Here is a 115343-nt window from a genome sequence, read left to right on the forward strand (position 1 = left end):
TCTTTTACGCCCAATTCGTCCATGTATTCCTTTTCGTCATACGGCGCTTTATTGATCAGCACCCTTTCTTCGGGACCAGCTACTACCACGTCATCATAAAATCCAGGGATGGTAATATGGTTATTTGCATCATGGCAGCTCGCGATCATTTGGGCAAGGATGGTGATCGGGTTGGCTACCGCACCGCCATAGGTCCCGCTGTGCAGGTCACGTTTGGCACCGGTAACTTCCACTTCGATATAGCTTAACCCACGCACACCTGTATCCAGCGATGGATTTTCCATACTCAACATGGAACTATCACTGATCAGGATCACATCGGCTTTCAGCATGTCTTTATGATCGGCCACAAATTTGCCCAGGTTAGGGGAACCCACTTCCTCTTCTCCTTCAATCAGGAATTTAACATTGGTGGTCAGGCTATTTGTTTTGCTCATTATCTCAAGAGCTTTCACATGCATATAGAACTGCCCTTTGTCATCCGCGCTTCCACGGGCAAATACCTTTCCGTCTTTTATTGTGGGTTCAAAGGGAGGGGTATGCCATAACTCCAGTGGCTCAGGTGGTTGCACATCATAATGGCCATACACCAGTACCGTTGGCTTTTTGGGGTCAATGATCTTTTCACCATATACAGCAGGATGTCCGCCGGTATCCATTACCTCGGCTTTATTGCATCCTGCATCCAGCAGACTTTTTTTCACCGCTTCAGCACAGGCCAGCATATCCCCCTTGTGTTCACTTTTTGCACTCACAGAAGGGATCCGGAGTAGCTCCATCATCTCGGTTAAAAAACGTTCTTTGTTATTTTCCAGGTATTCTTTCCAGACTTGTGACATGATGAGAAATTTTAGAGTACGAATATACTAAAAGCTAAAAGCCAATAGCTATCAGCTATTAGCTTTTAGACTTTTTTGTGTTAATGCCTTTAGTCACCGACTTAGTCCCAAATCGGTCTTTTATCTCGTCTACAGCTTTGTAGAGCTGTAGTTTTTCGACCTGGTTGTCAAATAAACTCATTTGCAGATTAAGTGGAATGAGTTGGCTGAACCGGACACCCAACAGGCGCACGGGTCTCCCTTTTTGCCAGGATTTATTAAACAGGTCCTTTACTTTGGCGATCAGCACATCATCCAGGGCAGTATAATCAATGGTTTCCTGTTTGGAGATCGTCTCAAAATCCGAATACCGGATCTTGACTGTGATACAACCCGTCATTTTTTCATCCTCCCGCAGGGAATAGGCGGTTTTTTCGGTAAGCCGTACCAGTTCTTTGTATAAAAAATCAAGATCGGTCTGATCCTTGTCAAAGGTATTTTCATGACTCATGCTTTTCTGCACCCAGTCGGTATGTACCTCTGCATTTCCTCTGCCCTGTGATTTTTCCCAGAGCGATTCACCCCATTTGCCCAGTTTTTTTTCCAGAAATTCTGGCGTAGAGCGGGCTATATCGCCAATGGTATATAATCCCATGCTCTTCAGGAGGAGTTCGGTTTGTTTTCCGACACCATTGATCTTTTCCACGGCAAGGGGCCAGAGAAAGGCCGTTTCCATCCCATGTGGTATTTCTAAAAAGCCATTGGGTTTGGCCTCATTGGTGGCGATCTTGCTGATGAATTTTGCGGAGGAAAGTCCACCGGAGATCGGAAGCCCGGTTTCTCGTATAATGGTCTCCCTGAGTTCCTGCGCATATTTGCTCACCCCAAAAAATTTATCCATACCTGTCAGATCGATATAGAATTCATCGATCGAGGCTTTCTCAAATAAGGGCACTTTATCCGCGATGATATCGGTGACCCAGCGCGAGTATTTAGAATACTCTGAGCGGCTGGCATTGGTGACGATGGCCTGGGGGCAAAGTTGCATGGCCCTTTTCATGGGCATGGCCGAATGGATCCCAAATTTGCGGGCCTCGTAGCTACAGGCGGCCACCACGCCGCGTTCATAACCACCCACCAGTACCGGTTTTCCACGCAACGCGGGGTTATTGAGTATCTCTACCGAGACAAAAAAGGAGTCAAGGTCGAAATGGGCGATATGGTGGAGTGGGATGGGGATAGATGACGGATGACAGATGACGGATGACAGATGACGGATGGCAGATTGCAGATGTTGGATGTTGGATGTTGGATGTTGGATGTTGGATGTTGGATGTTGGATGTTGGATGTTGGATGTTGGATGTTGGATGTTGGATGTTGGATGATAAATGGCGGGTAAAGTTACGTTGGATCGGAATAAATGAGAAAAGTAGATTTATTTCATCCATCATCCAACATCCAACATCTGTCATCTGTCATCCGTCATCCCTCACCCCACATACATCTCCACCAACCCTTCCGGCAACTCCACCTTTACTTCTCTTTTCTTATGATCGATCTTTACCAGGGTGGCTTCCATTACCGGGGCGAGTAATTCTTTTCCATTGATCTCGAGCCGGCAAAGCAGTTGATGAGGTTGTTCGATCACTTCAAGAATCGGCCCCAGGGGTTTGCCGTGATCGATCAGGGTATAACCCAGCAGGTTCATGGGTGCATTCTTGGCCGTGAATTTCTTAAAATCAGGTTCAGGGATCCAAACGGCTTTTGGTGTGAGTTTGGCCGCGGCCTCGCGGGTATCCACGGTTTCAAGTTTGATAAAAACCTCGTCTTCGCTCTTGATCCGGGTGGATTCAATAAACCAGGGAAGGAAACTGTCTTTCCGATCCTCCAGGAATAGGGTCGTAAGACCTTTTAAAGAGGTTTTCTTTCCCAGGTTGTGTTCAAGGACGAGTTCTCCTTTGAGGCCATGAACGGCGACAAGTTTTCCTATGTTGAAGTATTCGGGCAAAGGGCTGAATAGTGAATGGTGAATGGTCAATCGTGAGAGGTGAGGCGAGAGAGGTTTTCTAATGAAAAAGTGGTGAATAATGAACCCAAAAGAATTCACTACTCACCACTCACGTCTCACGACTCACGGTCAAAGCTATTCTTCCGATCCTGTGCTGCTTTCCGGCTTTCTTTCAGCTGGGCGGCGTGGAGGAGGGTTTCTTCTTGCTCTGCGGGCGCGTTGTGCATCTTCCTGGCGTTTTTTCACCTGGGCTTCATGCTCGGAATGCCATTTTTGGAATTTTTCCATAGCGGTGGCATCGTCGAACAGACCCAGTTTAACTCCGCGCAGAAGGTGCTTCAGGTACAATACACCTTTGAAGCTCAGGATCCGACGAACAGTGTCGGTGGGTTGAGCACCTTTGTTCAGCCATTCCAGGGCTTTTTGACGATCCAGGCTAATGGTAGCCGGAATGGTCAGGGGGTTGTACGTACCTAATTTCTGAATGAATTTTCCATCGCGAGGGGAGCGGCCGTCGGCCACTACGATGAAATAGAACGGTCTCTTCTTAGACCCGTGTCTTTGCAAACGGATTTTGACTGGCATCTTAAATAGACATTTAAATGCGTGAATAAATAATTGTTCGGACTGCAAATGTAAATCAAGAAGGGAATATTCCCAAACCCGAAATACACGAAATTGTCATTGTTTATCAAGGCCTTTTCATGCCTGGGAGCATGCGTCCCACGGACATTTTATTCATATTTTTCATCATTTGGCGCATCTGGTCAAATTGTTTCATGAAATTATTGACCTCGCTGATGTCCTTTCCGGCCCCTTTGGCGATCCTTTTTCGGCGGCTTCCGTCGATCAGATCGGGGTTTTCCCGCTCCTCGAGGGTCATGGAATTGATCATCGCTTCGATCCCCTTAAAGGAGTCATCGCTGATATCGACATCTTTTATGGCCTTGCCCATTCCCGGGATCATTCCCATCAGGTCCTTCAGGTTGCCCATTTTCTTGATCTGCTCCAATTGCATTTTGAAATCGGCAAAATCAAACTTGTTCTTCCGGATCTTGCTTTCCAGTTTTTTGGCCTGTTCCTCGTCAAAATCCTGCTGTGCTTTTTCTACCAGGGAGGTGATATCTCCCATGCCCAGGATCCGTTGGGCCATCCGTTCAGGGTAGAATACATCCAGTGTATCCATTTTCTCCCCTGAGCTAATGAATTTAATGGGTTTGTTTACCGTGTATTTGATGGAAAGTGCCGCACCGCCCCGGGTATCACCATCGAGTTTGGTCAGCACCACGCCGGTAAAATCCAGCATGTCATTAAAGGCCTTGGCGGTATTGACCGCATCCTGACCGGTCATACTGTCCACTACAAACAGGATTTCCTGTGGATTGACCGCCTTCCGGATATTGGCCACTTCGGTCATCATGACCTCATCGATCGCGAGGCGACCGGCAGTATCGATGATCACCACATTCTTGTTCTTGCTCCGGGCTTCTTTGACCGCATTTTCCGCAATGGAAATGGCATCCTTGTTCTCCAGTTCGAGGTGAACATCCACTCCGATCTGCTCACCCAGTACACGCAACTGCTCCATGGCCGCAGGCCGGTATATGTCTGCCGCCACGAGTAGCGGAGAAAGTCCCTTTCTTTTCTTGAGGTAATTCGCCAGTTTGCCGCTAAATGTCGTTTTACCACTACCCTGCAAACCTGCGATCAGAATGACGGCCGGACTGCCTTTGGCATTGAAAACCGCCTCTTCGCCACCCATGAGATCGGTCAGTTCATCCTTGACGATCTTGGTCATCAATTGACCCGGGGAAATGGCCGTGATCACTTTTTCCCCCATGGCCTTGTCTTTCACCCGGTCGGTAAATTCCTTGGCTATCTTATAGTTTACATCCGCATCCACCAGCGCACGACGGATATCCTTCACGGTAGAGGCAATATTGAGCTCTGTGATGCGTCCCTGGCCTTTGAGGTTCTTAAAGGCGGATTCGAGCTTTTCTTGTAATGAGTTGAACATAAATGAGATTGATTGCGCGGATTACTGCATAAAAAAAGAATGCAATCAAACGATCACATTCTTTTTTCGGTTTGTAAAATTAGGAATAATGTAGAAATTTCTCCTTATGTTTTTCTGCGATTTTGTTAGTGTATTAATTTCTGTGAAATCGTGGTTATCAGGCACCAAGGAAGGAGCGAAGCTGATTCCCCCGGTTGGTTGTTCTTAATTTGGTGATGGCTTTGTCTTTGATCTGACGGACCCTTTCGCGGGTCAGACTGAATTTTTCACCGATATCTTCGAGGCTCATGGGATGATCCACGCCGATGCCAAAGAAGTAACAGATCACCTCTTTCTGCCGTTCCGTAAGCTGTTTCAGCGACCGCTCGATCTCCTGTTTCAGGCTTTCGCGGTGGTCCAGTTCAGCATCGGTCTTTTCGGCATTGGGGTTGATCATTACATCCATCAGGGTGCTGTCTTCCCCTTCGGAAAGCGGCGTATCCATGCTCACGTGACGGGAAGAGATATTCAGAGTTGCAGAAACCTCATCGAGGTCCATATTCAGCAGATCGGCCAATTCTTCAGCAGAAGGCTCGCGCTCATACTCCTGCTCCAATTGGGAGAAGGCTTTCTGCACCCGGTTGGTTAAACCCACCTTATTCAGGGGTAAACGTACGATACGGGCCTGCTCAGCCAGGGCCTGGAGAATGCTCTGACGGATCCACCAAACTGCGTAGGAGATGAACTTGAAACCACGGGTTTCATCAAAACGCTGGGCGGCTTTGATCAAACCCAGATTACCTTCATTGATCAGGTCGGGGAGTGATAAGCCCTGGTTCTGATACTGTTTGGCAACAGATACCACAAAACGAAGGTTCGCCTTGGTCAGACGGTCCAGCGCCTTTTGGTCTCCCTGCTTGATCAGACGGGCTAATTTTACTTCCTCCTCGGGGGTGATGAGTTCTACCTTTCCAATCTCCTGAAGGTACTTTTCGAGGCTTTGAGATTCACGATTCGTAATCGACTTCGTGATCTTCAATTGTCGCATGCTCATAGGTATGGGTACTAAATGGGTTTTTTTAAAGGGTTATAGATATTGAATAGCTCAAATTAGTTTTGGATTTTTTCTCAACCCGATAATCCCATCACAACAGTCCAATTCGTCCAGAACATATTGATCGTCAAGGCAATTTAACGAAAAAATGGTTATGGCCAAAAAAAATTTGCATTTCTATAACGCCAAAAGGGTCTAATTATTTTCACTTACCCGTCCTTTTAAATTTTGCCGCATCTGCCATAACCAGAAATTTATTTTTGTAGTATCATTAATTGATTATAATTGCACGGTATAGGTGTAACAAATATTTAATTTTTTAGATGAGTCAAAAGCAACTTTATACCTTGGAATTTCCCGTGAGGTGTTCGCCTTCGATACTATACGAATTTCTATCCACTCCCTCTGGATTGCAGGAGTGGTTTGCCGATCAGGTAGATGAAAAGGAAGAGGTATTTAGCTTCTCCTGGAATGGAACAACCGACAGAGCGCAGGTATTGGAAAAAGAACAGGATAAATTCATTCGTTTTCACTGGACCCACTCCGATAAGGACGAATACTTTGAATTCCGCATAGAAAAATCCGAGATCACCAATCAGACCATCCTTGTGATATCTGATTTTGCCGAAAAAAAGGAGATCAAGGATCAAAGCATGCTTTGGGATTACCAGGTGAAAGACCTCTTTCACCGATTGGGCAACTAATACCCGGCCGCTTTCAATAACTGTTCAAAATCGGCCAGCATACGCCGATCGAGGTTTTCCATCCCTTCTATTGGATATATTTTGGAGATCTTCAGGAAGTTTCTCTTCCTAATCTCACTGGTATAAGCCTCCAAAGTCAGATTATTAATTTCGGTAGTAAACGGTGGATCCTGATCGTGTATCCAGGCATCGTCTGTAGTGGATATCCTGAACTCATTGCTGGCTAAAACAGGGTGGGATAAACAGAGTGGTTCTTCACATCGTTCTTTCCAGACTCCGGCCAGTTGAAGCGTGATGGTAATATAGCGTCCCCACCAGAAAAGCGTTCGAATCGCAAATATGTCCGTTTGCCCAAACAGACGTGGATAATCCAGCACCATCCAGGGCAGGCCTTTGTAATTCTCACCCCTGGAGATCTTATACGAGAAGGGTTGGATGATGGAAAAAAGGGTTGGAGCCTGCCGGAACAAACAGTCTCTATAATGGGCTTGCCAATCAGTAAAAACCAGGGCTGTTTTTTGAAGGATGGCATTCTTTGTTAAAATCCAATCGGCATTTGTCATCAACTCCCGCTCCTTGTCCGAAAACTGTATTTTTGCCCCACTCATTCAATAAAGTTATTACTTAAAGAGCAACGCGTTGATCAAAAAGCTGGACATACTCATTATCCGGTCCTTTATCGGACCCTTTGTGGCCACTTTTTTTATCACCATCCTGGTGCTCCTGATGCAATTCTTCTGGCTTTGGATCGATGATTTTGTAGGTAAGGGTTTGCCGGTTCGTGTTCTGTTTGAATTTGTGCAGTATCAGGCCGCCGTTCTTGTTCCCCTTGCTCTTCCGATCGCTATCCTGCTTTCATCGATCATGACCTTTGGGAACCTGGGTGAAAGTATGGAACTGGTAGCCATTAAATCCTCCGGTATCTCGCTGTTGCGTTTCATGCGCCCTTTGTTTGTGATCGCGGTACTGCTTTCGGGTGTTGCCTTTCTTTTCAATAATTTCATTATCCCTGTTGCGACCTTAAAATCCAAGACCCTGCTGGCCGATATCGTTCATGCCAAACCCACTTTTGATATTCAGGAGGGGGTATTCAGTCATCGTACCGAAGGCTTTGCCATCAAAGTGGGCCGAAAACAATCAGACAGCATCATCTACGATGTGGTGATCTATGAGAATGCCAACAATTACCTGCAGGATAATTTCATAACCGCTAAAAGTGGAATTCTTCGGACATCCGCCAATAAACGGTTTTTGGAAATAAGCCTGTACGATGGATGGCGCTATGAAGAACGGGGCACTCGCGGAGACCCCAATACCGAGTATATCCGGATGGGGTTTAAAGAATACAAGAAACAGTTTGACCTGACCAATCTCCTGTTCCGCCGAACCGACGATAGTGTTAACAAGAATCAGTTCAGGATGCTGAGTATGCGACAGCTTGGAAAGGCGATGGATTCCATTGGCCGCCAAATCAACCAGGTTACCGAACGCACCCGGCAGGAAGCTTTTGTTGGTAACAGTTTTGCCAAATACCTTGATTCGGGGTTCAAAGGGCCGGCGGTCAAATTACCGGATAGCGTCAAAAAATTTGAACACCTGATCCCCGATTCCGCACGGAAATATATCAATCAAACGGTCACCAGTTCAATCAATTCCTCCGTGCTTAGTGTGGGAGTAAATGCAGCGGATTATGAGATCAAGAGCAAGGACCTTCGTTTTCACAAGATCGAATGGCACCGCAAATTAACCCTTTCCATTGCCTGTCTTGTGCTGTTTCTGATCGGGGCACCCCTCGGATCGATCATTCGTAAAGGTGGATTGGGTACACCCCTGATCGTGGCCGTAGTGCTCTTTCTTTTCTTTTATTTTCTAAATAATACCGGAGAGAAATTTGTGAAGGAAAATGTGATGACCTCCTTTGGGGGTATGTGGCTGGCCACCCTGGTCCTTACCCCGTTGGCCTTTTTCCTGATCTATAAGGCCATTCGCGATTCTCAACTCTTTAATAAAGAACTTTACTTTCGCTTTTGGCGAAAAATATATCCCCTGTTTCTTCCTTTCCTGGCCCTAATCGGTCGTAAAATGAAACGATAATACCTTAGGCATGCCGAACGCACAACATAATCTCCGGATACAAAAATGGGTTGCCGGGATATCTGTGTTATTACTCGTCGTGAAATTGATCGCCTATTACATGACCCATTCGGTGGCCATTCTGACCGATGCCCTGGAAAGTATCGTGAATGTGTCCGCCGGTTTTATAGGATTGTATAGTTTGTATGTGTCGGCCAAACCAAGAGATTTCGATCACCCCTATGGCCATGGCAAAGCCGAGTTCCTTTCCGCCGCAGTGGAAGGAACCCTGATTCTGACAGCCGGCGCGCTGATTATCTATAAAGCTGTCTCCAACCTGATCAATCCGCAGGAAGTTGAAAAACTGGACAGTGGTATGGTTCTGATTCTGGTGACCGCCCTGATCAATTTTGGGATCGGCTTCTACTGTTTTAAACAGGGAAGAAAAAGCCGCTCTTTGGCCCTGGAAGCCAGTGGCAAACACCTGATGTCAGACAGCTATTCCACCTTTGGATTGATCATAGGTCTGCTCTTACTCTATTTCACCCAAATGGCCTGGATCGATAGTGCCGTGGCTGCCTTGTTTGGCATCATTCTTCTTTTTACCGGCTATCGCATTCTGCGTGATTCGATCGCCGGTATCATGGACGAGGCTGATCATCAATTGCTGCGTAAGCTGGTGGTATTGCTAAATCAGAAGAAAAGGGCGAGCTGGATCGACCTGCATAACTTACGGATCATCAAATATGGGAGCGTGCTTCACCTCGATTGTCACCTGACTTTGCCCTGGTACCTGAATGTCCACGAAGCCCACCAGGAAGTAGAGGCCCTGTCGCACCTGGTACAGGAGGCCTTTGGTGATTCCATCGAACTCTTTGTGCATACTGATGGATGTCTGCCCTTTTCCTGCCGGATATGCAAAAAGCAGGAATGTAGCCAGCGAAAGCATAATTTTGAGAGACAAATAGACTGGACCATGGACAATATCCTGGCCAATAAAAAACACCAATTATGACATCGACAGAGACCGTATGGAAAGGAGAACACCGGTTTGAATCAACCCATGAAGGAAACAGCATCAAAGTAGATGGCGATAAGGCAGAGGGCCATGGCCCCAAAGCATTGCTGCTTTCGGGTTTGGCGGGTTGCAGTGGAATTGATGTGGTGGATATCCTGGAAAAAATGCGGGTGCCCTTTACCGATCTTCGGATCACTGCAGAGGCCGGTCTTGTGGAAGAACATCCCAAGGTTTTTACGGATATCGTCCTAACCTACCGGATCAATGTGGATCCCTCACAGGAAGACAAGGTCCGAAAAGCGATTGACCTTTCACTGGAAAAATATTGTGGTGTGGCGGCCATGTTGCGTAAGAATTCTCCCATCGAATATAAACTGGAACTGATCTGATCTATGCTTTCTGCCAAATCACAATACGCGTTCAAGGCACTGACCTATCTCACCGAAAGGTATAATAAAGGTCCCGTGCTGATCTCTGAGATCGCCAAGAAGAAAAAGATTCCACTAAAATTTCTGGAGAATATTCTGTTGGAATTAAAGAACGCAGATATCCTCGATAGTAAGAAAGGAAAAGGGGGAGGCTATTTCTTAAAAAAGGACCCGGCAAAGATCAAAGTAGCGACGATCGTGCGGTTGATCAATGGGCCTATTGCCATGCTGCCCTGTGTAAGCCTCTACTTTTATGAACGTTGCAAGAACTGTGATGAAAAGAACTGCGGGCTGCATGACCTCATGATCGAGGTACGGGATGCCACCCTGGAGATCCTTGAAGGGCGAACCCTGAAGGACCTGGTGGTTTAGATAGCTATTGGCTTTTAGCTATTTGCTAATAGCCAAGTGCTAAAAGCTAAGAAAGCATTAAAAGTCTACTAATATAATAGGGTAATAAATAAAACCCTAATTTTGTCATCTAAAACTTACCATTATGTCATTGCGTTTAGGAGACAAAGCCCCCAATTTTAAGGCGGTCACTACCGAAGGAGAGATTGATTTTTATGAATACCTGGGTGATTCCTGGGGTGTTCTTTTTTCTCATCCGGCCGATTTCACACCCGTGTGTACCACGGAGTTGGGGAAGACGGCCTTATTAAAGGAGGAATTTGCCAAAAGAAATGTGAAAGTATTGGCTGTGAGTGTGGATCCCATTGATAAGCATTTTTCGTGGAGAAAGGATATCAATGAGACCCAGCATTGCGAGGTCACTTTCCCCATTATTGCTGATGAGGAAAGACAGGTAGCGGAATTGTATGATATGATTCATCCCAACGCTTCAGCTACGGCCACGGTACGGTCACTTTTTGTGATTGGTGCTGATAAAACAGTCAAACTGATGATCACCTATCCTGCTTCTACAGGACGCAATTTTTATGAAGTGCTTCGTGTGATCGATTCTTTGCAACTGACGGCGAATTATAGCGTGGCAACACCGGCGGATTGGAAAGAAGGTGAGGATGTGATCGTGGTACCGGCTGTTAGTACTGAAGATGCGATTAAAAAATTCCCCAAAGGGGTAAATGTGATCAAGCCCTACTTGCGCTATACCCCGCAACCGAATAAGTGAGTTATGAAAACAGATCCAGAATTATTACGCGAACTCGAGCAATTGGATCTTCCCGAGTCACTGGCCTTACTGGCTGGTATCTATCCGGGGGAAGTGGTCTTCTCCACTTCGTATGGACAGGAAGATCAGGTGATAACTGATGCCATTGCCCGTCACCGGATTCCGGTAAAGGTTTTCACGTTGGATACCGGGCGTTTATTTTATGAGACCTATGATCTGATTGAAAAGACCGAAGCCCGTTACAAATTGGGAATACAGGTATTCTTTCCCGATGCGGCTGATGTAGAGGAGTTTGTGGTAAACAAAGGTATCAATGCGTTTTATGAATCGGTCGAAAACCGAAAAGCCTGTTGCCATATCCGTAAGGTAAAACCTTTACAGCGGGCATTGGCGGGTGCAAAGGTCTGGGTTACCGGATTGCGCGCCGGACAATCCGCCAACCGGCAGGAAATGCCGCTGTTGGAATGGGATGAGGAACGACAGCTCTATAAGTTCAATCCCCTTATTCATTGGACCTATGAGCAAATGATGGAATATATAAACACCCATCGGGTGCCCTACAATACCTTACATGATAAAGGGTTTATCAGTATTGGTTGTGCCCCCTGTACCCGTGCCATTGAACCGGGAGAAGATCCCCGCGCTGGCCGCTGGTGGTGGGAAAGTTCACAAAAGGAGTGTGGGTTGCATACCGCCGGAGCGAACAAACAGTAGTTGTGGGAGATGTGAGGCGTGAGACGTGAATCGTGAGACGTAAGGCGTCAGGCGTGAGTAGTGACTCTCCACTCATTCACTATTCACTATTCACCATTCACGTCTCACGTCTCACGTCTCACGGTCTCACGTCTCACCCCTCACGCCTCACTTCTCATATTTCGTCAAAATGTCGTACCTTTACAACCCTATCAAACAAGTAGACTAATAGTATTTGCATGAGTCCCTATCATTTGGATTATTTAGCGGAGTTGGAGGCAGAGAGCATTCATATTTTTCGTGAAGTAGCTGCCCAGTTTGAGCGTCCTGGTTTGTTGTTCAGTGGTGGTAAGGATTCGATCACCATGGTTCACCTGGCACGTAAAGCTTTTGCTCCCGGAAAGATCCCTTTTCCATTAGTACATATCGATACCGGACATAATTTTCCCGAGGCCCTTGAGTTTCGGGATGCACTGGCCAAAGAGGTAAATGCCCAATTGATCGTGCGAAAAGTAGAGGATACGATCCGTGCCAAAAATTTGACAGAACCCAAAGGAAAATTTGCCAGCCGGAACTGGTTACAGACTTACACCCTTCTCGATACCATTGAGGAATTTGAATTTGATGCCTGTATCGGTGGCGCCCGCCGGGATGAAGAAAAGGCGCGCGCCAAAGAACGGATATTCTCGGTGCGTGATGAATTTGGTCAGTGGAACCCCAAGTTGCAAAGACCAGAGCTTTGGAATATCTACAACGGAAAGATCCATAAAGGAGAGAATGTAAGGATCTTCCCCATCAGCAATTGGACGGAGCTGGACGTATGGAATTATATCCGTAGGGAGAAAATTCCTTTACCATCGATCTATTTTGCGCATGAGCGCGAAGTACTGGAACATGAGGGACAGCTTATTGCCGTATCCCCTTTTATTCAGATCGATGCCAATGATAAGATCAATTCACGGCAGGTACGCTATCGTACCGTGGGTGATATGACCTGTACCGCTGCTGTGGAATCAACTGCTTCCACCCTTGATCAGGTGATTGAAGAGATCATTGCCAGCCGGATATCCGAACGCGGTGAAACGCGGATCGATGATAAGGTTACCGAAGCTGCCATGGAAGACAGGAAGAAGAACGGATACTTTTAATCAATGTAAGGCTAAAGGCTAATAACTAATAGCTATTAGCTTTTGGCAATTAGCTATAAGCAAAGACCTGAAATGATGGACCTACTACGATTCATAACCGCCGGAAGTGTAGATGATGGGAAGAGCACCCTGATCGGGCGTCTGCTTTTTGATAGCAAGAACATCATGGTGGATCAACTTGAAGCACTCGAGCGCTCTACCAAGAATATGGAAGCCGGGCAGGTTGACCTGGCCTTGCTTACAGATGGTTTACGGGCGGAGCGTGAGCAGGGGATCACCATTGATGTGGCCTATCGCTATTTTACAACCCCACAGCGCAAGTTCATTATTGCCGATGCGCCCGGACACGTACAATATACCCGCAACATGATCACAGGTGCATCAAATGCCCAACTCATGATCGTGTTGATCGATGCCCGGCAGGGTGTGGTGGAGCAAACACGTCGCCATTCCATCATTGCATCGCTTTTACAAATACCACATATTGTTGTGGCCATCAATAAAATGGACCTGGTGGAATTCTCCCAGGATGTCTACAACAATATCGTGATCGAATATGCCAAAGTGGCCCAGCAGTTGGGGTTAAAACAGGTGACCTATATTCCCATCAGTGCTTTGCTGGGCGATAATATCGTTGATCCTTCTACCGTGATGACCTGGTATGAGGGAAGGCCACTCTTGCAATTTTTGGAAGAAGTGGAAGTTAAAGACGATATCAATCTGGCTGATCCACGTTTTCAGGTGCAATTTGTAATACGTCCCCAAACAGAAGAATTACATGATTACCGGGGCTATGCCGGCTCGGTCATCAGTGGGATCTACCGAAAGGGTGATAAGGTGACCGTTCTGCCGCAAGGACTGGAATCCACCATAAAAAAATTGGAGATCGCCGGTGAGGAAGTGGAGGAACTTTTTGCACCTCAGGCCGGAGTCATTCACCTGGCTGATGATATTGATATTAGCCGGGGTGACAGCATTGTAAGATCCGATAATCTCCCACAGGTAAATAATGAGATAGAAGTCCTGCTGTGCTGGATGGATGAAAAGCCTCTTCAGCCCGGTAACAAATATTTAATACAACACAATAGCCGTCTGGTCCGGGCTGTCGTTCGCCAAATAGCCTATAAGCTGGATGTAAATACCCTTCAGCAGATTCCGGTGGAGAATGGAGTGAGACTCAACGAGGTAGTAAAGGCCGTGATCAAAACAGCTTCGCCGCTTGTATATGATCGTTTCGACCGGCTGAGTGCCAACGGAAGTGCTGTATTGGTGGATGAAACCAGTAATAGTACGGTTGCCGCCGTTCTCTTGCAGCAGTAAGACGGTTATGGGTGTCTTATTAGGAAAGTACCGTGTATGACAACTTCAATGGAAAGAGGATATGTGATTTTGGCGGGGGCAGGTCCTGGTGATGAGGAACTCATCACGGTCAAATTGCAAAAACAACTCGAAGAAGCAGAGGTCATTATCACTGACCGGCTTGTGAATCCTCGTATCATCTCCCGCTTTGCAAACCCTCAGGCAGAAATTCTTTTTGCCGGAAAACAGGGCTATAATTCCGGTTCCTTTGTTCAGGAGGAAGTAACAGCCCTGATGATTCAACAGGCGCAGAAAGGAAGAAAAGTGTTACGCCTAAAAGGCGGTGATACAGCAATCTTCAGCAATATGCTGGATGAATTGGAAGCATTGGTTGAAGCAGGTATTCCCTATGAAATCATTCCAGGGGTAACGGCCGCGAGTGGCGCCTCTGCTTATACAGGTATCCCGCTTACAGCCCGGCAACATGCCCAGGCTGTACAGTTCCTTACGTTTAATCCCAACAGCCAGTACAACCCGGAACGCTGGAAACAATTGGCCAATACCAATGATACCCTTGTGTTCTATATGGCCTCTAAGAATATTGCCGGACTGGTTGAATTACTCCTTCGTTATTCCCGGCAACCCTCCACACCGCTGGCTGTGATCGAACAAGCTACAACGGTCTATCAGCAGGTCCATACCAGTACCCTGGAGACGGCCACACTTGAGTTCGCTAATATGGAATTCAGTTCCCCCTCCCTGGTCATCATCGGGCAGGTTGTATCCCTTTATACCCCCTTTCACTGGTTTAACCCAGCCGCCCCGGGGCCCGGGTCGGTGTTTACAGAGATCGAGAATCGGGAAGCGTGAGACGTGAGACGTGAAGCGCGAGAGGTGAAACGTGAGACGTGAGACGTGAATCGTGAGAGGTGAAACGTGAAGCGTGAGACGTGAAACGTGAGACGTGAAACGTGAGTAGTGACTCTCCACTGATTCACTATTCACTATTCACAATTCACCCCTCACCTCTCACGTCTCACGAAACTCACGCCTCACGCCTCACGCCTCCCGCCTCACAAACTCCTCCGCCTCGCCCAAATACTTTTTCGCAAATGCTTCAGTCGCAGGTTCCTTGTTGATCGCCAACACTGCTTCCTGGAAGGAAGGCCTGGCAGTATATTTTCCATTCTGGGTAAAATGAATATCAAAATCACGAAGTATGCCATGCTGGGTATTGCATTGAACACCTTCTTTGAGGAGTAAGGCCTTGGCAGCATGCACCTGTGCGCTATAGGCATGATAAACGGCATCGGCCCAGGCTCCGCTTTCGATACATTCCCTGGCAAGCGTGATTTTCTCTTCGGCTTCCAGAAAAAGAGTAGAGACCAGATCGATCATTACACCTGCACATTCCCCCACTCCAATAGCGGTAGCGAATTTTTCACGCTGCCCCCAATCAATAAAGTCCTCATCGAGTAAGGTATCGAGATTGGCCAGTGGTTTGAGCAGCTCATAAAAATATTTATCACCCAATCGCAGTACAAAGGCATCATACCGCTCACCTTCAAGGGCATTGGCTTTGAAATCATTTAACAGGGTGCGAAGCACTTCCGGCGCCCGCTTGCTAGGTACCTTGAGAATTTTATCGGCTATCCGGCCTTCTCCACTGCCGATCACACCACCACCCACCAGCACCTGAAGGGCCGGTAATACATGGCCCTTGGCTTTCAGGGAGGAACCATGAAAACCAATAGAGGCAATGCCATGCTGTCCACAGCTGTTCATACAACCACTGATCTTTACACTCAGGCTTTTATCATACAGCAATTCAGGATATTCTTCTTCGATCAATTCGGCGAGGGCCAGGGCCGTCCCGGTACTGTTGCTGATTCCCAGGTTACAGGTATCGGTACCCGGGCAACTGGTGATGTCGGCTACGCTCCCAAATCCGGCAGCGGCCAGGTTCTCTTTCGATAATACCTGGAAGATATAAGGGAGGGATGCTTCCTGTACAAACCGGAACTGAAGTCCCTGATTGATCGTTACGCGGACATCATCGGCGATCACTTCCCGCAAATCAGCGATCAGCTGACGACTGGTTGTGCTACTGATATTACCATTGGGAACACGCACATATACGGCATAGTAACCTGCTTGTTTTTGCGGTACCACATTCGTGGCTTTCCAACGCTCAAAGGCAAAGGCCTGGTCAACAGGGAGGGATACGGGTTCAAAAACGGGCTTGGGTATAGGAGGTAGTTGACTCTCCCGACCCGGTATGGTGTACCGGGGAAAGGTTAGTGCGAGTTGTTCTTCCGTGACCAGGGTATTAAAGGCATCAATGCCAATTTTCTGTATAAGGAATTTGATCCGGGCCTTATGCCGGCTATTGCGTTCACCATGCCGGTCAAATACCCGCAGGACTGCCTCTACATAGGGCACAAGTAATTCTTCTTCCAGAAATTCATGGGTGGTGACCGCCAGGTGTGGTTGAGCGCCAAGTCCTCCGCCAATAACAATTTTAAATCCTCTTTTTAATTCTCCATTGATCTCCCGGACCCGGGGAATGGCACCCAGGTCATGCATAAAGGTCAAGGCTGTATCTCTTTCTGAACTGCTGAAAGCGATCTTGAACTTACGCCCCATTTCCTGGCAAAAGGGTTTACGCAAAAAATATTCAAACAGGGCATGGGCATAGGGAGTTACATCAAAGGGCTCTTCGCTGTCGATACCCGCCATGTCCGAGGCAGTTATGTTTCGTACGGTATTACCACAGGCCTCGCGAATGGTAACGTCATCCTTTTCCAACTCCGCCCACATCTCCGGGGTACGGTCCAAACTCACAAAGTGAATCTGTATATCCTGCCGCGTGGTCAGGTGCAGGTTGCCCGTAGAGTATTCATCCGATACATCACTGATCCGCCACCACTGTGCCAGCGTCATTTTACCATAGGGTAACTTGATCCTCACCATCTGTACACCCGGTTGCCGTTGGCCATATACGCCACGGGCGAGACGCAAACTCCTGAATTTCTCCTCATCGATCTTCCCTTCCCGAAAGAGGAGGATCTTCCGCTCCAGTTCAAGGATGTCTTTTTCCACCAACGGGTTCTCCAGTTCCGTACGAAAACTCTGCATACCAGGTTATTTTGATTTAACGACGTATTGAAACCTTGCTAACGATTTAAGGATAGCAGGATATATATACACTAATAATCTACTATTTGAGTAGACTATTCAAAATTAAGGTGAGCGCCCCGCACCACAAAATAATATTCTGTTATAAAGCCAACTAACCACCGTTTGTATCAACAGATTAATTTGGGTGGGGTTAATTAGTCTACTATTTTTGTAGGATATAAAAATATTCATGTACCGGGAGTTATTGGAGCAAAAGTTGGAGTCATTGAAGCAGGAGGGGCGTTACCGCTATTTCCTGGAGGTGAATAAGAGCGCCCAGCATTTCCCCCAGTTTTATTACGAGGGTAAGGATGGTGCCAGGCGAAGTGCTGTGAACTGGTGCAGCAATGATTACCTGGGCATGAGTACACGCGAAGAAGTGATCGGTCGATTGTCATATGCGGGTTACCGGGCGGGAGCCGGAAGCGGGGGTACACGCAATATTTCCGGTACTACGGTGTACCATCTGGAGCTGGAGAAACTCCTGGCCCGATGGCATAAAAAGGAAGCGGCCCTGCTTTTCAATGGGGCTTACCAGGCCAATCTCACTACGCTTCAAACCTTGGCGAGGCATATCGATGGACTTGTTTTCTTTTCGGATGAAAGAAACCATGCATCCATTATTGAAGGCATGCGCGGGTGCAAGAATAAAAAATTCATTTTCCGCCATAATGATGTGGTGCATTTAGAATCATTGCTTCGTTCCCTGCCGGTAGATACTCCGAAGCTGATCGTTTTTGAATCGGTCTATTCCATGAGTGGATCGATTGCGCCCGTGAAAGAGATCATTGAGTTGGCCAAAAAATACCAGGCGCTTACCTATGTTGATGAAGTACATGCGGTGGGTTTGTATGGGCCCGAAGGAGCTGGTATATTGGAACGCGAAGGACTTCAATCGGAAATCGATATTTTAAATGGTACACTATCCAAAGCCATCGGTGTATTTGGGGGATATATAACCGGGGCTAACTACCTCATCGATTTTGTTCGCAGTCATGCCCCCGGATTTATTTTTACTACTTCATTGCCCCCTGCCATTTGCAGTGCCGCGCATAAAAGTATCTCGCTGATACAGGATGCTGATCGGAATTTGCTATTTACAAAGGTGGAAGCATTGCGCGAAGCGCTTACCCGGGAAGGTGTACACTTTTTATCCAATCCTTCCCATATCACTATTGTGCCGGTTCCCGGTGCTGATGCTTGCAGACAGGTTGCCGACCGATTGTTAAGCGAACAGGGCATTTATTTACAACCTATTAATTACCCCACCGTACCGGTTGGAGAAGAATGTTTGCGCCTTATTGTTACGGCGCGACATGAGACCCGTCATATTCAACACCTGGCATATAGCTTAAAAAAAATATTGCATGGCAACAATCAGGCTGACCGGACGCGCTTCCGCGCTCTCCCGCTGGCAGATGGAGATCGTTAGGCGGAAGATCGAAACGGCGATGCCGGGGCTAAAGGTTGAATTGGTTCCCCGTACCAGCCGGGGCGATCAGCTAAAGGATATTCCATTGCATACGGTAGAGGGAACGGATTTTTTCACCCGTGAGATCATTGAAACCCTGGAAAGGGGGGAGGCCGATCTGGCTGTCCACTCTCTAAAGGATATGAGCAGTGCGCATTTTTTTGGCGACCACCATTTTGCCGTTGTTGATCGGGAGGATACCCATGATATTGCCCTGCTCCGATCCGGATGGGAGGAAAAAGTAAGTCGTGGTGAACCGATCACCATTGGAACATGTTCACCACGTCGCGAAGAAATGGCCCTTGATTTTTTGCAAAAGGCACTTCCGCAACAATCGCTGCCGGTTCAAATTAAATCGAAGCCGATTCGGGGAAATGTGGAGACCCGCTTGCGAAAACTTCACCTGGGAGAATTTGATGGCACCATTCTCGCAGCTGCCGGATTGAACCGTCTATGGCCGGAGATAGAAGAGGCAATGAAGCAGTATGGATTTATCCGTATCGTATTACCCCTGTTGGATTGTGTTCCGGCTCCATGTCAGGGTGCAATCGTAGTGGAAGCCCTGCCAAATGCGGATAATGCTTCGGGTCTCTTGGAGGCCATTAATGATGAACAGATATGGGAGGATGCCGTGCGCGAAAAAATGACGGGTCTTCGCTACGGTCAGGGTTGCCTGCAACGATTTGGGGTGACCACGATCTATTACAATGGTGAAAAAACCACTTACGCAGCGGGGCGCGATGAATCGGGAATGGCATTTTCCCATTTCAGCAACCTGCCTGATCCGGATTGGAAGGGTAAGACGATCTTCTCCAGCACCGATCATATGCGATCGTTTTATGATTATTCATTTTTCCCCGCACCCGATCTCATTAAAGAACCGGTGGTCTATGTTGCAAATTATAAGAGCCTCAGTGATCCCAGACACGGAGAGGACTGGGTTAATTTACTTAGCCATAAAAGAGTGTGGGCGGCTGGTAGTAAGACCTGGTTTGAATTAGCGGGGAAAGGTATCCAGGTAGAAGGTTGTGCCGATGCGTTGGGGTTGGAGAGCCTTATTCCCCTGTGGGAAAAACCGGTTCTTCAAATTAAGAAAGAAAATGTCCTGGTCTTAACCCATGCAAAAGCCGCCGGGCTTTGGAAGGAGAAGGGATGGAAAACCGCCATCACGCATCAGTTGATTCCCCGGTATGTTCCCGAATTAGCCCAGGCCATCCGGGAAGCGGATGTGGTGTTCTGGACGAGTAAAGGACAGTATGAAATCTATCAGAGGGAATTGAAACCAGGTGTTATTCATGCCTGTCCTTTTGGTGAAACCGCGCAGCAATTGAAACAGGCGGGACTCGCGCCCGTCGTATTTCCAACGATCAAATCTTTTATACAATGGAGAAGATCTTCCAGCCCATCGGTCAACGCCGATTAAGGACGGGCACCCTCGTGAGAGAATTGGTGGCCGATGTACATCTGTCGCACAGGGCCTTTATCCAGCCTTTATTTGTTGAGGAAGGGATAGAGGAAAAGCGAACAGTAGAAGGCCTTCCCGGTATCTACGTGTTTCCAGCGGATGAAATTGCCGGAGAGGTGACCGCGTGCATAGCGAACGGAATTCATAAATTCCTTCTGTTTCCCATTCCTGCAAAAAAGACAGCAGATCAATTTGACTTTACTTTTGCCACTTCGGTGGTCCGCCGATTGAAAGCGGAATTTGGAGACGATATCTGGTTAGCGAGTGATCTATGTCTTTGCAGTTATACCACACATGGTCATTGTGGCATTTTGGATAAAGACCATACCCGGTTGATCAATCATCTGACGGTAGACGTACTGACCCGGTATGCCCTTCAGTTAGCACAGGCAGGGGCCGATTGTATCGCTCCCAGTGATATGACCGATGGACGGATCGGTTCGATACGGGCAGCACTGAACGCTATGGGTAAGGAAGCAGTGATGATCATGAGTTATGCAGCCAAGTTTAGTTCGCAATGGTATGGGCCGTTTCGGGATGCCTGTCACTCCGGACCAGGATTATTAGGATTTAAAGGATTGAAGGATAGGAGAACTTATCAGATTTCACCAAACAATGGTAGGGATTCGTTGGTCAGTGCGTTGCGTGATGCGGATGAAGGTGCGGATATTTTAATGGTGAAGCCGGCCACGCATTATGCCGACATCATTGTCCGATTAGCGGATGAGGTACGTAAACCCATTGCCGCCTATCATGTGAGTGGGGAATATGCGGCACTGGAATCCCTGGTGGAGAAGGGATTGGCGAACCGGGCACTGGCGCATTTGGAAATATGGACCGCCCTGACAAGGGCCGGAGCTTCCATCATCATATCTTACGCCGCGAAAGAAGCTAAGGAATGGATAAAAAGCCAGGAATATTAGATTTACTTTGCATGACCAGCTGATTATGAAGAAAGAAAAGAATGTTTTGTATCCCATTTTCCTCAAGCTTGACCAATTGGAAACACTATTGGTCGGAGCCGGAAATGTAGGCCTTGAAAAATTGCAGGCACTGGTGACCAATTCACCGGAAGCGCGGATCACGATCGTCGCGCCACAAGTAAAAGAGGAGATTCATAAATTGCTTGCCCGGCACCCCCATTGTGGTTTACACCAGCGAGAGTTTGAAGATGCTGATCTGGAAGGGAAAGATCTGGTCATACTTGCCACCGATAACCAGGCACTACATGTTGAGGTTCGGCAAAAAGCGGATGAAGCGGGCATACTGGTGAACGTGGCAGACACCCCTGAACTTTGTGATTTCTATCTGAGCAGTATTGTCCAAAAAGGCAACCTGAAAATTGCTATTTCCACCAATGGCAAATCACCTACCATGGCCAAGCGGATCAAGGAGGTGCTGCATGATCACTTGCCCGGAGAATTGGAAGAAGTGATAGATAATCTGCATAAGGTCCGGAACAAACTCGATGGTGATTTTTCTTATAAAGTAAAAAAGCTCAATGATATCACCAAGGTCCTCTCCGAGAATGAGAACACCCTGAATGCCCGACGATGGCGTAGGATCGCTACCTATTCCCTGATCGGGTTTGCCCTGATGTTGATCGGGCATTTTATTTTTTCCTATCTCCCGCTTCGCGAAATGGCAGACGACACGGTGGCCTGGTACAGGACACTTGATCCCAATTTTCATTGGATGGTACTGGCTGGATTCCTGGCACAAATGGTGGATGGGGCTACGAGTATGGGATACGGGGTTACCAGCTCCATTGTACTGCAAACCGCCCAGGTGAGCCCGGCTGCGATCAGTGCCGGTATCCACACGGCGGAAATGTTTACCAGCGGCGCATCAGGCTATAGTCACTACAAGTTTGGTAACGTTAATAAGAAATTATTCAAGGCCCTGGTCATCCCAGGTGTTATAGGGGCGGTGATCGGTGCCTTACTGCTGGTTTATTTTGACGATACACATCTGAAATACCTGCGCCCGGCCATGGCCGCTTATACCCTTTTATTAGGCATTCGAATATTTGTCAATGCTTTTCGGACCGTGGGAAACAAGCGTAAATTCAAACGATATGGCTGGCTCGCAGGAGCTGGCGGCTTTCTCGATTCTTTTGGAGGCGGTGGATGGGGCCCTATTGTTACCTCTACCCTTATTACCAAAGGACGTACACCCCGCTATGTAGTAGGTTCTGTGAGCCTGACCGAGTTTTTTGTTACCCTCGCCAGTGCCTTTACCTTCTTTACTTTGATAGGGGTGCAGAACTGGCAGGTGATCATGGCCCTGGTGATCGGTGGGGTACTGGCTGCCCCGATTGCCGCCAGACTCGCCGGAAAACTTCCGAGGAAAGCATCGTTTTTACTTCTGGGTTCAGTGGTCATCCTTTGGAGCATACGAATTTTAATAAAAATATTTTAGTAAAAATGTAAGAGATATCGTAAAGTCTACTATTTTTGTGGACTAATAAATAGTCAAAAGGGGCAAGTGCTCAAAGCCCATTTCGCTTCGGCGATATTTTTTTAAATTAAAAGTCTATAAAATTAGTAGACTAATAAAACCAAGTGTATGAGAAAGATCGTTTACCTGATGTTGGTTACCGGATTCTGGTCAACTTTGGTGGTAGCACAAACAACCATTCAGGGGAATATCCGGACAGAGGATGGTCAACCGGCAGCAGGTGCTTCCATTCTGGTAAAAGGAAAGAGTGAGTTTGCACTCGCCGATTCAACTGGTCAGTTTTCATTACGGACCATTCAGCCCTTGCCTTTGGTATTATATATTACGCTGGTAGGTTACGGAGGGGTGGAGATCGAAGTAAACGATTCAAACCATTTGGGATTATCCATAAAATTGCTGAATAACCAGATACTCGGGAATATTGTTGTTACCTCCCGTCGTCGTCGCGAGTCGGCGCAGGATATCCCCATACCGATCTCGGTGGTGGGAGGTTCAACCATTGATGAGTCGGGTTCATTCAATGTGAACCGGGTAAAGGAACTCGTTCCGACCGTACAATTATACTCTTCCAATCCCCGCAACACCACCCTTAACATTCGTGGCATTGGATCCACCTTTGGGTTGACAAATGATGGCATTGATCCAGGCGTAGGATTTTATGTAGATGGGGTTTATTATGCACGGCCGGCAGCCACGACATTGGATTTTATTGATATTGATCAGATAGAAGTATTACGGGGCCCACAGGGTACGTTGTTTGGCAAGAACACCACAGCAGGGGCTTTTAATATTACCACCCGGGCGCCTCGTTTTACGGCAGGTGCACACCTGGAAGTCAGTTATGGCAATTACGGTTTTGTACAGGCTAAAAGTTCCATTACCGGGCCATTGGGTAAAAAATGGGCCGGACGATTATCCTTTTCAGGTACACAGCGTGATGGAGTATTGACGGATGTAAATACACAGAAAGGGGTGAATGACCTGAACAATCTCGGCATCAGGGGTCAGTTATTATTCAAACCCTCGGAGAAGATAGATATCACATTTGTGGGCGATGCATCGCGCCAACGGCCGAATGGATATGCACAGGTTGTGGCAGGGGTGGCCCAAACCTTACGGGCGCCGTATCGGCAATTTGAACAGATCATTGCTGATCTGAACTATGACCTTCCGAGTCGCAACCCCTTTGACCGGTTAATTGACCACAATACCACCTGGCGTTCGGGGAATGATCTCGGAGGTTTTTCGGTGAACCTGGATTTCAAATTGGGCAACGGTACTTTAACAAGCACATCGGCCTGGCGTTATTGGATTTGGGATCCATCAAATGACCGGGACTTTACGGGACTTCCGGTGCTTACGTATTCGCAGGCACCTTCCAAACACCATCAATGGACCCAGGAACTCCGGTATGCCGGTGACCTGGCAAAGAACCTGAGTGGGGTTGTGGGTGTATTTCTTATTGGACAAGACCTGAAGACCGATCCTTACCATACGGAAGAATCCGGCGCAGCACAGTGGCGTTTTTCACAAAGCACCACCAGTAGCAATTGGTCAACCCCCGGATTATTTGAAGGATATGGTATTCGAACCACCTCCCGACTGAAATCATTTGGCGCGGCTGCATTTGCACAGATTGACTGGGAATTGGTCACGCACCTACATATTTTACCTGGTGTTCGCTACAATTATGATCAAAAGGACGTTGATTATTTGCGTCAGACCTATGGAGGTTTGCAAACATCCGATGCTGCTTTGCTGGCATTGAAAAGACAAGTGTATTCTGACCAGGCTTTTAAAGCGAATGCAGACGAGCATAATTTTTCCGGACAGTTTACCGTGGCGTACAAACCTTCCAGCCGTTTCAACGCGTTTGCTACAGTGTCCACCAGTTACAAGCCCGTAGGTGTAAACCTGGGAGGGCTGCCCACCGCAAATGGAGAAGTGTTGGTTGAACTGGCAAGAATAAAACCTGAATATGTTACTCATACCGAATTGGGGGTAAAGACGCATCCAAATGAGAAAACAACCCTCAACCTTGTCTTTCACCGCACCGGTATTAAAGACTATCAGACCAACGTACAAACCGCTGAAGTTGGCGTCAACAGAGGATACCTGGCCAATGCCGAGCGCGTGCAGGTATTGGGTGTCGAACTGGATGGAAGTTATTACGCCTCTACCCATTTCTCCCTCACGGCCTCTGTTGCTTATACTGAAGGAAAGTATGTAAAATTTACCAATGCTCCTGTTCCATTGGAGGAAACCGGAGGATCGACGGCTTTTAAAGATGTTTCCGGACAAACCTTACCTGGCATTTCCAAATGGGCGGGTTCACTCGGAGCTGAACTTCAATCCGGGAATAAAAAATTATTGAACCGGTTCACCGGGAAGCTATTCCTTGCTACGGATATCTATTACCGCTCGTCTTTTTCTTCCAGTCCAAGCCCCTCCAGGTATTTGAATATTGAAGGGTATGTATTGTTAAATGCCAGAGCAGGGTTCAGGGCCTCGGAAGGATTATCGCTTTTTGTATGGGGTCGAAATATTCTTGATAAAGATTATTTCGAGCAATTGCTGCCGGCTGCCGGAAATGCCGGGCACTATGCAGGTGTTTTGGGTGATCCGGTGACCTATGGAATTACGCTGCGTTATGATGTGGGGAGCAAATAAAAAGTTGAAAAGAGTATTTGTTGCAGATACTTAGTTGAATTATTTCCACTTCTCCAACTGTGTCAGGGTAGCCCGAAGATCCTTGGGAACAGGTGCTTCGAGTGGCCAATCATTTCCCGCCAAATCTTGTATCGTCAATGCGCTTGCATGAAGTGCCAGGCGGTTGAGCAAGGGCCTTTCTGTTTCTTCCTTTTTGGAAAGGTTGAATTTCTTTTTAATAGAGGAGAGGAGGACAGGTTTGCCATCTCCATATATGGGATCACCTACCAGGGGATGTCCGAGGTCCTTCATATGAACCCTGATCTGGTGTGTACGGCCGGTATGGATACGAAACTGCATCCACGTATAGGGGCCTAATTCCTGTAACACTTCATAATCCGTTACAGCCTCCTTACCTTGACGATGAACCGTCATCATTCCCTTTTTATGAGGATGTTCGGCAATCGGTGCGTCGATGGTGCCGGATGCCAGAGGAGGTGTACCCAAAACAAGTCCGAGGTATATCTTTTTGGTGGCCCGGTGTTCAAATTGAAGCGAAAAGTGTTTATGGGCTTCGGCATTTTTGGCAAAGAGGATCAGTCCACTGGTATCCCTGTCAATCCGGTGCACCACGAAGATCTCGCCATATTTTTCTTTGAGTAATGACTTGAGAGAAAATTCCTTTCCTTCCCGGTCGGGAATGGAAAGCACACCGGAAGGCTTATTCAGGGCCACACCATCGGCTGTTTCTGCTATGATCCAATCTTCAATCCGCATGGCTATTTTCCTTTTCCAAAATGTTTCAGGTCGCGTACCTCTTTTTCTGAAAGAAAGCGCCATTTGCCACGGTCTACATTTTTCTTGGTCAATCCGGCAAAGACAACCCGGTCCAAACCTTTTACATCATATTTCAGGTGTTCGAAAATCCGTCGTACAATGCGGTTACGACCACTGTGAATTTCCACACCCACATGGCTTTTGTCCTTTGTATCGGCATAGGCAATGGCATCTACGGTAATAGGTCCATCTTCCAGGGTCAGTCCGTTTGCGATCCGCTCCAGGTCCTTTTGATCCAGTGGGCGGTCAAGGGTCACCGCATATACTTTCTTGATCTGGTGTTTGGGATGGGTCAATTGTTGGGCAAGGTCTCCATCATTGGTAAGCAATAATACACCGGAGGTATTTCGGTCAAGCCGGCCAACCGGGAACATCCGTTCACGGGGTGCACTTTTCAGCAATTCAAAAACCGTCTTTCTATTTTGGGGATCGTCCGTCGTAGTGATATAGTCCTTGGGTTTATTGAGCAGGATATAGACCAGGTTCTTTTCCAATTGAATCTTCTTCCCATTCACCTTCACCTCATCGCGGGGATTCACCTTATGCCCAGGTTCAAGGATGACCTGTCCATTGACTTTTACTTTACCTTCTTTCACCAGCAGGGCTGCATCACGCCTTGCGCAAACACCACTATGTGCAATGAATTTGTTCAACGGCATTTCTCCGGCTCCTTCTTTCTTGAGAATGGTGGGGCCTGACACGGTGCGACCAGGCGAAGGATAGCTTTTTTCTGCTTTCTTTTTTTCAAAGAATTCTTCCCGTTCTTTCTTCCACTTTCTTTTTTCCTGGCGGAATTCTTCCTTACGGGCTGCGTTGCTCTTTGTTTTCTTGAATTTGTCGAAGGCCGCTGATTTCCGGCCGGAGGAGGCTTTTTTCTTCATGATGAGTATGCTGTTTTACAACAGGAATGCGGCGAAGGTAGGGGATTTTCGTGAGATGTGAGACGTGAGGCGTGAGACGTGAATCGTGAGGCGTGAGACGTGAGACGTGAGGCGTGTGTAGTAAACCTTCACTATTCACGTCTCACGCCTCACGAAAATCAAGCCTCTTTGTTAGCTAATTGCCCGCAAGCCGCGTCAATATCCTTCCCTCTGCTACGCCGCAACCGTGCATTGACCCGGTGTTTTTCCAGGTATTGCATAAAAGCTTCTACCTTTTTCTCATCGGGTTTGGCAAAGCTGGCGAAATCAATCGGGTTGTATTCGATGATATTGATCAGATCGGCAGGAACCTGACGGTAGATCTTGATCAGTTCATCCGCATCCTGGAAGGAATCATTGAAATCCTTGAACAGAATGTATTCAAAAGTGATCTCGTTCTTTGTTTTCTTATAAAAATAATTCAGGGCATCGATCAATGATTGTATGTTGTTGGTATCATTGATGGGCATGATCTCATGTCTCTTGCGGTCATTGGCAGCATGAAGGGAGAGGGCGAGTTTGAATTTGACGTTATCATCACCCAGTTGTTTGATCTGTTTGGCTACCCCTGCCGTGGAAACGGTGATCCGGCGGGGGCTCATTGCCAGGCCATCGGGTGCCGTGATCCGTTCAATGGATCTTAAAACATGTTTATAGTTCAACAAGGGTTCACCCATACCCATGAAAACGATATTGGTGAGTTTCTTGCCATGTATCCTTTCACTTTGCTGGTTGATCAACACCACCTCATCATAGATCTCATCAAATTCGAGGTTGCGTTTGCGGTCAATATACCCGGTGGCGCAGAATTTACAGCTCAGGCTGCATCCGATCTGGGAGGATACACAAGCGGTTTTGCGCTCTTCAGTGGGGATCAGCACCCCTTCCACCAGATGGCCGTCATGGGTTTTGAAACGGGATTTAACCGTTCCATCGGCACTGTACTGGGTTGTATCTATCGTAAGGGCCGGCAAGGTGAATTCCTCCGCCAGTTTCTGGCGCAATTCCTTCGACAGGTTGGTCATTTCCTCAAAACTATGGGCATGTTTGATCCATAACCATTCCCAGATCTGCTGGGAGCGGAACTTCATTTCCCCCAGGTCTTCGATATAGGCATGTACCTGGTCCTTGGTCAAATGACGTATATTCTTTTTCTCGGCCATCTGGCAAAGGTAGGTCTTCACGGGAAGTTAATTTGGACAAGAGGGGGCGAAATCTTAATTTTTAAAAAAATTTGCATCATGAGAAAACCATTTCTTTTCCTTTTCCTGCTTCTGGCGGGGGCTTTTTCAACCCAGGCACAGCAAAAGCCTGATTCCCTAAGTGATTATGTAGGTGTGTACGTATTTGCGGAAGGAAGTGTAGTACCTGAGGTAGAAGTGATCCTGAGCGACAGCACCCTGACCATTACCTCAAGCGCAGGGACTTCCTTGCTGGTTAAACAGGATAAAGACCTGTATACCATCGTTGAATTCAATGGTACCGCCCTTTTCAAACGGGATGGAGCCGGCAAAGTAGTGGCCGTTCATATTGAAGCGGGAGGGTATATTCTGGATGGGACAAAGAAACAGCCGGCTTATAGCTGGAGAAGGATTTAAGTTAACTAAAAGCAAATAGCTAATGGCTAAAAGCTATTAGCTATTTGCTTTTAGCCATTATTTTTCGACAACAAATACGATCTCTTTCTTATAGACTGACTCCACCGGCTTATCATTCTTCATAGCCGGTTTCCATTTTTTTACGGCGCTTAACACACGCATGGCCTCTTCTTCCATGCCAAAGCCATGATTGGTAAGGGCAATGAAATCGGCATAGCTTCCATCTTCCTTAACCACAAATTCGATCACGACCGCATAGCGACCTTTTGGCGCACCATTCTTAGTAGGAACTTGTGTATTCAATTCCTTTTTCAGGAATTTGGCCCAGGCTTTTTCACCACCCACAAAATCAGCCTTCATATCCACCTCTGTCGAGGGTTCTATTTTTATTTCCATAGGTGGGGGTACATCATCCGCACTATACACGTTTTCTTCCTTGGGAGCATCCAGTTCTTCATCCTTAATTATGGCACCCTTTCCGATCCTATCCACGACATTTCCAAACATATCCAGGAAGTTCATCACCGTTTCCAGGCTGTTGAGCGAAGGATCGGAAAGCCGGATCTCGGATTCAGACGCAATGCTCCCGTTTTTGTATTCTCCTCCGGAAACGATCAACTTATCAAAGACATCCAGTACCGCGAGCGGGTTTTCGTCCTCCTTGGAAGAGAATTTTGATCCCAATATGGGTCCCAGAAATCCCATCAAGGTCTTCATATCAAGGGTAAACACCATCGGCTTTTTGCCATACAGATCAGCAAAAGCCTTCATCCCCGGGTTGCTTTTATTTTCTTTAAATGCTTTTAAAGATTTATCAGAGAAAGTCATCACAAAAAGTCCATCACTGATATCCATCACCGGTTTGAAAACTTCTTTTGGTGGGGGTGGGGTAGGGAAAGACATATCATCCAGATCAATCTCTTCAATTTCCACTGCTGTAGTATCCGACAGATATGAAATACTATCCTCCATTACCATTTCCTCTTCCACAGAGGATGAATCTACCAAGGGGGACCATACAGCCGGGCTATCCGGCATTGCCCATGATTCGATCTGTGCAGCCCGGATACTGTCTTTTCTCTTTTTGGCGATCTCCATATTGTATTGAATGGTATCAACCAGTTTCTTCATTTTCTTCTCATCTTTTACCGTGGCCGCGACAAAAATTTGAATATCTGTAAACGGATTTCTGCGTGTTTCAGGGGATTCCTCTTCCTGATCGGCATAGGATTCAGGTAATACGGCGGCCATCAGAATATCTCCTTGCAGGGCTTGTTGAAAATCTTCAAATTTAATATTGGAGGCCTCCAACTCCTTCTTCATCAGTTTACTGATACCCGACTGATTAAAAAACTGCTCCACTCCGGCCATATCCATGGAAAAACTCATCACCATCAAGGGATTGCCCACCGGTATCTTTTGTAAAAGCGCGGTATTCATCGGCCGGCTGTACATTTTTTTCATGATCGGGGCCAGGCTGTCATTGAGCCATTGCCGGGTGGTGGAGACGATCTTTCCCTGCTCAAAATCGATCGTTGTGGCTTTATAGTTCCCTTTGGTCATCAGACCCAGGTTCAGTCCATTCGGCAGGTCATTTCTTGCATATTTTCCTTTCAGGTCAACGCTTCCATCACTCCATATCCGAATATCTGAATCCAGCTGGAGCAATTGTTGAAAACGTGGATCTTTCAACATACTTTTTTGTGCATCAGGATATAAATAGCCGGCCAGTTCTTTTACTTTTTGGGTGTAAAATGACTTGGGCATTCGTTTATCCACTGTTTTGGCGGCCTTTTTTTCAAGACTTGGCGAAGCCAACAAAACAAATTGTTTGGTATTCCAGGCAAGACTGTTATTCCCCTCGATCAGAAAATGCCCGTTCTCCTGATGGAGAAGCGAGGTGGACTTATTATTCATGGAAGCCACCATATTGGAAAACCGTCCTTCATCCGCGATTGATCCAGTAAGCATGACATAATTAACAGGTGACCGCTCATTTGTTTTGTCTTGCTTTATGGCGATCCAGAGACCGGATGAAAAATCGATCCCCAAATTGGAAGGATCGGTGAAATACGCTTGCTTTTCGGAGGGTATATCTTTCAGCAGGTATTGAAAGATATCGCGCTTGGAGACCGATGACCAGGGCATTTTCTTAGCCAGTTTGCCCAGGTTTACATGAATGACCATTTGTGCATCGGAAGGCACTGAAAGAACAGGGTCTGTTTGACCTGTCAAAATTGTTTGGGTAAGGAGGGCCAGCGGAAGCAGGCACCATTTTCTCATATGTTTCATAATAAAGGTTTAGAACTTATAATCCGGAAGGTCGCTAAACGGAACAGACCTTTGTTCCCCTGTTGCGAGATCTTTTAACTGGCATTGACGGTTGGTCAATTCCTGTTCTCCAATGATCGCCACAAAGGAAATATTTTTTTTGTCGGCGTATTTGAATTGTTTGTCAAGTTTTGCAGTTTCGGGATAGATCTCTGCTGAGATACCTTTTTTTCGTAACTCCATGGCCAAACCCAGAGCGGCCTTTGCTTCTGCTTCTCCCATATTTACAAAAAGGACACGCGTACCTCCAGCTACTTCGGGTGGGAACAAATTCAGTTCTTCCATCACATCATAGATACGGTCGACCCCAAAAGAGATTCCAACACCCGGAATACCCGGTACGCCAAAAGTGCCTGTCAGGTCATCATATCGTCCACCGCCTCCTATACTCCCGATCTTCACTGTATCCGGGGCTTTGACCTCAAAAATGATCCCGGTATAATAATTCAGTCCGCGTGCCAGGGTAGGGTCGGGTTCAATCGGGATAGAAGGATCGGTCAGGTTATCAAAAATGTACCGGAGTTCCTGTAATCCCTTTTTCCCGCTTTCAGTATAACCGACCAGGGTGTCAAGTCCGGATAATACTTCCTGTACATTCCCTTTTATATTCAGGTATCTTTCGATCAACGCGATGGCTTCACCCGGCAGGTTTCTGGCGGCCAGTTCCTCTTTCACTTTTTCCAGACCGATCTTATCCAGTTTGTCGATTGCAATGGTGATGTCTGTCATCTTATCCTGGCCTCCGCAAACTTCGGCGAGCGCGGCTAATATCTTTCGTGAATTGATCTTGATGGTATAACCCTTCAGACCTAACCGGCTCAGTGCTTCATGATAAATACCTGCGAGCTCCAGTTCATTCAGCAATGAGGTGCTGCCTACTACATCTGCATCACATTGATAAAATTCACGGTAGCGTCCTTTCTGTGGACGGTCGGCGCGCCATACCGGTTGTACCTGGTATCTTTTAAAAGGGAAGACAAGTTGACCCTGGTTCATGGCTACATACCGGGCAAAGGGAATGGTCAGGTCATACCGAAGGGCCCTTTCAGTAAGGTTTTTGTCATTTTTACCAGCCAGTACCTGTTGAAAGGCAGCACTGGCCTTCTCTGTATTCTTTGGGTCATTCAACCCGTTATTCAGGATTTTGAAAATGAGTTTATCCCCTTCATCACCATATTTCCCCATCAGGGTATCCAGATTTTCCATGGCAGGTGTTTCCAGGGGCTGAAAGCCGTATAGCTCGAAAACAGTACGAAGGGTGGTAAAAATAAACTGCCTTTTTCGAACCACATCCGGACCAAAATCGCGTGTGCCTTGAGGGAGGGAAACCTGGGGTTTTGCCATGGGCGCAAAGATAGATCAGGATTTGGTGATTTTTAGCATTTGCCCCCTTCGTGTCCTTTGTGTCTCCTTTGTGTCCTTCGTGTCCTCCTACGCAAGCCTGTCGTAGGAGGACACGAAGGACACAAAGGAGACACAAAGGACACGGAGTATTAACCGGCAGTATGATTCCGGATGAGCGCCTCGCAGGCCTCCTCGATCATTTTGAATACTTCATGATAACCCGGTTCTGGCCCATACCAGGGATCGGGTATATCCAGGTTTTTTCCGGGATGAAGTTCATTCATCAGAAATTCTGTCTTGGCCGGATCAAATTTATTCTTAGCCAAACGCTTTATATCATCCAGCACTTCTTCCGCCATCACATAGATCTTATCATATTTATCAAAATCATCCGGATGAAGTTTACGCGAACGCTGCTGGCTGATATCTATTCCATTCAACCGTGCCACTTTTTGTGAAAGATGATGGGGTGCCTCTCCATTATGATAGCCATTGGTGCCAGCGCTTTCAACGATCCAATTCAATCCGGCTTCATCTGCTTTGTGTTGCAAAATGCCTTCCGCCAGGGGAGAACGACAGATATTTCCGAGACAGACCATGAGGATGCGCATAGGTGTTGTGATTTGAGGTTGGTTGGTGGATGTTGGATGTTGGATGTTGGATGATGGTGGTTAGCTATGCTATCAAAATTTTGGTCTGTCAATTATTGATTAACAACCAACATCCAACATCCATCATCCATCATCCATCATCCATCATCCAACAACCACCATCCAAAAATATGGAATTCTCCCCCCTCCGCATCTCAATAAAAAGTATAGCCATGACGAACGCAGAGATCCTCAAAGCGGATATGCTCGATATTATTTTCGAGCACCGCAACAAGAACTATGGCGCCTATGCCTTGCGCCGTAATTATAACAACCGGTTGCTAAAAGCAATGGTGACGACATTTTTAGCAGCCGGATTGTTTTTTACATTGACTTCATTGGGAGAGAATAAGAGTGTATCGGCTACGGTATCGGTCCGTGACTCGGTGATTTTGAAAACCGTTGAGCTTCCCAAAGAAAAGCCAAAGGAACCAGAACAACCGAAACCTGCCGAACAGGTAAAACAGGTAAAGAGTGTAAGTAACATTCAGATTGTGGATGATGATAAGGTTGCTGATATGCCTGATTTGGATATGCTGAATACTTCGGTGGTTTCCGATAAGACCGTTGACGGAAAGCCGCCGACTGACCCCAACCAAAAAGCAGGTGATGACATTACCGGAGGCGGCATTCAGGCACCGGAAACACCTGAGAAACCCCAGGAATTCGGTCCCAGTTTTGCTCCTTCCTTTCCCGGTGGAACCGAGTCGATGATGAATTTTTTACGCAAACATTTACGTACACCGGAAGATCTTGAACCCGGGACACAGGTGACTGTTATGATCAAATTTCTGGTGGACCTGGATGGTCGGATTTCCCAATGGGAGATCGTAAAAAGCGGAGGACGGGAGCTGGATCAGGAAGTGATACGGGTGGTGCGGAAAATGCCTGCCTGGAATCCGGGCAAACAAAACGGCCAATCTATTTCCATGTATTTCACCCAACCAGTAACTTTTATAGGCCTGGAAGAGTAATTTTTATTTATCTTTCCACCCTTCGTAAATAAATCTGAATTTGATCAGTGGAAAAAGAAAAAAACAGATCCGGCCTCTCTCCGCAGACCATTTATAATTATGTGATGGGTCTTTTGTGGACTGTTTTGGGATTGGCCTTTCTCTTTCGCAAACAATTGAATCTAAGTTTTGGGGGACGATTGGATGACGATCCCATACTGACTATTATATTCGGCGTTGCTGCCATCCTGTATGGCGGCTTTCGCCTTTACCGGGGATTTACCCACAAACAATGATCATGAAAGGATGGCATACATATCAGGCGATTGGAAGCCGGTGGATGGCCTATCTCTTCCTGTTAAGCGGGTTCACTTCCTCCTGCGGAGAAAATACCGGGCAGAAATCAAAACCAGTTCCTTCCGATACCCGTAAATCCGGTACGATCACGATCAGTGTGGATGAATCCTTTAAACCAGTGATTGATTCGCATATTCTGGTATTTGAATCTGACAACTCGGTCAACTCAGCGAAAAAGATCAATGTACAATACAAGCCTGAAGCAGCCTGCCTGGAAGACCTGATGAATGACAGTGTACGGATGGTGATTGTAGCCAGAGCTATTTCCCCTGCGGAAAAGCAGATGATCATGGATTCCATGCAGGTAGTGACCACCCAAATGACGATGGCCTACGATGCAGTAGTAGTGATCGTTCATCCTGATTCAGAATTCAAGCAATTCACCATGGGGGAACTTAAACAAGTGCTCACAGGGAAATTTAAGAAAAATTTAATCCCGGTTTTTGATGGCCTCCGTGCAACCAGTACGATCAGTTTTATCATCGATTCAGTGTTGAGAGGCGACTCGCTGACCAAACAAGCGGTAGCCGCCAATACCAGCGAACAGGTGATCGAATATGTAGCCAGAACAAAAGATGCGATCGGGTTCCTGGGGGTTAGCTGGGTAGGAAACCCGGAAGACCCAAAACAAGAAAGTTTTTTGACAAAAGTGGATATGGCCCTTCTCCAAAGCCGGGATGATTCGACAGATTTTATAAAACCCTGGCAGGCAAATATTTACACAGGCAGGTATCCGATGACCCGCCGGATTGTTTATATTTTAAAAGAGACACACAGTGGATTAGGGCATGGTTTTGCGGACTTTATGTTAGGAGAACGGGGGCAGTTGATCTTTAAACGATCGTATTTGCTTCCAGCGAAAATGCAGTTCAATATCCGCAGAGCCGCTGTTCGTGAAAAATAAATAGCTATTTTTATACACTTCTAAATTTTGAAATTTTAAAGCAATGAAGAGAAAACAATTAGTACTACTTATCGTGGGAATCTTGGGGATCACCGGCCTTCGGGCACAGTCCCTGCAAGAAGGGATCGATGATCTGTACAAGCAACGCTTTAAGAGTGCGAAAGCCGTTTTTGAAAAATTGATCGCAGCCAATCCAAATAACCTGGATGCTATATACTGGATGGGTCAAACCATGATCCAGACCGACAATATAGCCGGTGCAAAAGCCCTGTATGAAAAAACACTTGGGACCAATGGCAATGCGCCCATGATCCTGGTTGGGATGGGTCATGCCGAGCTTTATGATCAATCAAAGACCAATGAAGCCCATCAGCGCTTTGAAACAGCCCTGACCATGACCACCAACAAGAAGAAAGGAAACGACCCTGAGATCCTCAATGCCATTGGCCGTGCCAATACCGATGCCAAATATGGTGATCTGGCCTATGCCATCGAGCGATTGAAAGAAGCGGCCTCCAAAGAATCAAAGAACCCCGATATCTATCTTAATCTGGGAAATGCTTTTCGTAAAGCCTACCCCGGTCAGGCCGGTGGAGAAGCCTATCAGGCATACCAAAATGCAGTGAAGCTCGACCCTAAATTTGCGATCGGGCATTACCGTACCGCCAAACTCTTCGAAACACAAAAGAACTGGATCGTTTGGTCGGAGCATATGAACAATGCGGTGGATGCTGATCCCACTTTTGCTCCCGCCTACTATGATCTGTACTATTATTTTCTCGGTACAGGGAACTACGACCGTGCTGAAGAATATGCCCAGAAATACCAGCAGAATGCCGATCCGGATATCAATAATTCCTATTTCAAAGTGCAAACACACTATGCCAAGAAGGAATATGATGAGGCAATCCTTGATGCCAAGGCCATGATCAACGCGGGTGACCCCGAAATGAAAGCCAAAGTGTACAAGATGATCGCTTACAGCCTTGTTGGAAAAGGGGATACAGTGGGCGCCAAGGAATATGTTGATACCTATTTCGCCAAAGAAAAGGTGGAGAACCAAATTTCTGAGGACTATAAACTAAAAGCCCTTGTGTACCTGAAAATACCCGGTCAGGAAGATCAGGCCTTTGATGCCATCCTGGAAGGTGTGAAACTGGATACCTCGATTCAAAGCAAAATAGCTTCCCTTAAAGAGGGAGCGGATGTCTTCAAAAAAGCAAAGAACCGTTGCAAAGCAGCCGAATTGTACTACGAAGCTTATAAATTGACCCCCGCTCCAAACCAGCGCGATGTGTTCGATCCAGGTCTGGAATACTATTTCTGTGGCAACTATCCTAAAGCCATTGAAATGTTTTCCAAATATGCCGAGAACTGGCCTGAAGAAACCTACGGCTGGCAATGGAAATTCAATGCGGAAAGAGCAAGCGATACTGCGATGACCATTGGTGAATTTGCCAAAACGGGGGTCAAATTGCTGGATGTGCTGTATAAAGATTCCGTTAAGAATAAGTCTTCCATCATGCAAACCCTGGCAGTACTGGCCACCTTCCATGTGAATACAGAGGTGGGTAAGGACCTGCCCAAGGCCGCTGAATATCTCCAGAAATTCCTCTATCTCGATCCCACAAACGAGAATATCAGGAAGAATATGGAAGCGATCCAGAAATCCATTGGAAACGGCGCTACAGGCCGTCCCGGTGGATCCGGTTCAGGACCGCGTAGCAAATAGAAGTGTATCTCTTCATAGCTGAAAGCCAGTGGCGCCTTTTGTGCCCATTGGCTTTTTTGTTTTTATGGTATTTTCCTACCCCTGCCTTATTTTTGCTACCCGATCACCTGGATTAATTATGCTTAACGATCTACCAACCCATTTTACTGCTTACTTATTGGGTATCAATACCACCGGAAGTTATATACCCGTGGCCCTTCAAATGGGCATTGTAGTAGGCCTGATCGGATTTTTGCTCTGGGCCACCCATATGCTGGGGCCGCGCCGCAAAACAGCCGATAAACTTCAATCATTCGCCAGCGGTATTGAATCTCACGGGGAAGCTCGTCAACCCATGGCGATCAAGTATTTTCTTGTTGCCATCCTCTTTGTGTTGTTTGATGTGGAGGTGATCTTCTTTTATCCCTATGCCGTAAACCTGAAGGCACTGGGATGGCAGGGTTTTTTAGCTGTTTTAATGTTTATTGGATTCTTCCTTTGCGGATTCATATATATCGTGAAGAAGGGTGCGCTTAAATGGGAAGACTAACAAGTGGCCAGAAACGGAATTCCTGGTGATTTCCCGAACCAGGAGCCTTTATAGCTGTTAATAATGAAAGGTTTAGAACGAAGCAAGGTTTGGTTAACTCAAAAATTCGCCAATGCGTCCTGTATCATATAATATTCTCCCCAAGAAACTGGAATCGGATATCTCCGTGGTCAACATGCCGGATGGCTACCAGGGAGAGGGGTTCTTTGCCGCCAAACTGAGTGATGTGGTCGGTCTGGCCCGGAAGAATTCCATCTGGCCCCTGCCTTTTGCCACTTCCTGTTGCGGGATCGAATTCATGGCCACGATGGCTTCGCACTATGACCTGGCCCGGTTTGGGGCTGAGCGCGTGGGATTCTCTCCCCGCCAGTGCGACCTCCTGATGGTAATGGGTACCATCGCCAAGAAAATGGGGCCTGTTGTAAAACAGGTTTACCTGCAAATGGCAGAACCTCGCTGGGTATTGGCCGTAGGGGCTTGTGCCTCCAGCGGTGGAATTTTTGACACCTATTCTGTGTTACAAGGGATCGATCAGGTTGTACCAGTAGATGTGTATGTGCCTGGTTGCCCGCCCAGGCCCGAAGCCATTATTGACGGGTTTATGCGGATACAGGACCTGGTGGGTAATGAAAGCATTCGCCGACGCAACAGCGATGAATATAAGGCACTGTTGGGAAGCTATGGGATAATGTGATAATATAAAAACATGGGTTTGACCACAGATCATATAAAATCAAGACTAACGGAGAAGTTTGGAGAGCAGATCACCTCCATGGAGGAATCATATGGTATGCTCAGTATTGAAGCACCCAAGGAGATCAACCTGAAGGTGCTTAATTTTTTACATGATGAAGCTGATCTGGGCTTTCGTTTCCTGACCGATCTGACCGGGGTGCATTATCCCGACCGGACCGGAGAGGAACTGGCGGTGGTCTACCACTTGCATAACCTGGTAGAGAATGTTCGTATTCGTTTTCGGGTGTACACCTCCATAGATCAACCAGATGTATTTACCGCCACTGGTTTATTCTCTTCCGCCAATTGGATGGAACGGGAGACCTATGATTTCTTTGGGATCCGTTTTGTTGGACATCCCAACCTGAAACGTATTTTGAATGTGGATGAAATGGATTATTTCCCATTACGAAAAGAGTACCCGCTGGAAGACCAGACAAGAAGGGATAAAGACGATGATATGTTCGGCCGATAACAATAAGTTAATAGCTAAAAACTAATCGCTAAAAGCTATTAGATATTAGCACCTAATAGAACCAATGTCACACAATATTAAACTTCCGGAAGGAAGTATAGAGAAACAGACGATCACCCTCAATCTGGGGCCCACCCACCCGGCCACCCATGGTGTGTTTCAGAATATTCTGGAACTGGATGGGGAGCGTGTCGTTTCTGCTGAGCAAACGGTAGGGTATATCCACCGGGCCTTTGAAAAGATCGCTGAAAGAAGGCCACTCTACCAGATCACCCCACTTACCGATCGTTTGAACTATTGCAGCAGCCCCATCAACAATATGGGCTGGCACCTGACCTGCGAAAAATTATTAGGGGTTAAAACACCCAAGCGGGTAGATTACCTGCGCGTGATCGTGATGGAACTGGCGCGTATCGCCGACCACCTGATCTGTAACTCCATTGTAGGTGTGGATACGGGAGCCTATACCGGATTCCTGTATGTGATGCAATACCGCGAATTGATCTATGAGATTTATGAAGAGGTTTGCGGATCCCGGTTAACGACAAATATTGGGCGTATCGGTGGCTTCGAACGCGATTTCAACGATATCGCTTTCCAGAAGATCGATAAATTCCTGAAGGAATATCCGGCCGTTTTAAAAGAATTCATATCCCTGTTTGAGCGCAACCGCATTTTTATGGAGAGAACACAGGGATCAGGAGGTATTGGTGCTGACCGCGCCCTGAACTATGGGTTTACCGGACCCAACCTGCGCGCCGCTGGTGTGGATTATGATGTCCGGGTACATTCACCGTACAGCAGCTACGAAGATTTTGATTTCACCATACCCACCGGTACCACCGGAGATAATTTTGATCGTTGGCAGGTACGCAATCAGGAAATGTGGGAGTCGCTTTCGATCATTGAACAGGCCCTGCGTAAAATCCAGGACCTGAAAGGAGAGGAAGCTACCCTCTATCACGCAGATGCACCGGCCTATTATCTTCCGGAGAAAAAAGATGTGTACACGAAAATGGAGGCCCTGATCTATCACTTCAAGATCATCATGGGTGAAAGTGAAATGCCTTCAGGTGAAGTATACCAATCGGTGGAAGGAGCCAATGGAGAATTGGGCTTCTACCTGATCAGTGATGGCGGACGCGCACCATTCCGGTTGCATTTCCGTCGGCCCTGTTTTGTGTATTATCAATCGTTTGAAGAATTGGTGAAAGGCGGAATGTTAAGTGATGCCGTGATCACCCTGAGTAGTTTGAATTTGATCGCGGGGGAGATGGATGCGTAGGGTGGAGGAGGTTGGATATTGGATGATGGATGATGGATGATGGATGTTGGATGACAGAGGACAGATGACAGAGGACAGAGGACAGAGGGAGAGAGTTTCATGAAAAAAAATAATTATTTCAGGATCCGTCATCCAACATCCAACAAGAATAAAAACAAATTGAAAGAAAATCGTAAAATGCAATTTTCAGCACATAAGTTACAGGAAGTACAAACGATCATTGCCCGCTATCCGGAAGGAAAGCAAAAAAGTGCGCTGATACCCGTGCTTCATCTGGCCCAGGAAGAATTTGGTGGCTGGCTAAGTTCGGATACCATGGACTACGTGGCCTCCTTGCTTTCGCTGGAGCCGATAGAGGTATATGAAGTAGCCACTTTTTACAGCATGTTCAACCTGAAACCGGTTGGAAAATACCTGTTCGAAGTTTGCCAGACCGGTCCTTGTATGTTGCGTGGCTCAGACGGTATCGTGGATTATATCTATGAAAAACTGGGTATCCGCCCGGGTGAAACCACCGCAGATGGTATGTTTACCCTGAAAACAGTGGAATGTCTGGGGGCTTGCGGATATGCTCCTATGATGCAGTTGGGGAAACATTACCGTGAACACCTGACCAAAGAAAGAGTGGATCAACTTATTCAGGAATGTAATAACCTGACTGTTGCCCAAAATTGATCATGCGCAGATTATTAACCATATTGCCTTTATTCCTTTTGATCAGCGGTTACGCGCAGAATAAAGAAGAGATCAAAGTATTGGCCAATACCAGGCTCCTGCACCAGACTGTTTTTGGTACAAAGGATAGCCTTGTATTGGAAAAATTATTTAGCTCTGTTGTTTCGTATGGACATTCCAGCGGAAAAGTAGAAAACAGACAGGAAGCGATCCGGGGGATTGTGCGTAACCGAACCATATACCAGGACCTCCAGATCGAAGGGATTCAGGTACAGATAGAAGGGACAACGGCGGTTACACGCCATGTGATGACAGCTACGGAATTGACACCGGATAACCAGCAAAGAATCCTGAAACTGATGGTCGTGCTGGTCTGGACAAAACAAAAGAAGGAGTGGAAATTAATGGCAAGACAGGCCGTCAAAGTATAAGCGAAAGACTAAAGGCTGATAGCTAACCGCTTTTGGTTTTTTGTCTCAAGAAAAAATACAACCATAACAATGGGTCGAAAATTATTACTGGATAAAGCACATGTCGAAGGCATTCGGGGCTATGAAGTGTACCGCCGCGAAGGGGGGTACCGTAGCGTGGAGAAAGCATTGAAGACCATGAACCCGGATGCTGTTACCGAAGAAGTTAAGAAGAGTGGGTTGAGGGGACGTGGCGGGGCCGGTTTCCCTACGGGTATGAAATGGAGTTTTCTGGCCAAACCGGAAGGAGTTCCCCGTTATCTGGTGGTGAATGCCGATGAAAGTGAGCCTGGAACGTTTAAGGACCGATACCTGATGGAATTCATTCCCCATTTGCTGATCGAGGGAATGATCGTTTCTTCTTTTGCATTAGGATCGAATCGCTCTTATATCTATATCCGTGGAGAGTATGCGTGGATCGTGGACATTCTGGAGCAGGCGATTGCCGAAGCCCGAAACAATGGTTGGTTAGGAAAGAATATTTTGGGAACCGGATTTGATTGTGAGATATATGTTCAACGTGGTGCCGGTGCTTATATCTGTGGGGAAGAAACAGCTTTGATCGAATCACTCGAAGGAAAAAGAGGTAATCCACGGATCAAACCACCCTTCCCGGCCGTAAAAGGATTGTGGGATTGTCCGACTGTGGTAAACAATGTGGAGACCATTGCAGCGGTTGTACCCATCATCAACGAAGGGGGCGAGGAATATGCCAAGATCGGGGTAGGTCGTTCCACCGGGACCAAACTTATTTCCGCCTGTGGCAATATCAATAAACCCGGGGTGTATGAGATCGATATGACGATCAGTGTAGAGGAATTTATCTATAGCGATGAATATTGTGGTGGTATCGCCAACGGAAGAAGGCTGAAAGCCTGTATCCCCGGTGGTTCCTCCGTACCTATTTTACCCGCGAACCTATTGTTAAAGACCGCCAAAGGCGAAACAAGGTATATGAACTATGAGAGCCTGTCGGATGGTGGCTTTGCCACCGGTTCGATGATGGGTTCGGGTGGATTTATTGTGATGGATGAAGATCAATGTGTGGTAAAACATACCTATACCCTGGCCCGGTTCTATCGTCATGAAAGCTGTGGACAATGTAGCCCGTGCCGGGAGGGAACAGGTTGGATGGAGAAGATCTTATTGAATATTGATCAGGGAAAAGGAAAGAAGAGTGATATTGATCTGTTGTGGGATATTCAACGTAAGATCGAAGGAAATACGATTTGTCCGTTGGGAGATGCGGCTGCCTGGCCGGTAGCGGCAGCCATAAGACATTTCAGGGATGAGTTTGAGTGGCATGTGGATAATCCGGCAGATTGTTTGAAGAGAAATTATGGATTGGCGGGTTATGCTAATCCGTTGAAGTTGATGGAAGTTTAGTATTTCTCGCGGCGCACGCAGAGTTTTTTGGCGGACGCGGCGGCTGTCTTATATTTTTAAACCTTAACCTTGTGAAAATGGCAGAGAATGAAATGGCCTCTATGGCCCTGGATATCTGTTTTGAATTACATAAGAAATATGGTCCAGGACTTTTTGAGAGTGTTTACGAAGAGCTCTTTTGCTACGAATGGGAAAAAACAGGAATTCCTTTTAAAAGACAACAAGGTATTCCACTTATTCATGAAGAAGTGAAATTGGAAGTTGGCTTTAGGGCAGATGTGATATTGGATAATAAAGTGTTATTAGAATTTAAAAGTACCGAGGGATTTGCGGAGGTACATTTTAAACAAGTATTAACATACTTAAAATTGGCAAATATCCGACTTGGACTCTTGATTAATTTTAATGTAGTAATGTTAAGAACGGGAATAAAAAGAATCGCTAATAATTTGTAATAAGGGTTGCCGCTGCGTCCGCTTAAAACTTAGCGCCCGCTGCGAGAAATAAAAAAAATATGTCTGAGCAACTATTTAAAATAACGATCGATAACATCTCCATTGAGGTGGCGCCAGGGACTACGATTCTTGAGGCGGCACGCAAGATCGGTGGGGATGTGACTCCGCCTGCGATGTGCTATTACAGCAAATTGAAAGGGAGCGGGGGAAAATGCCGTACCTGTCTGGTAGAAGTATCCAAAGGATCAGAAAAAGATCCGCGCCCCATGCCCAAACTGATGGCCAGTTGCCGTACCACGGTAATGGATGGTATGGAAATAAAAAACATTACTTCGGAAAGAGTGCAGGATGCACGTGCCGGCGTGGTCGAATTTCTTTTACTCAATCACCCGCTCGATTGCCCGATCTGTGATCAGGCCGGGGAATGTCACCTGCAAGACCTCGGGTATGAACACGGTAAAGAAGGCACACGCTATGAGTTTGGCCGCCGGACTTTTGAGAAACACGATCTCGGTCCCTATATCCAGCTCCATATGACACGCTGTATCCTTTGCTATCGTTGTGTGTATGTAGCTGATCAACTCACTGCCAAACGCGAACATGGTGTCCTCGACCGGGGTGACCATGCTCAGATCGCCACACAAATAGAGAAAGCACTGACCAACGATTTCATCGGGAATGTAATTGATGTTTGCCCTGTAGGTGCGTTGACCGATAAAACCTTCCGCTTTAAGAACCGGGTATGGTTTACCAAACCCGTGAATGCTCACCGTGAATGCAGCAAATGTTGTGGTAAAACTCAACTCTGGTTGCGTGGCGAAGAGGTATTGCGTGTCACCGCACGCAAGGATCAATGGGGAGAAGTGGAGGATTCCACACCGGGCCAAACCGGATGGATCTGTAACGAATGTCGGTTTGAGAAAAAAGACCTGAACGATTGGGTGATCGAAGGGCCGGCGAATATCAGCCGTCACTCCGTGATCTCGGCCAATAAATATAAGACCCTGGTGAAACCGGAAGAAACGGTGGCCAAAGTGATGGGAGGAAGGGCACCCAAATTATTGATGGATATTCATGACGTGAGCGAGGTGAATGATCCTTCGGTGGACCTGAGCAAGATCAATGGCCCTGCCACCGGAGCCACATTTTCAAAAGAAAAAAATAAAGCCTGATGGACCTGTTGACGATTCCGTGGTTATTGTTACTGGAAAAAGCGATACTCATCCTTTTTATTGTAACCGTGTGCCTCGTTACAGCCATGTATGCTACCTGGGGTGAGCGTAAAGTAGCGGCTGTGATTCAGGACAGGCTGGGACCCAACCGGGCCGGACCGTTTGGACTGTTTCAACCCCTCGCCGATGGACTTAAATTATTCATGAAGGAAGAGATCATCCCCAATTCAGCCGCCAAGTTCCTTTTTGTACTTGGGCCCGGATTGGCCATGGTGACCGCCCTGATGACCAGTGCTGTGATTCCCTGGGGGGCCACCATTGATATTGCAGGCAGAAAGGTAGCTCTTCAGATCGCGGATATCAATGTGGCTTTGTTATATTCTTTTGCCGTGGTCAGTATGGGGGTATATGGTATCATGATCGGAGGATGGGCTTCCAATAATAAATTCTCTTTGCTTGCGGGTATTCGTGGTGCTTCCCAGATGATCTCCTATGAAATACCCATGGGATTATCCGTCATTTCCCTGCTGATGATAACAGGTACTTTACGCCTTAGCGGGATCGTGGGACAACAAGCGGAAGGCCTGTTCAATTGGAATATCATTTACCAACCCCTGGGCTTCTTCATCTTTTTTGTATGTGCCCTCGCGGAATGTAACCGGACGCCTTTTGACCTCCCCGAGGCAGAGAACGAATTGAACTTTGGTTATCATCAGGAATATTCCTCGATGAAACTTGGATTCTATCTTTTTGCAGAATACATCAACATGTTCATGAGCGGCGTCATGATGTCCACTCTGTACTTTGGTGGATATGATATACCCTTTGTAAATGAGGCCGCCTGGGGCGACCATTGGTGGGTAGGATTGATCGGATTTGGAGTATTGATGACCAAGGCCCTGATCTTTGTATTCATATTCATGTGGATCCGGTGGACGATTCCCCGTTTCCGGTATGATCAGTTGATGAACCTGGGATGGAAGAATTTGATCCCCCTTGCCCTGATCAATATGCTGATCACGGCACTGGTGGTATTATGGAGGAATTAGCTATTGGCTAATAGCTAGTAGCTTTTAGCCTTTAGTTAGAATTTATATAAGCAGGTATAATTAGAACTCAAAGTATTATGAATAAGCTAATAGCCAAAAGCTAGTAGCTAAAAGCTTAAAAAGCATGAACGCGTTAACCAACAGAGCAAAACCCGTAGATCGCAAACCCATGACCTGGGTGGAAAAGCTCTATGTTTGGAATATCGCCAAAGGAATGGCTGTTACGTTTAGCCATATCTTCAAGCGAAAACCAACGATCCGGTATCCGGAAGAGAAACGAAGCTTTAGCCAGGTCTTTCGCGGGCTGCATATCCTGAACAGGGATGAGGAAGGAAGAGAGCGTTGTACAGCCTGTGGACTTTGCGCTGTGGCTTGTCCGGCGGAAGCGATCACGATGGAAGCCGCCGAAAGACAGAAAGGCGAAGAGAACCTGTACCGCGAAGAGAAATATGCAGCCAAATATGAGATCAACATGCTGCGCTGTATTTTCTGTGGCTTATGCGAGGAGGCCTGTCCAAAGGATGCGATCTATTTATCACAGACCTTTGCCCCGGCGAATTATGGTAGAAAAGGATTTATTTATGGGAAAGATAACCTGTTGATCCCCCATCCAAAAAATGACCCGGAGGGTTTTGCGAAAGCAAGAGGGGAAAGGCAGTCAGTCAGCTAAAAGCTTTTAGCCATTCGCTTTTAGTAATAGCCAACACCAACTAACATGAACATAACTACAATACTATTTTGGTTTCTTACCGCGCTGGCGTTGCTCAGTGCGTTGATGATGATCACCCGAAAGAACCCCATCTATAGTGTGATCTGGTTGATCATGACCTTTTTCTCCATTTCCGGACACTATCTCTTACTCAACGCCCAGTTCCTCGCGGTGGTGAATATTATTGTTTACGCGGGAGCCATCATGGTACTGTTCCTCTATGTACTGATGTTAATGGACCTGAAAAAAGATTCCGAGCCCCGTAAGAATAAGCTGGTGAAACTGGCCGGCGCGGTGGCAGGAGGTACCCTACTGCTCGTGCTCGTTGCTGCCCTAAAGGATATTGATATAAAAATGGATAAAGCCCAAACCGGGTATGGCGATATTGGATTGATCGAAAACCTGGGCAAGGCCCTCTTCAATGAATACGTGATACCCTTTGAGGTCAGTAGCATACTTTTTCTCAGCGCCATGGTAGGGGCTGTTGTCATCGGTAAAAAAGATTAAGCAAATGGAGATCAACTATTACATATTCCTGTCACTTGCCCTTTTTGCCATTGGCATTACCGGGGTATTGACACGACGCAATGCCATCATCATCTTCATGTGTATTGAGCTTATGCTCAATGCGGTCAATTTGCTGTTGGTTGCCTTTTCAAAAATGCACCACCTCAAAGCTGCGGCAGGGGCTGTAACAGCCGGAACAGAGGGGCAGCTCTTCGTGTTTTTTATCATGGTGGTGGCTGCAGCAGAAGTGGCGGTTGGATTGGCGATCATTGTGATGATGTACCGGAACATCCATTCGGTGGATGTCAACTTTTTAAACAGGCTGAAAAATTAAAGACCGGATCATTTTATGGAACATATTTTACAGTTTGCATGGCTTATTCCCTTACTCCCCCTGGTGGGTTTCCTGATCAATGGGTTGGGTAGGAAATGGTTGTCCAAATCGGTCATTGCCACCATTGGCAGCGGGGTCATACTGGCTTCCTTTGTGTTCAGTCTCATCCTTTTCCTGGATGTACGGGGCGGACAAACCGGTTCAGGCGTGGTCCATTATTTTGATTTTATCCGGGTGGGCAATATCCATATCCCCTTCGATTTTCAGGTAGATGCACTCTCTTCTCTTTTTCTGCTGATCATCACAGGTGTAGGTTTTCTGATCCATGTGTATTCGGCCTCTTACATGCACAGTGAACCAACGGAACACTATGGCAGGTATTTCGCCTATCTCAATCTTTTTGTATTCTCCATGTTGCTGCTCGTTATGGGCGCCAATTTCGTGGTCATGTTCATCGGTTGGGAAGGGGTAGGGTTGTGTTCCTATCTGCTGATCGGTTACTGGTTTAAGAACAATGATTATAACTACGCGGCCCGCAAGGCCTTTGTCATGAACCGGATCGGTGACCTGGGTTTTCTATTGGCCGTATTCTGGTTGTTTGCCAAGGTAGGTTCAGCGAACTACAGTGATGTATTCAGCTCCCTGCAAACCCTGAGCGGTACCGATATCACCATCATTACCTTATTGTTGTTTGTTGGCGCCACTGGTAAGAGTGCCCAGATTCCACTCTATACCTGGTTGCCCGATGCGATGGCAGGGCCCACACCAGTATCCGCCCTTATCCATGCCGCCACGATGGTAACCGCGGGTATCTATATGATCGCAAGGAGCAATGTATTGTTTACTGCTTCGCCGGTTACACAAACCGTGATCACCGTGATCGGTTTGGCCACGGCCTTATTGGCGGCCTCAATTGCGCTTCGCCAAAATGATATTAAAAAAGTGTTGGCTTATTCCACCGTCAGCCAATTGGGTTATATGTTCATTGCGCTGGGTACCGGCGCTTATGTAGCAGCGGTATTTCATGTTATGACACATGCCTTCTTCAAAGCCCTGCTCTTCCTGGGTTCAGGTAGTGTGATCCATGCCATGGGTGGCGAACAGGATATCCGACGGATGGGAGGATTAAAAGAAAAAATGCCCATCACCTACTGGACCTTCCTGATCGGTTGTATTGCCATTGCAGGTATTCCTCCATTCTCTGGTTTCTTTTCCAAAGACGCAATTCTATTGAGCGCATTTGCGCACGAAGGCATGTTCCATCAGGTGGTATATTACCTTGCATTGGGCGGGGCCATGCTGACTGCCTTTTATATGTTCCGTTTGTTCTTTACCACATTTCATGGTTCCTTCCGGGGTACCCATGAGCAGGAACACCATTTGCATGAAAGCCCGGCTGCCATGACAATACCCCTTGTCATCCTCGCCATACTTTCCATCGTGGGCGGCTGGGTTGGCATTCCTGAAATAATAATGGAAGGTGGTGAACGCATCTCTCATTTTCTGGCTCCGGTAATTCCGTTGCAGGAGGGGCATACGGTTTCCCATAGCACCGAATGGATGTTGATGGGTACTTCCACAGCACTTGTACTGTTGATGACCGGTTTAGCCTGGAACAGGTATGCGAAATACAAAGAAGAAAAAGAAACAGCCCTGGGTAAAACCCTCGGTAATAAATGGTATGTGGATGAACTCTATGACAAGGTGATTGTCCATCCGATCACCAGCCTGGGGAATTGGCTGGAAGAAGGCATGGAAAGAACCGGGATCGATGCTATTGTCAATAATGTTGGCCGGGGTGTTCAATACCTCAGCCGTCAGATACGATTGGTGCAAAGCGGGCAGGTGGGGAGTTATGTTTTGTTGATGGTCGTAAGTATCCTCCTGTTTTTTGTGTACCAGTTTTTTATTAAAAAATAAGCGCTAACAACGTATGATCGCTTTCCTCCTCATATTGGTTCCACTGATTGCAGGAACCCTTGCTTTCTTCCTTCGGAACGGGCAAGGTGCACGTGGATTGGCTATGCTTTCTTCACTGGGTACGCTGGGTGTGGCATTGGCTGCAGTATTGACCAAGGATACGGGCAGCCTCGCCTTTTCTGCCGAATGGCTCCCCATGTTAGGCGCCAAATTTTCCTTACAGGCTGATGGTATCTCCCGCTTGCTGACCTTATTGACCGCCGCCGCTTATCCACTGATCCTGGCTTCTACCTGGACACACGAATACAAGAATCCCAATCGTTTCTTTGGTCTGCTACTGTTGACACAGGCCGGGTTGATGGGCGTGTTTCTGGCTACAGATGCCTTATTGTTTTATTTCTTTTGGGAGCTCGCGCTGGTACCGGTCTATTTTCTTTGCTCTACCTGGGGTGGAGAAAGAAGGATCCCGGTCACCTTCAAATTCTTTATTTATACGTTTGCCGGTTCGCTTTTAATGTTGGTCGGCATCATCTATGTATATAGCAAAACACCGGATTCATCTTTTGCACAGACCTCCTTTTACGAAGCCGTATTGAACGGTGGAACCCAAAGCTGGTTGTTCTGGCTTTTCTTTGGCGCCTTTGCCATCAAGATGCCGGTTTTCCCATTTCATACCTGGCAACCCGATACCTATGAGCAGGCTCCAACAGCCGTCACCATGGTATTGAGTGGTTTGATGGTAAAAATGGGATTGTTTGCCGTTATCCGCTGGTTATTGCCTTTGTTACCCATTGGGGTCAACAACTGGGCTGTTTCCGCATCGTTTTTATCGGTGATCGGTATCATCTATGCATCACTGATCGCCATGCGACAGGATGATCTGAAACGATTGATCGCTTATTCTTCGATCGCGCATATTGGATTGATGTCACTCGCTCTTTTTGCCGGCAACGAAACAGGTATACAGGGCGTGGTCATTCAAATGTTCAATCACGGGATCAATATCATTGGCCTCTGGATCGTGGTCGAATGGATCGAACAACAATTTGGCACCCGTCGGATGTCCGAACTGGGAGGGATTGCCCAACAGGCACCTGCACTGGCGATTTTGTTTGTGATCGTTGCCCTGGCGAATATTGCCTTACCGCTCACCAATGGGTTTGTTGGTGAATTCCTCATGTTCAATGGTGTATTCACTTCAACAGCTTATGACGGTAACTATACAGTACTGGGACGCTGGCATATCAATGCCTCTCATCTATCCCTGGTATTTACCGTTATGGCAGGTATTGGTATCATTCTTTCAGCGGTGTACACCCTCCGGGCCATTCAGAAAGTATTGTATGGAAATGTAGGAGAGCGGACCGGTATGGTAAAAGATATTCGGTGGAATGAAAAGATCGCCCTGGTGGTGATCGTAGTGGTGATACTGGTGCTGGGTGTTTATCCCCAACCTATGATCGAGGAAGCCAAACAAGCCGTATTCGATCTGTTGAAGGAAACAGATATCAGTTCAATGATCAAAAAATAATTTCAGGAAAATTAACTAACCCGCTAAGGGAAATAACAGGATATGAATGCAATTTTATTTTCAGCGATCATGGGCGTTGTGATGATGTTCGCCAGTTTCCTGGTCCGCTCTTCCAAGCTGGTCCGCAACCTGGCCATCTTGGGGATGCTTTTTGTCCTGATCATGAACGTATTGGAAATGACGGGTATGTTCACCGTCTCCTTTCCGGTAAATGATATGATCCATGCGGATCGTTTTTCATTGTTCTTTAATACCATCGCCTTTACCTGTACTTTTTTATTCTTCCTGTTATCGGCCAGGGATATGGAAAAAGTAGGTTTGAATTATGCCGAATATTTTTCCCTGATCTTTTTTATTCTATCCGGTATCGCATTGGTTTCGTCCTTTCAATCCCTGTTGATTCTTTTCCTGGGGATTGAGATCATTTCCATTCCGCTTTATATCCTAACCGGAAGTGATAAAAAGAATCTCAAGAGCAATGAAGCTTCTTTAAAATATTTATTGTTGGGTGCTTTCTCCACTGGTTTGATGCTGATGGGGATCACTTTATTGTATGGTGCTTCCGGAACCTTTGATATTTACCAGCTGATCAAATCCGCGGATAAACCCTCAGCACTGGCCCAGACCGGTTTGATGTTGTTGTTGTTCTCCATGTCATTTAAAGTTTCAGCAGCGCCCTTTCATTTCTGGACACCCGATGTGTACGATGGGGCGCCTACGGTATTTACTTCTTTCATGGCCACGATCGTTAAAGCCGCTGCCTTTATCGGGTTCATGCGTTTGTTCTCCGGAGCATTTGAATCCATTCATCAACATTGGCGACTGATGGCCGCGATCATTGCCGCCCTCACGCTTTTCATTGGCAATATCACGGCGGTATTTCAGCAGAGTGTCAAGCGCATGCTGGCTTATTCCAGTATTGCCCAGGCCGGGTTTATGATGCTGGCCATTTTCTCCCTCAATGCGACAGCTACGGAAGGCCTGCTGCTTTATACAGCGGCATATAGTCTGGCAACGATCGGTGTCTTTGCCGTATTGGTAAAAATGAAAGATTACACCTTTGACGGTTTCAACGGGCTGGCACGGCAACATCCATTTCTCGCCGGTGTCGTCACCGTTTTCCTCCTGTCACTGGCAGGTATACCACTTACAGCAGGTTTTTTGTCTAAATTTTATTTACTCAAAGCCACCCTGGAAGCCGGAGGTTATCTGTGGCTGGTCATCTTTGCGGTGATCATGGCTGTGATCTCCGTTTATTATTATTTCCGGGTTATACAGGCCATGTATTTTAAAGAAGGGGAGGGAGCTGTGCTTGAGGCAGGTCCTGTCTTCCACTGGGTATTGGGTATCCTGGCCTTTCTGGTACTGGCCATCGGGGTGTTCCCCAATCTGCTGCTCTATTGGTTTTATTTCTGATTTTGCCGCTAATCCATCCTATACTGTTCTCATCAAGAAAACGGCCCCCTGAAGGGCGATTGAATACATATTCCAGTATATTCGTCAATAACCTTTTTTCCAAAACTTAAACACATGAACCACAAAAAACTGATATTGGCTGCTGGGGTTACCTTGCTGTCTTTTTCAATGTTCGCACAGCGCCGTACAGGCACTCCACCTGCCGCGCCGGCCGTAGCGGACACCACCAAGAAACCCACTCCGCCTGCGCGCCCTGCCACCGGCCCCAAACCTTATAAAGAAGTCATTACTGCCAAAGCAGTATCTGATGAAGGTCTGTTCACGGTGCACAAAGTAGAAGACAAATATTATTTTGAAGTGCCAAATTCCCTGCTTGGCCGGGATATCCTGGTGGTTAATCGTTTATCCAAGGCTGCTGCGGAAATGCGTGCCGGTGGATTCTTTGGTTATGGTGGCGACCAGATCGGCGAGAATATAGTACGGTTTGAAAAAGGACCCGATGACAGAGTGTTCCTGCGCGAAATTTCCTATGCCGAATATTCTAAGGATTCTTCTTCTCCGATGTTCCGTTCTGTTTCCAATTCCAATGTACAGCCGATTGTTGCCTCTTTTGAGGTGAAGGCATTTGGAAAGGATTCAGCCAGCACGGTCATTGATGTCACCAGCTTTGTGGCCAGTGATAATGAAGTTCTTTATTTCAACAGCGGGTTGAAAAGGGCTTTATCGATCGGTGGTATGCAGGCAGATAAATCCTACATCGTTTCCATGCGTTCTTTCCCTATCAATGTAGAGATCAGAACCGTGAAAACCTATGGCCGTGCTCCTTCACCCGGCGCAGCTGGCGGGGCAGCCCCCACCGGCAACCTGACCGTAGAACTGAATAGCTCCATGGTTATTTTACCCGAGGTTCCCATGCAGGCCCGTCATTACGATGACAGGGTTGGTTATTTCACTGTGGGGTATACCGATTTTGATGCCAATCCCCAGGGTGTAAAATCCATTCGCCTGGCTAAAAGATGGCGCCTCGAGCCTAAGGATGAGGATATGGAAAAATATAAGCGTGGTGAATTGGTTGAGCCCAAGAAACCCATTGTGTTTTATATTGACCCTGCTACCCCCGAAAAATGGGTACCCTACCTGATGCAGGGCGTGAATGATTGGAAAATTGCGTTTGAAAAAGCCGGCTTCAAAAATGCCATCATGGCTAAACGCGCCCCCACATGGGAAGAGGATAGCACCTGGAGCCTGGATGATGCCCGTAACTCAGCGATCGTTTATAAATCATCCGCCATCCCCAATGCCAGTGGCCCCAGTATTGCTGACCCGCGTAGTGGGGAGATCATGGAAAGCCATATCAACTGGTATCACAATGTAATGCAATTGGTGCACGACTGGTACATGGTACAAGCTTCCATGAGCGATGCCGGTGCCCGCAAAATGAATTTTGATGATGAACTGATGGGTGAACTCATCCGTTTTGTTTCTTCACATGAGGTAGGACATACCCTTGGTCTCCGTCACAACTTTGGTTCCAGCTCCACTGTACCCGTAGAGAACCTGCGGAACAAAGCATGGGTAGAAGCCAATGGACATACCCCGTCGATCATGGACTATGCCCGTTTCAACTATGTAGCCCAACCTGAAGACAATATTACCCGTGCGGGTATGTTCCCTAAGATCGGTGATTACGACCAGTGGGCCATTGAATGGGGTTACCGTCGTTTCCCTCAATACAGCAGCCCCGAGGCCGAGAAAACCCATGTTAATAACTGGGTGATCGAAAAACTCAAGAACCGCCGTCTCTGGTGGGGTGATGGGGAAGCCAATCGCGATGATCCACGTAGCCAGTCAGAAGACCTGAGCAGTGATAATATCAAAGCCAGTCAGTATGGTATCAAGAACCTGCAGCGTATCGTTCCCCAATTGGCCGAGTGGACCAAAGAACCCAATGAGGATTACAGCAACCTGCGTAATATGTATTCTCAGGTGAGTGGTCAGTTCAACCGCTATATGGGACATGTATCCCGTCATGTAGGTGGAATCTACCGCACACCGAAAACAGTGGAGGAATCCGGCTCTGTGTACGAGATCGTACCCAAAGCCAACCAGCAAAGCGCTGTTTCCTTCCTTAATCAGCAATTGTTTACCACACCAACCTGGTTGATCAATAAGGACATTTTTGCCCGTACAGGTCAATCCGGACTTACTGTGATCGGTGGCATCCAGGACAATGTGTTGCGCTCATTGTTGAGCACAGGAACACTCACCAAACTGGTAGAGGCTGAATCCAATCTCGGCACAGCCGCTTACCGGATCACTGATTTGCTGGGTGACCTGAAGAAAGGAATTTTCAGCGAACTCTCTGGGAACAAGCCCGTGGATATCTATCGCAGAAATCTGCAGAAATCCTATGTGTCTCAATTGAGCGGACTGATCAATCCTCCGGCATCTCCGACTATCTCTCTTGGTGGCGGAGCAATTAGCCTGGGTGGTTCAAATATTGACAAATCAGACATCAAGAGCGTTGTTAGGGCCCATCTGTCGCAATTGCGCAGCGAAGCCCGTGCTGCCGCTTCTTCCAATCCCGATTCCATGACCCGCTATCATCTGCAGGACCTGGTGTCGAGGATTGATGAGGCTCTTGATCCAAAATAGCAGAAGTTGGATGATGGATGTTGGATGTTGGATGACGGCCTTCTGTCACCCAACATCCAACATCTAACATCTAACATCTCTCCAACCAATTTCCTACCTTTACACCATGGTCACCCGCGATATATTATCCCTCTCCTGGCGTTCCGTACGAGGCAATAAGCTCCGTACCGGTATCACCGTGGCGATCATCGCGGTTGGGATCATGGCGCTTATCGGGATCATTACCGCGATAAAGGCCATGAACCAAAAACTCACGGAGAGTTTTTCCACCATGGGGGCCAATGGATTTACCATTCGTTACCGGGAGCGGAATATTCGCTTTGGTGGCGGCGGAAATGAGATTCAGAAAGAAAAGAAAGGACAGAAGAAAGAAAAAAAATCAAGCATCGGTCGGATTATCACAAAAGAAGAGGCCGAGCTTTTCAAACAACATTTCAAATTTCCGGCAACCGTAGGCATTTCTGCCTTTGCCCAACGAAATGGACTCGTCTCCTTTGAGTCCAAGAAAACAAGTCCCAATGTATTTGTATTTGGGGCCGATGAAAATTACCTCGCGCTGAACGGATTTAAATTATTGGCTGGTCGGAACATGAGCATACAAGATGTGAACAGTGGGCGCTATGTATGTATTGTGGGGTATGATGTGGCCAATAACCTTTTTAAGGGAAAACCAGAGAAGGCTGTTAATGCCATTGTGCGAATGAATAATATTCCCTATCGCGTGTTGGGTGTATTGGCCAGTCGGGGATCTTCCTTTGGGTTTAGCCGTGACAATATTTTCATTACAGGCTATATCAATTCCAAAAAGCAATTCAATTCCGGTTTCTCCTATACCCTTGCCATCATGACCGATCAGGTGAATCAGGTCGAAGAAGCCATGGGCGAATCAGAAGGGGTATTTCGGGCTGTACGCAAACTCACCACAACAGAAGGAAATAATTTTGTGATCGATCGAAATGATAGTGTGGCGGAGAAAGCCATCAACAGTCTTGGCTTTCTGACCATTTCAGCCACGGTTATCGGATTGATCACGCTTATCGGGGCCGCAATCGGTCTGATGAATATTATGCTTGTATCCGTGACGGAAAGAACCAAGGAAGTTGGGTTGGTAAAGGCCATTGGTGGCAAAAGCAGTTCCGTCCGTCTTCAATTCCTGCTCGAAGCTATTTTGATCAGTCTCCTTGGAGCCTTGTTTGGTATCATATTAGGTATTTTACTGGGCAACCTTGCCGCAACGGTTTTCAACACCGGATTTGTGGTCCCCTGGCAATGGGTAGGGCTGGGTATTGCCATTTGCAGCCTTGTCGGACTCCTGGCAGGTCTCTATCCTGCACTCAAAGCCGGGAAACTCAATCCCATTGAGGCTCTCCGATACGAATAGGTGTTAGGCTATTTTTCCCTCATAAAGAGCTGTAATTCACTGATCAAACTCAGGTTATTTTCTGACCTAAAGAATTGTTTCCTATTAAAAAATCATTAACTTGACCACCTGTTTAAAAAAAACCAATAGGTACCAATTTGTAATTAACTTTTTTCAGTAGAATTGTACCTCTTTATTCTGGACTGAATTCTCTAAACTTAAAAATTAAAAACAAAGATCATGGCTGACACAAAACCGACTGCCGCAGCTACAGTTAAGGCGACATCTGTGCAAGTGAAAAAAAGCTCGAATGCGATTTCCTGGCTTGCCCCCATTCTATGTATTATTGCTGGTTACGCTTTTTGGCGTTTTGTACTCGGCGCTGATAGTGGATTTGGGATCCCCGATAAGGATGGTGGATTCTGGCCTGACCACAAAGAACCCAAGAACGCTCTTCACCGTATCTATGAGGGTGGTATCATCGTTCCCCTTCTGATCGGTATGTTCCTGATGGTTGTAGTATTTTCTATCGAACGTTTGCTGACCATTCGTAAAGCATTGGGTAGCGGCTCTATTGCCGACTTCATCCGCAAAGTACAGTATCACCTGGCCAACCGCAATGTGGAAGCCGCTCTGTCTGAGTGCGACAAACAACGTGGTTCCGTAGCGAATGTAATGCGCGCCGGTCTCCGTCGTTACAAAGAAATGACCGTGAATAATGAACTGGATACAGAACAAAAGGTATTGGCTATTCAGAAGGAAGTAGAAGAAGCTACTGCCCTCGAATTGCCCATGCTCCAAAAGAACCTGGTATTCCTTTCCACGATCACCTCGGTAGGTACCCTGATCGCCCTGTTGGGTACGGTAATGGGTATGATCCGCTCCTTCTCTGCCCTTGGTTCCGATGAAGGTGGTGGTTCAAACGCAGCTGCCCTGGCGATTGGTATCTCGGAAGCCCTGTATAATACCGCCCTCGGTATCGGTACTTCGGCTATCGCGATGATCATGTATAACGTTTTCACTACCAAGATCGATTCAATCACTTACGGCATTGACGAATCAGGCTTTACACTGACCCAGAGCTTCGCTTCCCTGTACAAATAATAGCAGGGTTCCGGATTATGGAAAAAGGTAAAAATTGAATCTCAATTATTAAATGTTTGAAACATGCCAAGTGTTAAGATACCAAAGAAGAGTACGGATGTGGACATGACCCCCTTTGTGGACGTGGCCTTCCTGATCCTTACCTTCTTTATCATGGCCACCAAATTCAAGCCACCGGAAGCGGCCGAAATTACTACGCCGAATTCTGTGTCTACTGAATTGTTGCCTGATAATGATGCCATTCTGGTCTCCGTGGACAGCGCCGGACGCGTTTTCTTCGAAATGTTGGTCCAGGCCAGCCCCCAGCTTAAATACGATGTGATCAGTAATATGAACACAACCCGTAACCTGGGACTGACTCAGGAGGAAATGACCAAATTCAAAAACAAGGTTCCAGCCGTGGGAATGCCCATTGCCCAGCTGAAAAGCTACCTCTCCATGAACGAAGAGGAGATGAAGCGGGTAAAAATGCCAGGCATCCCGGTGAATGACTCCCTGGGCGGTGAACTTTATTTCTGGATCCGTGACGCCATTAGCGTTATGGCCGGGAAAAAGACCAACTACCTGATCAAAGGAGACAACAACACCAAATATCCCATCTTCGACCAGGTGCTCAACGCCTTTAAGAAGAATGATATTTACAAGTTCAACCTGGTAACGACACCGGAAGGCGTTCCTGCCAATACGGATCGTGACCGCCTGAACAAGGCTATTTTATCGCAACGTAAATAGTTATTTAACCTGTAAAAAGATTTTATGGCAAGTATAGATACCGGTGGTGGTGATAGCGGTCATAAGAAAGGACCGGGTGTGAAAAAGGCCAAAAAAATGTCGACCCGTATCGACATGACACCGATGGTGGATCTCGGGTTCTTGCTGATCACGTTCTTTATCTTTACCACAACCATGAGCAGCCCCTCCACAATGGACCTGTTCATGCCGAAGGATACCGAAAAGGACGAAGATCAAAACAAAGCCAAGCAATCCGGCGCCTTAACCATCCTCCTGGCCAAGGACAATACCGCCTATTATTATGAGGGCGAACTAGCCCCCGATGCCTCCAATTTCAAATCGGTGAAATTCAGCGAATTACGTCAGATTATCATCAACAAAAAGAAAGATGTGATCAGCCGTTACGTGAATGACCCGAAATGTGTGGAGACAAAACTCACGGAATCCAAAGCCAGAGGCCGGGAAAAAACCCGCGCTGAGGCCGAAGATGAGTGTAAACAGGCCGATATGGTAGTGGTAATCAAGCCCAATAAAGAATCTACGTACAAAAATACCGTGGATATACTGGATGAGATGACCATCAACAATATCAAGCGTTTTGCGCTCGTGAATATTTCCCCCGTAGAGGATGAATTGATCGCCAAGACCGAAGGGGCTTCAGGCGGACAGTAGTCCTTTATGGAAAAAGAAAAGAATTGCATCTAATTCAAAAACAAGACAATGGACGTAAATAAAATATTGACCAGTGACCTGCTGGACCTGATCTTCGAAGGAAGAAACAAGGCCTATGGGGCATATGAGTTGCGCAAGACCTACAAAAAGCGCCTCACGATCGCCCTCCTGAGCACAGCCCTGGTCGCCATCCTCGCCCTGGGTGGGTCCTTGCTGGCCAGTGAGATCAAAAAGAACAGGAGTGAGAAGGTAAAAATCAACCCTGTGGAGCTGGCCAAGATCGAGGAACCCGAAGAAAAGAAAGTGGAGCCCCCGCCTCCCCCGCCCCCGGTAAAGGAGCCCCCCAAAGTGGAAATGACCAAATTCACCCCTCCCAAGATCGTAAAGGATGAGGAAGTGAAGAAAGAGGATATTCCACCAGAGCAGGAAAAACTCGAAGACACCAAGATCGATATCGTGAACCAGGAAGGTATCAAAGATGAAGGTATCGCCGTTCCGGTCATCGACCAGGGTAAACAGATCATCGAAGAAAAGAAACCCGAAGACGAGAACAAGGTATTTGAGAAAGTAGAGATCGAAGCCTCCTTCCCCGGTGGGGAAAGGGCCTGGGCCAACTATCTCCGCAAAAACCTCGATCCCAACGTTCCCGTTGATAACGGAGCCCCCGCCGGCACTTATACCGTTACCGTTCAGTTTATCGTGGACAAACAAGGAAATATCAGCGATGTACGCGCCTTGTCCAAACACGGTTTTGGAATGGAAGACGAAGCCGTTAAGATCATCAAGAAAGGTCCATCCTGGGAACCTGCCGTTCAGAACGGACGTAAAGTAAATGCCTACCGCCGCCAGCCGATTACGTTTGTGGTGGAAGAGCAGTAACCGACAGACCAGGATTTGAGGATTTTGGGATTTAAGGATTTGAGGATTAGGGGTATTTGATTTTCTTTAATTGAAATAAGTATGGCCAGATGAATTGATTTCATCTGGCCATTTTCTATTTATTTCATCCCTACTTTTGCATCACATTCATTCTCAAATTTTCAAATTCCCCAATCATCTCCACCTCCTGGAACGATACCATCCTTGCCCTTGCCACACCACCCGGAATTGGTGCCATTGGCGTTTTACGCGTAAGCGGGGATAAGGCCATTGCCATGGTCAATGCATTGTTTCCATCCAAAGACTTATCGGCTCAGGCCACGCATACGCTCCATGTAGGCTACTTAAAAACCGGGGATACCTTGCTGGACGAGGTAGTGATATCCCTGTATAAAGGCCCCCGGAGCTATACAGGAGAGGATGTGGTGGAGATATCCTGTCATGGATCTCCTTTTGTGCAGGAGCAGGTCATACAGGCCCTGATAGGACAAGGGGCCCGGTTGGCCAAACCCGGGGAATTCACCCAGCGTGCATTTTTAAAAGGCAAAATGGACCTGGCCCAGGCCGAATCAGTGGCTGATCTGATAGCCGCCAATAGTGAGGCCAGTCGCAATACCGCCCTGCACCATATCCGGGGAGGGTTTTCCAATGCCTTAAAGGAGTTGCGGGAACAGGTGCTCCAATTCTCCGCTCTGATTGAATTAGAGCTTGATTTTTCGCAGGAAGATGTGGAGTTTGCCGATCGTACCAAGTTCTGTGCCTTGCTCGAAAAGGCCCGCGTATTGGTCAATGACCTGCTAAAGTCCTTTCAGTTGGGGAATGTAATTCGCAACGGGGTCAGTGTAGCCATTGTGGGCAAGCCCAATGCCGGAAAATCCACTTTGCTCAATACCCTGCTCAATGAGAACCGGGCGATCGTAAGCGATATTGCCGGTACCACCCGCGATACCATCGAAGAACTCATCAATATCAATGGCATCCTGTTCCGGCTCATTGACACCGCGGGTATCCGCGACAGTGTAGATACCATTGAAACCATGGGGGTGGAGAAAAGCCGGGAGAAGATGCGGTCAGCCGACCTCGTATTATATCTGTTTGATGTATCCGCTGAAACGGCGGCCACACTCCATACCGAACTCGCTACCATTCAGGAGGCCAATCCCCGATTCCTTGCCGTAGGCAATAAGGTAGATACGTTGGGTGAGGAAAAGGCCTCGGCCAAATTTCCCGGCGAGAGTGTCTTGTATATTTCTGCCCGCACTCATTTACATGTTGACCTTCTCAAAGAAAGGCTTGTCGACAAAGTCCTTGAAGGCACGGTCAATACCGAAAGCACCATTGTCACCAATGCCCGTCATTACGCCTCGCTCAAGCAGGTAAACGACTCTCTGTCCGATATCGTTGCCGGTCTCGACAACCATGTTCCCGGCGACCTTCTCGCCCTCGACATCCGTCGCTGTCTCTACTATCTCGGCGAAATCACCGGGGAGGTTACAAATGAGGAGCAGTTGGATTATATTTTTTCGAAGTTTTGTATTGGGAAGTGATATTGTTTGTTCTTGTTTACTGTTTATTTGCTTTTGTTTGATTTTTAGTGAATTGGCTCAGTTTGCTTAGCCTGTTATTTGCACTTATTTGCTTTTAATTGCTCTTCTTTCGGCGTTTTTGTTGCCCGGTTGTGGCCCAAGTTGTTAATTTGTTGCCTGATTCTCACGATTTGATATTCAATATATTGGCTCTGTTATGAGCTAATTGTTACTTCTTTCATAGTGGATGCTTATGAAAATCTGCAAATGATTTAATCTGGCGATTCTTTTCTTATCCAATGATTATATTTGTCAATAGTTGGCAAGTCAGCAATTAAATATTGGTACATGGTTTTTAATTTAAGGCTTTTCACTTTTTAAAAAGTAAAAAATAGTGGCGAATCAATTTGGTGACCGGGTACGGCAATTAAGGGAACAACATCATTTGCTGTTAAGACAAGTTGCCCCTTTGCTGGAAATAGATACTCCTTTGCTGAGTAAAATTGAAAGGGGAGAACGAACGGCCAAAAAGGAACAGATAGCCAAGCTGGCAGAAATACTGAAGTGCAACAGGGAAGAACTGCTTACGCTTTGGTTGGCAGACCAGCTATATGATGTAGTAAAAGATGAAGACCTTGCTCTTAAAGCAATGGAAGCGGCAGAAGAAAAATTAAAAACAAAAAAGAAAAAATAATTTACAACCACCGGATGAATCAAAATCCTGAACAACTGGCAAGAGACCGAATAGACGAGCAATTGATTGCTTGCGGCTGGCTTATTCAGGATTTTAAGAAGAAGAATGTGTTGGCTGGTCCTGGTGTGGCCATCCGGGAATATGTTACCGATACCGGCCCGGCTGATTATGTTTTATTTGTTGATGGGAAACCGGTAGGTGTTATTGAAGCAAAAAGAGAAGAAGAAGGCCACAGGCTTACCATGCATGAAGAACAAACAGAAGATTATGCTTCGGCCAAATTAAAATACCTGGATAATGAGAAGCTGCCTTTCGTATATGAAAGCACCGGCGAACTGACAAGGTTCACCGATTTCCGTGATCCGAAACCCCGGTCCCGCCCGGTATTTGCTTTTCACAGACCGGAAACTTTCAGGGATTGGATAAAGAAAGGAAAATCGTTAAGGGCAAGTCTCCAAGATTTACCCATTCTGACCGAAGAAGGGTTAAGAGATTGCCAGATAAAAGCGATCAACAAACTGGAAAAATCTTTTAAAGATGCCCGTCCAAAAGCATTGATTCAAATGGCTACCGGTTCCGGTAAAACTTTTACAGCTGTCAGCTTTATTTATCGCTTGCTGAAATTCACCAATGCAAAAAAGATTTTGTTTTTGGTTGATACCAAAAATTTGGGTGAACAGGCCGAACAGGAATTCATGGCATTTCAACCCAATGATGATAACCGCAAGTTCACTGAACTGTATGGAGTGCATCGTTTGAAATCAAGTTACATTCCAACAGATAATCAGGTTTACATCAGCACCATTCAAAGATTGTATGCCGTATTGAAAGGTGCAGAACTGGATGAAGCAGCAGAGGAAGATAACCCCAATGAAAAATGGCAGCCCAAAGAAGTGCCGCCGGTGGAATACAACGAGAAATTGCCGATTGAGTTTTTTGATTTTATTGTAATAGATGAATGTCACCGCAGCATTTACAACTTATGGAAACAGGTGTTGGAATATTTTGATGCGTTTGAAGTAGGATTGACAGCTACACCGGATAAAAGAACCGTTGCCTATTTTGACCAGAACCTCGTTTCTGAATACTCACATGAAATGGCTGTTGCGGATGGTGTGAATGTTGGCTACAATATTTATATAATAGATACACAAATAACACAACAGGGAGCCACCTTGTGGAAAGGCGAGTACATTGAACACAGGGAACGCCTCACCCGGAAAAAGCGGCTGGAAATGCAGGATGAAGATGAATCCTACACCAATAAGCAACTGGATAAAGATATTGTGAACCCAAACCAGATAAGAACCATCATCCGCACTTTCAAAGAACATTTGCCTGAAATGTTTCCCGACCGCTACAATGAGAAAGGTGAGTATGAAGTTCCCAAGACATTAATTTTTGCAAAGACCGACAGCCATGCAGATGACATCATACAAATAGTAAGAGATGAGTTTGCAGAAGAAAACAGGTTTTGTAAAAAGATAACCTACAAAGCAACAGAAGACCCCAAGTCTGTGCTGGCACAATTCCGTAACGACTTTCATCCCCGTATTGCTGTTACAGTAGATATGATTGCCACCGGCACAGATGTAAAACCGTTGGAATGTTTGCTTTTTATGAGAGATGTAAAAAGCCGCAACTACTTTGAGCAAATGAAAGGCCGTGGCACCAGGACGATTGACCCCGATGATTTGAAGAAAGTATCTCCTGCCGCTAAGTACAGCAAAGACCATTTCATCATTGTAGATGCCATTGGTGTTACCAAAAGTTTAAAAACCGATAGCCGCCCGTTGGAGAAAAAGCCCGGTGTGCCGCTGAAAGATTTATTAGGCTCTATAGCAGTGGGTGCAAGAGATGAAGATTTGTTTACCACACTTGCAGGCAGGCTGGCAAGACTGAACAAGCAAATCACCGAAAAAGAAAGAAACCTGTTTATAGAAAAAGCAAATGGTAAAACCGTTTCGCAGGTAGTGAAAGATTTGCTGAATGCTTTTGACCCCGATACACTGGAATCATTACGAACAAAAGCAGAACAAGAAAATCCCGGGGCTGCATCGGTGGAGCAGGAGAAAAGATTTAATGAGTTGAAGAATGAATTGCAAAACAATATAGCCATAACATTTACCGGTGAGTTGAACGAGTACATTGAAAAAGTTCGCCGTGACCATGAACAGAAAATTGATTTGCAGAATCCTGATGCTATTACGAATGTGGGATGGGATAAAGACAATAAGGAAAAAGCCAACGAGCAGGTGCAGCAGTTTAAAGCATGGGTTGAAGAACATAAAACAGAACTCACTGCATTGCAGATTTTCTATGCACAGCCTTACCGCCGCCGGGAACTGACCTTTAACATGATTAAAGAAGTGCTGGAAAAATTACAGACCGATAAACCCAGCCTGGCTCCGCTGATTATCTGGCGGGCTTATGAGCAGATTGATAAAGCTATAGGCTCACCCAAAAATGAACTGATTGCACTGGTATCGCTGATACGCAAAGTGGCTGATTGGGATGAAACACTGACCAGCTACGAGAAAACAGTTGACCGCAATTTTCAGCAATGGATATTAAAAAAGAATGCAGGGAAGCACAACCTGTTTAATGAGGAACAGATGCAATGGCTGCGGATGATAAAAGAACATATTGCCAGCAGCATACACCTTGAGCCGGATGATTTGGATTACACACCTTTTGATGCAGCAGGAGGCAAGGGAAAAATGTGGCAACTCTTTGGCGACAAGATGAACGATATTATTAACGAATTAAATGAAGCACTGGCGGCATAATGAATATTGAAATATCACATAACTACATTAGTGTCCCATTAATTGAACTCCTTGATTATGTAATTGGAGGTGATTGGGGTAAAGAGCCAGAGTTGAAGGATGATGATTATTCTTTGGCATATTGTATAAGAGGCTCAGAGTTTAAGAACTGGAATACTGAAAAGGGTAAAACTGCGTCGCTTCGTAAGATCAAAAAAGGAAGCCTTGAAAACAGAAAATTACAGGAAGGCGATATACTTATTGAAATTTCCGGTGGCGGTCCAGATCAACCCGTTGGAAGAACGGTCGTCATAGATAAATCTGTTCTTTCATTTCAACCGGAAGTACCGAAAGTGTGTACAAACTTTCTGCGACTGGCAAGACCTTCAGTTCACTTAGATTATCGTTATGTAAATTATTATTTGCTTTTTTTCTACAAATACGGAGGAATTTCAGACTACCAGGGAGGAAGTAATAATCTTAGAAATCTAAAGTTTGATGATTATAGCAGCATCGAAATTCCAATAGCCCCTTACAATGAGCAGAAACGTATCGTTGAAAAAATAGAAGAACTATTTAGTGATTTAGAGAAAGGTGTAGAATATTTGGAGAATACTAAAAAGAAAATGAAGGTTTATAGGCAAGCGGTATTGAAATGGGCTTTTGAAGGCAAGATAACAAATGATAATTCTATTGCAATTGTTCCGTTGTCACAAACTGTTGAACAACCTAAATACGGCACCTCCAAGAAATGTGATTATAAAATAAAGGGAAAGGGAGTTTTGAGGATTCCGAACATTAGTAATGGGTTCATAGATTCACAGGATTTAAAATTTGCTTCATTTGAAAAGGATGAAATAGAAACATATTCGCTTAAAGAAGGCGACCTACTTACAATTCGTTCTAATGGAAGTGTTGATTTAGTCGGCAAATGTGCTTTAATAACGAAAAAGGACGAAAAATTTCTTTATGCTGGATATTTAATCCGTTTGCGACCAAATAAGGAAAAGGTTATTCCGAAGTTTTTATTTCTTGTTTTATCATCACATGATTTGCGTATCCAAATTGAATCGAAAGCAAAATCTTCAAGCGGTGTAAATAATATCAATTCTGAGGAATTAAAAAGCTTAATGATTCCGCTCCCATCAATTAAGCAACAAAAAATAATTCTACAAGAAATTGAAAGCCGCCTCAGCGTTTGTGACAAGATTGAAGAAATGATAGAAGAGAGTTTACAGCAAGCGGATGCACTTCATTACAGCATATTAAAAAAAGCATTTGAAGGCAGGCTGGTTCCGCAAGATCCCAACGATGAACCAGCCAGCATATTGCTGCAACGCATCAATGCTGAGAAGGAAAAAAATAAATTGGTGATGAATGGTAAAAAGGCTAAGTCAAGAACCAAACTGAAAGAGAAAGCATGAGCAAGGCAGTAAAACCAAAGAAATTAAAAATAATGGTGGCTTCCACCATTTATGGTTTTGAAGACCAGTTGGAACAGATATGTTCCACACTGCAGGGTTATGGTTATGAAGTTTGGAACTCACACATGAAAACTATTCCTGTTCATCCCGGCCTTTCCAACCAGGAAATTTGTTTACGGGCTGTTGACGCATGTGATGCTGTGTTTGGTGTAATCAGGCCACAATACGGGGCTGTTATTGCCGGAGATATTTCAATAACACACAGCGAAATGAAAAGGGCAATTGATCAGAGAAAACCCCGCTGGTTTGTTGCACACAGGGATGTTGCTATTGCAAGGCAGTTATTGAAGCAATATATGTTTGATGAACATGATAACCCTAACCCTGCTTTTACTTTCAGGCGGACAAATGTGATGGATGATATAAGAGTAATCCAGCTTTATAATGATACTATTTTAAATGCTGTTCCCCCGGCAGATCGTATAGGGCATTGGGTGGATGAATATTTCCGGGTAGGTGATATTCTCCGTTGCCTCGAAACACAGTTTGAAGATGTAGAAAGAGTGAGAACTATTGTTGAACAAATGAAAAATCCGGTAGCATGAAATCAGAACAACTTATAAAAGAATTATTGAAGCAGCAGGAAAGCGAACAACTGGAGTTCATGGAAGGTGTTCGTAAAGATGCCATTGGCCAAACTATCTGTTCCTTTCTCAATAATAACGGGGGGCAATTGTTGTTAGGTGTTACAGCAAGAAAACTACCGAAGCATATTGCTAATGCTGCTAAGGTCACAAAAGAATTAGAGCAATACCTTGTTAAAGAAATAATCCCTGAAGCAGCCGTAATGGTTTCTGTAGAAAAGGTTGATAAAAAAGATTTGATATTGATAAAGGTTTGGGGCGGTTCAAAACAACCTTATGTTTTTGGCGGCACTATTTATTATAGGAAAGGAGAAAATACCGTCCAGGCATCTTCAAAGGAAATTTCTGAGTTAATACATAACCGGCAGAAAACAGAGATTCATTGGGAAAGGCAACCGGCTTTGGGTGTTGAACTGGAAGATTTGGATTTAGAGGAAATTCAAATCACCATGGAGAAGGCAATTACTGATAATAGAATCAAGGAAAGTAAAAAGGAACCAATTGATTTTCTTTCATACTTCGGCTTATATCAGAATGGTTACTTCACCAATGCGGCTGTAATCTTATTTGCTAAAAAACCTTTCCGGTTTTTGCCGCAAGCCCGGGTCCGGGTTGCATACTTACAGGAAGGAAAGGGCGGCGCAAAATATTTTGATGATCAGTTACTGGAAGGTAACCTGTTTAAGAACATAGATTCTGTCCAGCAATTCTTTGACCGGCATTTGTCATTATCACGAAGTTTTAATCAAAAAAACTGGCAACGTAATGATGATTATTTATTTCCGATGTCAGCGCTTCGGGAGGGTGTTATGAATGCTCTTGTGCATAGAGATTACTCAAATAGCTCTGGTTCCGTCGCTATTTTATTATATCCCGATAAACTTGAAATAACTAATGCAGGAAAGTTGCCGCTTCCGTTAACTGCATTAAAAAGAAACCATCTTTCAATGCCTGTTAATCCTGATATAGCCCACATGGTTTTTTTGCGGGGATATATTGAGAAAATAGGGCGTGGTACTTTGAAAATACTGGATGCATGTAAAGAAGCAGGTTTGAAAATGCCGGTATGGTCGAAAGATAGTAATTCAGTTAAGCTGACTTTTTTCAGCAAGGTTAAATTACAAACGCCGGGAGTAGTTGAAGATAATTCAGCAATAAGGCAGCTTATTGATGAAGTTGCTAAAGAGGTTACTGATGTAGTTAAAGCAAGACTTATTCGGATTATAGAAATTGTTCAGGTTAAACCTGGTATTAAAACAAAGGATTTAGTGAGTGAATTAGGTGTAGCAGAACGTACAATAAAGGAGAATTTAAAAGTGCTGTTGGATAGTGGATTGGTGGTGTATGAGGGTAGTAAGAAAGCAGGTGGTTATATGGCAGGAAAAAAGGTACAAAGAAAGCTGCCTTAAAAGCTGCCCGATAAACCGCCCGATAAAATGCCTGATAATATGCCCGATAACCGGCATTATAAAGTGCCCGATAAACCGCACTTAAAATGAGGGTGTAAATATGGGTCTAAATGAGGGTGTATTTATGCCCTTTAACTTGCCCGATAAATGGATGACGGGGTAATGTCGGTGTAAATGGCGGGATAAAATGACGGTGTAATGAGGGTGTATTTGATGGAGTAAATGAGGGAGTAATTTCTGCCGGATATTACCGGATAGCCGGATGGGGCACCAATAACCAATGGTTTTCAACACATATCAATTTAGGAAAATTACCGGCTATTGCCGGATAGATATAAAGAAGTAAAGATGAGTAAAGAAAATACAGCCGCAATTGTCAGTAAGGTTTGGTCATTCTGCAATCCCTTACGGGATATTGGTGTTGGCTATGGGGATTACCTGGAGCAGCTAACTTATTTGCTGTTTTTAAAAATGGCAGATGAGTATAGCAGGCCGCCTTATAACCGCAAGCTGCCGATTCCAGCAGAATACAATTGGGAAAGCCTCACTTCAAAAAGAGGCGATGCACTGGAACTGCATTATACAAAAGTGCTGACAGCCCTTTCAAAACAAAAAGGAATACTCGGGCAGATTTTTGTGCAGAGCCAGAACAAAATAAAAGAACCGGCCATGCTCTATAAAATCGTTGACATGATTGACAAAGAGCAATGGGCTGTATTGGGTGCCGACATTAAAGGAACTATCTATGAAGGCTTGCTGGAAAAGAATGCAGAAGATACCAAAAGCGGTGCAGGGCAATACTTCACCCCAAGGGCATTGATTAAAGCAATGGTGGAATGTCTGCGGCCTCAACCCAACAAAACAATTGCCGACCCGGCCTGCGGCACGGGAGGGTTCTTTTTAGCAGCATATGACTATATCGCAAAAGGAAAATTGGATGCAGATCAGAAAAAGTTTTTAAAACATAAGACTTTCTTCGGTAATGAAATTGTAGCAGGTACAAGAAGAATGGCATTGATGAATATGTTCCTGCACAACATTGGAGATATTGATAGTGAGAATTTCATTTCACCTACTGATGCTTTGATTGCAGATTCAGGTTTGCGGGTAGATTATGTGTTGGCTAATCCGCCATTTGGTAAAAAGAGCAGCATGACTTTTACCAATGCTGAAGGCGAACAGGACAGCGAAGATTTAACCTATAACCGTCAGGACTTTTGGGTAACTACAAGCAACAAACAATTAAATTTTTTGCAACACATCCGCACAATGCTAAAATCAACCGGAATGGCGGGAGTTGTATTACCGGATAATGTCTTGTTTGAAGGTGGAGCAGGTGAAACCATCCGTAAAAAATTATTAGAGACAACTGACCTGCACACCATCCTCCGTTTGCCTACCGGTATATTCTATAAGCCGGGTGTAAAAGCTAATGTCTTGTTTTTTGATAATAAGCCAGCCAGCAAAGACCCGTGGACAAAGGAGATTTGGATTTACGATTTCAGAACGAATATCCATTTCACACTGAAGAAAAATCCAATGAAGCTGGATGATTTGCAGGACTTCATTAATTGTTACAACCCTGCTAACCGGCATAAACGCAAAGAAATTTTTAATGCTGAAACAAATCCTGAAGGCAGGTGGAGAAAATTTACTTATGATGATATTGTCAGCCGTGATAAAACCAGTTTAGATATTACCTGGATAAAAGATAAATCATTGGCTGACCTTGATAACCTGCCCGACCCGGATGTACTGGCAGGTGACATCATTGAAAATCTTGAAGCAGGACTGGAATGTTTCAGGGAAATAATGTTAACTATTAACGGAAAAGAATAGATACCAAAGCTAAACCTATCCTTATGCATATTACAATTCGTGTGGCATGGCACAACAATGGATGGAACGGTCATGTTTGCAATGAACCTGAGAAAAATACTTATTGCATCGGCAGGCATTCTTATCCAGGCGATTCAATAAAAGAAAAGCGAGACCTGGAATGGGAGCAAAGAGAAGACGTAAAGGGTAAATCTTGCAGTTCATTTACTGATAAATTTCCTGCGTGCAGTCTCAGCATTAATGCCTTTAGCACTGAGCCAACAAAAGCAATTGTAGATGCACCGGAATGGTTTAATGAAGATGCTAAACCTGCCGTTCTTGATATTCCTCAGGCAACTGTTTGTATCTGGCCTTATGAAGGAATGTATTCCGAAGATGTATTAAGAGAGCCCAATACAGGGCAGAAATATAATTACGATAACCGGCTGCAAAATGCCAAAGATTATTTTGCACAGCTAAAAGAAGATCAGACACTATTATTCTATTATGCAAATTACAGTAATCCATTTAGTGAAGATGAAACGCCAAAATATGTTGTAGTAGGGCTTTCAAGATTAAAAAAAATTGGTAAGATTCAGTTCTATGAAGATGTTTCAGATGAAGTGAAAGCAAAGAATGCAGGTGGTTTTGTGTGGCAGATGCCGCTTACTTCTCACTATCCGGATGAAGGCTTTGCTATACCATATCAAAAATACATGGACAGGCCCGAAGTGCTGGAGAGGATTGTGCTGGTTCCCGATTATCAGCGCAATTTTAAATATGCAACACGGCCTGTTTCGGATGATGATTCATTGGCATTGGTAGAGAGGTTTATTGAAATAGTGAATTACCTGATTGAAATTGGCGATGATACCCAGAACTGGGAAGAAAGAAGAAAATGGCTGCTTAATCTTTTTACAGAGTTATGGAAAAAGCGGGGTGCTTATCCCGGCTTGCCAGAGGTAATGGCTCATATTGATTTTGTTGAAGCCATTGACTATTACAAAAAGAGAGTACCAAAAGGTCACGATAAGTTGGCTTACCAAAACATTAAAGATTTTCTTTCGGGCACTGCTACAGAAATACCTGGTGTGGCAATACCGGCTGCAAGGTTAAAAGAAGTAAAACGCAACTGGCAGTTGATGGAGCAAGAAGAAAAAGATGTCCTGTTAAATTGCCTTGTACGCTTTGCTTTATCTGGTACACAAATAGCCAACATACTTTCAGTAAAGAGAGAACAAAACAGCCTTTATGTATCGCTGAAAGATATTATTGAAAACCCCTACCTGCTATGCGAACAATATGTAGGTGATGATATTGATGACCATATTTCTTTTCATTCGATAGACCATGGTATCATTCCGAACCCCGATTTAGGTATTGAAAACATCTTTCCTAAAAATGCTGCTGAACGCTTTCGGGCATTGTGTGTGGATGTACTGAAAAGGGAAACAGTTCATTCTTTTATTTCCCAAACAAAAGCATTGTTTCATATCAATAACAAACTGAGTTATTTGCCCGACTGGAAAAATCATCAATTCACTCCTAAGTATTTTGAAGTAGATGCGGAGTTTATTGAGAAGGCCGTTAAGTTCAGGAAGCATAATGAAGAAAATTTTCTCTACCTGATTGAAGTGTATGAAGATGAAAGATTGATAGAAACAGTGATGAATGAGTTACAGCAAAGGGCTGATATACCTTTAAAAGTTGAGATTACTGATAAGACATTCTTCAACTTGTTGAAAGACCCCAATAGTCCTTTGAACAATAAAGCGCCGGAGCAATATGAGGCGGCATTAAAGGGACAGGCAAAAGTTTGCCAGAAAGTATTTACTAAACCGGTATGTGTAATTGCCGGCGCTGCCGGCACAGGAAAAACCACCATCCTGAAGTCAATTATTAAAAGTATTGAAAAAGCACATGGTGCCGGCACTGGCATCATATTATTAGCTCCTACGGGTAAAGCATCGGAACGCATAAAGGAAAAGTCAGGTAAAACAGCATCTACCATTCATTCATTCCTGGCAAATCAAAACAGGGCTTGGTTGAATGACAACTTTACTTTTAAACGAAGAGGTGGTAAAGTAGATGGCTCTATTACCACACTTATTGTTGACGAATGTTCAATGATTGACTTATCACTTTTTGCCACTTTATTCCGTAGCATTAACTGGAATAGTGTACAGCGATTGATTCTTGTTGGCGACCCAAACCAGTTACCACCTATCGGGCATGGTAAAGTATTTTCAGATGTAATTGAATGGATGAAGATGAGCAGCCCTGATAATTTGGGCAAGCTGGATATTAATGTCCGGCAGTTGGAAAATAAGGCAAAGGGTGATGGTAATGGTATATTGGAATTAGCAGAGATCTTTATTCAGGAAAAGCAATCCGAAGAAAATTTTAATAAGGCAAAACAGGAACAAATATTAAAAAGAGTGCAGCAGGGCGGTGTGATAGATAAAGACCTTTCAGTACAGTATTGGAACGATATGGATGATCTGGAGCTGATGCTGAAATCAATTATCATTAAAGACCTGGAGGAACAAACCGGGGAAGAAGCAGAACCGGGCAAGTTTTATAATATCTGGGGTAAAGCCATCCGGCTTAACAACGATTATGCAGATCCTATATACCTGCAAGTCCTTTCACCGTACAGGGGTGAATTTTACGGAACAGATTACCTGAACACTTTCTTTCAGGAACTCTTTAATGGCTATCAGGCAAAGAAAAGCCAGTTGGATGGAATTGCATTGTATGATAAAGTCATTCAATTCAGGAACCGGCCAAAGTCAAATCAAATAAGTGCATACAGTTGGACTGAAAAGAGAAATGTCAAGATTGATATTTACAATGGTGAAATAGGTTTTGTAGTTCCCCATCCTTTTGATAAAACAAAAGTGGGCTCACCTTATTATCGCTTAAAGAATTTACAGGTGAAGTTTGACAGACGGAATGACTATAATATCAATTACGGGTTCAGGAAAGATTTCTATGACAAAATCATGTTCAATGAACCGGTAGAAGAAAATATTGAATTGGGATATGTTATTTCGGTACATAAGGCGCAGGGCAGTGAATTTAACAGGGTATATTTTATTCTGCCAAAGAAAAGCAGTCCCTTATTGTCAATGGAATTGCTTTATACTGCCATAACAAGGGCGCAGAAACATCTTACCATTTTTGCTCAGGAAGATGTTTCCACTTTTATACAGCTTAGTAAGATTGAAAAATCAAATATCCGCAAGATTAACTCTTCTATATTTGAATTTGAACCTTTACCGGATTTACTCTTTGCATTGTCTGCAAACTGGTACGAAGACCAGAAGGTGATTGCAACGCTGTCAAAGTATTTTGTTCGTTCCAAATCAGAAATGAACATTGCCAATATTCTCCAGCTCAAAGGCATTCCTTTTGAGTACGAAGTACCAAAGTTTGCTCCCAATGGTTCCATGTATCTTCCTGATTTTACTATCCGCTGGCAGGGAACCGAATATTTTTGGGAGCATGTTGGCCGCCTGGATTTACCGGAATATAAAAATCATTGGGAAACCAAAAAGAAATGGTATGACAAACATTTCCCAGGTCAGTTATTAGTAACCTACGAAGGGCCGGATCAGACAAGACAAATAGCTGAAATCCTAAAGACAAAGTTCAATATTTTGGTCGATTAATAAATTTTGTCGAAAAGAGTCACCTAATTTAATTGCTATTGGCATTCTAATTCTTTTAAGGAATTAACCGATGTAATTTGTTTTTCTTTGTTATATACTTGCCTTTTTTATTATTTTTTTGTTGCCCAATTGTCGCTTTTCGTATCTATGTTATTGGTAGTCAAGTAGTGTGCATTGTTGTATTGGGAAGTGAGAAAGTCCTCTACTACAAAGACCTATTTAATCTTAGTAACAAAGAAAATTTGTGTTTGCTACGTTTAGCATGCATATCTCACCCTCCAACGACAATAATCATCCCTCACCTCCTTACAAGCTTCCACCCAATCCCCCTACCAATGCCCTGCATTATAGCCAGATTGATCCAACAGAGTGCAAACTTTTCCAAGAGTTCTACCTTATCACTTTTACCAAAATCAATACATGATCCAAAACCGCAATCGAGGGCGAGTTGATGGGCTATTGTCTTGGCCCTTTGATTGTCACCGGCCATAAACATATCGAGTGGTCCGGTGGGATAAATGGGATGGAGCATGTTTTCGAACCCTGTGGAGTTAAAACATTTCACCAGATCGGCTTTTGTTTGTGCGGCGAGGTAATGGAAAAGGGTAGGGTGGCCATGTACCTGGTTATTGATGCTATTGGTGGCATCGATCACGACTTTTCCGGTAAGATCACCCATCAAGGGCAGTACATCATCAATGGCTACTGGAGGAATGGCCAGGAGGATCACCTCTGATAGAGCCGCCGCCTCGGTAATGAACAGGGCCCGGGTATTATCATTCTGTAATAATTCCTTTCCCTTGAATTGGTTAATGTCTTTCACTCCTAATTGAATTTGGTGACCTGTTTTTGACCATTGGGTGGCCAGGGCGCCGCCCACATTTCCCGTTCCAATGATGGCTATATGCATGGTATTTTTTTGATTTAAGCGAATTTACTTTCTCTCAGAGGGTTTACCGGCCTAAGGGTTACACACTTTTTGGAATGTAAGGTGGAAATCAATAATTTAAATGACATTATGTTTTTCCATTTCAACGACAAGAGCAGTATTCTCTTATTCTTTTTCCTGAATGGATGGGTGCTGACCCTGCTGCTTTTGATCAAGAGCTACCAGAAAAGGGAATTGGCTAACCTGTTTCTTGCTCTGTTTATTTTTCTGGCAACCCTGTATATCTCCCCCTTTATGCTGGGATATGCGGGTTGGTATTCGAAAGAACCTTACCGCCAATTTCTCTTTTATGCCCCGCTTCAGCATTTATTTTGGATACCACCTGTTCTGTTCCTCTATGTACGCTCCCTGCTTGATCGGTCCTTTCGCCTGAGTTGGAAACACGGGTTGCATTTTCTCCCAGGGGCCCTTTATTTATTCTATATCCTTGGTCTCTGGGTGATAGATGGGGTATCCAATAACGAAACGGGATTTTATGCAGACGGGAGAGATAAGGACCTGGACCCCTGGTACCAGATAACCGGGTTTTTCTTCCTGGTCTATTATTCCATTCGGTCGGTAAGGGAATATTTCAGGTATCTCCGGTTAACCTATGAGTCGGTTAGTTTCGCTGACCGCATCCGGTTCAGGTGGCTCAGGTTTGTTCTTTTCCTTTTTTTGCTGCTGCTGGTCCTACGCATACTGTTCTTCCTGTTCAATCCGGAATGGGGCCAGTTTGGAAGTAAATACTGGTACTATCTCTGTTTTTCTGTGGTCACCTACCTGCTGGGTATCATTGGTTATGGAAATAGCATGGTGACCCCCACCTCCTTTGATATTTTTTCAGAAAAAACCAATGCTGCGCCCACGCAGCATGAGAAAGATGAATCAGCGCAACCGGATAATTTGCTTTCCACCAGCCAGACTTCTCCAGATCCGGCGCTTGCAGCGATTCGGGAAATCATCATTCATTTTATGGAAAATAAAAAAGGGTATGAAGACCCCATGCTTACCGTTACCGACCTCAGCCGGGCCATTAATATACATCCCAAAAAAATATCATTTGTTATCAATAAATCCTTTGGAAAAAATTTTAATGACTATGTAAATGGCTACCGGGTACAGGCGGTGATTGACCGGATCGGACTTGGAAAACACGATACCCAAACCCTGATGGGACTGGCCTACGATGCCGGGTTCAATTCAAAGTCCACCTTCCTGAGGGCATTTAAAAAGGAGACGGGCTTAAATCCCAGTGAATTTGTGCGGAAAAAGGGTTCAAATCCTGATTTGGGGCGGCTTAATGCAGAGACAGATTGATTTTTATAAAAAAAATTGATGACAAGATCCCTACTCCTTGCCACCTTCCTGATGAACCTGGTTCTGTTTTCTTTTGGCCAGTTACCGGAGAAAATTTCGCCGCAGACCATTGCCCGCCTGGATTCACTGACCACCCTTTACAGTTCGCCGGGAACCCCGGGTGTAGCCTCAGCCATAATCAGGAATGGCAAAAAAATCTATGAAAAATATGAAGGGTTGGCTGAACTGATAGACAGCTCGGCTATTGGCTCCTCCACGCGTTTCAATATCGCCTCCAACGCCAAACAGTTTACGGCCCTGGCCATTCTCAAATTGGAACAGGAGAAAAAGCTGTCACTCGACGAGGACATCCGCCATTTTTTCCCGGGCCTTTATCCGGGTATAAAACAAAAAATTTCCATACAACACCTCCTGACCCATACCAGTGGCATACGTGATTTTTATGACCTGCTATCCTTACAAGGCATCACCTGGTGGAAGAATAGCCTGGACAATCAGGATGTATTGAATATGTTGATGCGGCAAAAGGAATTGAATTTTTTACCCGGGACCCAATACCTGTATAGCAATTCCAACTATGTATTGCTGGCGCTGATCATCGGGAAAGCCTCAGGCCAATCTTTTCTTCAATATACCCAATCACTATTTGATCGGTTGGGTATGAAGGAGACCTCGTTTTGTGTTGACACGGCCCTGCTTACCGGCCAGATCGCAAAGGCTTATTTTAATTTTCAAACCTGGACCACCTACCCCTGGAAATGGAAAGTGGTTGGAGATGGAAATTTGTTTTCCTCAATGGCCGATCAGGTTCAATGGGAACGGATTCTTCAGGGAGAGAAATTGACCGATCTCGATCCGGCGGTCATTCAAAAAAGCCAGGAATTCTCATGGCCAGCCAATCCCGGTTCGTATGGATATGGATTGGAAAAGGGCGTGTACAAAAACCGACCTATCCTTTTTCATGAAGGAGCTACAGGAGCATTCAAAGCCATGACCATCCGTTTTCCGGAAGAGAGAATCAGTTTTATCACCTTGACCAATTCGGGAAGAATAACTCCCAACCCTCAAAACTATCAGTTGGCAGATATTTTTCTGAACCTTCCGGCCAATGAAGGTTCCTTCCTTACCCGGCCGGTAAAAGAAGGAAAACCCGTTTTGGAAAAGGAGATATTGGGTTTTTATACGGATGGAGACCGGTTCTATTTTCAATTCATACAAAAGGACAGCGCTTTGTTTCTTCGTCGCTATGGCAGAAACGATGTGAAATTGGAACGGGAGTCATCCAATGTATTTCACCAGGTGAATGATCCTGCCTTTAAACAGGAATTTAACTTGGGTCAAAATGGAAAATGGGAGGTCACAGCCTATTATACTTCTCATGCACCTTATACACTCAGTCGGGAAGCGCTTCCCGGTCCTGCATACGATTTTACCACCTGGAATGGACAATTCAGAAATGAAGAGATAGACCTGGAAATGAAAATTACATACCAGGATAATTTGACCTATTCCATAATCCTGCGAGGTAATGACACCACCACGGGTGTGCTCCTGGCTCCTGACCGGTTACTCTTCGATGGGTATTTACTAAAGAGGATGCCCAAGGGAAAACGCAGAACAGACCTCTTGTTGTTTGGAAACCGGATACGGGCGGTTCGGTTTGTTCGCCATCGAATGTAGAGGATGGAGAAAGTCCGGCTGAGAGGTGCTTCCAGGGCTCCCCATTTATTTAACAAGAAATGGCAGGGAATTTTACCCACTGGTCAATGCTTACGAATTCTCCCGGTACCTGATCGTCGACGAGGCCACCCCATATCCCTTGGGAAGCTCAATCGTGGAAACGGCGCGTATGCCTATTTTGATCAGGGCCATATGGTGAATGGCATGTTCGAGGTTATAAGCCAGTTCGCGGTAATAATTGGTTTGAAAAAGGAGTGGCGTGTCTGATAATTCATCAAACCCGGCTTCGAGGGTCAGGTCCTTGTCTTGCGGATGGAGGTTTTGCAGGATTCGGTGAAGCGTTTGAATCGCTATTTCCCGTTGGGTCTCAATCTGGATATCCCTTTTCCGGTGTTCATAATTGACGGTGCCGTATGCATAGCCTTCTTCGAGACAGACCATCATCTCCAGGATGTGCCGAATGTGTTGTCCAATGGTCGCGCCCGACAGGGTATCGATCTTTTGAACAAATTGCTCCTCTGTGAGCTCCGTGATGGAAGCCTCCAATAACCTTAAAATAGATTGCACTGAATGATGGATCGTCATCGAATGTTTTTTATTCCTTTATCCCATTCCCCGGTCGCCCGAAAATTAAAGGATTTCTGGTAATCCGGTACTGGTATAAGATCATGTACGCGTATAAGGACGCAGTGGTTTTCTTTTCCTTACAGGCAGAATGAAAAAAATAAGGTCTTTTTTGAATTTTTTTCGCTGTTTAGCTGGTGGGAGGAAGGTCTTGCAAGGTCTTTTTCAATCTTTCCCGGGTCGGGGTGGAAAGGGTATCTGAGGCGAAAATGGACTGGCTTTCTTGTTTGATCCGGGAGGTCTGTTTCTCAAATTTCTTGCAGGCTGCGCACAGGGAGGTATGTACCGATAGTTTGAGCCTGTCTGTCAGCGACAATTTTCCTTCTTCCTTTTTGGCCATGAAAAAAGTGGCTTCATGGCAGTGGATCATCATTTTATTTACCAGGGACGATTTCATACCTCTCCATTATTGAACCCTTGCTTTTCCACGCATTCGCGCATCTGAAGCCTGGCCCGGTGAATCAATACCCAATAGTTAGACGAACTAATATTTAAAACCTTACAGATTTCATCGGAATCAAGATCTTCCAGGTATTTAAGTACAAAAACATGCTGTTGGAGGTTCTTCAGGTGGTCCTTGCACCAATTAATGATCCGGCGGATCTCTTTTTGGTCAAGCAGGGGCCATTCCCGGGGTGTGCGCTGGGGTATCCAGCCTCCTTTTTCATCAAACCACTCCTCATTTACTGAGGCGAGGTCGGGCATGCTGACGACAGAAGCCTCACGTGATTTTTTTCGAAAATGGTCAATGATTTTATTTTTCAGAATAGCGAATAACCAGTTCTTTTCTGAGGCCTCGCCTTTATAAGATTGTAGTCCTTTGAGGCCGGAAAGAAAGGTTTCCTGTACCAGGTCTTCAGCCAGGGCAGGATCATTTAGACGGGGTAAGGCATATTGATACAACAGGTCGCCATAGTTTTCTATCCAGGTATGGGGATTAGCTTCAGCGGGATTCTGGCTCATTCGTGGGGCGATTTGTAGCCCTAAATATAAGGCAAACCCGCTGTGCAGGCTATATCCGATATTTGTACACTGTCAAATTACTATTATCCTTTTTTTGTAAACTATACCCATGCCCCAACACCTCCACCAGATCAGCCTGCTCGTCAATGATTACGATGAAGCCATTGCCTACTACACCAACATCTTAGGCTTTGAATTAATAGAGGATACGGTACTTACCCCTGCCAAACGTTGGGTGGTGGTTAAACCATACGGCCAGAAAGGGAGCTGCCATATTCTGTTGGCAAAGGCCGCAACAGAGGAGCAGGTTAAGTTTATTGGTAATCAAAGCGGCGGAAGGGTATTCCTGTTTCTTTATACCGATGATTTCTACCGCGACTATGACCTATACCAGAGCCGGGGCGTCGAGTTCATCAGACCTGTGGCAAAGGAACCCTATGGTACCGTGTCGGTATTTAAAGATATGTATGGTAACCTCTGGGACCTGATACAGCCTTTGGATTATTGATGTTCGGCTGTACGGAGACTTCAAGTCTCCGTACTATAAAATACTATTCAACAACCAACACCTTACTAAACCCTCCCTCTTCATTCCCCACCAAATACATTCCCGCTTTCACTCCCGTCATCAGCACAGTATTCCATCCTTCTGTCACTTGTTTTTTCCAGATCAGTTTTCCACTCATGTCGATGAGCGAGATCTGTTGAGACCTGTCGGATTGTAGTTTCAGTGCCTCATTGGCGTGAATGGGATTTGTTAGCAAAACAAGCCCGATTTGATTTTTTGTAAAATAAATACTCCGTGTCTCCGATAAACTATGACTTCCATCCAGGTCAACCTGTTGAAGCCGGTAATAGTTCATGCCTTTTATTGGGAGGATATGTGTGTAGGAATAATTTGAAGTGCCAGCACTGTTTCCAGCAGCATTCACCCGTCCGATGTTTTCCCACTGACGTCCGTCCTTACTATATTCAATTAAGAAATGACTCGTGTTGCGTTCTTGTTGTGTTGACCAGTTAAGCTGCACCCTTTCACCCTGTTTGATGGCCGTGAATTGTCCCCATTGTAGGGGCAACAGAAAGAAGCCGGAGTTCTGGGCTACAAAATTGGAAGCGGAACCTGTCAAGGCGAAATTGTTCAGGGTGCCGCTGTTATTATTTTTCAGGTCTAGCAGGGAAAGGATACCTGTATTCGTTCCAGCCGTCAACCCCTGATTAAAGGTATAATAAGCCACCAGGTTGGATGTGGTGGGGTCGATCTCACTGTTTTTATTTGCCTGAATGTCGGCCTGGCTGCGTACAACATTCCAGATACGGAGTTCATCGATCGTGCCATTGAAGTATTGCATGTTGGTCTGTAATTGACCCAACGTGATACGGGGAGGTGCGGAGCGTAAGCCTGTGCCACCTGTACCTGAGGCTTCAAGGGTACCATTGATATAAAGCCGCATGGCCCCTGTACTCTGTTGCCAGCTCACAGCCACATGAAACCAACCACCTGTATTGATATCGGTCAATGAATGGATGGTTACATCCGGGTTGCCAATGCCAAAAGCCAGTTTTGATCCGGTAAGGGCTGTTCCAAAATCTGTTGTACCCCCACCTACCTCTGCATCCACGATCCCATTTCCACCATACCATTGTGTGCCGGTAGTACCCGGACCTGTCGAACTGGTGCTTACCCAAAATTCCATCGTGAAATCACTACTGATCACCTGGGGAATGACCACGTTGTCATTTGATCCATCAAATTTCAAGGCATTAGCCGAAAACTGAATGGGCGAAGCTACCCAGGCCGGGCTATTGGTCAATGTTCCTCCAAGTCCGCTAAAGTTGGTACTGAAATTCGCAGCGCTTGTCCCACTGCCTTCATTCATTTTATAATAGGCTACAAGACCGCTGGCAGTGGCGGAAAGGTCTTTATCGAACATATAGATTTTGATCTCCGTTAGGGTGCGCGCTGAATTCCAGATACGCATATCATCCAGATATCCACTCAAATACTGGGAAGAGGTTACCCGGCCTCCCAACCGAAGTGGCTGTGTATTGGCGGTTAGTGTCGCAGGTTGGCTTCCGGCCGAATAACTACTGGTCCCATTCAGATAACAGGTAACCGTGGTTCCATTTTTTATCAGGGAAATATGCGACCATTGGTTTAGCGGGGTAACGAGTCCGGTATTGGTCCAGGACCAATCTGAACCTGCTCCATTTGCACTCAGGGCATAGCGGATGGTTCCATCAGGAAATCGCGCGATCTCATAGCTCGATTCTTTGTTGATGATGATGCCACCCTCTGTGCCAGAGGATCCCGTGCCGGTGGGATAGATCCAGGTTTCAATGGTAAAGTTGCTGCTAAGATCGATGGCATTGTTGTCTGCGATTTCTATATAATCATTCGTTCCATCAAAATTGACTGCGTTGTTGGTTTGCGCCTGTACATGAATGGAAATAAAACAAAGAACGGCGAGTAAAGATCTTTTCATCTTTGGTTGCTGATTTGGGTTAGTGATTACGTAACGTGGTTGGCTAAACTATGATGCACAAACGAGACAGAACCATTAATATTTTCTACAGGTAAAGGATTAATGTGAATATCAATTTAATTTAAGTGTATTCACCTATGCGTGCTCTGGATAGAATAAGTAAGAAGAATGTTTTTCTTTGTGTCCTTCGTGCCTTCTTTGTGTTCTTCGTGTCCTCCTACGCAAGTCTGGCGTAGGAGGACACGAAGGACACAAAGGGGGCACGAAGGACACAAAGGCGGGCACAAAGGATTCCCCCTATTTTTGCAGAAATAGTCATACAATTTCCACCAACACCGACATATTATCCTCTCCCATCGAATTCCTCAAAGGTGTAGGCCCCCAAAAAGGGGACCTGCTCAAAAAGGAGCTCGGTATTTACACTTTTGGCGACCTGCTGGAGCATTATCCCCTGCGGCATATAGATAAAACCAAAGTGGTAGCCATCAAGGACCTGGTACCTGCCATGGAATTTGTACAGGTAAAAGGCAAACTGTTGCTGGTAGATATGGTAGGGGATAAGCGTAGCAAACGGATGGTGGCGCAACTCCGCGATGAGACCGACTATCTCGAGCTGACCTGGTTTCAGGGTATTACCTATATCCAGAAATACCTGGAAATAGGCAAGACCTATCTCGTGTATGGACGGTTGAGTTTCTTCCAGGGTAAACCACAAATTGTACACCCCGAAATGGAGGTTTACACGGGGGAGGGTGACCAGGTAAAATCCTATCTGGAACCGGTTTATCCGAGTACGGAAAAATTAAAGACCCGCAACCTGGGAGGTCGGCAGCTTGGAAAACTAACAGCTCAGGTCATTCAGATGATCCGGGAAGAATATTTTCCGGAAAACCTGCCGGCCCAATTAGTGGAAAAACTAAAACTGATCGGCCGATTTCGCGCCCAGACCCAGGTCCATTTTCCCGATAACCCGGCCTCCTATAACCTGGCGATCCAACGGATCAAGTTTGAAGAACTTTTCATGGCGCAGATCCGCTGGGGAATGATCCGTGCCGGAAGACACCGGCACTCCAAAGGGGTGGTGTTTGAAAAAGTAGGCGATCTTTTCAATGGCTTTTATAATAACCACTTGCCTTTCCCACTCACCAATGCGCAAAAAAGAGTGATCCGTGAGATCCGCACCGATACGGCGAAGGGTCACCAGATGAACCGCCTTTTGCAGGGAGATGTGGGAAGTGGCAAGACCATCGTGGCTTTACTCATCATGTTACTGGCGGCTGACAACGGCTACCAAAGCTGTTTGATGGCCCCCACGGAGATACTCGCCCGGCAGCATTTGCAGAATTTACAGGAGCTGGTCAAAGAACTTCCTGTGGGAATAGAGTTATTGACAGGCTCCACCAAAAAAGCGGAACGTAACCGGATACTGGCTTCCATCGCGGATGGTACAACGCATATATTGATCGGTACGCATGCCGTTATTGAAGAAGCGGTACAATTCAGCAACCTGGGTCTCGCCATCATTGACGAACAACACCGGTTTGGTGTGGCTCAGCGGGCCCGGTTATGGGAGAAAGGCGATACGCCGCCCCATGTACTCGTCATGACCGCCACCCCGATACCCCGCACCCTGGCGATGACCGCTTATGGCGATCTTGATTATAGCGTGATCAATGAAATGCCCCCCGGTCGGCAACCCATCATTACACATCACCGTTTTGAAGATGCACGGCCAGCCGTCATGGATTTTATCAAAGCAGAGATAGCCAAAGGCCGGCAAGCCTATATCATATTTCCCCTGATTGAGGAAAGTCCAAAACTCGACCTGGAGAACCTGATGAAGGGGTATGAAAATGTAAAAGCCTATTTCCCGGAACCCAAATACTGGATCAGCATGGTCCATGGCCGGCAACCGGCTGTGCAAAAGCAACAGAACATGCATCGTTTTGTTACGGGCGATACGCAAATCATGGTTTCCACCACGGTGATCGAAGTGGGGGTGAATGTGCCCAACGCATCGGTGATGGTGATCGAAAGCGCGGAACGGTTTGGGCTTTCTCAATTGCACCAGCTTCGGGGAAGGGTAGGACGGGGGTCGGAAAAAAGCTATTGTATCCTGATCACCGGAAAATCCATCGGCCGCGATACCCGCGAACGGATGGAAATCATGACCAGTACCAATGATGGCTTTGTGATCGCCGAAAAGGACCTGGATCTGAGAGGGCCCGGGGATATTGAAGGAACCCGGCAAAGCGGTGAATTAAACTTTAAGCTGGCGAATATAGTCCAAGACCGGGCCTTGCTGGAAACAGCCAGAAATCTGGCCATGTCCATCCTGGAAAAGGACCCGGAACTGAATTCGGCCGAAAATTTGATGATAAAGAGATACTTGCAGTCGCAAAAACGCAAAACGGCCTGGAGCCGTATATCTTAACAGAAGATTTGAACTTTTGTGCCTGTTTTGAGTTAAATTACTTTAAAGTACCACGCTTGAACCGCTTAACCTATACGATCCTTCTGCTTGCCCTATTTTCCGTATCCGAGGCCCAAACCGGGACCATTGAATTCGTGGAAAACAAGGGACAATGGGATAGCCGGGTCAGGTTCATGGGCGATTTTCCCGCCGGGGCTTTTTTTATCCGCGACCAGGGTTTTACCGTTCTCCAATACAATGTGCAGGATTATGAAAACATGACGGACCGAATGCATGGTCATTCGGACGAGATGGTGGGTGGTCGACGTCCAACCATCAATGACCCCTTTCACCTGCGCGGCCACTCCTATAATGTCAATTTTCTGGGTACTGCCAAATCACCTCGCATAGTCCCGGATAAAGCACTACCTACCTACAACAACTATATACTCGGTAATGACCCCGCCAAATGGGCCGGGGAATGTAAGATCTACCAGGGTATCACGATCGAGGAACTCTACCCGGGTATTGACCTGCGGTATTATACCCAGGATGGTTTCCTGAAATATGACCTCATTGTAAAACCCGGAGCCGATATCAGTCGCATTGCAATGAAATATGAAGGGGCCGATAAACTGGAGGTCCGCAACAAAGAATTACTGATCTCTACTTCGGTAGGTCTGCACAAAGAACTCGATCCCTTTACCTATCAATATGTGAATGGAGCCCGTAGTCGTGTCAATGCCAAATTTGTATTGAAAGGAGATGAGGTAAGGTTTGACATAAAGAATTATGATAAGACGCAAACCCTGATCATCGACCCCACGCGTATATTCTGTTCTTTCTCTGGTAGCACCGCTTCCAACTGGGGTTTTACTGCCACCTATGATGCAGGCGGAAATTTTTATGGAGGCGGATTTGTATTTAATTCAGGGTTCCCTGTTTCACCGGGTGCCTTTGATGTTACCTACAATGGAGGCAGTGGAAATCAACCTCTCGATATCGCCATCATCAAATTATCTCCCAATGGGGCCAACCGCATCTACGCCACCTATATTGGTGGTTTGGGAAATGAACAACCCCACAGTCTGATCGTGGATGGCGCGGGCAATCTGGTTATTGCCGGACGATCCAATTCCGGTGATTATCCGGGGACGGGGCTCAATGGTGGGTTGATTGGATCAGGGGGTGATTTTGATATCATTGTTACCAAACTCAATGCCGCCGGTTCTGCGCTCATCGGATCCAAACGGATCGGAGGCTCAGCCGATGATGGCGTGAACATATCGGCCACGCGCTCGGAGAATTTACTGCAACAGAACTATGGCGATGATGGAAGAAGCGAAGTGGTTTTGGATGCTGCCGGTTTTGTATATGTGGTTTCTTCCACCCGGTCAATGGGATCAAGTACAGCCACGCAGAATTTTCCAGCCACACCTGGTGCCTTTCAAACAACAGCAGGGGGTGGCAGACAGGATGGAGTAGTATTGAAATTTGATCCCAATATTTCTGCATTACAATTTGCCAGCTATCTGGGAGGAGCCCAGGAAGATGCCTGTTATGTACTGGCATTAGGTCCCGGAAACAATATTTATGTCGCAGGCGGTACCCGTAGCCCCGAATCCAGTTTTCCGGGCAATAAAGCAGGGACCATCCATCCTACATTTCAAGGCGATATTGATGGGTTTGTTTCCATCGTTTCAAATGATGGGTCCGCCATCCTGCGTACAACCTATCTGGGTACATCGGCAATCGACCAGGTCTATGGTATTCAATTTGACAACAGCGGTTTTCCTTATGTCATGGGACAGACCGGAGGCAACTGGCCGATCACATCCAATGTTGGATATAGTGTAGCCGGCGCGCCTCAGTTCATTGCCAAACTTCAACCCGATCTGTCGGCATACGTGTATTCCACCCGGTTTGGTAAGCCTGCTGCGATTCCCAATATTTCTCCTGTGGCATTTCTGGTAGATAATTGTGAAAACGTGTATGTATCCGGTTGGGGTGGGGTGATCTCTGCCTTTCCTTCCTCCGGAACCTTCAATATGCCGACCACTCCCGATGCCTTTAAAAGCCAGGGAGACCCGATGGGCGACTTTTACTTTTTTGTGTTGCAAAAAAATGCAGCCACCATGTTATATGGTAGCTTCTATGGGCAACAAGGTGGTGCCTATCCTGATCACGTGGATGGTGGCACCAGCCGCTTCGACCGGCAAGGGGTCATCTACCAGGCCATGTGTGCCAACTGCGGTGGTGGTACTTTCCCGGTATCACCAGGTGTATGGGGACCCGCCAACCTGGCCACAGCTTCAGGCAATGGAGGGTGTAACCTCGCCATGCTCAAAATGAATTTTAATTTTTCCGGTGTGGATGCAGGCCCTCAGTCCTCCATCAATGGCGTAATTCGCGATACGGCAGGCTGTGTACCATTGACAGTGGACTTTACCGATACGGTCGCCAATGCCGTGACCTATATCTGGAATTTTGGTGATGGTTCACCGGATGTCACAACGACCATACCTTCTACGGCACATACCTATAATACGACCGGGTTGTTCCGTGTACGATTGATCGCCGAAGACTCCAATACCTGTAACATCAGAGATACGGCCTATCTGAATATCCGGGTAGGTGATCTGGAGGCTGACCTGGATTTCAACCCTGTCAAACTTGATCCTTGTGATTCGCTGAAATACCGTTTTGATAATCTATCGATCGCGCCAGGCGCACTGCCTTTCTCTTCAAAAGCATTTCGCTGGGACTTTGGCGATGGTACGATCATTGACTCGGTAGGGTTTGGACCGGTATTTCATAATTACGCCAATCCGGGAACTTATATCATCAAATTACTCTTGCTGGATACGGGATATTGTAATTCACCCGACAGCGCCGTTCGAGGTATCAGCATTGCCCCCAATGTGGAAGCCCAGTTTGAGACACCCGCTACCGGATGTGTGCCCTATCTTGCCAGCTTTACAAATACCTCGATCGCCGGACAATCCTTCGAATGGGATTTTGGTGATGGAGCCACCTCTACTTTGCAGAACCCGACACATCTTTATACAAATGCCGGAACCTATACCATTCGCCTGATCGCGATCGATCCCAATACCTGTAATATCCGCGATACGATATTTAAGTCCATTACGGTATTTAATAATCCGGTATCTAATTTCACTACGGCCCCCATTCCGCCCATTGAGAATACGCCTACCACATTCACCAACCTTGCTTCATCAGATGCGGTGAGTTTCAAATGGCTCTTTGGTGACGGGGATAGCCTGGTGACCACTTCAAGACTGGCCGTGCTTCACCAATATGTAGCCACCGGCACCTACAATGCCTGTCTGATTGCGATCAACAGTAACGGTTGTGCCGATACGCTCTGCCAGCCCGTAGAAGCCATTGTATTGGCCCAGGTGGATGTACCCAATGCCTTTACGCCGAACAGTAACGATATAAATAATAAGATCCTGGTACGTGGTTTTGGTATTGTTAAAATGAAATTCTCGATCTATAACCGTTGGGGGCAGAAAGTATTTGAATCCAGCTCGCTTACCACAGGGTGGGATGGCCGGTTCAAAGGAGTATTACAACCCATGGATGTGTACGCCTATACCCTCGATGTGGAATTTTTTGACGGGACCAGGACAACCAAAAAGGGTGATATTACGTTGATTCGTTAGGACACGAATGGCACGAATTGGGAGGTTTGAAAATTTGAAAATGGTTGGTAAATTATAAATGAAGTTGAGCAGAACCATATGGACGATTTTGTTTGTTGCCGGGCTTGCGGTGAGCGGTCGGGGTCAGGACCTGCATTTTTCGCAGTTCATGAACTCGCCCTTGTCAACCAATCCGGCCAACACAGGGTTTATTCCGGATGGGGATTACCGTTTGGGAGTAAATTACCGCAATCAGTGGTCGGCCATCATGACCCTGCCCTATAAGACAATGAGTGCGTTTGGCGATGTGCAGTTGATGAAGAACCAGATTGAAACTGGATGGTTAGGCGCCGGTATGCTCATATTGCATGATGTGGCCGGTAGTGGTAACCTTACTTCTTCTAAAGTGTATGGATCGGTCGCCTATCATCAAATGCTCGGCTATTCCAGTCTCTTGTCAGCAGGCTTTAATGTGGGTTGGGCCGGCAAGCGTATCAATACCACCAATCTGAAATTCCCCGATCAGTTTGACGGAAAATTCTTTGATAATAAACTCCCGACCGCAGTACAGCTTGATAATACAAGTGTCAATTACCTTGACCTGCAACTGGGTTTGAATTATGCCTATTTCCCCACAGAAGCCATTTATGTCAATGCCGGCTATTCTGCCATGCATGTGAACCGGGCAAGGGAATCATTCTTTAATGCAACAGCCGGGGTGGATAACCGGATCTCCGTACGGCATAATGCCTTTGTGAATGCCAGTTTTATGCTGAATGATCAATGGATACTCAATCCCAATATTTATTTCAGCACGCAGGCACGCTCCAGCGAGATCGTAGGTGGATTGAATGCCCAATACAACCTTTCCGGGGATGGTGAACAACAACTGATCGGTGGGGTCTATTACCGACACCAGGATGCCGTGATACCAATGATCGGAATTCAATGGAAGGATATTCGTGCCACCTTTACCTACGATGCCACGATCTCTACACTTAAAAATTACAACAATACACGCGGGGCTTTTGAATTCTCCCTGATCAAACAGGGTGTGTTGAATAGCTTTAGTGGGGGTGAGAAAAGGAGTTTCAAGTGCCCTTCATTTCGTCTTTGACCAGGATTTTGGGATTTATGGATGGAAAGGATGGGAATATGGGCTTTGAAATGAATGGATTTTCTATGATTTAGAGGATAGTGTTTTCAAGGACTGGGAAGGGAAAAAAACGATTTTTTACGAGGATAGTTTTGCTGACCATTGCCGTTTTGGGTGGAAATTGTGATTTTTTTATGCAGTATGAAGAAATCACCAGAAAGGTAATAGGATGTGCAATGAAAGTACACAGCCAACTTGGAAATGGGTTTCAAGAGGTTATTTACCAACGGGCCCTCGCGGTGGAGTTTAGGAAGGGAAATATAGAATTTGAACGGGAAATGGAGATGGATATATTCTACGATGATGAGATTATAGGAACCCGGAGAGTTGATTTTTTTGTGGAAGGTAGGGTAATGGTTGAGTTAAAAGCAGTGATTGAAATGGTGGATGCACATCTTGCTCAGGCCAAAAACTATCTTGAGGCTTACAACATGGAAATTGGTCTTTTGATTAACTTTGGAGCACCCAGTCTTCAGTTTCGAAGATTATATAATAAAAAATTTACAACTTTTAGAACCCAATCCAAATGAGATAACTCAGGCAAATTGAGTTATCATACTTCAAATCATTATTGAATTTTGGTTAGATATTAAATCCATAAAAATCAATCCTGCCCATCCTTAAATCCTCAAAATCTTGGTCCAGACGATGAATAAGAAACTTCTCCCCCTCCTTCTCCTCCTCCCCATCCTTTCCCAAGCGCAAAACGAAGACGAACCCACCAAAGGGAAATTCCGTCAGGAGAATATATTTATTGGTACCGCCCTCAACCTGGGTTTTAGCACCGGGGTATTTCAGATCGGGGCCAATCCCGAAATAGGGTATAGCATCACCAATTGGCTGGATGCAGGGATATCCACAAACATCAATTATACTTCCTTCCGGTATAATTCATATAGCGACCGGGTTTTTAATTACGGAGGAGGAACATTTGTACGTATCTGGCCCGTTCGATTTTTATATCTTACCGCTGTACCTGAGTACAATTGGATAAAGATCACCCGAAAATACCCGAGTGGAACACCATCGATTTCTGAAAAGTTCAATGCCAGCAGTCTGCTATTGGGAGCGGGATATGGCAATCGAATCATTGGGCAGACCTATTCTTACTTTGCTATCATGTTTGATGCTTCCCGTAATATAAATTCACCATACCGCGATGAATTGAATCGGGCACTTCCGGTATTGCGTGCGGGATTCGCCATCTATCTCAAACCAAAAAGGGAGCGGGAAAATTAAGAAGGGTATTTTACTTACCTTCATTGCGTTGCATTTGGCATTTTCCGGGCAACGGGTAATTCCTGTTTTGGATTATTGATAATCCGGAATATCATAGGACAAACCATATTTACTGTTTAATTCTATTCCATGAGCTCTGGACTACTCTTTACCTTCGTCATTGGCTATTTTCTGATCTTACTCGGCGTAGCCTGGTACACGTCCCGCAAATCCGATAATGATTCTTTTTTTATTGGCAACCGTAGTTCAAACTGGATGCTGGTCGCCTTTGGTATGATCGGTACTTCTTTGTCCGGGGTCACTTTTGTAAGTGTACCCGGTGGGGTGGGTACAGGTAACTTTTTTTATTTCCAGGTGGTGTTAGGCTATTTGCTGGGATATCTCGTGATCGCATTTGTATTGTTGCCCCTGTATTATAAAATGAACCTGACCAGTATCTACACCTATCTGGAACAGCGTTTTGGTATTCAGGCACACAAGGCCGGGGCTTTTTTCTTTATCCTTTCCAGAACGATCGGCGCTACCGCCCGGCTCTACCTGGTTATAATCGTACTGCAACTTTTTATTTTAGATAAACTCGGGTTCCCCTTTGTGGCTACGGCTCTCGTCATCCTGGTGATGATCCTCCTATATACTTTTGAAGGGGGTGTAAAGACCATCATTTATACCGACACTTTGCAAACAACCGGTATGCTGGTGGGTTTGGTGGCCTGTATTCTCGTCATCACCCGGTCCATGGATACCGACCTCGGAGGAATGCTCCAGATGATCAATGATAAAGGATATTCGCGCATTTTTAACTGGGACGTGAATTCAGGCTCCTTTGCGGTAAAACATATTTTGGGAGGTATGTTCATTGCCATTGCCATGACGGGTCTTGATCAGGAAATGATGCAAAAGAATATCAGTGTAAAGAACCTGGGTGATTCACAAAAGAACATGATGACCTTTACCGCGATCATGATGGTGGTAAATTTCATGTTCCTGGTATTGGGTGGGATATTGTATGTCTATGCCGGTAGCAAAGGAATTCAAACCGCACCGGATGATTTGTTTCCCACGATCGCGTTGAGTCCTGAATTCAGTGGCTCGATCGGTATCATCTTTATCATAGCATTGATATCGGCGTTGTTTCCCAGTGTGGATGGGGCCATCACCTCACTCACCTCCTGTTTCTGCATCGATATTCTGGGGTTGAAAAAAAGCACGGCTACAGAGAAGGCTAAGAAAAGCACCCGCCTGAAAGTGCATATCTCCTTTGCCATCCTTTTCTTTTTGCTGGTCCTTATTTTCAAAGCCATCAATGATAAACTCATCATCGATTTCATCCTCAAATTCGCGGGTATCACCTATGGACCGCTCTTGGGTCTGTTTGCCTTTGGCATTTTAACCAAACGCGTACTCAATCCCAAGCTCATTGTTTGGGTATGCATCATTGCCCCCTTACTGGCCATGGGTATCGACATGCTCAGCAGCCCTGAATGGTATGAAAAGAAACTCCATGTTTCCCTGGGTCTCCAGTCCCTCTCAGATTCGGTGTTCGGAGGGTATAAGATCGGATATGAGTTAATCATTATCAATGGGTTATTTACATTTTTGGGATTGAGGATGATCTCAAAAAAGACACCGTTATCAAACTAAATGTTTGATTTTCACGTTATTTACTTTCTGTCCCGGCGCCTCCGTGGTTTTTTTACCATAGAGGCACAGAGACATAGAGAAAAAACAGCTTGTTGATATTATGAATGACACACTAAAGAAATCCAAACAGAGAAACTGGACCGAATCCAAAGCACATTCCAGCTGGCAAATTTTCAAGATCATGGCCGAGTTTGTAGATGGCTTTGAAGCCCTCGCCAAGATAGGCCCCTGTATATCCATCTTCGGTTCTGCCCGTACACAACCCGGTAGCCCCTATTACGACCTGACTGTGGATGTCGCCAAGCGACTGTCTGAAGAAGGCTTCGGCATCATCACAGGCGGTGGCCCCGGCGTTATGGAAGCCGCCAATAAAGGTGCCCAATTAGGCGGGGGAAAATCGGTTGGGTTGAATATAGACCTCCCGTTTGAACAACATGCCAATGACTATATAGACAAAGCCGCTAATCTCGACTTTGATTATTTCTTTGTCCGAAAGGTTATGTTCACCAAATACTCGCAGGGATTTATCATGATGCCCGGAGGGTTTGGAACCATGGATGAGTTCTTTGAAGTAGCCACTTTGATCCAAACAGGAAAGATGTTACGGGTTCCCCTGGTACTGGTAGGCACAGCCTATTGGGGAGGGTTGATGAAATGGATCGAAGAAGTAATGCTGACCAGGGAGAATAATATTTCGTCTGAAGACCTGGCTTTGTTGAAGGTAGTGGATACGCCGGCGGAAGTGGCTGAGTATGTATTACAGTACTACAATAAGCACGCGCTCCAACCGAATTTCTGATTTATTGTTTCGTGCAGCGTTCGCCTCGGTTATCGCCGCATGAAACTTCAATAGCTACAATCCTTGTATTTTTGCAAAAAACAAGGATTTGGATCTGATCCCCGCTTTAGTTGAGCAGTATGCGTTGAAATATACCAGCCCCGAAGATCCGGTACTGGTTGAGCTGGACCAGTTCACCAAATCGTACCATGCAGAACACCACATGCTCAGTGGCGCCCTGCAGGGAAAATTTCTGGAAATGGTCAGCCACATGATCCGCCCCCGTAGGATATTGGAGATCGGCACTTTTACGGGATACAGTGCCCTTTGTCTGGTGAAAGGACTACAACCCGATGGGCATTTACATACAATAGAGAAAAGAGAAGAAGAAGCTGTGGTGGCCCGTCGTTTCTTTGCCAAAGCAGGCAAAGAGGACCAGATCACCCTGCATGTGGGCGATGCAAAAACCATCATCCCCACCCTGAAGGAGGACTGGGACCTTGTATTCATTGATGCCGATAAACCCGGCTATATCGAATATTTTAACTTGATTTTTCCCCAACTCCGGCCAAACGGCTTTATTTTAGCAGATAATATATTCTTTCATGGGCAGGTATTGGAGGAGGAAGTCAAAGGAAAGAACGCAAAAGCCATCCAGGCCTTTAATGAATTTATAAACGAACAAACCGGGATCGATAAGACCATCCTCACCCTGCGTGACGGATTGTTCCTGATCCGCAAATGCTGAATTCGTGAAAAAGATCCTGTTACTGACCTTATTGATCGGTGGACTCATCGAACTCCGGGCACAAAGCCGGGAAGAGATCATCCGGCAATATATTGACACCTATAAGGAACTGGCTATTGAGGAAATGCTCCGCACCGGTGTTCCTGCTTCGATCAAACTGGCACAAGGGATTCACGAAACTGAAGCCGGACAAAGTGTACTGGTCCAGAAGTCAAACAATCATTTTGGGATCAAATGCAAATCTACCTGGACCGGTGAGCGTGTCTCCCACACGGATGATGCGCCCAATGAGTGTTTTCGAAAATATCCTTCCGCCATCGATTCTTATCGTGATCATTCCAATTTCCTGAAAGGGAATACCCGCTATGCTTTTCTGTTTAACCTGGATCCGGAAGATTATCAGGCCTGGGCCTATGGATTGAAAAGAGCAGGATATGCCACCAATCCACGCTATCCACAAGTGATCATCAAACTCATTGAAGATTTTCAATTGAATGATTATACCTTGATCGCCTTAGGCAAAATGGACCGTGGGGCACAATGGGTCAAGAATGAGATTCCCGTGAAAGAACAGGAGGAGCAGACCCCTCCGGCGGTGACCGAACAGGAAGTTACAGAAGCCCCTGCAGTGGTGGAACCCGAAATCAGTTATCCCGAAGGTGAATTCAAATTGAATGAGACCCGGGTGGTATTTGTCAGGGCAGGTACATCCCTCTTAGGCATAGCTGAACAGTACGGGCTGCCCCTGGCCCGGATCTATGAATTCAATGAATTGCCCGTAAAAGACCTGGTGGAAAATGACCAGCTGATCTATCTTCAGCGTAAGCGAAAAACAGGAAATGATATTACGCATATTGTGAAGCCCGGAGAGACCCTTCATTCCATTGCCCAAACCCAGGCTATCCGTCTGGCCAGTCTCCTCGAGTATAATTATTTGGGGTATGGTATGCAACCGGCTCCTGGAGAAATCCTTTATCTTCGGGCAAAGGCGCCGGCACAACCCAAACTGGTCAAGCGCTGATTTCAACCACACATTAATGTCCACGTATGTCGCTCATCAAGATACACGATAAGCAATTCAAACCTTTTTTATCCGAACAAGAGATACATGCCCGCATTGCTGAACTTGCTGAAGACCTGAACAAGGATTATGCGGGTAAGCGACCCCTCTTTATCGCAATCCTCAATGGCTCTTTTATTTTTGCTGCGGATCTTTTTAAATCGATCAGTATTGAAGCCGAGATCTGTTTCATCAAGCTCGCTTCCTATAAAGGCACTTCCTCCTCCGGTCAGGTGATCACGGCCATTGGACTCGATGTGGACCTCATCAACCGGGATGTAATCATCCTGGAGGATATTGTGGACACCGGGAAAACCCTGAATGAGTTTTTACCCAAACTGCAACACCAGCAACCCGCCTCTTTAAAGATCGTGGCCCTGCTCCATAAACCCGAAGCGGCGGTCTTCCCGATCAAGATCGATTATACCGGCTTCTCCATCCCCAACCGGTTTGTGGTAGGGTATGGCTTGGATTATGACGGCCTGGGCCGAAATATCCGGGAAATCTATCAGTTAGCGGAATAAGTGGGTTAGTGCTAAATACAGTTTCGCGCAGCGGTCGCCGTGCTTCTTTGCGAGGGCAGCGAGAAACCTTACTTAGTGTGCTCAAATTGTTATTGTTTGGCCAAGATTATAACTCCCCCCAAAAATTTTATATCTTTCGGCAAAGGCCCAACGCATTGAAAGCCAATTTAACTATTCTCCTTTTCCTGCTGGGAGGGGGGCTGTCCGCTTTTGGCCAGCAATTCTACCTGCGTGGGGAGGTCAAAGATGAAAAGGGGATCGCATTGCAAAATGTGAACATCCTGCAACACTCCACCGGCTTTGTATACCGATCGGGCTCGCAAGGGGGGTTTGGTATTTTGACCCGTCAGGCGATCGATACCCTCACTTTTACCACCGATGGCTATCACAAGGAGACGGTTGTGGCCAAGGCTGATCTATTTACTACTGCTATTCTTAAACTCATTCCGGTAGCTGCTTCGATTAAGCGCGATAAACTGGCTTCCCTTACCCAAAACCTCGCCCGCGAATCACAACGTAAATGGTTCATGGGGGACGAGACCTATGCGTCCATCGTGGAAAATCAGTTTGTTGCTGCTTCCCATTACCCAACTACCGGGTTGGCCCTCAACATTGATAAGGCTTCCTACAGCAACGTCCGCCGTTTTATCAGCATGAATACCCTGGTGCCACCCGATGCGGTGCGCATTGAAGAGATGCTGAATTATTTCAACTTCAGTTACCATCCGCCGGAAGGGAAGGATGTATTCCATATCCGCACCACCTTGACCAATTGCCCCTGGAATACCGAGAACCAGCTTTTCTTTGTCAATGTCTGTTCGAAAAAGGTAAATGTGGACTCTCTTCCACCTAGTCACCTCATCTTTCTGATCGATATTTCGGGTTCAATGGATATTCCCAATCGCCTTCCCTTATTGAAATCAGCCTTCCATCTCCTGGCCGATAACCTAAGGGAAAAGGATACTGTTTCCATTGTTGTATATGGCGGCGTAGTTGGCATCATGTTACAACCTACTGCCGGAAATCAAAAGGAAAAGATCCATCGGGCGATTGATGAACTTGAGCCGGGTGGCTCCACCCCCGGAGAATCGGGTATCCGTATGGCCTATGCCGTGGCACGCAATCACTTTATCCCCGATGGAAATAACCGGGTGATACTCGCGACCGATGGAGATTTTAATGTGGGGGTAAAGACAGAGACAGAGTTGGATGAACTGATCTCACGAAATCGCGAATCCGGTATATACCTGACCTGTTTGGGCGTCGGGATGGGCAATTACAAAGATTCAAAGATCCAGACACTCGCGCGTAAGGGCAACGGAAACTATGCCTATATTGATACCTACCAGGAGGCCGAAAAGGTTTTATTGAAAGAGTATACGCAAACCCTGTATGCCGTGGCGGATGATGTGTACATGAATGTGAGTTTTTCGCCAAGCCTGGTGAAACAGTATCGATTGATTGGATTTGATAATAAAGTTGGGGCCATTGCCGATTCTTTATCGGTGATCGAAGGTGGGGAGATTGGTAGCGGTCATTCCATGATGGCAGCCTTTGAGATCGTGCCTGTGGGAAATCCGGTCACCATGCGGAATGAAACAGGCTTTGGTGTTATTCAAATGCAATTCCGCCACCCCAATGATTCCATGATATGCTATAAAAAATTCGAAGCCCCTAATGCGTTCATTAAATTTGGGGATATAGCGCCTGAATACAGGTTTGCCACTTCAGTCATTATGTACGGTTCTATCCTGCGTTCTTCACAGTATGTAAAAAAAGTGGATTGGGACCATGTATTGTTATTGGCCGGGGCTTCCGCCAATCGGGAGGATCTGACACAAACCCAGTTCATAAGCCTGGTTGAGCAAACCAAGACCCTTTATATCCGGTACAAGAAAAAACGAAAGGGACGCGGCCCCGAATTGGATTAGTGGCGCTTAGGTGAATAATTCCCGCATCTTATCAAAGAAACTCTTATCGCTCTTATCCGGAGCCGGTTTCAGGTTGGGAGAATTTTTCAATTTTTCCAGTAATGCTTTTTCTTCCGCATTCAGGTGCTGGGGTGTCCAAACATTCACATGTATCAATTGATCACCTTTCTGATAGGCTTGTACTGCCGGGAAACCTTTTCCTTTCAGCCGAAATATTTTACCGCTATGCGTGCCTGGCGGAATTTTAATTTTTGCGCGGCCATCAATGGTTGGTACTTCCACCTGCGTGCCAAATACCGCATCAGTAAAGGAGATATGCAGGTCATAGGCCACATTCATCCCATCGCGTTGCAGTTCCTCATGCGCCTCTTCTTCGATCAGTACAATGAGGTCGCCCGGCATGCCACCTCTTTCACCGGCATTGCCTCGTCCGCTCAGGTTGAGTTGCATGCCTTCCTGTACCCCTGCCGGGATATCAATGCTCACCGTCTCTTCCCCAAATACACGCCCTTCGCCTTTGCAGGAACCACACTTGGCGGTTACCGTGGAGCCTTCTCCATTACAAGTAGGGCAGGTGGTCACCGTTTGCATCTGACCTAAAAAAGTATTGGAGACCCGTCTTACCTGGCCGCTACCACCACAGGTGGAGCAGGTTTGGATACTGTTTTTATCCTTGGCCCCCGAACCGGAGCAGGTAAAACAGGGGATATATTTTTTTACCTTGACATTTTTTGTAACGCCTTTGGCGATCTCTTCGTAGGTCAGTTTGATTTTTATCCGGAGATTACTTCCCCGCACGCCACGTGAGCGGCCACCCCGGGAACGGCCACCACCACCTCCGCCAAAGAAACTTCCAAAGATATCATCACCAAAAATGTCTCCGAACTGGCTGAAGATATCATCCATGTTCATATTGCCACCGGCATGTCCGCCACGGCCATTTCCACTTACACCGGCATGTCCATACCGGTCATATTGTGTTTTCCGATCCGGATCACTCAGTACTTCATAAGCCTCAGCTGCCTCTTTGAATTTCTCTTCTGCTGCCTTATCCCCCGGGTTACGGTCAGGATGGTATTGCATGGCCACTTTACGGTAAGCTTTCTTGATCTCGTCGGAGGAAGCTGACTTACCAACACCTAAAATTTCGTAGTAATCTCTTTTGGACATTGTTTCCGGTTATTATTTTCCCACCACCACTTTTGCGTGACGAAGAATTTTATCTTTCAGGTAATACCCTTTTACAACCTCGTCCACAACTTTTCCTTTGAGGCTATCATCCGGGGCGGGGATCTCCGTGATGGCTTCATGCAGGTCGGCATCAAAATCGGCATGCAGGCAGTTCATCGGTTTGAGCCCTTTTGCGGTTAACTTATTCCGGAGTTTGGAAAAGATCAGGTGCACCCCTTCTTTGAACTGGTTGATATCTGCATCCTCCTTGAACTGTCCTTCGGCACGGGCACTGTCGTCAAGTACTTCCAGCAGGTCGGCAATCAGGTCCTTTGCTGCGGTTTGAACCAATTCATCCCGTTCGCGGATGGTCCGTTTCCGGTAATTGTCAAATTCGGCAGCCTGGCGAAGCAGACGGTCACGCAGGTCAGCCAGTTCAGCCTTGATTTTCTCCAATTCGGGCTCATCTGTCACCGGGTCGTTCAGGTGGGTACTGCCACTAATGTTCTCGTCGGCATTGATATCCGGCCCGTTGTCTGCGGGTATCTCCTTGTCTTTCAGTTCTTGTTCGGCCATTTTATGAAAAATTGATTGCAAAGGTAAGACAGTCAATTATTTTGCCAACCATCTAAAAAGGGACAAAATGACGGGTTAGGAATTCAAAGCCAAAAAACCGCTCCGGGAATTACCTTTGCGCCATGTCGAACTTGTTCTTAAAGAGGAAGATAAGCCAAAGAGTATGGAATGGTCATCCCTGGATATTTGGAAATGAGGTGGATAAGGTAGAATGGGAGCCGGAAGACGGAAGTATTGTCACCGTATATACCCATGACCGGAAATTCGTCGGGAAGGGCTATATCAATTCAAAGTCCCAGATCATGGTCAGGTTACTGACCCGCGATAAAACGGCGGAGATAAACGAAGCCTATTTTCTCCAGGCCATCCGCCAGTGCTGGGAGTACCGGAAAAAAACGGGATACACTGAAAACTGCCGACTTGTATTTGGCGAAGCCGATTCACTGCCCCAGTTGATCATTGATAAATTCAATGATTATTTCGTGATTCAAACCATTGCCCTGGGAATGGACCGCTGGAAACCTGCCATCGTTGCGGCTTTGGAAGAAATTTTTCACCCCAAAGGCATCTATGAGCGGAATGATGTACCCGTTCGCGAACTGGAAGGGATGACCCAGCAAAAAGGTTTTCTTTCTGCTCCTTTTGATCCCCGGATCATCATCCGCGAAAATGGATTACAGTTTCATGTTGACCTGGAAAATGGACAAAAGACCGGGTATTTCCTCGACCAGCAGGATAACCGTCGAGCCATTCAACATATCGTGAAAGACGCCGACGTACTGGGGGCTTTCACGTACACCGGTACTTTTGAAATCCATGCCGCCCATTATGGGGCCAAAAAAGTTTTGGGATTGGATATTTCTGAAAATGCCGTGGCCCAAGCCAACCGCAATGCGGAATTGAATGGGGTACAGGACCGCTGCCGTTTTGAAACAGCCAATGCCTTTGATGTATTGAAACAATGGTCAAAAGAAGGCCGGCAACACGATGTTGTCATGCTCGATCCTCCTGCTTTTACTAAAAGCCGGGAAACCATACAAAAAGCCATCACCGGTTATAAGGAGATCAATTTAAGGGGGATGAAACTTGTAAGACCCGGAGGATTTCTGGTTACCTCCTCCTGTACCAACTTGGTCAACCCTGAGCTTTTCCTGCAGATCATTGATATGGCAGCAAAAGACGCGCGTCGGCGTATCCGGCAGGTATGTTTTCAAACCCAATCCGCCGATCACCCGGTTGTCAGAGGGATCGATAGCACAGAGTACTTGAAGTTTCTGATTGTAGAAGTAGGATAAAAAATATTCCTTATTTGCTAACCTGGAATTTCCCCGACTCTACCACCTTTCCATTTGCATCACGCAACTGGAAAATGTATACACCGCGGGTAAAAGAAGAAAGATCGACCGTTGTGCGTGTGGCCGTGATCTTGGTTTCAAATACCTGTTTACCCAGAAAATTGATCACATAAAGATTCATGTTATTTCCGGAACCAGGTTGTATCTCAAAATTGATAAATGAAGTCGCAGGGTTGGGGTAATACTTGACCACCCGGGGTCCTTCCTGGCCGGGCAAAGTACGGCTCTGCCCCTGTGAGGTGGAGGCAATAAGAAGGATGATGGACAGTATGGACAAAATTCGTCTCAACGAAACAAATTTACTTTTATTTTCCCAAAATAGGCTGAATAAATTGTCCGGGCAACGTAAAACTACCAAGTAATAATTGGCCTTGAAAATCAGCCACTTATTTTATAAAAAGGGTGTTAAAGTTTTCAAAGCCTGTCAAGAACAGCATGGATCGCCTCGAAGTTGGGCAGGTCACCGGCACTCTCCAACACTTCGGCATATTGAATCACACCTTCCTTGTCAATGATAAAGGCTGACCGTTTCGAAACACCCTTCATGTCGAGGATCCAATCCTGGTACAGGGTATCATATTTTCCGGATACCTCCTTGTTGAAATCGCTTAGCAAAGGGAAATTGTATTGTTGCTCTTCCTTGAATTTAGCCAGGGTGAATACAGAGTCAACCGATATACCCAACACTTTTGCTTTCTCATGCTGATAGCGACCGATATTGTCGCGGATGGAGCAAAGCTCTTTGGTACATACCCCGGTAAAAGCCTGGGGAAAAAATAGCAGGAGAACATTATTCCCTTTCAGGTCGGAAAGCGAGATCTTGTTTTTGTCTGAATCAAAGAGGCTGAAATCAGGAGCAGGTTGGCCAGGTTGCAGGGGCATGATTTTTTTTTCTTAATAACAATCGACCGATGATTTTGTTCGAAGATTATTTTTTTGCCCTGGCGGTAAGAACTTAAAACCTCGGTGCGTAAGGATTTGAATAACGTTCGGTCTTTTTAGTAAAGGATATTGACATCTCAAAACCACCTCTCCCCAGGGAGGAAGGTTTGAGTTTGGATACGTTCGCATCATAACTGAAACTGATGGCATAGGGGGGGTATTCCAATTTCAGCACCGGGATCAATGCATCCTGCAGCCGCATAAAGGTTCCCAGGCTGAGGGTGTAATCCGGTTCATCGGGGTAGGGCCCGATCTTTAGACCATACATCGCTCCCAATATGGTTTGTTTAAAGGCGCCCTGATGATAGTGATCACCTTGAATCTCTACAAAAGAGTACTCCCCCACATTGAGTTTAAGCCCGCCGGAGAATACCCATTTAGGGCTAAGCTGAATATTCTTGTTCCGATAAAAGGAATTACCCGGACGATTAAAGTGATGATAGGCCACACCCAGGTATAAATTATTTTCCGGGTCATCCCTGATCTGTGTATTGAAACTGATTCCCGTACTTCCATCCAGATACGCATAGGTAGGATCCGTGATGTTTTCATTGATCCCCATGCCTTCATAGGTGCTATTAGTGGTAACCTTGGTCAGGTCAATACTGTGTTGCACCCATCCACCCATAAAACCTGCCGAGATATACATATTTCTTTCAACACTGATCGATTTATGAAAGTTGATCGCCGGATAAAACATCAGTTTGGTATAGGAAACAGTACCGGCACGATCAAAATAAGATTGGAGCCCTACAGTGAGATAATCATCTCCCTGACCAACCGGTAATTTGTATTCGGCATTGAGTGAGCCGGTGCGGTAGGCCTTGGTGACACTATTCCACTGATCGCGATAAACACCCTGTACCCGGATGTCTCCATCAAACAATCCCGCCAAAGCCGGGTTTCGAAGCAAGGGCGATTGGTAGAATTGGGAAAAATGAATATCCTGCCCCTCCCCAATGAAGGTTGTTGCCATAAGGCATACCAGTGATATCATTTTTCTCCATCTCATATTTCAGTTCACCTGATTAATTCGTGTTATCTGTGTTATCACTTTATCAAGGTCACATTACCATCCAACTTAATCAACTCTCCATTTTGACAATAAACTTCCAATTGGAAAATGTACACCCCTTCACCAGCTGGCTTCCCTTTATAGGTTCCATCCCATCCTTCGGTGCTGGCATTGGGTGAAAAATTATTTTTCTCAAATACTACTTCTCCCCAACGGTTGAAGATGCGGAGCACTTTTACCAACCCGATACCTGTTCCGCGTGGGAAGAACATATCATTTCTTCCATCATTATTGGGGGAGAAGGTATTGGGTAAAAATACATTGGCGTTTTCGCATTTCACTTTGATCAGTATCGAACCGGTGCCTGCACAACCATTGCTATCCAGGAACTGGACATTGTATGTTGTATTGGCACCCGGGCTGGCAAAAGGTTGCGGGCAGTCTGAACAATCCAGGTTGGTAGGCGGGGTCCACGCATAGCTGGTCATATTACCCGAATACAACGCAGGTATTTGTATCGATTGTCCCGCGTTGGTAGTTAACTCGGAGGGCATGGATACGGTGGGCAAAGGATGGATACGCAGATTGCGCATGGCCGTATCCACACAGCCACTGCTGTTGGTCACAGTAAGCGTGGCCGTAGCATTACCTGGCGTGGAAAAGGTCTGGGTACCAGGTGACTGACCATTGAAATTATTTCCATTGGAGAAATTCCATTGCCAGTTCAATTGTGAGGTATCGGGTACCTGTAATACACCATTGAAGACCAGGGGTGAAAAAACACAGGCGGCTACATCGCCGGTTATCGCGATCTGCGGACTGGCGACAACCCTGATCAGGCTGTCAATCCGGAGGGTGTCTGTACAGCCTTGCTGGGTTTGTACTGCCAGCGAAACTGAATAGATCCCCGGTGCCGCATAAAAATGCGAAGGCGCCGTGGCCGTGGAACTTCCACCATCTCCAAAATCCCACTGGTATTGGGTGACCGGATCATTCGAGGTGGTACTATCTATGAATTGAACCATGCCACTATCACAAAACAAATCATTCACCACTCCAAAATTCGCTTCGGCCCCGGTAATGTGGATCGTGTCAGACCCGGACACCGGAATCAGGCAACCGGTCTGATCTTCCAGGATAAGCTTGGGTACAAAACTTCCAAAGGTATTATACACATGCGTCAGCGTGGGGGTATTGGTGGCGAGGGTTTGCCCGTCTCCAAAATCCCAGATATAGGTTAGTGGTCCATTGGTTGTTGCAATAAAATCCACTGATTGTGGTTTGCACCCGGCAAATGGGGCATAGGCAATACGGGTACCAATGGTATCGTAAAGCTGTACTGTTTTAAACAGCGTATCAAAGCAGGTGCCGGCACTTTGAATAATCAGTCGTACCTGATAGGTGCCCGGCGTAGAATAATAGTGGGTGGGGTTTTGTACGGTGGAAGTGGTCCCGTCGCCAAAGTCCCAGGTTTGTGCATAGTAGTAGGTGGAGTTATTGGTGAACTTCACTTCAAATGGAGAGCAGGAACTGATTGAGTCCTCCATTTGAAAATCAGCGCGAGGTTCATCCACGGAAATATAGAGTGGGCGTACCAGTGAGTCGGCACATCCATATTGGTCGGTCACGGTCAGTTTCACCGTATACTGACCTGTATTGGCATAACTATGTGGAGGTGCTGGAATCGCCTGGGTACTGGTATTGCCATCTCCAAAATCCCAGCGATAGGTGATCCCGTTGCCAATGGCATTGACATTAAACCGAACAGGTGAACCCGGACAGGTTTGCGGTGTATTGGTGGAAAAAGTAACAGAGGGATCGGAGGTGGTAATGTAGGATAATCTCGTTGCTGTATCCCGGCATCCCGATTGATCGGTTACGATCAACTGAACACTAAAGGTTCCTGTATCAGCATATATATGCTGAAAAGGCGGACCGGTAAATGTTTGAATGGTACCGTCTCCAAAATTCCATTGCCATTGGGTAATGGGATTGACCCCATCGGTGGTTGACTGATCCTGAAAATTGACCTGAAGTCCTTTGCATCCACCTGTTACGGGTGAAATGAACGCTGCAATAGGTCCATTTACCCGGATGAAGTTTGTTTTGATAACCGTATCAAGACAACCATTCACATCAGTAGTGATCAACCGGATGGTGTAATTGCCTGCGTTTACATAGGCATGATTAACCGTATCATTTCCCGTCAGTGTAGTGCCATCACCCATGTTCCAGGTGTAGGTGGCAATATTGGCGTTATTTGTATTGGTGGCATGAAACAAAGCCGGCACTTCTTTACATATCGGATTAGGAATTGCCAGCAGATCCGGGTTTTCATTCAACACCCTTACAGGTTGGCTATAGGTATGTTGACAGGCACCATAGGTAACAGTAAGGGAAACGGTGTAGGTGCCCAGACCAGGGAAACTATGCGAAGGGTTTTGCAAGGTGGAGGTCACCCCATCCCCAAAATCCCATAACCAGGTACTTGAGCTGTCGGATCGATCCGTGAATACAAAATCATTTCGCGAATTACAATCGATCGTATAGGTAAAGAAGGCCTGGGGCGCCCGAATGACCACATAATCGGTGCGGATAAGGGAATCGGGACAACCACTATTACGTGCAACGAGTTTTATGGTATAAACACCGGCTTGCGGATAGCTATATAATGGGTTGGGTTGCGTGGAAATATCTCCATTGCCAAAATCCCAGAGAAAGGCATCGGCCGGATTGGCCAGTTCGGTGAATTGAACAGGCTGGTCAACACAGGTCTCCAATGGTGTTGCCGAAAAATTCACAGTGGGGGGAGTCCCCGCTTTGACGGCACTTCCGAGGGTTAATGTTTCTGTGCAGCCAGTGCTGGTAGTGATGGTGAGACTGACCGTGTAATTTCCCAATACGGTGTAGGTATGTGAAGGGGTAGCCAGGGTAGAAGTACCCCCGTCACCAAAGGTCCATAAATAGGAACTAACTGCATCTACAGTGCTGATATTAGCAGAAAAATTCACCGCAAAAGGGATACAACCCTGTACCGGCAGATCAGGGAAAGAGATCACGGGTTTAATTACCCGGATATATTGGGAACGTATGATGGTATCGCTGCAACCGGTACTATTTGTCGCAATGAGAGTAACCGTATAGGAACCATAGCTGGTATAGGTATGCGATGGATTTTGTTGCGTGGAAGAACCTCCGTCTCCAAAATCCCAGTTCCATGCTACAGCCCCACCGGTTGAAATATCCTGGAAGTTCACCGTCAAGGGTGGTTGGCAACTCGCGGTAACCGGTGCGGTGAAGTCAGCCAAGGGGAATGGGACCACCGTGATATTTTTGGTGATCGAGTCCTGGCAATTGGGAAAATTATTTATGAGTTTAACAGCATACGTACCAGCCGTCGCGTAGGATTTGGTTGGACTTTGCGCGGTGGATGTTCCCCCGTCTCCAAAATCCCAAACCGATCCCTGGGGCACGGGGTTGGATATATTCAGAAATTGAACCGATTCATTAATGCAAATGCTATCCGGTACGGAGAAATCTGTCGAAATATTGTCGATTACCAAGGCAGACCCACGGAAAAAACTATCAATACACCCCAGGCTGCTGGTGGCGATCAACAGGACATCATAATTCCCGGGGTTGGTATAGGTATGTATCGGGTTGTTTTGGGTAGAAATATTGCCGTCACCAAAATTCCAGGAATAGGTCAATACCCCCGGGCCTGTGGACAGGTTATTAAAACTAATATCAACCGGTGGTTGGCACACATTGGGACTGGAATTGGAAAAATTGGCATCTACGCCAGGGCTCACCTGTATGTATTGTGGTTTATTCAGCGTACGTGTACAGCCTTTATCATTTGTGACACGCAAGGTGACCGAATAATTACCACTCAGGTCATATCGATGCGTTGGATTTTGCTGCGTGGAAATGGCTCCATCTCCAAAACTCCATTCCCAGCCCAGGTTTGTATTGCCCGCGCCAGGTTGTGATTGATCCGTGAATTGGGTTCTTAACGGATAACATCCCACCGAATCAACGCCAATGAAATTTACGCTGGGGGCCTCATAAACGGTGATATAGGCCGTGCGGGTAAGGGTATTAGAACCAGACGCATTTGTAGCGGTGAGAACGACTGTATAGGTTCCGGGGTTAAAGAAGGTTGTGGTTGGGTTCTGAGCGGAGGAGGTAGCACCCGTCCCAAAATCCCAAGCCCAACTGGTCGGCGTATTGGTGGAAAGGTCAGTAAAGTTGACTACCAGGGGCGAACAACCTGAGAGAGGGCTTGCTGTGAAATTGGCCAATGGCGCCTGAGCCTTTGCCTGAGCATGGAAGAGAAGGATAAAGATTCCCCAGATCCAGTATTGTCTTTTCAGTCCCAAGTTATTGAAAGCGTCATTGTTTTCATATTAACAGCTAAAGGCTAACAGCTAATAGCTATTAGCTGTTAGCCTTTAGCTGTTAATTCAATTATTGTTTGTCAAGCCGGAGCGTCTTTGTCTGCCCCCCTGCATTATTATTTGCTTCCACAAAAGTCCAGCCATTGTCCGTCACGGTCCATACCCCTGTCAGCAAACCCACGGGGTCAGTGGCGCTGGTAAAGGTGGCGGTAATTGTTTGATTGCTGGTATTTCCCTCCCAGGTTCCTGAGATTTCCACACTGCCGTTCTTGATGGCATCCACGGTCCGGTTAGCATAGAACTGAAACTTGTAAGGGGAGAAGTCACTGGTCTTGTTGGTGCTATTATGAACAAATTGGGTGATCACCCATTGTCCATTGGTCATGGCCAGTACGATAAGGTCTTCCGGCACATCTTCCGGATCCCTCTTGCACCCGGATAAAAGGAGCAGGAAGGAGGAGCAAAGCAAGAGTATCTTCATAAGGATGATTTAGCCCGTCAAATTACGATTTTTTCGGATAGCTGGTAAATGTGGGCTGAAGCCAGAGGCAAAGGGCTAAAAGCTATTAGCTTTTAGCCCTTTGCAAGAGTTAATAACCAGAAATCCATGATCATCACTTTGGAAAACCGGGGGCTGCTTTTACCTCCTCCATCTGGGCCACATGCCGGTTGGTATGGGCAGAGATAAAGAGAAGCAATTGATAGGCGTCGATGGCACCAAGCGGCGTATCGGTTACATGGTCACGCAAGGTTTCCGTGGTGGTTCGGGCGTATTGAATATGATCGTTACGGGCTTGTTTGAATTCATCAAGGGCCTGTTGAGCGCTTGCCCATTTCGCGTTTTTCGGTTCAAATGGCTCCATGGTTTTCACCTTGCGTTCGCGGCTTTCCACCATCTGGTAAACCTGCTCGTCGGAGACTTTTATTTCACTCCGTTTTTCGGGATTGGCCGGACTTTTTACCAACCCTTCCATCCATGCCCATAGATTGTTTTCCGACAGAGAGATATGGTAAACACATTCTTTGATGGACCAGGCCTCCGGGCTGGGTTTGAAATTGAGTTGTTCTTCGGAGAGTCCCTTCGTGGCCTTGATGACCCTGGCACGTGAATCTTTAAAGTAGTTGATGGCGATCTTTCTTTCCGCTTTGGAAAGGGTGTCATTTCCCGGAGTGCCTGCAATACCGGAAACAACAAGGGCAGCGAGTAACATATAGCCCCATTTTCTTTTTCGCATGGCAGCTGGATTTTAGGTGAATGTAAATTTTAAGTTGGCTTGGAAAAGGTACGAATTTCGGGAATTCTGCAGAAATCATTGTTTAAGCGGTCTTTTCTTCACCATTCCCCCTCTGGTATCCTTGATGGCCTGCATGACCACAAAGGCATTCGGGTCGATCTTTTCGATCTCCAGGGTGAGTTTACTGATCTCCAACCGCGTGATCACGGTGAAAATGATATGGGGGCTGTCTACACTCTCTCCCCGTTTGCCATATCCTTTACGACCGGCATAGACCGTCAACCCGCGGTTCATCTTATTCCGTATCATGTCGGTGATCTCATCACTATGCGGGGAAATGATGGTAACCCCGGTAAATTCTTCAATACCTTCCAGGATAAAATCAACTGTCTTGGAAGCGGCCATATAGGTAAGAATCGCATAGAGGGCAATTTCCCAGGAAAGTATATAGGCGGCGACGCCGAAAATGATGATATTAAAAATCAGGATGAAATCACCCACACTCAATCCTCTTTTTCGGCTTAAAAATATCGCCAGCACTTCCGTTCCATCGATCACACCACCACCCCGAATGGTTAAACCGATTCCACCCCCCAGAAAAAAACCACCAAACAGGGCCACCAGCAACTTGTCATGAGTAATGACCTTGAAGGGAAAGAAAGCGATCACGATCGCCAAAGCAACAATGGCCACAATGCTTTTTATGCTAAAGGCCAAACCAACCTGATAACGGGCCAGTAAAATAAAAGGAAGATTAATGACGACAACAAGGATGGCCAGAGAGATTCCGGTTTGATTATTGATCAATAATGAAATACCCATTACACCACCATCAATAAAATCATTCGGGATCAAAAATCCCATTAACCCAAACCCTGCCGAGAATACCCCCAGCAACATCAAAATTCCTCCCTTGATCGTATTCCTTAAACTTTTTCGAAGCCGCCAAACGCCTTTGGCCAGCTCATACCGGGTCAAACCCTCGGTATCTGATTTACCAAGGCTCTTTTTTATTTCATGAAGGATGATCTGATGAAATCTTGGATCTAAGCTCATTGGTTTAAAGATAGGGAAATGTGGGGAGACGCGAGACGCGAGACGTGAGATCATTTTTGGCGTCTTCAATGTAATCAATAAATTTTAGTATTTTCGAACTCACGTCTCACGACTCACATTTCACGATAAAAGTCACACGATTCACGCCCCACGCCAATGACCATCCACCACATCACCTCCCATCTCGAATCTATCGCACCACTTAGTTTACAGGAGGAATATGACAATGCAGGGTTGCTGACCGGACAATGTGAAGATGAATGTACCGGTGTAATTTGCGCATTGGATGTTACCGAAGAAGTTTTGGATGAAGCGATTCGGAAAAAATGTAACCTGATTGTAGCGCATCATCCGGTCATATTTAAAGGGTTGAAAAGATTGAATGGAAATGGCCTGGTCGAAAGAGTGATCATTCAGGCGATCCGTCACGGCATTGCGATTTATGCCATCCACACAAATTTGGATAATGTGGAATCTGGGGTTAATGGACGGATAGCCGAACAATTGGGGCTTTTGCATACCCAGGTGCTGTCGCCTCAACCAGGGTCACTACGCAAACTTTTTACCTTTGTTCCCCATGCCCATGCCGACCATTTGCGGAACGCGCTTTTTGAGGCCGGGGGAGGACATATTGGCCAATATTCAGCCTGTAGTTTCAATACGGAAGGAACAGGTACTTTTTTGGGGGCGGAAGGAACAAATCCATTTGTTGGGGAACCGGGAAAGCTACACCAGGAACCCGAAACCCGGATCGAAATGGTTTTTCCCGCCTGGTTGGAAGGCCGGATTCTGCAGGCACTCCGAAACAACCACCCTTACGAGGAGGTCGCTTTTGATATCGTCCCCCTTTCCAACCCCCTGCCCGGGATTGGTTCCGGCATGGTAGGCGATCTGCCGGAACCTTTATCTGAAACTGATTTTCTCCGGCTTTTAAAGGAAAAATTTGGCACCCCGGTCATCCGGCACACAGAATTTTCCGGGAGGTCGGTCTCCCGGGTAGCGATTTGCGGAGGTGCCGGAAGCTTCCTGATTCCCAAAGCGTTATCGTCTGGCGCCCAAGCCTTTGTGACCGCAGACCTGAAATATCATGAGTTTTTTACAGCCGATGGACGCCTGCTCCTGGCCGATATCGGTCATTTTGAAAGTGAACAGTACACCATCGATCTCCTGACCGAAGGATTGCAGAAAAAATTTCCTACCTTTGCCGTCCTGAAAACGGAGGTGAAAACCAATCCCGTGCACTATTTTCAGTGAATGGGAAGACCGAAAAGCGGATTCATCCTCCTTCAAACTTCAAACCTGATATGGCACAAGTAAAAGAGTATTCTGTAGAAGAAAAGTTGATCTCCCTGGTCAATCTTCAAAAAGTAGAGTCCAAGATCGATGAACTCGGTATCCTGAAAGGTGAACTTCCCATGGAAGTGGCCGATCTGGAAGATGAATTACAAGGACTGAATGCACGCCAGACGCGCATCGAAGAAGAGATCAATGGCATTACCGAATTCATTGAGCAGAAGAAAGAAGCCATCAAAGAAGCACAGGCGCTCTCCAAAAAATACGAGAAGCAAAGCACCAATGTAAAGAACAACCGCGAGTTCGAAGCGATCAATAAAGAGATCGAGATGCAGGAACTGGAAGTGAAACTCGCCGAAAAACATATCAAGGATGCGAACGAAGAGATCGCTGAAAAAGCGGTACTCCTCGAAAAGGCCAAAAAAGCCATCGCAGCGAAAGAATCCGTTCTGACCGGAAAGAAAGAAGAACTGGAGAAGATCATCAGCTCCACCGAGAAAGAAGAAAAGCATTTTAATAAAATGGCTTCTGAAGCCCGTAACCAGGTAGATCCCCGTCTGCTGGCCAGCTACGATAAGATCCGCAGCAGCTATCGCAACGGGTTGGCCGTTGTGCAAGTGGAAAGAGATGCCTGTGGTGGTTGTTTCAATGCCATTCCTCCGCAAAAGCAAAGCGAGATCCGTCAGCGCAAAAAGATCATGGTTTGCGAAAACTGCGGTCGTATCCTCGTGGATACCGAACTGCATGACGGTGTAGAAATCAAGTAAACCGAATTTCTCTTTTTTTTATTTTTTCTCCACGCCGAAAGGGTGGAGTTTTTTATTTTTCCCACTTGGCGGGAAGGATTAATTTGCGTGTCATGCTCGTTCGTTTATCCATACAGAACTACGCGATCATCGACACGCTCGAAATCTCCTTTTCACCCCAATTGAATATTATTACCGGGGAAACAGGAGCGGGCAAGTCCATCATCGTAGGCGCATTGGGGTTGGTGTTAGGCGACCGCGCCGATACCTCTGTATCCTACAACAAAGAGCAGAAATGTGTAGTGGAAGCCCTTTTTCATCCCGCCGATCCAAAAAAAACAAAAGCGTTTCTTCAAACCAATGAATTGGATGAAGGTGACGACCTGGTATTGCGCAGAGAGATCAGCCCCGCAGGAAAAACCAGGGCTTTTATCAATGATACACCTGTCAACCTTTCTCAACTCAGGGAACTCAGCCAACTGTTGGTTGACCTTCACCAGCAATTTGATACGCTTGAATTGGGTGAATCCGGATTTCAGCGGGAGGTACTCGATGCCCTGGCCGGACAATGGGAGGCTGTAACCGCTTACCAAAAAGTGTACAATCAATGGCAACAGGTTCGCCATGAATTGACCGGATTAAAAGAAAAGCAGTCCGCCTTCCAAAAAGAGTATGACTATAACCAGTTTCAGTACCAGGAGCTGGAAGACGCCCGTTTCCAGGAAAATGAATTGGAAGAAGCCGAGACGGAACTGAATATGCTTACCCATGCTGAGGGTATTCGGCAAACGCTGGATGGGGTAAACCAGGTATTACAGGAAGGAGAATCCCCTGTGGTACAGCAACTGCGTTCCCTCCAACACCAATTACAAGGCTATGCCGAAATGCTTCCCGGCCTCCCGGCCCTGTTGACACGCCTGCAATCAGCCTATGTGGAAGTGCAGGATATTGCGGATGAATTGGAGCGGATCGGTAACAAGGTACAGGTTGACCCCCGCCGCATGGAAGAATTGAATGAGCGGATGTCGCTGGGTTATCGATTATTGAAGAAACACGGGGTGAAAACCACGGCTGAATTGATTCAGATCCGACAGGAACTGGAGGGAAAACTCGGAGCTGTTTTGCAATTGGGTGATCAGATAAAAGAAAAAGAGAAGGAGGTGGTGGAATCAGAAGCCAGGGCCCAGCAATTGGCAAAATCTCTTTCTGCCGCCCGAAAAAAGCAGATCAAACCCCTGGAAGAAAAAGTCAACCAAATGCTCGCCCAGGTAGGCATGCCCAATGCGCGGCTGAAAGTGGAGATGAAGACGGGGACCCTTCAACTCAATGGTTTTGATGAGGTCGATTTTCTATTTGATGCCAATAAAAGCCAGCAATTTCTGCCGGTAGGTAAAGTGGCCAGTGGAGGCGAGCTAAGCCGTCTGATGCTTTGTATCAAATCGCAGGTGGCCCGTTCCATGAACCTTCCCACACTCATCTTTGATGAGATCGATACCGGCATATCCGGAGAAGCAGCGCGTCAGGTTGGCATTATCATGAAAGATCTCGCCATTGCGCGGCAGGTTATTTCCATTACACATCAACCGCAGATCGCCGGGAAAGCCGACCGACACTTTTTTGTTTATAAAGAGATCAAAGGCGATGCTGTACGCACCAGCGTCAAAGAACTCAGTATGGACGAACGGATCACCGCCATTGCCAAAATGCTGAGTGGAGAAAAACCTACCGCTGCCGCTATGGAGAATGCCCGGGAAATGGTCGGTAATTGAACTTTGCCTATTTTAGCCCCAAATTAATCGCTATGAGCAACAACCTCCTGAAAGGAAAGAAAGGCATTATTTTCGGCGCCCTGGATGAAAAATCCATCGCCTGGAAAACGGCATTGAAATGTTATGAAGAAGGCGCACAGATCGTATTGACCAATGCCCCTGTGGCCCTCCGCATGGGTGAGATCAATAAACTGGCAGAAGCCTGTGGCAATGCTCCTGTGATCGGTGCGGACGTCACAAATATGGAGGATCTTAAAAATCTCTTTGAAAAATCAGTGGAACATTTTGGTGGGAAGGTGGACTTTGTCCTGCACTCCATTGGAATGAGCCTGAACGTACGGAAAGGCAAGCACTATACCGAAATGAATTATGAATGGAACCAGAAGACGCTGGATATTTCGGCCATGAGCTTACACCGCGTACTCCGCACGGCCTGGGACCTGGATGCGATCAGTGACTGGGGTAGCGTAGTGGCATTGACCTATATCGCGGCGCAACGTGTATTCCCCGACTACAATGAAATGGCGGATGCCAAAGCCCTGTTGGAAAGTGTAACCCGGAGTTTTGGTTACCACTATGGTGTCCGGAATAAAGTACGGATCAATACCGTATCTCAATCACCCACCCGTACTACAGCCGGTAGTGGTGTAAAAGGGTTTGACGGCTTCATCAACTATGCAGAAAAAATGAGCCCGCTCGGAAATGCCTCCGCAGAAGATTGCGCCAACTACTGCATGCTTCTGTTCAGTGACATGACCCGTATGGTCACCATGCAAAACTTATTTCATGATGGCGGTTTCTCCTTTACCGGAGTTACGGGCGAGGTCATTGCAGCCATGGAAAAGTAGTGAAGGTCATTTCACCCTAAACTCAGCTGGCAATATCGATTATTAATTATAAATTATTGATTATTAAGTGATAATAATTAATAATTTATACTCAATAATTTATTTTGTATTGAAAAAATCCCCTATTTTGCCGCCTTACCAGTTACTATGATTTTAGGCAAAAAAGTAGTGGTTGTCTTGCCAGCCTATAATGCGGCCCGTACGATCGAAAGAACGTATAAGGAGATTCCCATGGATATCGTGGATGAAGTGGTGCTGGTAGATGACCAGAGTAATGATGAAACGGTTCAGGAGGCTGAAAGACTGAATATCCATCACATCGTTTGCCATGAAAAAAACCTGGGGTATGGGGGTAATCAAAAGACCTGTTACAATAAAGCGCGTGATCTGAATGCCGATTTGGTGATCATGCTCCATCCCGATTACCAGTATAGCCCAAGACTGATACACAGTATTGCTTACCTGATCGCCCATGATATTTTTCCGGTGGTGCTAGGTTCGCGGATCCTCGGAAAGGGAGCCTTAAAAGGGGGAATGCCCTTTTATAAATACGTTTCCAATCGTATCCTGACCTTTTTCCAAAACATTTTACTCAATCAAAAACTTTCCGAATACCATACCGGATACCGGGCCTTCTCCCGTGAGATACTGGAATCCATTCCTTACGAATCCAATTCGGATGATTTTATTTTTGATAACCAGATGCTGGCGCAGATATCTTATCGGGGTTACCCGATCGGAGAGATCACCTGTCCTACACGGTACTTCAAAGGCTGTTCATCCATTAACCTGCGAAGAAGCATGGTGTATGGGCTCGGTGTATTGAAAGTGAGCCTGCAATACCGAATGGCCAAATGGGGATTAATGAAACCCGCCTATTTGACGTTCTCCGAGAACGGTGGCCTTCTGAAAAAATAGAAACCATTTTTGTGGTAGAGAAATTCCGCATCGGGTATATCCTTCCCGATGTATTTTACCGATTGCACTTTGGAGGAAAAGTATAAAGGTTTGTCCAGTGAACCGTGATACAACCAGTTCCGATCATGATACTGTGTATTGGTTGGCGGACGCATTTTACCGTAGAAATAATAAGTGTAGGTTTTGAACCCATACGACATATAATACGCATCCTTGTCCTGACAGGATTCCCAAAACTCGATATGCGCCCTTTGGCTAATGGCTTCGATACGGTTGATCAGGAAAAAAAGAACTGCCTGGATATACAAAGCCGTACCAAAGAAAAGCAGAAGAAAACGCGTGCCACCCCGCCATTTCTTGTTTCCCCAGATAAATAAAACCAATACCAGCAACAGCAGGATACCGGGCAATGCTTCCCATCCGGTCCAGTGAATGACAGCTTCCAAATTTTCGGAGGCAAACTGATCTTTGCTGAATAATGGTTTTATCTGTTCCAGGTGCATGCCGCCCCAGGTAATAAGGACAGGGAATAATATAAATGGCAGGGCCGAAAAGAGCAGGGAGAATTTCAACCAGCGGGGAAGCGCTACTCCCTGGTACAAGATGCCATAGAGCGACCAGGCGGCCAAAAAGCTCAGGGGAAAATAAGTCAGCGATGAATAGTGGACGATCTTGGTAGTGACCAGGCTGAAAAGAATCAGCACGACAGCAAACAGGACCTTCATCCACAAGAGGAATCGTTGCTCTGTTTCATTGGTTATAGTTTTTAAACGCCATCCGTGAATAAAAAAACTGGATGCGGGAAAACACCCAAAAAACAGGACCACAACATGGTAGAGAAAAAAGCCTTTTTGTCCGGCATCTGGTGTGGTGAGCAGGGCCCATTGCCGGATCGTGAATTCGCGAATAAAATCGGGGCCATTTTGGAAATAATTAAAGGCAAACCAGGTGGCAGTAGTAGCCAGGGTCACCAGGAACCAGCCAAGCAGGAGCCGAAAGGAAAGGGGAAACCGGAAACGTTTCAGCACGGTCAGTACAGCGAGTACCAAACCTGGAATTAGCAAACCTACGGGGCCCTTGGTCAGGATGGCCAATCCGGTAAATACACCTCCGGTGAAAACCCACCAAACCGGGTTCTTTTTTCGTTGATCTTCCTGTCCGGCTTTGAACAACGCAATCAACCCGGCGAAAATGAAGAAATTAAAATAGGGGTCAATGATTCCTGATTTGAAATAGAGATGAGGGAGCAGGCTTCCCCAATAGGCCAACGCCCAGAGAAACCCCAGCCGATGATCCTTGAGTTTTTTTCCGATATAAAATAAAAAGGGAAGTACGAGCATTCCCAGCAGGGCATTGGGGAGGCGGGCGGCAAATTCATTTACACCAAAACACTTCATCGACAGTGCCTGTAACCAGAAGAACAAGGGTGGTTTTTCGGTAAAGGCCGTAAAGCCCATCTGGGGTTCCGCCCAGTTGCCGGTAGCGATCATTTCCCGCGCGATCTCCGCAAAATTGATCTCGTCCCAATCAAATAAATGTGCATTTCCTAAAAAAGGAATAAAACAGATGGCAGCCAACAGGGCCAGCAGGGGACCGGTATATCGCGAAAGCTGGGTCAAAGCAGATGATTTGGT

General features: G+C 46.1%; 99 protein-coding genes (1 of these 99 only partly in view). 70 read left to right on the plus strand and 29 right to left on the minus strand.

Going from position 1 to position 115343, the window contains the following annotated elements; all coding sequences use genetic code 11:
- From J0M30_06040 to J0M30_06065, 6 genes are all read right to left on the minus strand, one after another.
- A protein-coding gene (locus J0M30_06040; protein ID MBN8667048.1) for a dipeptidase crosses the window boundary here: on the minus strand, positions 1 to 839 show its 5' portion. It extends 526 nt beyond the left edge of the window; the window shows 839 of its 1365 coding nt (coding positions 1-839); the start codon lies at positions 837 to 839; its stop codon lies beyond the left edge, outside the window.
- A gap of 58 nt (positions 840 to 897) precedes the next feature.
- Positions 898 to 2058 carry a DNA polymerase IV gene (dinB, locus tag J0M30_06045; GenBank protein ID MBN8667049.1) on the minus strand — a complete coding sequence of 387 codons (1161 nt, stop codon included), beginning with the start codon at positions 2056 to 2058 and terminating at the stop codon, positions 898 to 900.
- Between the two features lie 250 nt (positions 2059 to 2308).
- On the minus strand, positions 2309 to 2827 hold the full coding sequence (rimM, locus tag J0M30_06050; GenBank protein ID MBN8667050.1) for a 16S rRNA processing protein RimM: 519 nt from the start codon (positions 2825 to 2827) through the stop codon (positions 2309 to 2311).
- A 135-nt stretch (positions 2828 to 2962) separates the two neighbouring features.
- Positions 2963 to 3412 (minus strand): 30S ribosomal protein S16, encoded by a 450-nt coding sequence (gene rpsP, locus J0M30_06055; protein MBN8667051.1) that lies wholly within the window; start codon positions 3410 to 3412, stop codon positions 2963 to 2965.
- Between the two features lie 106 nt (positions 3413 to 3518).
- Positions 3519 to 4844, minus strand: a complete 1326-nt coding sequence (ffh, locus tag J0M30_06060; GenBank protein MBN8667052.1) for a signal recognition particle protein — start codon at positions 4842 to 4844, stop codon at positions 3519 to 3521.
- Positions 4845 to 5001: 157 nt separating this feature from the next.
- Complete coding sequence (locus J0M30_06065) at positions 5002 to 5877, minus strand: RNA polymerase sigma factor RpoD/SigA (GenBank protein MBN8667053.1); 876 nt, start codon at positions 5875 to 5877, stop codon at positions 5002 to 5004.
- A 323-nt stretch (positions 5878 to 6200) separates the two neighbouring features.
- On the opposite strand from J0M30_06065, the gene J0M30_06070 reads away from it, so the two are divergent.
- Positions 6201 to 6581 (plus strand): ATPase, encoded by a 381-nt coding sequence (locus J0M30_06070; protein ID MBN8667054.1) that lies wholly within the window; start codon positions 6201 to 6203, stop codon positions 6579 to 6581.
- Here J0M30_06070 and J0M30_06075 read toward each other — a convergent pair.
- Positions 6578 to 7189, minus strand: a complete 612-nt coding sequence (locus J0M30_06075; protein ID MBN8667055.1) for a hypothetical protein — start codon at positions 7187 to 7189, stop codon at positions 6578 to 6580. The two genes, J0M30_06070 and J0M30_06075, sit on opposite strands and share 4 nt — an antisense overlap.
- Positions 7190 to 7223: 34 nt before the next feature.
- On the opposite strand from J0M30_06075, the gene J0M30_06080 reads away from it, so the two are divergent.
- The 9 genes from J0M30_06080 (at position 7224) to cobA (ending at position 15242) form a co-directional block, all read left to right on the plus strand.
- Positions 7224 to 8675 carry an LptF/LptG family permease gene (locus tag J0M30_06080; GenBank protein ID MBN8667056.1) on the plus strand — a complete coding sequence of 484 codons (1452 nt, stop codon included), beginning with the start codon at positions 7224 to 7226 and terminating at the stop codon, positions 8673 to 8675.
- A 10-nt stretch (positions 8676 to 8685) separates the two neighbouring features.
- Complete coding sequence (locus J0M30_06085; GenBank protein ID MBN8667057.1) at positions 8686 to 9669, plus strand: cation transporter; 984 nt, start codon at positions 8686 to 8688, stop codon at positions 9667 to 9669.
- Positions 9666 to 10061, plus strand: coding sequence for an OsmC family protein (locus J0M30_06090; protein MBN8667058.1), 396 nt, complete (start codon positions 9666 to 9668; stop codon positions 10059 to 10061). The genes J0M30_06085 and J0M30_06090 overlap by 4 nt, the downstream gene beginning before the upstream one ends.
- A 3-nt stretch (positions 10062 to 10064) precedes the next feature.
- Positions 10065 to 10472, plus strand: coding sequence for an Rrf2 family transcriptional regulator (locus J0M30_06095; protein MBN8667059.1), 408 nt, complete (start codon positions 10065 to 10067; stop codon positions 10470 to 10472).
- A gap of 124 nt (positions 10473 to 10596) precedes the next feature.
- Positions 10597 to 11232: a peroxiredoxin gene (locus J0M30_06100; protein MBN8667060.1), complete on the plus strand. Its 636-nt coding sequence runs from the start codon at positions 10597 to 10599 to the stop codon at positions 11230 to 11232.
- 3 nt (positions 11233 to 11235) lie between these two features.
- On the plus strand, positions 11236 to 11946 hold the full coding sequence (locus tag J0M30_06105) for a phosphoadenylyl-sulfate reductase (protein MBN8667061.1): 711 nt from the start codon (positions 11236 to 11238) through the stop codon (positions 11944 to 11946).
- Between the two features lie 218 nt (positions 11947 to 12164).
- Positions 12165 to 13073: a sulfate adenylyltransferase subunit CysD gene (cysD, locus tag J0M30_06110; protein MBN8667062.1), complete on the plus strand. Its 909-nt coding sequence runs from the start codon at positions 12165 to 12167 to the stop codon at positions 13071 to 13073.
- Between the two features lie 75 nt (positions 13074 to 13148).
- Positions 13149 to 14393, plus strand: coding sequence for a 50S ribosome-binding GTPase (locus tag J0M30_06115; protein ID MBN8667063.1), 1245 nt, complete (start codon positions 13149 to 13151; stop codon positions 14391 to 14393).
- A gap of 36 nt (positions 14394 to 14429) precedes the next feature.
- Complete coding sequence (gene cobA / locus J0M30_06120) at positions 14430 to 15242, plus strand: uroporphyrinogen-III C-methyltransferase (GenBank protein ID MBN8667064.1); 813 nt, start codon at positions 14430 to 14432, stop codon at positions 15240 to 15242.
- 189 nt (positions 15243 to 15431) lie between these two features.
- Here cobA and J0M30_06125 read toward each other — a convergent pair whose 3' ends face one another.
- Positions 15432 to 17510 carry a HEPN domain-containing protein gene (locus tag J0M30_06125; GenBank protein MBN8667065.1) on the minus strand — a complete coding sequence of 693 codons (2079 nt, stop codon included), beginning with the start codon at positions 17508 to 17510 and terminating at the stop codon, positions 15432 to 15434.
- Between the two features lie 232 nt (positions 17511 to 17742).
- Here J0M30_06125 and hemA point away from each other — a divergent pair, with 232 nt between their 5' ends.
- From hemA to J0M30_06150, 5 genes are all read left to right on the plus strand, one after another.
- Positions 17743 to 18984 (plus strand): 5-aminolevulinate synthase, encoded by a 1242-nt coding sequence (gene hemA / locus J0M30_06130; protein MBN8667066.1) that lies wholly within the window; start codon positions 17743 to 17745, stop codon positions 18982 to 18984.
- Positions 18920 to 20446 (plus strand): hypothetical protein, encoded by a 1527-nt coding sequence (locus tag J0M30_06135; protein ID MBN8667067.1) that lies wholly within the window; start codon positions 18920 to 18922, stop codon positions 20444 to 20446. The genes hemA and J0M30_06135 overlap by 65 nt, the downstream gene beginning before the upstream one ends.
- The gene (gene hemB / locus J0M30_06140; GenBank protein MBN8667068.1) at positions 20407 to 21411 is read left to right on the plus strand and encodes a porphobilinogen synthase; all 1005 of its coding nucleotides are present in this window, start codon (positions 20407 to 20409) and stop codon (positions 21409 to 21411) included. The genes J0M30_06135 and hemB overlap by 40 nt, the downstream gene beginning before the upstream one ends.
- 25 nt (positions 21412 to 21436) lie before the next feature.
- Positions 21437 to 22909, plus strand: a complete 1473-nt coding sequence (locus tag J0M30_06145; GenBank protein ID MBN8667069.1) for a TSUP family transporter — start codon at positions 21437 to 21439, stop codon at positions 22907 to 22909.
- Between the two features lie 168 nt (positions 22910 to 23077).
- Positions 23078 to 25618: a TonB-dependent receptor gene (locus tag J0M30_06150; protein MBN8667070.1), complete on the plus strand. Its 2541-nt coding sequence runs from the start codon at positions 23078 to 23080 to the stop codon at positions 25616 to 25618.
- Between the two features lie 39 nt (positions 25619 to 25657).
- On the opposite strand, the gene J0M30_06155 is transcribed toward J0M30_06150, so the two are convergent.
- From J0M30_06155 to rlmN, 3 genes are all read right to left on the minus strand, one after another.
- Positions 25658 to 26374, minus strand: a complete 717-nt coding sequence (locus tag J0M30_06155) for an RNA pseudouridine synthase (GenBank protein ID MBN8667071.1) — start codon at positions 26372 to 26374, stop codon at positions 25658 to 25660.
- Between the two features lie 2 nt (positions 26375 to 26376).
- Positions 26377 to 27315 carry an rRNA pseudouridine synthase gene (locus J0M30_06160; GenBank protein MBN8667072.1) on the minus strand — a complete coding sequence of 313 codons (939 nt, stop codon included), beginning with the start codon at positions 27313 to 27315 and terminating at the stop codon, positions 26377 to 26379.
- 158 nt (positions 27316 to 27473) lie between these two features.
- The gene (rlmN, locus tag J0M30_06165; GenBank protein MBN8667073.1) at positions 27474 to 28517 is read right to left on the minus strand and encodes a 23S rRNA (adenine(2503)-C(2))-methyltransferase RlmN; all 1044 of its coding nucleotides are present in this window, start codon (positions 28515 to 28517) and stop codon (positions 27474 to 27476) included.
- A 78-nt stretch (positions 28518 to 28595) separates the two neighbouring features.
- Between rlmN and J0M30_06170 the strand changes: the two genes are divergently transcribed.
- On the plus strand, positions 28596 to 28952 hold the full coding sequence (locus J0M30_06170) for a hypothetical protein (GenBank protein ID MBN8667074.1): 357 nt from the start codon (positions 28596 to 28598) through the stop codon (positions 28950 to 28952).
- 57 nt (positions 28953 to 29009) lie between these two features.
- Here J0M30_06170 and J0M30_06175 read toward each other — a convergent pair whose 3' ends face one another.
- From J0M30_06175 to J0M30_06185, 3 genes are all read right to left on the minus strand, one after another.
- Positions 29010 to 31235 (minus strand): DUF4836 family protein, encoded by a 2226-nt coding sequence (locus J0M30_06175; protein ID MBN8667075.1) that lies wholly within the window; start codon positions 31233 to 31235, stop codon positions 29010 to 29012.
- An 18-nt stretch (positions 31236 to 31253) separates the two neighbouring features.
- Complete coding sequence (locus J0M30_06180) at positions 31254 to 32627, minus strand: histidine--tRNA ligase (GenBank protein ID MBN8667076.1); 1374 nt, start codon at positions 32625 to 32627, stop codon at positions 31254 to 31256.
- Between the two features lie 149 nt (positions 32628 to 32776).
- Entirely contained in the window at positions 32777 to 33226 is a 450-nt protein-coding gene (locus tag J0M30_06185) for a low molecular weight phosphotyrosine protein phosphatase (GenBank protein ID MBN8667077.1), read from the minus strand.
- A 224-nt stretch (positions 33227 to 33450) separates the two neighbouring features.
- Here J0M30_06185 and J0M30_06190 point away from each other — a divergent pair, with 224 nt between their 5' ends.
- From J0M30_06190 to J0M30_06355, 34 genes are all read left to right on the plus strand, one after another.
- The gene (locus J0M30_06190; protein MBN8667078.1) at positions 33451 to 34251 is read left to right on the plus strand and encodes an energy transducer TonB; all 801 of its coding nucleotides are present in this window, start codon (positions 33451 to 33453) and stop codon (positions 34249 to 34251) included.
- A gap of 47 nt (positions 34252 to 34298) precedes the next feature.
- Positions 34299 to 34526: a hypothetical protein gene (locus tag J0M30_06195; GenBank protein ID MBN8667079.1), complete on the plus strand. Its 228-nt coding sequence runs from the start codon at positions 34299 to 34301 to the stop codon at positions 34524 to 34526.
- A 2-nt stretch (positions 34527 to 34528) separates the two neighbouring features.
- Positions 34529 to 35491 (plus strand): substrate-binding domain-containing protein, encoded by a 963-nt coding sequence (locus tag J0M30_06200; GenBank protein MBN8667080.1) that lies wholly within the window; start codon positions 34529 to 34531, stop codon positions 35489 to 35491.
- Positions 35492 to 35534: 43 nt separating this feature from the next.
- The gene (locus J0M30_06205; protein ID MBN8667081.1) at positions 35535 to 37223 is read left to right on the plus strand and encodes a tetratricopeptide repeat protein; all 1689 of its coding nucleotides are present in this window, start codon (positions 35535 to 35537) and stop codon (positions 37221 to 37223) included.
- Between the two features lie 118 nt (positions 37224 to 37341).
- On the plus strand, positions 37342 to 37752 hold the full coding sequence (locus J0M30_06210) for an NADH-quinone oxidoreductase subunit A (GenBank protein ID MBN8667082.1): 411 nt from the start codon (positions 37342 to 37344) through the stop codon (positions 37750 to 37752).
- Between the two features lie 112 nt (positions 37753 to 37864).
- Positions 37865 to 38446: an NADH-quinone oxidoreductase subunit B gene (locus tag J0M30_06215; protein ID MBN8667083.1), complete on the plus strand. Its 582-nt coding sequence runs from the start codon at positions 37865 to 37867 to the stop codon at positions 38444 to 38446.
- 12 nt (positions 38447 to 38458) lie between these two features.
- Complete coding sequence (locus J0M30_06220; protein ID MBN8667084.1) at positions 38459 to 38962, plus strand: NADH-quinone oxidoreductase subunit C; 504 nt, start codon at positions 38459 to 38461, stop codon at positions 38960 to 38962.
- A gap of 64 nt (positions 38963 to 39026) precedes the next feature.
- Positions 39027 to 40247, plus strand: coding sequence for an NADH-quinone oxidoreductase subunit D (locus J0M30_06225; GenBank protein ID MBN8667085.1), 1221 nt, complete (start codon positions 39027 to 39029; stop codon positions 40245 to 40247).
- Between the two features lie 177 nt (positions 40248 to 40424).
- Positions 40425 to 40922 carry an NAD(P)H-dependent oxidoreductase subunit E gene (locus J0M30_06230; GenBank protein ID MBN8667086.1) on the plus strand — a complete coding sequence of 166 codons (498 nt, stop codon included), beginning with the start codon at positions 40425 to 40427 and terminating at the stop codon, positions 40920 to 40922.
- 2 nt (positions 40923 to 40924) lie between these two features.
- Positions 40925 to 41353 carry a nuclear transport factor 2 family protein gene (locus tag J0M30_06235; protein ID MBN8667087.1) on the plus strand — a complete coding sequence of 143 codons (429 nt, stop codon included), beginning with the start codon at positions 40925 to 40927 and terminating at the stop codon, positions 41351 to 41353.
- A 69-nt stretch (positions 41354 to 41422) separates the two neighbouring features.
- Positions 41423 to 42778, plus strand: coding sequence for an NADH-quinone oxidoreductase subunit NuoF (gene nuoF / locus J0M30_06240; GenBank protein MBN8667088.1), 1356 nt, complete (start codon positions 41423 to 41425; stop codon positions 42776 to 42778).
- 77 nt (positions 42779 to 42855) lie between these two features.
- Positions 42856 to 43233: a GxxExxY protein gene (locus J0M30_06245; protein MBN8667089.1), complete on the plus strand. Its 378-nt coding sequence runs from the start codon at positions 42856 to 42858 to the stop codon at positions 43231 to 43233.
- A gap of 59 nt (positions 43234 to 43292) precedes the next feature.
- Complete coding sequence (locus J0M30_06250; protein ID MBN8667090.1) at positions 43293 to 44405, plus strand: (2Fe-2S)-binding protein; 1113 nt, start codon at positions 43293 to 43295, stop codon at positions 44403 to 44405.
- Positions 44405 to 45454, plus strand: coding sequence for an NADH-quinone oxidoreductase subunit NuoH (nuoH, locus tag J0M30_06255; protein MBN8667091.1), 1050 nt, complete (start codon positions 44405 to 44407; stop codon positions 45452 to 45454). Before J0M30_06250 ends, nuoH begins: the two co-directional genes overlap by 1 nt.
- 124 nt (positions 45455 to 45578) lie before the next feature.
- Positions 45579 to 46124 (plus strand): NADH-quinone oxidoreductase subunit NuoI, encoded by a 546-nt coding sequence (gene nuoI, locus J0M30_06260; GenBank protein ID MBN8667092.1) that lies wholly within the window; start codon positions 45579 to 45581, stop codon positions 46122 to 46124.
- A 45-nt stretch (positions 46125 to 46169) separates the two neighbouring features.
- The gene (locus J0M30_06265; GenBank protein MBN8667093.1) at positions 46170 to 46670 is read left to right on the plus strand and encodes an NADH-quinone oxidoreductase subunit J; all 501 of its coding nucleotides are present in this window, start codon (positions 46170 to 46172) and stop codon (positions 46668 to 46670) included.
- Between the two features lie 4 nt (positions 46671 to 46674).
- Positions 46675 to 47004, plus strand: coding sequence for an NADH-quinone oxidoreductase subunit NuoK (gene nuoK, locus J0M30_06270; GenBank protein MBN8667094.1), 330 nt, complete (start codon positions 46675 to 46677; stop codon positions 47002 to 47004).
- Between the two features lie 15 nt (positions 47005 to 47019).
- On the plus strand, positions 47020 to 48924 hold the full coding sequence (gene nuoL, locus J0M30_06275; protein ID MBN8667095.1) for an NADH-quinone oxidoreductase subunit L: 1905 nt from the start codon (positions 47020 to 47022) through the stop codon (positions 48922 to 48924).
- A gap of 13 nt (positions 48925 to 48937) precedes the next feature.
- A complete protein-coding gene (locus J0M30_06280) occupies positions 48938 to 50455 on the plus strand; it encodes an NADH-quinone oxidoreductase subunit M (protein ID MBN8667096.1) in 1518 nt (505 codons plus the stop codon).
- Positions 50456 to 50497: 42 nt separating this feature from the next.
- The gene (locus J0M30_06285) at positions 50498 to 51871 is read left to right on the plus strand and encodes an NADH-quinone oxidoreductase subunit N (GenBank protein ID MBN8667097.1); all 1374 of its coding nucleotides are present in this window, start codon (positions 50498 to 50500) and stop codon (positions 51869 to 51871) included.
- A 168-nt stretch (positions 51872 to 52039) separates the two neighbouring features.
- Positions 52040 to 54526 carry a zinc-dependent metalloprotease gene (locus tag J0M30_06290; GenBank protein ID MBN8667098.1) on the plus strand — a complete coding sequence of 829 codons (2487 nt, stop codon included), beginning with the start codon at positions 52040 to 52042 and terminating at the stop codon, positions 54524 to 54526.
- Between the two features lie 106 nt (positions 54527 to 54632).
- Positions 54633 to 55907, plus strand: a complete 1275-nt coding sequence (locus J0M30_06295; protein MBN8667099.1) for an ABC transporter permease — start codon at positions 54633 to 54635, stop codon at positions 55905 to 55907.
- A 219-nt stretch (positions 55908 to 56126) separates the two neighbouring features.
- Positions 56127 to 56990 carry a MotA/TolQ/ExbB proton channel family protein gene (locus tag J0M30_06300; GenBank protein ID MBN8667100.1) on the plus strand — a complete coding sequence of 288 codons (864 nt, stop codon included), beginning with the start codon at positions 56127 to 56129 and terminating at the stop codon, positions 56988 to 56990.
- A 63-nt stretch (positions 56991 to 57053) separates the two neighbouring features.
- Positions 57054 to 57722 (plus strand): biopolymer transporter ExbD, encoded by a 669-nt coding sequence (locus J0M30_06305; protein ID MBN8667101.1) that lies wholly within the window; start codon positions 57054 to 57056, stop codon positions 57720 to 57722.
- A 24-nt stretch (positions 57723 to 57746) separates the two neighbouring features.
- Positions 57747 to 58394, plus strand: a complete 648-nt coding sequence (locus tag J0M30_06310; GenBank protein MBN8667102.1) for a biopolymer transporter ExbD — start codon at positions 57747 to 57749, stop codon at positions 58392 to 58394.
- Positions 58395 to 58442: 48 nt separating this feature from the next.
- Positions 58443 to 59273, plus strand: a complete 831-nt coding sequence (locus tag J0M30_06315) for an energy transducer TonB (GenBank protein ID MBN8667103.1) — start codon at positions 58443 to 58445, stop codon at positions 59271 to 59273.
- 173 nt (positions 59274 to 59446) lie between these two features.
- Positions 59447 to 60820, plus strand: a complete 1374-nt coding sequence (mnmE, locus tag J0M30_06320; GenBank protein ID MBN8667104.1) for a tRNA uridine-5-carboxymethylaminomethyl(34) synthesis GTPase MnmE — start codon at positions 59447 to 59449, stop codon at positions 60818 to 60820.
- Positions 60821 to 61190: 370 nt separating this feature from the next.
- On the plus strand, positions 61191 to 61493 hold the full coding sequence (locus tag J0M30_06325; GenBank protein MBN8667105.1) for a helix-turn-helix transcriptional regulator: 303 nt from the start codon (positions 61191 to 61193) through the stop codon (positions 61491 to 61493).
- A gap of 14 nt (positions 61494 to 61507) precedes the next feature.
- Positions 61508 to 64282: a DEAD/DEAH box helicase family protein gene (locus tag J0M30_06330; protein MBN8667106.1), complete on the plus strand. Its 2775-nt coding sequence runs from the start codon at positions 61508 to 61510 to the stop codon at positions 64280 to 64282.
- On the plus strand, positions 64282 to 65685 hold the full coding sequence (locus J0M30_06335; GenBank protein ID MBN8667107.1) for a restriction endonuclease subunit S: 1404 nt from the start codon (positions 64282 to 64284) through the stop codon (positions 65683 to 65685). Before J0M30_06330 ends, J0M30_06335 begins: the two co-directional genes overlap by 1 nt.
- Positions 65682 to 66290 (plus strand): DUF4062 domain-containing protein, encoded by a 609-nt coding sequence (locus tag J0M30_06340; protein ID MBN8667108.1) that lies wholly within the window; start codon positions 65682 to 65684, stop codon positions 66288 to 66290. Before J0M30_06335 ends, J0M30_06340 begins: the two co-directional genes overlap by 4 nt.
- Entirely contained in the window at positions 66287 to 67738 is a 1452-nt protein-coding gene (locus J0M30_06345; protein MBN8667109.1) for a putative DNA binding domain-containing protein, read from the plus strand. The genes J0M30_06340 and J0M30_06345 overlap by 4 nt, the downstream gene beginning before the upstream one ends.
- 348 nt (positions 67739 to 68086) lie before the next feature.
- Positions 68087 to 69577, plus strand: a complete 1491-nt coding sequence (locus J0M30_06350) for an SAM-dependent DNA methyltransferase (protein MBN8667110.1) — start codon at positions 68087 to 68089, stop codon at positions 69575 to 69577.
- A 23-nt stretch (positions 69578 to 69600) separates the two neighbouring features.
- On the plus strand, positions 69601 to 73230 hold the full coding sequence (locus tag J0M30_06355; protein MBN8667111.1) for an AAA family ATPase: 3630 nt from the start codon (positions 69601 to 69603) through the stop codon (positions 73228 to 73230).
- A gap of 298 nt (positions 73231 to 73528) precedes the next feature.
- On the opposite strand, the gene J0M30_06360 is transcribed toward J0M30_06355, so the two are convergent.
- On the minus strand, positions 73529 to 74140 hold the full coding sequence (locus tag J0M30_06360) for an NAD(P)-binding domain-containing protein (protein ID MBN8667112.1): 612 nt from the start codon (positions 74138 to 74140) through the stop codon (positions 73529 to 73531).
- Between the two features lie 108 nt (positions 74141 to 74248).
- Here J0M30_06360 and J0M30_06365 point away from each other — a divergent pair, with 108 nt between their 5' ends.
- Entirely contained in the window at positions 74249 to 75478 is a 1230-nt protein-coding gene (locus J0M30_06365; protein MBN8667113.1) for a helix-turn-helix transcriptional regulator, read from the plus strand.
- A gap of 18 nt (positions 75479 to 75496) precedes the next feature.
- Positions 75497 to 77158: a beta-lactamase family protein gene (locus tag J0M30_06370; protein MBN8667114.1), complete on the plus strand. Its 1662-nt coding sequence runs from the start codon at positions 75497 to 75499 to the stop codon at positions 77156 to 77158.
- Between the two features lie 90 nt (positions 77159 to 77248).
- On the opposite strand, the gene J0M30_06375 is transcribed toward J0M30_06370, so the two are convergent.
- The 3 genes from J0M30_06375 to J0M30_06385 all read right to left on the minus strand — a co-directional run bounded on the left by J0M30_06375 (position 77249) and on the right by J0M30_06385 (position 78745).
- Positions 77249 to 77743 (minus strand): hypothetical protein, encoded by a 495-nt coding sequence (locus J0M30_06375; GenBank protein ID MBN8667115.1) that lies wholly within the window; start codon positions 77741 to 77743, stop codon positions 77249 to 77251.
- Positions 77744 to 77912: 169 nt separating this feature from the next.
- A complete protein-coding gene (locus J0M30_06380) occupies positions 77913 to 78179 on the minus strand; it encodes a hypothetical protein (GenBank protein MBN8667116.1) in 267 nt (88 codons plus the stop codon).
- Entirely contained in the window at positions 78176 to 78745 is a 570-nt protein-coding gene (locus tag J0M30_06385) for a sigma-70 family RNA polymerase sigma factor (GenBank protein ID MBN8667117.1), read from the minus strand. The genes J0M30_06380 and J0M30_06385 overlap by 4 nt, the downstream gene beginning before the upstream one ends.
- Positions 78746 to 78854: 109 nt before the next feature.
- Between J0M30_06385 and J0M30_06390 the strand changes: the two genes are divergently transcribed.
- Positions 78855 to 79253, plus strand: a complete 399-nt coding sequence (locus tag J0M30_06390) for a VOC family protein (protein ID MBN8667118.1) — start codon at positions 78855 to 78857, stop codon at positions 79251 to 79253.
- Between the two features lie 43 nt (positions 79254 to 79296).
- Here the strand turns inward: J0M30_06390 and J0M30_06395 are convergent, their stop codons facing one another.
- Positions 79297 to 81228, minus strand: coding sequence for a LamG domain-containing protein (locus tag J0M30_06395; GenBank protein ID MBN8667119.1), 1932 nt, complete (start codon positions 81226 to 81228; stop codon positions 79297 to 79299).
- Positions 81229 to 81550: 322 nt separating this feature from the next.
- On the opposite strand from J0M30_06395, the gene recG reads away from it, so the two are divergent.
- The 11 genes from recG (at position 81551) to J0M30_06450 (ending at position 96386) form a co-directional block, all read left to right on the plus strand.
- Positions 81551 to 83662 carry an ATP-dependent DNA helicase RecG gene (recG, locus tag J0M30_06400; GenBank protein MBN8667120.1) on the plus strand — a complete coding sequence of 704 codons (2112 nt, stop codon included), beginning with the start codon at positions 81551 to 81553 and terminating at the stop codon, positions 83660 to 83662.
- A gap of 8 nt (positions 83663 to 83670) precedes the next feature.
- Entirely contained in the window at positions 83671 to 87330 is a 3660-nt protein-coding gene (locus tag J0M30_06405; protein ID MBN8667121.1) for a PKD domain-containing protein, read from the plus strand.
- A 58-nt stretch (positions 87331 to 87388) separates the two neighbouring features.
- The gene (locus J0M30_06410; GenBank protein ID MBN8667122.1) at positions 87389 to 88426 is read left to right on the plus strand and encodes a PorP/SprF family type IX secretion system membrane protein; all 1038 of its coding nucleotides are present in this window, start codon (positions 87389 to 87391) and stop codon (positions 88424 to 88426) included.
- Positions 88427 to 88599: 173 nt separating this feature from the next.
- Positions 88600 to 88995, plus strand: a complete 396-nt coding sequence (locus tag J0M30_06415; GenBank protein MBN8667123.1) for a GxxExxY protein — start codon at positions 88600 to 88602, stop codon at positions 88993 to 88995.
- Positions 88996 to 89113: 118 nt separating this feature from the next.
- Positions 89114 to 89704: a hypothetical protein gene (locus J0M30_06420; GenBank protein MBN8667124.1), complete on the plus strand. Its 591-nt coding sequence runs from the start codon at positions 89114 to 89116 to the stop codon at positions 89702 to 89704.
- 129 nt (positions 89705 to 89833) lie between these two features.
- A complete protein-coding gene (locus J0M30_06425; GenBank protein ID MBN8667125.1) occupies positions 89834 to 91345 on the plus strand; it encodes a sodium:solute symporter in 1512 nt (503 codons plus the stop codon).
- Positions 91346 to 91445: 100 nt separating this feature from the next.
- Positions 91446 to 92144: a TIGR00730 family Rossman fold protein gene (locus tag J0M30_06430; GenBank protein ID MBN8667126.1), complete on the plus strand. Its 699-nt coding sequence runs from the start codon at positions 91446 to 91448 to the stop codon at positions 92142 to 92144.
- An 88-nt stretch (positions 92145 to 92232) separates the two neighbouring features.
- Positions 92233 to 92871, plus strand: a complete 639-nt coding sequence (locus tag J0M30_06435) for an O-methyltransferase (GenBank protein ID MBN8667127.1) — start codon at positions 92233 to 92235, stop codon at positions 92869 to 92871.
- A 4-nt stretch (positions 92872 to 92875) separates the two neighbouring features.
- A complete protein-coding gene (locus J0M30_06440) occupies positions 92876 to 93892 on the plus strand; it encodes a glucosaminidase domain-containing protein (GenBank protein ID MBN8667128.1) in 1017 nt (338 codons plus the stop codon).
- A 26-nt stretch (positions 93893 to 93918) separates the two neighbouring features.
- Positions 93919 to 94455 carry a hypoxanthine phosphoribosyltransferase gene (gene hpt, locus J0M30_06445; GenBank protein ID MBN8667129.1) on the plus strand — a complete coding sequence of 179 codons (537 nt, stop codon included), beginning with the start codon at positions 93919 to 93921 and terminating at the stop codon, positions 94453 to 94455.
- Positions 94456 to 94610: 155 nt separating this feature from the next.
- Positions 94611 to 96386 (plus strand): von Willebrand factor type A domain-containing protein, encoded by a 1776-nt coding sequence (locus J0M30_06450; GenBank protein ID MBN8667130.1) that lies wholly within the window; start codon positions 94611 to 94613, stop codon positions 96384 to 96386.
- Positions 96387 to 96392: 6 nt separating this feature from the next.
- Here the strand turns inward: J0M30_06450 and dnaJ are convergent, their stop codons facing one another.
- Together dnaJ and J0M30_06460 are read right to left on the minus strand one after the other, a co-directional pair.
- Entirely contained in the window at positions 96393 to 97556 is a 1164-nt protein-coding gene (dnaJ, locus tag J0M30_06455) for a molecular chaperone DnaJ (GenBank protein MBN8667131.1), read from the minus strand.
- Positions 97557 to 97568: 12 nt separating this feature from the next.
- Positions 97569 to 98132: a nucleotide exchange factor GrpE gene (locus J0M30_06460; GenBank protein MBN8667132.1), complete on the minus strand. Its 564-nt coding sequence runs from the start codon at positions 98130 to 98132 to the stop codon at positions 97569 to 97571.
- 122 nt (positions 98133 to 98254) lie between these two features.
- Here J0M30_06460 and J0M30_06465 point away from each other — a divergent pair, with 122 nt between their 5' ends.
- Positions 98255 to 99427 (plus strand): class I SAM-dependent rRNA methyltransferase, encoded by a 1173-nt coding sequence (locus tag J0M30_06465; protein ID MBN8667133.1) that lies wholly within the window; start codon positions 98255 to 98257, stop codon positions 99425 to 99427.
- A 10-nt stretch (positions 99428 to 99437) separates the two neighbouring features.
- Here the strand turns inward: J0M30_06465 and J0M30_06470 are convergent, their stop codons facing one another.
- The 7 genes from J0M30_06470 to J0M30_06500 form a co-directional block, all read right to left on the minus strand.
- Positions 99438 to 99776 (minus strand): T9SS type A sorting domain-containing protein, encoded by a 339-nt coding sequence (locus J0M30_06470; GenBank protein ID MBN8667134.1) that lies wholly within the window; start codon positions 99774 to 99776, stop codon positions 99438 to 99440.
- A 125-nt stretch (positions 99777 to 99901) separates the two neighbouring features.
- Positions 99902 to 100369, minus strand: coding sequence for a redoxin domain-containing protein (locus tag J0M30_06475; GenBank protein MBN8667135.1), 468 nt, complete (start codon positions 100367 to 100369; stop codon positions 99902 to 99904).
- A gap of 73 nt (positions 100370 to 100442) precedes the next feature.
- Positions 100443 to 101405 carry a PorP/SprF family type IX secretion system membrane protein gene (locus J0M30_06480; protein ID MBN8667136.1) on the minus strand — a complete coding sequence of 321 codons (963 nt, stop codon included), beginning with the start codon at positions 101403 to 101405 and terminating at the stop codon, positions 100443 to 100445.
- Positions 101406 to 101479: 74 nt separating this feature from the next.
- Positions 101480 to 105826: a PKD domain-containing protein gene (locus J0M30_06485; protein MBN8667137.1), complete on the minus strand. Its 4347-nt coding sequence runs from the start codon at positions 105824 to 105826 to the stop codon at positions 101480 to 101482.
- A gap of 88 nt (positions 105827 to 105914) precedes the next feature.
- The gene (locus J0M30_06490; protein ID MBN8667138.1) at positions 105915 to 106325 is read right to left on the minus strand and encodes a hypothetical protein; all 411 of its coding nucleotides are present in this window, start codon (positions 106323 to 106325) and stop codon (positions 105915 to 105917) included.
- Between the two features lie 133 nt (positions 106326 to 106458).
- Positions 106459 to 107079, minus strand: coding sequence for a DinB family protein (locus J0M30_06495; GenBank protein ID MBN8667139.1), 621 nt, complete (start codon positions 107077 to 107079; stop codon positions 106459 to 106461).
- Positions 107080 to 107154: 75 nt separating this feature from the next.
- The gene (locus J0M30_06500; GenBank protein ID MBN8667140.1) at positions 107155 to 108135 is read right to left on the minus strand and encodes a YitT family protein; all 981 of its coding nucleotides are present in this window, start codon (positions 108133 to 108135) and stop codon (positions 107155 to 107157) included.
- 156 nt (positions 108136 to 108291) lie between these two features.
- Between J0M30_06500 and J0M30_06505 the strand changes: the two genes are divergently transcribed.
- From J0M30_06505 to J0M30_06525, 5 genes are all read left to right on the plus strand, one after another.
- Positions 108292 to 109389 carry a Nif3-like dinuclear metal center hexameric protein gene (locus J0M30_06505; GenBank protein MBN8667141.1) on the plus strand — a complete coding sequence of 366 codons (1098 nt, stop codon included), beginning with the start codon at positions 108292 to 108294 and terminating at the stop codon, positions 109387 to 109389.
- Positions 109390 to 109439: 50 nt separating this feature from the next.
- Positions 109440 to 110195, plus strand: coding sequence for a hypothetical protein (locus J0M30_06510; GenBank protein ID MBN8667142.1), 756 nt, complete (start codon positions 109440 to 109442; stop codon positions 110193 to 110195).
- Between the two features lie 92 nt (positions 110196 to 110287).
- Positions 110288 to 111943 carry a DNA repair protein RecN gene (gene recN / locus J0M30_06515; GenBank protein ID MBN8667143.1) on the plus strand — a complete coding sequence of 552 codons (1656 nt, stop codon included), beginning with the start codon at positions 110288 to 110290 and terminating at the stop codon, positions 111941 to 111943.
- 32 nt (positions 111944 to 111975) lie between these two features.
- Positions 111976 to 112791 (plus strand): SDR family oxidoreductase, encoded by an 816-nt coding sequence (locus J0M30_06520; protein MBN8667144.1) that lies wholly within the window; start codon positions 111976 to 111978, stop codon positions 112789 to 112791.
- A 147-nt stretch (positions 112792 to 112938) separates the two neighbouring features.
- Entirely contained in the window at positions 112939 to 113709 is a 771-nt protein-coding gene (locus tag J0M30_06525) for a glycosyltransferase family 2 protein (GenBank protein MBN8667145.1), read from the plus strand.
- Here J0M30_06525 and J0M30_06530 read toward each other — a convergent pair.
- The gene (locus J0M30_06530) at positions 113667 to 115328 is read right to left on the minus strand and encodes a glycosyltransferase family 39 protein (GenBank protein MBN8667146.1); all 1662 of its coding nucleotides are present in this window, start codon (positions 115326 to 115328) and stop codon (positions 113667 to 113669) included. The genes J0M30_06525 and J0M30_06530 overlap by 43 nt on opposite strands.
- Between the last annotated feature and the right edge of the window lie 15 nt (positions 115329 to 115343).

The organism is Chitinophagales bacterium (assembly GCA_017303415.1).
Lineage (GTDB): Bacteria > Bacteroidota > Bacteroidia > Chitinophagales > Chitinophagaceae > SpSt-398.

Coding starts and splice junctions, on each gene's coding strand:
- rpsP (MBN8667051.1), bottom strand. CDS start 3,412: ATGCCAGTCAAAATCCGTTTGCAAAGACACGGGTCTAAGAAGAGACCG.
- ffh (MBN8667052.1), bottom strand. CDS start 4,844: ATGTTCAACTCATTACAAGAAAAGCTCGAATCCGCCTTTAAGAACCTC.
- J0M30_06065 (MBN8667053.1), bottom strand. CDS start 5,877: ATGAGCATGCGACAATTGAAGATCACGAAGTCGATTACGAATCGTGAA.
- J0M30_06070 (MBN8667054.1), top strand. CDS start 6,201: ATGAGTCAAAAGCAACTTTATACCTTGGAATTTCCCGTGAGGTGTTCG.
- J0M30_06075 (MBN8667055.1), bottom strand. CDS start 7,189: ATGAGTGGGGCAAAAATACAGTTTTCGGACAAGGAGCGGGAGTTGATG.
- J0M30_06085 (MBN8667057.1), top strand. CDS start 8,686: ATGCCGAACGCACAACATAATCTCCGGATACAAAAATGGGTTGCCGGG.
- J0M30_06090 (MBN8667058.1), top strand. CDS start 9,666: ATGACATCGACAGAGACCGTATGGAAAGGAGAACACCGGTTTGAATCA.
- J0M30_06095 (MBN8667059.1), top strand. CDS start 10,065: ATGCTTTCTGCCAAATCACAATACGCGTTCAAGGCACTGACCTATCTC.
- J0M30_06100 (MBN8667060.1), top strand. CDS start 10,597: ATGTCATTGCGTTTAGGAGACAAAGCCCCCAATTTTAAGGCGGTCACT.
- J0M30_06105 (MBN8667061.1), top strand. CDS start 11,236: ATGAAAACAGATCCAGAATTATTACGCGAACTCGAGCAATTGGATCTT.
- cysD (MBN8667062.1), top strand. CDS start 12,165: ATGAGTCCCTATCATTTGGATTATTTAGCGGAGTTGGAGGCAGAGAGC.
- J0M30_06115 (MBN8667063.1), top strand. CDS start 13,149: ATGGACCTACTACGATTCATAACCGCCGGAAGTGTAGATGATGGGAAG.
- cobA (MBN8667064.1), top strand. CDS start 14,430: ATGACAACTTCAATGGAAAGAGGATATGTGATTTTGGCGGGGGCAGGT.
- J0M30_06125 (MBN8667065.1), bottom strand. CDS start 17,510: ATGCAGAGTTTTCGTACGGAACTGGAGAACCCGTTGGTGGAAAAAGAC.
- hemA (MBN8667066.1), top strand. CDS start 17,743: ATGTACCGGGAGTTATTGGAGCAAAAGTTGGAGTCATTGAAGCAGGAG.
- J0M30_06135 (MBN8667067.1), top strand. CDS start 18,920: ATGGCAACAATCAGGCTGACCGGACGCGCTTCCGCGCTCTCCCGCTGG.
- hemB (MBN8667068.1), top strand. CDS start 20,407: ATGGAGAAGATCTTCCAGCCCATCGGTCAACGCCGATTAAGGACGGGC.
- J0M30_06145 (MBN8667069.1), top strand. CDS start 21,437: ATGAAGAAAGAAAAGAATGTTTTGTATCCCATTTTCCTCAAGCTTGAC.
- J0M30_06150 (MBN8667070.1), top strand. CDS start 23,078: ATGTTGGTTACCGGATTCTGGTCAACTTTGGTGGTAGCACAAACAACC.
- J0M30_06155 (MBN8667071.1), bottom strand. CDS start 26,374: ATGCGGATTGAAGATTGGATCATAGCAGAAACAGCCGATGGTGTGGCC.
- J0M30_06160 (MBN8667072.1), bottom strand. CDS start 27,315: ATGAAGAAAAAAGCCTCCTCCGGCCGGAAATCAGCGGCCTTCGACAAA.
- rlmN (MBN8667073.1), bottom strand. CDS start 28,517: ATGGCCGAGAAAAAGAATATACGTCATTTGACCAAGGACCAGGTACAT.
- J0M30_06170 (MBN8667074.1), top strand. CDS start 28,596: ATGAGAAAACCATTTCTTTTCCTTTTCCTGCTTCTGGCGGGGGCTTTT.
- J0M30_06175 (MBN8667075.1), bottom strand. CDS start 31,235: ATGAGAAAATGGTGCCTGCTTCCGCTGGCCCTCCTTACCCAAACAATT.
- J0M30_06180 (MBN8667076.1), bottom strand. CDS start 32,627: ATGGCAAAACCCCAGGTTTCCCTCCCTCAAGGCACACGCGATTTTGGT.
- J0M30_06185 (MBN8667077.1), bottom strand. CDS start 33,226: ATGGTCTGTCTCGGAAATATCTGTCGTTCTCCCCTGGCGGAAGGCATT.
- J0M30_06190 (MBN8667078.1), top strand. CDS start 33,451: ATGACGAACGCAGAGATCCTCAAAGCGGATATGCTCGATATTATTTTC.
- J0M30_06200 (MBN8667080.1), top strand. CDS start 34,529: ATGAAAGGATGGCATACATATCAGGCGATTGGAAGCCGGTGGATGGCC.
- J0M30_06205 (MBN8667081.1), top strand. CDS start 35,535: ATGAAGAGAAAACAATTAGTACTACTTATCGTGGGAATCTTGGGGATC.
- J0M30_06210 (MBN8667082.1), top strand. CDS start 37,342: ATGCTTAACGATCTACCAACCCATTTTACTGCTTACTTATTGGGTATC.
- J0M30_06215 (MBN8667083.1), top strand. CDS start 37,865: ATGCGTCCTGTATCATATAATATTCTCCCCAAGAAACTGGAATCGGAT.
- J0M30_06220 (MBN8667084.1), top strand. CDS start 38,459: ATGGGTTTGACCACAGATCATATAAAATCAAGACTAACGGAGAAGTTT.
- J0M30_06225 (MBN8667085.1), top strand. CDS start 39,027: ATGTCACACAATATTAAACTTCCGGAAGGAAGTATAGAGAAACAGACG.
- J0M30_06230 (MBN8667086.1), top strand. CDS start 40,425: ATGCAATTTTCAGCACATAAGTTACAGGAAGTACAAACGATCATTGCC.
- J0M30_06235 (MBN8667087.1), top strand. CDS start 40,925: ATGCGCAGATTATTAACCATATTGCCTTTATTCCTTTTGATCAGCGGT.
- nuoF (MBN8667088.1), top strand. CDS start 41,423: ATGGGTCGAAAATTATTACTGGATAAAGCACATGTCGAAGGCATTCGG.
- J0M30_06245 (MBN8667089.1), top strand. CDS start 42,856: ATGGCAGAGAATGAAATGGCCTCTATGGCCCTGGATATCTGTTTTGAA.
- J0M30_06250 (MBN8667090.1), top strand. CDS start 43,293: ATGTCTGAGCAACTATTTAAAATAACGATCGATAACATCTCCATTGAG.
- nuoH (MBN8667091.1), top strand. CDS start 44,405: ATGGACCTGTTGACGATTCCGTGGTTATTGTTACTGGAAAAAGCGATA.
- nuoI (MBN8667092.1), top strand. CDS start 45,579: ATGAACGCGTTAACCAACAGAGCAAAACCCGTAGATCGCAAACCCATG.
- J0M30_06265 (MBN8667093.1), top strand. CDS start 46,170: ATGAACATAACTACAATACTATTTTGGTTTCTTACCGCGCTGGCGTTG.
- nuoK (MBN8667094.1), top strand. CDS start 46,675: ATGGAGATCAACTATTACATATTCCTGTCACTTGCCCTTTTTGCCATT.
- nuoL (MBN8667095.1), top strand. CDS start 47,020: ATGGAACATATTTTACAGTTTGCATGGCTTATTCCCTTACTCCCCCTG.
- J0M30_06280 (MBN8667096.1), top strand. CDS start 48,938: ATGATCGCTTTCCTCCTCATATTGGTTCCACTGATTGCAGGAACCCTT.
- J0M30_06285 (MBN8667097.1), top strand. CDS start 50,498: ATGAATGCAATTTTATTTTCAGCGATCATGGGCGTTGTGATGATGTTC.
- J0M30_06290 (MBN8667098.1), top strand. CDS start 52,040: ATGTTCGCACAGCGCCGTACAGGCACTCCACCTGCCGCGCCGGCCGTA.
- J0M30_06295 (MBN8667099.1), top strand. CDS start 54,633: ATGGTCACCCGCGATATATTATCCCTCTCCTGGCGTTCCGTACGAGGC.
- J0M30_06300 (MBN8667100.1), top strand. CDS start 56,127: ATGGCTGACACAAAACCGACTGCCGCAGCTACAGTTAAGGCGACATCT.
- J0M30_06305 (MBN8667101.1), top strand. CDS start 57,054: ATGCCAAGTGTTAAGATACCAAAGAAGAGTACGGATGTGGACATGACC.
- J0M30_06310 (MBN8667102.1), top strand. CDS start 57,747: ATGGCAAGTATAGATACCGGTGGTGGTGATAGCGGTCATAAGAAAGGA.
- J0M30_06315 (MBN8667103.1), top strand. CDS start 58,443: ATGGACGTAAATAAAATATTGACCAGTGACCTGCTGGACCTGATCTTC.
- J0M30_06330 (MBN8667106.1), top strand. CDS start 61,508: ATGAATCAAAATCCTGAACAACTGGCAAGAGACCGAATAGACGAGCAA.
- J0M30_06335 (MBN8667107.1), top strand. CDS start 64,282: ATGAATATTGAAATATCACATAACTACATTAGTGTCCCATTAATTGAA.
- J0M30_06340 (MBN8667108.1), top strand. CDS start 65,682: ATGAGCAAGGCAGTAAAACCAAAGAAATTAAAAATAATGGTGGCTTCC.
- J0M30_06345 (MBN8667109.1), top strand. CDS start 66,287: ATGAAATCAGAACAACTTATAAAAGAATTATTGAAGCAGCAGGAAAGC.
- J0M30_06350 (MBN8667110.1), top strand. CDS start 68,087: ATGAGTAAAGAAAATACAGCCGCAATTGTCAGTAAGGTTTGGTCATTC.
- J0M30_06355 (MBN8667111.1), top strand. CDS start 69,601: ATGCATATTACAATTCGTGTGGCATGGCACAACAATGGATGGAACGGT.
- J0M30_06360 (MBN8667112.1), bottom strand. CDS start 74,140: ATGCATATAGCCATCATTGGAACGGGAAATGTGGGCGGCGCCCTGGCC.
- J0M30_06365 (MBN8667113.1), top strand. CDS start 74,249: ATGTTTTTCCATTTCAACGACAAGAGCAGTATTCTCTTATTCTTTTTC.
- J0M30_06370 (MBN8667114.1), top strand. CDS start 75,497: ATGACAAGATCCCTACTCCTTGCCACCTTCCTGATGAACCTGGTTCTG.
- J0M30_06375 (MBN8667115.1), bottom strand. CDS start 77,743: ATGACGATCCATCATTCAGTGCAATCTATTTTAAGGTTATTGGAGGCT.
- J0M30_06380 (MBN8667116.1), bottom strand. CDS start 78,179: ATGAAATCGTCCCTGGTAAATAAAATGATGATCCACTGCCATGAAGCC.
- J0M30_06385 (MBN8667117.1), bottom strand. CDS start 78,745: ATGAGCCAGAATCCCGCTGAAGCTAATCCCCATACCTGGATAGAAAAC.
- J0M30_06390 (MBN8667118.1), top strand. CDS start 78,855: ATGCCCCAACACCTCCACCAGATCAGCCTGCTCGTCAATGATTACGAT.
- J0M30_06395 (MBN8667119.1), bottom strand. CDS start 81,228: ATGAAAAGATCTTTACTCGCCGTTCTTTGTTTTATTTCCATTCATGTA.
- J0M30_06410 (MBN8667122.1), top strand. CDS start 87,389: ATGAAGTTGAGCAGAACCATATGGACGATTTTGTTTGTTGCCGGGCTT.
- J0M30_06415 (MBN8667123.1), top strand. CDS start 88,600: ATGCAGTATGAAGAAATCACCAGAAAGGTAATAGGATGTGCAATGAAA.
- J0M30_06420 (MBN8667124.1), top strand. CDS start 89,114: ATGAATAAGAAACTTCTCCCCCTCCTTCTCCTCCTCCCCATCCTTTCC.
- J0M30_06425 (MBN8667125.1), top strand. CDS start 89,834: ATGAGCTCTGGACTACTCTTTACCTTCGTCATTGGCTATTTTCTGATC.
- J0M30_06430 (MBN8667126.1), top strand. CDS start 91,446: ATGAATGACACACTAAAGAAATCCAAACAGAGAAACTGGACCGAATCC.
- hpt (MBN8667129.1), top strand. CDS start 93,919: ATGTCGCTCATCAAGATACACGATAAGCAATTCAAACCTTTTTTATCC.
- dnaJ (MBN8667131.1), bottom strand. CDS start 97,556: ATGTCCAAAAGAGATTACTACGAAATTTTAGGTGTTGGTAAGTCAGCT.
- J0M30_06460 (MBN8667132.1), bottom strand. CDS start 98,132: ATGGCCGAACAAGAACTGAAAGACAAGGAGATACCCGCAGACAACGGG.
- J0M30_06465 (MBN8667133.1), top strand. CDS start 98,255: ATGTCGAACTTGTTCTTAAAGAGGAAGATAAGCCAAAGAGTATGGAAT.
- J0M30_06475 (MBN8667135.1), bottom strand. CDS start 100,369: ATGCCCCTGCAACCTGGCCAACCTGCTCCTGATTTCAGCCTCTTTGAT.
- J0M30_06480 (MBN8667136.1), bottom strand. CDS start 101,405: ATGGCAACAACCTTCATTGGGGAGGGGCAGGATATTCATTTTTCCCAA.
- J0M30_06490 (MBN8667138.1), bottom strand. CDS start 106,325: ATGAAGATACTCTTGCTTTGCTCCTCCTTCCTGCTCCTTTTATCCGGG.
- J0M30_06495 (MBN8667139.1), bottom strand. CDS start 107,079: ATGCGAAAAAGAAAATGGGGCTATATGTTACTCGCTGCCCTTGTTGTT.
- J0M30_06500 (MBN8667140.1), bottom strand. CDS start 108,135: ATGAGCTTAGATCCAAGATTTCATCAGATCATCCTTCATGAAATAAAA.
- J0M30_06505 (MBN8667141.1), top strand. CDS start 108,292: ATGACCATCCACCACATCACCTCCCATCTCGAATCTATCGCACCACTT.
- J0M30_06510 (MBN8667142.1), top strand. CDS start 109,440: ATGGCACAAGTAAAAGAGTATTCTGTAGAAGAAAAGTTGATCTCCCTG.
- recN (MBN8667143.1), top strand. CDS start 110,288: ATGCTCGTTCGTTTATCCATACAGAACTACGCGATCATCGACACGCTC.
- J0M30_06520 (MBN8667144.1), top strand. CDS start 111,976: ATGAGCAACAACCTCCTGAAAGGAAAGAAAGGCATTATTTTCGGCGCC.
- J0M30_06525 (MBN8667145.1), top strand. CDS start 112,939: ATGATTTTAGGCAAAAAAGTAGTGGTTGTCTTGCCAGCCTATAATGCG.